Below are 112,468 nucleotides of genomic sequence, written 5' to 3'. Positions count from 1 at the left end.
GTCGCCGGGTGTCAGCTGAAGGTCTTTCTGGAAATAGGCGGCGAGGCGCGCGGAGTACTCGTTCAGCTCGCGATAGGTGAGATTCACGCCGAACTGATGAAAGGCGATCCGGTCGCCGAAGCGCGCGACGGCCTGTTCCAGCATAACGGCCATCGAGGGGTAGTCTTCGAGGTCGATGTCCGCCGCCACGCCAGCGGGATATTGCGAAAGCCAGGGCAAGTTTGACATTTCGTGCTCCGCTGCGGGACTGCTTCGGCGTTCGCTGCTTCTAATTTTGGAGTCCTGGCGTATTCTCGCTGCGGCTTGCCAAGTGTGCTGTAGCGCACGTACTCGCACGATCGGATACGCGTTCCCGCGCGAAGCACGACGGCTATTCGACGGGAGCCGGCTGAACGTTGATTTCCAGAGGTTCGCCGGGCATTTGCGACGCGGGCGCGACGTCTTCTTCCGGCGTCGGCTGGGCGGTCTGAACGGCGGGCGGTGGGATGCTCTTGCCCACGTCGGGCGCCTCGGCGACGGGCGCGGGCGCTCTGGGCTGCCCGCTATGAGCGCCGGTCATGCCCGTGCCGACGTTCGAGCCCGTGCTGTTCGCGCTCTTGAGGAGACCGTGCGAATCGAACAGGAACACGGCCGCGGACGAGTGGGTGTCGGCACCGGCGACCAGCGAACCGATGAACGGGATATAGCTTTCCGGATGCGGACGCGACGTCACGTAGGTGTAGACGAGCAGTGTCGAGCCGTCGTCCAGCGCGGTTTCGACCGACGCCGGCCCGAGCGCGACGATCACGTCTTGCAGCGTCGTGACGCCGTGCCTGAAGTTTGCCATCTGTTCGGGCCTGACCTCGACGCCGGCCGTTACGCAGCCGGCGAGTAGTGCGCCGCACAGCAGCCCGGTGACCACTTCGCGCTTCATGTTGTCTCGCCCCCTGACAGGAATTCTAGGACGAAGGAGACTGGCCGGCAGAAGTAAAGCGATCGGCGCCAGCCTTCAGACCACGCCGAGCCACTCTTTCAGTTGTACGGCGCGTGAGCGGCTCACCGGCACGACGCTGCGTTCGCCGTCGTCCATCACGAGGTTCACGCTGTCGTCGGCTTTGACGAGTTCGACCGCGTACGGCAGGTTGACGATGTGGCTGCGATGCACGCGCAGAAACGTATTGCTGTCGAGCCGCAACTCGAGGTCCGCGAGCGACAGGTTGGAGAGGTAGCGGTCGTCCTTCGTGACGATCGTCGTGTAGTGGCCGTCGCCCTGAAAACGCACGACGTCCTTCAGGTCGATCAGGATCACGCGGTTCTTGCGGTACACCGGAATCTTGAAGAGCCGCCGCGGCGGCGTGGGCGCGCCGGCGAGCGACTCCGCCGTGGGCTCAGCCGACGGCTCCGTCGTGAGGTCGGTGAGGTCGTAAAAAATCATGCAAGTGCCGCAGGCGCCGTTCATGTCCGACATGCGGGACACCTTGAGCATGAGAATGCGGTCGGGAATGTTGATCATCATCGCGACCGGCGGGGGCGACTTCACGGGGCAGCCGCCAACGTCGCGCGACTGCAGCAGGAAGCGCAGCTTGTCGCGGCTCTTTGCCGGGTGCAACTGCACGACGTCGATGCCGAACAGCTTGTCCTGCGCCACGCCCAGCGACTGCTCGCCCGCCGGTCCGAGAATCTGCAGCGCGACGTCGTTGAACGCGCTGACGCGCCCCTGCGCGTCGAGCCACACCACGCCGGGATTGAACTGCTCGAGGCGGTGCTGAAAGGTCTCGGCGCGTCGCGCGTCGGTGGTCGGCATGGCGTGCTCGAACGGTTTCATCCAGGGTTCTCCCCGATGCTGCGGCGGCGTTGTGCGCGGCGTCTGCGGCGGCGGGACGCTGCCTCCGTTTTATGTCCTTTCCCCTTTTCACGCAAGTTTTCCGGCACCCGGCGCAACCTCGCCGCCGTTCGAGAAAACCCGTTGAATTGCTGCGTTGCATTGTGAAATCCTGAACTTCAGCGCAATGACAACAAGGTGATCAGTGTGATTCCCCGCCCATTCGAATACCACGCTCCACAAACCTTGTCCGAGGCGTTCGCGCTGCTCGGCACACACGGCGAAACGGCGAAGCTGCTCGCGGGCGGCCATAGCCTGCTGCCGATGATGAAACTGCGCTTCGCGCAGCCCGATCATCTGATCGATCTCGGCAGGCTGGCCGAACTCAAGGGCATCCGCGAGGAAAACGGCACGCTGTGGATCGGCGCGATGACGACCGAGAACGAGCTGATCTGGTCCACGCTGCTGCAAGCGCGCTGTCCGCTCATCGTCGAGGGCGCGCGGCAGATCGCCGACCCGCAGGTTCGCTATCGCGGCACGCTGGGCGGCGATCTTTCGCACGGCGACCCCGGCAATGACCATCCTGCGCTGATGATCGCGCTCGATGCGTCGTTCGTGTTGCAAGGCGCGGCGGGCGAGCGCGTGGTGCCCGCGGACGATTTTTTCGTCGGCACCTATGCCACGCTGCTCGAGCCCGGCGAGATCATGACCGCCATCCGCATTCCCGTGCCGCAGCCCGGCACCGGCTATTGCTACGCGAAGCTCAAGCGCAGGACCGGCGACTTCGCGACCGCGGCGGCGGCCGTCACGTTGCGCCTCGGCGGCGGTAACGTCGAGCACGCGCGCATTGCTCTGACGAATGTCGGCGACACGGTGATTCGCGCGGTGGACGCCGAGCAGGCCCTCGTCGGCAAGCCGTTCGACGCACGCGCGCTCGACGAAGCGGCGCGGCTCGCGATGGCGGCGTGCAATCCGGTGGAGGATCTGCGCGGCGACGCCGACTACAAGCGCGCGATGACGGGCGAGATGACCCGCAGGGCGCTCCAGACCGCCTACGAACGGGCCGCGAACGCAGCACGCCCCTGACTCACGGAGAACGCGAAATGGCCAGCAAAACCATGGTGTCGTTCAGCCTCAACGGCAGCGAGGTCGATGTCGTCGTCGAGCCGCGCGAACTGCTGATTCACACGCTGCGCGACAAGTGCCAGCACACGGGACCGCATATCGGTTGCGAGACGTCGCATTGCGGCGCCTGCACCGTCGATTTCAACGGCATGTCCGTGAAGTCGTGCACGCTGCTCACCGTGCAGGCACAAGGCGCTGAAGTCCGCACGGTCGAAGGGCTCGCCGAAGGCGGCGCGCTGCATGCGCTGCAAGAGGGCTTCATGCAGGAGCACGGGCTGCAATGCGGATTCTGCACGCCGGGCATGCTGATGCGTGCGTACCGCTTGCTCCAGGAGAATCCCGATCCCACGGAAGTGGAAATCCGCTACTGGATGGCGGGGAACCTGTGCCGATGCACGGGCTATCAGAACATCGTGAAGGCCGTGCAATACGCGGCGCGCAAGCTGCGCGGCGAAGCGGTCGAAACCTCGCATCCGCTCATCGAAGCGGGCGCGGCACACGCGCACTGAGCGCCGGGAGACACGCCATGAACAATCCCGACGCCAATCTCGAACGTCTCGCCGCGCTCGAAGGCATGGGCTGCTCGCGCAAGCGCCGCGAGGACCCGCGCTTCATCCAGGGCAAGGGCAGCTACGTGGACGACATCAAGATGCCGGGCATGCTGTTCGGCGTGATGGTGCGCAGTCCCTACGCCCATGCGCGCGTGAAGCGCATCGACAAGTCGCGCGCGCTCGCGCATCCCGGCGTGCACGCCGTGCTCACGGCGGATGACCTCAAACCCCTCAAACTGCACTGGATGCCGACGCTCGCAGGCGACGTGCAGGCGGTGCTCGCCGACGAAAAAGTCTGCTTCCAGAACCAGGAAGTCGCCTTCGTGGTGGCCGACGACCGCTACGTCGCCGCCGATGCGGCCGAGCTCGTCGAAGTCGAGTACGAGGAACTGCCCGCGCTCGTCGATCCGATGAAGGCGCTGGAACCCGACGCGCCCGTGATTCGCGAGGACATCCGCGACAAGGACAGCGGCGCGCACGGTGCCCGCAGGCATCCCAATCATATTTTCACGTGGACGATGGGCGACCGCGACAAGACGGACCGCATGTTCGAGAACGCGGAAGTCACGGTCAAGCAGGATATCGTGTATCCGCGCGTGCATCCGTGTCCGCTCGAAACCTGCGGCTGCGTCGCGTCGTTCGACAAGGTGCGCGGCGATCTCACGGTCTACATCACGTCGCAGGCGCCTCACGTCGTGCGCACCGTGGTCGGGCTGCTGTCGTCGATTCCGGAGTCGAATATCCGCATCATTTCGCCCGACATCGGCGGCGGCTTCGGCAACAAGGTCGGCGTGTATCCGGGCTACGTGACGTCGATCGTGGCGTCCATTGTGCTCGGGCGTCCGGTCAAGTGGATCGAGTCGCGCAACGAGAACCTCTCCAGCACCGCGTTCGCACGGGACTATCACATGACGGGCGAGCTGGCCGCCGACAAGGACGGCCGCATCAAGGCGCTGCGCGTGAATGTGGTGGCCGACCACGGCGCGTTCGACGCGTGCGCCGATCCGACCAAATGGCCTGCCGGCATGTTCCATGTGTGCACGGGCTCGTATGCGATCCCCAATGCGTTCGTGAGCGTCGACGGCGTGTACACGAACAAGTTTCCGGGCGGCGTCGCCTACCGCTGCTCGTTCCGCGTGACCGAGGCCGTCTACCTGATCGAGCGGATGGTGGATGTGCTCGCGCAGAAGCTCGGCATCGACAAGGCGGAGATCCGCTTGCGCAACTTCATCGGCCGCGACCAGTTCCCGTACACGACGCCGCTTGGCCTCGAATACGATTCGGGCGACTACGAAACGGCGCTGAAAAAGGTGCTGGCCGCCGTCGATTACAACGCGCTGCGCAAGGAGCAGGCGCAGCGCCGCGCCGACCCCGATGCGGAGTGGCTCATGGGCATCGGCGTCGTAAATTTCACCGAGATCGTCGGCGCCGGGCCGTCGAAAATGTGCGACATCCTCGGCGTGGGCATGTTCGATTCATGCGAGATCCGCGTGCATCCGGACGGCTCGGCCATCGCACGCATGGGCACGATCACGCAGGGCCAGGGGCACCAGACCACCTACGCGCAGATCATTGCATCGGAAGCCGGCATTCCGGCCTCGAAAATCACGGTGGAAGAGGGCGATACCGCCACGGCGCCATATGGCCTCGGCACCTATGGCTCGCGTTCGACGCCCGTTGCGGGCGCCGCTGTGGCGCGCGCCTCGCGCAAGATTCGCGAGAAGGCGCGCCGGATCGCCGCTCATCTGCTTGAAGCGAGCCCGGACGACGTCGAATTCGATCTGGATCGCTTCGTGCTGAAGGGCTCGCCCGATCAGTTCAAGACCGTGAAGGAGGTGGCGTGGGCCGCCTATCACAATGTTCCCGAAGGGCTGGAGATGGGCCTTGAGGCCGTCGACTATTACGATCCGCCCAACTTCACGTTCCCGTTCGGCGCCTACGTCTGTGTGCTCGACATCAACCGCTATACCGGCGAGATCCGTGTGCGCCGCTTTTACGCGCTCGACGACTGCGGCACGCGGATCAACCCGATGATCATCGAGGGGCAGATTCATGGCGGCCTGACCGAAGGCTTCGCCGTCGCGCTCGGACAGGAACTGCCGTATGACGAAGCGGGCAATCTGCTCGGCGCGACGCTGCTCGACTACTTCGTGCCGACAGCCGTGGAAACGCCGCATTGGGAAACGGACTTCACGGTGACGCCTTCGCCGCATCACCCGATCGGCGCCAAGGGCGTGGCCGAATCGCCGCACGTGGGCTCGATTCCGTGTTTCACGTCGGCCGTGGTCGATGCCTTCGCGCATCTCGGCGTCACGCACATGAACATGCCGCACAACGCGTATCGCGTGTGGCAGCAGTGCCGCGAGCTTGGCTTGACGCGGCCTGTCTGAGCCGAAGCGCGAACGAATGAGGAGTCCGGAATGAAAGTCGTACTCGACAAGGCATTTCCGCTCGACGCGAGCGCGGAGCGCGCCTGGGCGCTGATGCAGGACATCGAGGCGGTGGCCGGCTGCATGCCGGGCGCGAAGATCACCGAGCGCGTCGACGATACGCACTACACAGGAACCATCACGGTGCGGCTCGGGCCGGCGACGATGGCGTTCAAGGGCGACATCGAGGTGCTCGCGCTCGACGCCGCGGCGCGCAGCCTGCATCTGCTCGGCAAAGGCACCGATTCGACCGGTAGCTCGGCGGCGACGATGGACCTCACGGCCAGCGTGCAACCCACGGGCGAGACCTGCACGCTGGCCGGCAAGAGCGAGGTGACGATGAGCGGCAAGGCCGCCGCGCTGGGTGGGCGGCTCATGGGGCCGGTGTCGGAGCAGCTGCTCAAGCAGTTCGTCGCGAACTTCTCGGCGCGTCTGAGTGCCATGGCGCCGCCGCAAACCGCGCCCGGCGCTGCCGGAAGTGCGGCCGACGAGCCGGGATCGCCGCCAGTTTCCCGTGCGGCTGGGGCACCTGCGCAAGCCACCGAGCTCAATGGCATTGCGTTTGTCTGGGCCATCATTCGCGACTGGCTGCGCGGGCACTTCACGCACAAGGCGCAAGGCCGCTGAGGGCCGTCATGACGTCGACCGACCGCATGCCGGATGTCCTCGCGCTGCAGGCGAAGCTGGCGGCCCACCGGTTCATCGTGGAGCGCAGCTTCGCGGCTGCGCTGCTGCTCACGATGGAAATGCGCCGTCCGCTGCTGCTGGAAGGCGAGGCGGGCGTAGGCAAGACCGAGGTCGCGAAGGCGCTCTCGCGACTGCTCGACGCGCCGCTGATCCGCCTGCAATGCTACGAAGGGCTCGACGCGCACGCCGCGCTCTACGAGTGGAACTACGTCCACCAGCTGCTCGCGATCAAGCTCTTCGAGCAGGACACGCGGCCGCTGCGCGACAAGGAGCAGGACATCTTCTCCGAGCGCTATCTGCTCAAGCGCCCGCTGCTCGAAGCCATTACGACCACGCCCGCGCCCGTGCTGCTGATCGACGAAATCGACCGTACCGACGAGGCGTTCGAGGCCTACCTGCTCGAGCTGCTGTCGGATTTCCAGCTTTCGATTCCCGAGCTTGGCGTGATCCGCGCGACCGAGCGGCCTTATGTGATCCTGACCTCGAATGGCACGCGCGAGATCTCCGACGCGCTGCGCCGCCGCTGCCTCTACCAGTACGTCGACTACCCGTCGTTTCAGCGCGAACTCATGATCGTGCGGACCCAGGTGCCCGAGGTGCCGGAGGCGCTCGCGGCCCAGATCGTCGAATTCGTGCATGCGGTGCGCGAGATCGCGCTGCGCCGCAAGCCCGGCCTCGCGGAAACGCTCGACTGGGTGGCCGCGCTGCTGCGCCTCGGCGTGAGCGCGCTCGACGAAAACGGCGTGGACCGCGTGATGGATTCGCTCGCCGCGCTCGTGAAAACGCGCGAGGATCAAGCCAGCCTCACGCGGCCCGTGGTCGAAAAACTGGTGGCGTCATGCTGACCGGCATCGACAGCACGCTGCCCGGCGCGGCGCGGCACGATCTTGCCGATCGCCTCGTCGCGCGCTATGCGGGCTTTGCGGGCTGGCTGCGCGCGAACGCGTTCGGCGTGACGAACGCGGACGTTGCCGCAATGCTCGAAGTGGTGCAACGCATGGGCCAGACAGAGCGCGACGTGCTGCGCTGGAGCCTGCGTGCGCTGCTGTGCGCGCGCGCGCAAGAGTGGCGGCGCTTCGACGAATTGTTCGACGCGTACTTCCTCGCGCCGAACCGGCGCAAGCTCGCCGAAACCCGCGCTGGCGGCGCCGGGCCGCTTGCGCGCGACGACACGGCCTGCGGGCCGCCCGATGCGAGCGAGGGTACGCCGGTTTCGCTCGCGGGACGCGGCAACGGCGCGGCGCAGGAAGGCGCCGCCGCGAACGAAGGCGCCACGCCGACAGAGTCGCTGGCCCACGCGGATTTGCGCCACCTGAACGATCGCGACGAACTCTTCGCCATCGACGCCGCGATCCGCCGTTTCGCCCAGCGCCTGCGCGGCATCCAGATGCGCCGCGAGCAACGCGCGAGTCTCGGGCGCACGCTCGATCTGCACTGGACCCTGCGCCGCAGCGTCTCGCGCGGCGGGCTGCCGGTCGAGCTCGGCTGGCGGCGCAAGCGCCGGCAGCGCCCGCGCATCGTCATGCTGCTCGACGTGAGCCGCTCGATGAGCCTCTACAGCTTCTTTTTCCTGCGGCTCGCGCGCGTGCTGAGCGGGCGCTTGCCCGACGTCCACAGCTTCATCTTCCATACGCGGCTCGTCTGCGTCGACGAAGCACTGCGCGACCCCGATCCGCGCCGCGCCCAGGAGCGCCTGCACCTCATCTCGGAGGGCTGGGCCGGCGGGACGCGGATCGGCGAGAGTCTCGCCGGCTTCAATGCGCACTACGCACCGCGCCTGCTGCATGCGCGTACCGCGGTCGTGATCGTCAGCGACGGCTACGACGCCGGCGACGTGGCGCAGCTCAGCGAGTCGCTCGGCGCGATCCGGCGGCGCTGCCATTCGCTCGTCTGGATCAATCCGCTCGCCGATCGTCCCGGATTCGCACCGGTCAGCGCGGGCATGCAGGCCGCGCTGCCGCATCTCGACCTGTTCGCCGGGGCCCGCGACCTCGCGGGTCTCGAACGGATCTTTCCTCAAATTCTCGAGGCGCTGCAATGAATGTCCATGCCGAATCGAGCGAAACCCTCCCGGACGCCGCGGATCTGCTGCAGCTCGAGCAGCGGCTGATCGATGCGGGCGCACCGTTCGCCGTCGTCACCGTGATCCGCGCGGCGCCGCCAACCTCGACACACGTCGGCGCCCAGGCGCTGGTGGAGGCCGACGGCGCGCTGCATGGCTGGGTCGGCGGAGGCTGCTCACGGACGATCGTCATCGAGGCCGCGCGAGAGTCGATCCGCACGGGGCAGCCACGGCGCGTGCGGATCAGCAACGAGCCGGTGGCAGCCGAGGCCGAAGTCGAGGCGCACGCCATGCCGTGCGCGAGCAACGGCGCACTGGAGCTTTTCATCCAGCCCACCGTGCCCGCGCCGCTCGTGGCCGTGCTCGGCGCCACGCCCGCGGCGCAGGAAGCGTGTGTGCTCGCACGGCGCGTCGGGTTTCGCGCGAGCCTGGCGGCCGACGTGGCGCGCGCCGGGCAGCCGGGCGTTGACGCCGCCGCGCTGGATCGCGCCGGCACATCATTTGTGCTGATCGCGACGCAAGGTGAGCGCGACGAGGATGCGCTCGAAGCCGCGTTGCGCAGCGCCGCCGTGGCGGTGCTCCTGATCGCGAGTCACAGAAAGGCCGAGCGGTTGCGCGCAGCCATGCGCCTGCGCGGCATCGACGAGGCCCGCCTCGCGGCGCTGCACGCACCGGCGGGGCCGGCGATCCATGCGCACACGCCGCAGGAGATTGCACTGGGCGCCGTGGCGGGACTCGTCGCCGTGCGGCACGAGACGCAGGAGGTGGCCGAGGCCGCGGCGCCGCGCGCCACGATCGCCACGGAAGCCGTACCGCCCTTGCCGCCGTGCGAGGCGCTCGGCGTGCCCGTGGCAGAGGCGGAGGCGGGGTGCTACGTGAACCCCGTGTGCGGGATGAGCATCGAGATTGCGAAGGCGAAACACGTTGTCGACTATCGCGGGCGCAAGGTGTACTTCTGCTGCGACGGCTGCAAGTCCGAGTTCGAGCGCGCCCCCGAGCGCTATCTGGACGTCGCCTCTGGCGCTGCCGGTCGCCCGGACGATCCTCCCACGGTGGCGCGATGAGCGGCGCGGCGTTTTCGGCGGTCGTGCTCGCGGCGGGCCTGTCCGAGCGCATGGAAGGGCGTCACAAGCTGTTGCTGCCGGTGGGCGGCGAGCCTGCCGTGCGGCGCGTCGTGCGCGCGATCGCTGCGGCACGACCCGAGGAGGTCGTCGTCGTGACCGGGTTCAACGCCCGGGCCGTCTTCGAAGCGCTCGACGGCCTCGACGTGCGCTTCCAGGGCAACCCGCGCTACCGGGAAGGACAGATGACGTCGGTCGCGAGCGGCGTTGCCGCGCTGCAGGCGCCGTGCGACGCGGTGATGATCTGCCTCGCCGACCAGGTGCTCCTTGAAACGGCCGACTATCGTGAACTGATCGAGGCCTACGCGTCGATGCCGTACGGTTCGATCCTGGTGCCGATGTTCGACGGCGCACGCGGCAATCCTGTCGTGTTTGCGTCGAGCTATTGTCCCGAGGTCGTGGGCGGCCGCGTGAATCCGGGCTGCCGCAAGCTGATCGCCGAACACAGCGGCGAGGTGTTTCTCCACGAGGCGGCGCACGATCGCTTTTGCGTCGACATGGATACCCCCGCCGATTACCTGAGCGTCATTGCGCGGGTGGAGGGCCGCACGGCACGCGTCGATCCTTGATACCCCGGCTCACGCTCGAAACGACTGGTGTGGTTGAAGCATTGTGGCGCTGCATTCACAATGGTCGCCAGGCGTTTTCCCACCGTGTGAGACGAGGTCGACTCCATGATGAACCGGCTGCAAGAGAAGTTCGCGTACGTCAACGGCATCCGCATGCACTACGTCGAAAAGGGCACGGGCCCGCTCGTGCTGCTCTGCCACGGCTGGCCGGAGTCCTGGTACGTGTGGCGCTGGCAGATCGATGCGCTGGCGGCCGCGGGCTATCGCGCGGTTGCGCCGGACCAGCGCGGATACGGGCTCACCGACGCCCCGGAAACCATCGAGGCTTACGATATTCTGAACCTGGTCGGCGACCTGGTCGGCCTCGTCAAGGCTCTCGGCGAAGAGCGGGCGGTTCTGATCGGGCATGACTGGGGGGCTGCCGTCGCCGCTTACGCTGCGCTGCTGCGCCCCGACCTGTTTCCCGTTCTCGGCCTGTTGAGCGTGCCTTACATGCCTCGCCGGCCGGTGCGTCCATCGGTGCGCTTCGCGCAGATCACGCAGGAGTGTCATTTCTATCAGGACTATTTTCAGTTGCCGGGACGCGTCGAGCGCGAACTGGAAGAAGATGTCCGCCGTTCGATGCTCGGCATTCTGTACACGGCGTCGGGAGACCCGGTGGTAAAAGGGCAGCCGGCCAATATCGCGACCTTTCCGAAGTCGACTCGATTCGTGGACAACTTCACGTTGCCCGACGAGCTTCCGCCGTGGTTGACCGAGACGGATCTGCAATATTTCGTCACTCAGTTCGAGCGGAGCGGGTTTCGTGGGCCAATCAACTGGTATCGGAATATCGATCGAAACTGGGAGCTGACCAGCTTCCTCGACGGCGCCCGGATCATGCAGCCCGCGCTCTTTCTCGCGGGAGAGCTAGACGGCGTCGTGAGGATGGCCGTGAAGGATTACGACGCGCTGGAGATCAACGTTCCCAATCTCTGGAAGAAGCACCTGATTGCGAAGGCGGGTCACTGGGTGCAGCAAGAGCGTCCGGACGAGGTGAACGAGTTCATCCTGAACTTCCTCGCCGGAACGGTTCACGCGCTGGCCGGCGGTGCAGCCGAAAGCCAGCCGAAAGCACCGGCTGGCAAGTTCCAGTAGGTCGAGGCGGAACAGCCTTGCGCGTCAGTGTGTGGCAACGCTGACGGCGACGATTTCGTATCCGGGGTCGGCATGCTCGGACGCCGCCTTTTCGGCTTCCTCGTATGAGACGAAGGACTTGGCCCCGCCAATCTCCGGCGCCATGCCAATATCGCCGTCCTCTGCGCAGCAGAGGTACTGCTCACCAGTCTTCACCACGTAGACAGTCGTCATGATTCCCTCCATGGTTCGCGGGGGAACTTCCAGTCTAGCAGGTCGAAACCGCGCCCGACGGCGGGCCGATTGCCTTTACGCTATCAGCTGGAACCTTCGATTCTATTCGCTTCACGATGGACGGCAACCCCTCCGTTGTTTCGAACCCAACACCGGCCTTCGTCGCCGGCAGATTTGTTCCGGATGTGCAACGATAGGCGTGCAACTCGCAGCTGTCTGAAGAGCTGGACAACCCAACGGGGAGGGTAGATGAGAGAACACGCCGAGACGCTATTCGTCGCTTCCGAAGACATTGCAACCGCGTTGAACCTGCTGGAGAGCATCGAGGTCGAGGTCGGATTCGACAGTGAGGATCCCGAGAGCATCGAGCAGGCGATTCTCGCCGTCGAGGAGGCGATCGATACTCGCCTGAAGGGCCATCGCGGCGACGCACGTGTCGAATCAGCAATCCTTCGCGTCAAGTTCGATTTCCGGTGCGCAATACTCGATCAGGCCGCGTCCGATGATGACGCCGGCAGCGTCCAAACCCTGCATTGAAAATATCGGGGAATCCGGCGCCTGCTTGATTCCAGCGGGTGATTGGCGCCGCGCTCGGCGCGCCGCCAATCACCCGGCAACGGACTTTACATGTTGTTACCCTCGCGCAGCGGACGTCCGGGCGGGCTTTGCTTATACTGCCGCGCAATTGCCACTCCTCCTCATGCTTGTCGTGCCCGCAGCGGCGGCAATGCGAATCCACCTTGACGTTCATGCTCTCTACCAAGTCCGCCCTCACCGCCGCGCTTGTCGCGGCAGCCAGTCTGTCGTTGTCCGCATGCGTTGCCCCGGGCTACTCGCCGTACGGCGCGCAGCAAGGCTACCAGGGCCAATATGCGGCGCCTGCGTACAGCCAGCCTGCTTACGCACAACCGGGCACCGTGCAGCAACCCGCCTACGCGCCACCGCCCGCGCCGCAACAGCCGTATGACACGCAAAGCAACGGTCAGTACGGTGCGCAGTACAACTCGCAATACGGCAACCAATATGGCACGCAGTACGGCACGATCTCGAGCATCCGGCCGTTGAGTAACGCCACGGGGGCTTCGGGCATCGCCGGAACCGTGGTCGGCGCGCTGGTTGGCGGCGTGCTCGGCAATCAGGTGGGCGGTGGCCACGGCCGCGACGCCGCGACCGTCATCGGCGCGCTCGGCGGCGCTTATGCAGGCAACCAGATCGGCCAGCAGATGGGCCAGCCCGCAGGATTCCAGATCGACGTACAGCTGAGCGACGGCTCGACCCGCGCGTTCAACGTGCCGACGCCCGGCGACCTGCGCCCAGGCGACCGCGTGCAGGTCAACGGCAGCCAGCTGGCGCGCTACTAATTCCGGTCGATGTTGCATACCTGAAGGTGTCCTGACTATCTCGCTGGCGTCGAGCAGGAAAGTTGACGATCACCAAACCGTGGCTTGTCCGAGGAGCGATGTTACACAAGCTGACAGAAAGCTTTCTTGAACAGGTGCCAGTTTTCACTTCTGTCAGGTCCGCAAAAGATCCTCAAGTGTTGTGAGCCCCATGCCGATATGCCGGTCGTAGTCGCAGCGGTATCACCCACCACGCGACTACCCGCACTCACAAAAAAGCTGACATTTGGGGATAGAAGTGGGCAAATTCCGGATCAGTACTATTCTGACCGCAGTGCTGACGCTGCTGGTCGTCTTGATTGGCGTCAGCAACCTCATGGCCCTCAAGGGGGTGCGAGAGACTGCGGCCTCTGTCGAGGCGATGAGCCAGGCGACCGTCGAGGTGACCGACGTGACCGAGGCGTTTGCCGCCACGCAACGCGCTCGCGTGTCGATCTCGGCCGCACAGAGCGCGGCCCAGATCGGTCAAACCGCGGCGGCAAAGAACTTGACGGAGACCGTCGACGCCCGGCTGGCGCAGGGCCAGGCTCGCATCGAGGCGTTCGCGAAGATTCCGCGCTCCGATCCGGACGACCGGGAACTCGCCCGCCGTATCGTCGAGACCTACAACGCGCTGAACGATTGCGTGCGCAACGAACAGAAGGCGCTCGCGGCCAACGACATGGCCACCTTCAATCACATCAGCGCGATCGAAAGCATCGCGGCATCGCGCGCGTTCAACGACGAGATGGACAACTTCGTCAAACGCGCCACCAAACGCGGCCACGCGGCAAAAGAGGCCGCGAATGACACGACGTCGTTCCTCCAGATCATGATTGCGGCCTGCCTCGTTATCACCGTGGTGGTCGCGGTGGCCGCGCGCCGGGCGCTGTCCCGCGTCGTTCAGAAACCGCTGCAGGCCCTGGGCGAGCATCTGGATCGCGTCGCCCAGGGCGACCTGACCGCGCGCATCGGCGAACACGGCCACAACGAAATCGGCATGCTTGCCTCGGCTGCGAAGCGCATGCAGGAAAGCCTCGTCGGCGTGATCGGCACCGTGCTGTCATCGACCGCCTCGGTCAGCACGGCTTCGAAGCAGATCGCGGCGGGCAATCTCGACCTGTCGTCGCGCACGGAGCAGCAGGCGGCGTCGCTGCAGGAGACGGCCGCGTCCATGGAAGAACTCACGTCGACGGTGCAGCAGAGCGCCTCGAACGCACAGCATGCGAACGATCTCGCGGCGTCGGCGTCGGAAGCGGCGGGCAGGGGCGGCGCGGTGGTCTCCGAGGTGGTGGACACAATGAAATCCATCAACGAGTCGTCGCGCAAGATCGTCGACATCATCGGCGTGATCGACGGTATCGCCTTCCAGACCAATATTCTTGCGCTCAACGCCGCCGTCGAGGCGGCGCGCGCCGGCGAGCAGGGACGCGGCTTCGCTGTGGTGGCCTCCGAGGTTCGCAGTCTCGCGCAGCGCTCGGCGGCTGCCGCCAAGGAAATCAAGGCGCTGATCGACGACTCGGTCTCGAGAGTCGACACGGGCAGCGTGCTGGTGGCGCGCGCCGGTTCGACGATGTCGGAAATCGTCGAGAGCGTGGGGCGCGTGACCGGCATCATGGCCGAGATTTCAGCGGCCACCCATGAGCAGACGGAGGGTATCGAACAGGTCAACCGCGCGATCACCCAGATCGACGAAGCGACGCAACAGAACGCGGCGCTCGTCGAGCAGGCGTCGGCGGCGGCGCAATCCATGCAGGATCAGGCGCGGCTGCTCGAAAGGACGGTGAGCGTGTTTCACCTCGCCGCCTGAGCGATGACACCGCTGCGCTCGTTCAGCGGGCGGGCGCAGCGGGAGTGCACCGGGCTTCTAGAGCGGTTCTTCGTGTGAAGCGGAAGGACCGACGTATTCGTAACGCGCGGTGTTCACGTGCGAGATGCGAAGCTCGACAGGCTCCTGGTGATACGAGTACGCAATGCGCCGCACTTCGAGCAACGGCGTACCGGGCGCCACCTCGAGGAGTTCACTCTCGAACTCGTTGGCGGTCGCGACGCGCAACCGCTCTTCGGTCCCGACCACGTTGATGTGGAACGCGTCCTGGTAGAAGTTGTAAAGCGTGCTGGGCCGCTCGCGCAACGCGGCTTCGGTCAACCCCGCGAAACGCTCCTCGGCCACGGTGATGCTGTCGATCATGACCGTCTCGCCATGCAGCGCCAGGCGGTTCACGAACGAGAAGACCCGCGCGTTCGGTTCGATGCCGAGAATCGCGGCGACTTCGCGCGTCGCCTTGGCCTTCGTGAACGACACGAGGCTCACCGTGGGATAGCTCTTCTCGCCGTCCTGCCGCACGACCCGGAAAAATCGGAAGAAATAGCGATCGCGCTGGTGTTGCGCGACGAACGTGCCGAGTCCCTGATGACGCACGAGAATGTTGTCCGCCACGAGTTCGTCGATCGCTTTGCGCAGCGTCCCGATCGACACGCCAAAGCGCTCGGACAGGCGCTTCTCCGAAGGTATCGCCTCGCCGCCTTTCCATTCCTTCGCCGACAGCGCGGCGAGGATCCCGTTTTTCACTTCCTTGTACCGCGTTCCCCCGATGACGGGCGTGCCTGCCGCGCCCGCCGCGTGGGCTGCGCCGTTCTTCAGCGTGTTCATGGTGGTGTTCCCCCTTCCTTGTACGTTCCGGACTTTGACGCGATTTTACTTCATCTGGCTTATCTAACACATATAGATGATATGGTTGACATGGATGAATGAGCGGTCTATGATGCGCAGCATGGCCACGCGCCAGACCCCCCGTGAACAAAACTGGAGACACTCAGATGAGCCAGGCAGCTCAAGCAGCACAGCAGGCTGATTCAACGGCGGCCCATGCCGATCCGGCGCGCAGGACGATTCACATCGTGCTGCACGAGGCGAAGGACACGGTTGGTGTCGCGGTCGTCGAGGGCATCAAGGCGGGCACGCAGCTGAACGCGTGGATCATGGACGAGGACGAAATCGTCACGGTCCCGGCGAAGCAGGACATTCCGATCGGTCACAAGGTGGCGCTCAAGGACATGGCCGTGGGCGACACCGTCTACAAGTACGGCGTCGATATCGGCAAGGTCGTGGCGCCCATCAAGGCGGGTGAGCACGCTCACGTTCACAACATCAAGACGAAGCGCTGGTAAGGCGCAGGCGAGCCAGCCAGTCGAACCCCTCCCATTCAGAGAGAGACACCATGAGCGTGATTGACCAGAACACCATTTTCCGCGGCTATCGCCGCTCGAACGGCCGCGTCGGCGTGCGCAACCACGTCATCATCCTGCCCGTCGACGACCTGTCGAACGCCGCCGCGCAAGCGGTCGAGCACAACATCAAGGGCACCATGGCGCTGCCGCATCCGTACGGCCGCCTCCAGTTCGGCGCGGACCTCGACCTGCATTTCCGCACGCTGATCGGCGCGGGCTGCAACCCGAACGTCGCCGGCGTGATCGTCATCGGTATCGAGGAAGGCTGGACCAAGCGCGTGGTGGACGGCATCGCGAAGTCGGGCAAGCCGGTGATGGGCTTCGGCATCGAACTGCACGGCGACCATGACACGATCATGCGCGCCTCGAAGGCCGCCAAGGAAATGGTGCAGTGGGCGACGACGCTCGAGCGCGAGGAGTGCCCGATTTCCGATCTGTGGGTATCGACCAAGTGCGGCGAGTCGGATACGACGTCGGGCTGCGGCGCGAACCCGACGGTCGGCAATGCGTTCGACAAGCTCTACGGACTCGGCACGACGCTCGTGTTCGGCGAGACCTCGGAGCTGACGGGCGGCGAGCAGATCGTTGCGGCGCGCTGCGCGAACGATCAGGTGCGCGAGCGCTTCCAGTTCATGTTCGACCGCTATCAGGACATGATCAACCGCTGGAAGACCGACGATCTCTCCGAGTCGCAGCCGACGAAGGGCAACATCGCAGGCGGCCTGACCACGATCGAGGAAAAGGCGCTCGGCAATATCCAGAAGATCGGCAAGAAGTGCCGCGTGGACGGCGTGCTCGACAAGGCCGAGGAGCCGACGCATGCTGGCCTGTGGTTCATGGACTCGTCGTCGGCGGCGGCGGAGATGGTGACGCTGTGCGCGGCCTCGGGTTTCGCCGTGCACTTCTTCCCGACAGGGCAGGGCAACGTGATCGGCAATCCGATCGTGCCGGTCATCAAGATCTGCGCGAATCCGCGCACGGTGCGCACGATGAGCGAGCACGTCGACGTCGATGTGTCGGGCTTGCTGCAGCGCGAGCAGAACCTCGATCAGGCCGGCGACAAGCTGCTCGAATCGATGCTCGCAACGGCGAACGGCCGCTGGACCGCGGCGGAAACGCTGGGCCATCGCGAGTTCGTGCTCACGCGTCTGTTCGAAAGCGCCTGATCCGCGCAAGCAACACCCCGCAAGCCCGCCTGAGCGGCGGGCATTGCGAACGCAGTTTCCCCGCAGTTCCATCACAGTTGCGCGCACCGCGGCGCAAAGCGCCGTGCAGACACGGCCACAAAACCGGACCACGGAAGTCCGCCCACGGTGCGCGAAGCTGTATCACCAGGCAGCAGCGAGTGGAGGAGACACCACCTTGCGCGTGCTCAGACATCTCTATGCCCAGGTCCTGATCGGACTTGCGGCCGGTATTCTCGTCGGCTATTTCTGGCCGCACTTCGGCGTTGAAATGAAACCATTGGGCGACACGTTCATTCGCCTGATCAAAATGCTCATTACGCTGGTGATTTTCTGCACCGTGTCGCTCGGTATTGCACGGATGGAAAACCTCAAGCATGTCGGGCGAGTGGGCGTCAAGACGATCGTCTATTTCGAAGCCGTGACGACGCTTGCGCTGGTATTGGGGCTGGTGGTGGCGAACGTGCTGCATCCGGGCGAAGGGCTCAATATCGACCCGGCTACGCTCGATACGCAGGCCGTGAGCCACTACGTGAGCGAAGCGCATACTGCGGCGTCACAAAGCATCCTCGAAGAGATCGTGCCGAACTCGGTAGTCGGTGCGTTCGCGCACGGCAACCTGCTGCAGGTGCTGCTGTTCTCGGTGCTGTTCGGCGTGGCATTGTCGATCATGTCGCGCAACAGCCGGTTCCTGTCGCGCGTGATCGAGCAGAGCGGCGAGGCGCTCATGCGTATCGTCGAGATGATCATGCGGCTCGCGCCGCTCGGTGCGTTCGGCGCCATGGCGTTCACGGTGGGCAAGTATGGCATCGGTACGTTGCAGCAGCTCGGTCTGCTGATCGTCTGTTTCTATCTCACCAGTATCCTGTTCATCGTCCTGGTGCTCGGCACGATCTGCCGTTGGGCCGGCGTCGGTTTGTGGCCGCTGCTCAACTATCTGCGCGAGGAACTGCTGATCGTGCTCGGCACCTCGACCACGGAATCGGTGCTGCCGCGCCTGATGGACAAACTCGAGCGCCTCGGCTGCCCGAAGCCCATCGTCGGTCTCGTGCTGCCGACAGGCTACTCGTTCAATCTCGACGGCGCGGCCATCTATCTCACGATGACGTCGCTTTTCATCGCCCAGGCCACCAACACGCATCTGTCACTGCTGCAGCAGCTCGGCCTGCTCGCCATCCTGCTGCTGACGTCCAAGGGCGGCGCGGGCGTTGCGGGCGCGGCGCTGGTGGCGCTCACGGCCACGCTCTCCACCCACAACATCATTCCGGTTGCCGGCATCACGCTGATCATCGGCATCGACCGCGTGCTCAACGAAATTCGCGCGATCGTCAACATGATCGGCAACGCGGTGGCGACGATCGTGGTCGCGCGCTGGGAGGGTGTGTTCGACGCCGAGGCGGCGCGCAAGGTGCTGGCCGCGCCGCGCGCCGCTCAAGGCGTGAGTGATGCGGAGTCCGAAACGGCCGGCAGCGTCAACGAAAGCAAGCCACGCGCTTACGCACAGGAACGCCCAAATTGAAGAGCGATCGCAAGAAAATCGTCATCAGCGAGTTCATGGATGCGTCGGCGGTGGATTCGCTGCGGCGTCATTTCGACGTGCACGCACACGCGTCGCTCGTCGACGAACCCGAGCGGCTGCGCAGTCTGCTGGCGGACGCCGACGCGCTGATCGTGCGCAACCGCACACAGGTCACCGCCGCGCTGCTGGACGACGCGCCGCGCTTGTCGGTGGTCGGGCGGCTCGGCGTCGGGCTGGACAATATCGCGCTCGGCGCATGCAGGGAACGCGGCGTGCAGGTGTTTCCGGCAACGGGCGCCAACGCGGCAGCCGTGGCCGAGTATGTGATCGCCACGTCGCTGATGCTGCTGCGCGGCGCGTACCTGTCGAGCGCGGCTGTTGCACAGGGGCAGTGGCCGCGCACCGCGCTCTCGAACGGGCGCGAAGCGGCTGGCGGCACGATGGCCGTGATCGGTTTTGGCGGCATCGGGCGGCTCGTCGCGCAGCTGGCGCGAGGTATCGGCATGCAGGTAGTGGGCTTTGATCCGCAGATTCCGGCGGATGCGGCCTGCTGGCAGGAGACGGGCACCCGGGGCATGTCGTTCGACGACGCGCTGCGCGCTGCCGACGTCGTGACTGTTCACGTGCCGCTCGTCGAGAGCACGCACAATCTGCTCGGCCCGGCGCAACTGCAGATGCTCGAACCGCATGCAGTCCTGATCAATACGTCGCGAGGCGGCGTGATCGACGAAAGCGCGCTGGCCGAAGCGCTGACGCAAGGCCGCCTGGGCGGCGCCGCGCTCGATGTGTTCGCCGACGAACCGCTCAAGGCGGGTTCGCCGCTTGCGGACGTGCCCAATCTGATCCTCACGCCGCATATTGCGGGCTTGACCGTGCAGTCGAACGAGCGCGTCAGCACGCTGGTCGCGTCGCGCGTGATGGATGCGTTGCTCGCGGGCGAGCATGACTCAACGAAAACGAAGGAACTCTGACATGACGCGGATCTCGTCCGGTGATCTTCACGACCTCGCCACGTGCACGATGCTTGCCGCGGGCGCCACGCCGCGCACGGCCCAGGCCACCGCGCGCGCGCTCGTCTACGCCGACGAACGCGGCCTGTCTTCGCACGGCGTCGCGCGTTTGCCGATGTATGTCGCGCAGTTGCGCAACGGCCGTGTCGACGCGAAGGCCAGCCCGTCAGTCGTCGAATCGCGCAATGCCGCGGTGTTGATCGACGCGGCGGACGGCATGGCGTTCCCGGCTTGCGAACTGGCCGTCGAAACGCTCGTGAAGCGCGCGCGGGAACACGGCAGCGCGGTCGTGAGCGTGACGCGCAGCCACCACCTTGGCGCGGGCGCATGGCATCTGGAGCCGGTCGGCGCGGCCGGCATGGTGGGGCTCGCGTTCAGCAACACGCCCGCTGCGATGGCGGCGTGGGGAGGGCGGCACGCCGTGTTCGGCACCAATCCCGTGGCGGCCGTGTTTCCGCGCCGCGACGGCAAGCCGCTGATGATCGACCTGTCGTTGTCCAATGTGGCGCGCGGCAAGATCATGGTGGCCGCCCGCGAAGGCAAGCCGATTCCCGAGGGCTGGGCGACTTCGCGCGACGGCCGGCCGACAACCGATGCGAAGGCCGCGCTGGAAGGCATGATGCTTCCGTTCGGCGGGGCGAAAGGGGCGATGCTCGCGCTCATGGTCGAATTGCTCGCCGCCGCGCTGGCCGGGGCGAACTTCGGCTACGAGGCGGGTTCGTTCCTGACCGAAGAGGGCGAGAAGTCGCGCGTGGGCCACCTGTTCTGGGCGATCGATCCGGGTGCGCTGGCGGGCAATGCCACCTATCTTGCGCGCGTCGAGGCGTTGATCGAAGTGATGCTGCAGGACGCCGATGTACGGCTGCCGGGGCAACGGCGGGCCGGCCTCGCCGATACCGCTGCACACGACGGCATCGACATTCCCGACGCGCTGCTCAATCAGTTGCGAGCGTTGGCGGCGTGAGCGCTTGCAGCGATCGCCGGATGGGTCAGGCCGCCGTGAAGTAACTCTTGATCGCGTCGGTGAATGCGGTACGGCTGTGCCTCGCGCGTTCGAGCAAGCCAACGTGGCGCCGCACGTCGACGCCATTGAGCGACATGACGCGGATGGCGCGATCGTTGGCGAAGTCGACGTTGGCGAGTTCAGGAACGATCGAAATGCCGAAGCCCTGGCGCACCAGCGCGACGATCGCTTCGACGGAGTTCAGCTCCATCGCTTCGTTGACTTCGACCTTGCACTGATCGAGCACATTCTGCACGAGGTGTCCGGTCCATGTGCTGCGGTCGAAGCGCATGAACGGCGCATGGCGGAGGATGTCGTCCTGCTGCGGCGGCAAATCGAAGTGCGGGGCCGTTGGCATGATGAGAATCATCGGTTCCGAATACAGAGGTGTCCAAAGGAGTGTGGACGCGAGAGGGTGCGGAGACTGCGTGACGACCGCCGCATCGAGTTCGCCGACTTCGACCTGGTGCGCAAAATCGCTGGACATGCCGGCGAGCAGATGCACATCGAGGCGAGGATGGTGTTGGCGTATTGACCATAAGGCATCGGCGAATGCGCCCATCAGCGCGGAGACGAGTGCGCCGATCACGACCGTTCCCGACATTTCGTCGCCGCCGGCGGCGACCTCGAGAAGCTCGTAGCGGCGAACGATTTCTTCGATCTCGGGAATGAGTGCGCGGCCAACGGGATTCAGCACGGCAGCGCGCGCGTTGCGGTCAAAAAGCTGAACATTGAGATCGCTTTCGAGCGCGCGAATCTGCAGCCCGATGGCCGCAGCGGTGAGGCCGACCTTGTTGCCGGCGGCGGCAAAGGTGCCACATCGCGCGACAGAGAGAAATATTTTGAGGGTGCGAATGGATGGCATTGCTCGCGTTTCGCGGAGAAGACATGCTCGCTTCGATCCCCGAAATTTTACGCAACCTAAAGTATTTCCTGGTCTCAGGAAAACCATTACTGCGTTTATCTTTAGCAAGCCGCAAGCGACAATGGACGCAGCAGCGCGGCCAGATTTTCTGGGCCGGCGCAGTCAATGCATCCCCCGCATGCCCCACAACACTGAACGTCGCTCCGGGATCCTTCATCAATGACAGCCTGGTTGAATGCGCAAATCGCCGCTGGCGCCATCGGAATCGGTGTCAGTTCGATCGCAGTGGCGGGAAGGGTCGTGGCGATCGCGTACCTGGTCTACGGGCTGACGGGTTTTGGTTCGTCGATCGTTGCCATACCGTTGCTCACGCAACTGGTGCCCCTGCGCACGGCAACACCCGTGATGCTGGTGCTGGATCTCGTTGCCGGGATGCTCGTGGGCATGCGCAACCTTCAGTTTGTTCAGACCCAGGAACTCAAAAGGCTCGGGCCATGGTTGTGCATCGGGCTTCTGCTGGGCGTGAGCGTGCTGGTTTGCGTGCCGGAAAAGCCGCTCGAACTCATTCTTGGCGTGTGCCTGTTGACCTACTCGCTCTGGAAGGTCATGTCCCGTGGCGAATTTCGTGAGATCGGCGGACGCTGGGCCCTGCCATTGGGCTTCTTTGGCGGATGCCTCACCGCAGTATTCGGTACCGGCGGCCCGGTTTACACGATTTATCTGGCCGGCCGTTTGCGCGATCCCGACCAGCGACGTGCAACGATCAGCACACTCATTACCGCCACGGCGGTCGCCCGGCTCATTCTCTTCTCCGTTTCCGGACTCTATCGAAACCCGGCTGTCCTCCCGCTCGCCAGCTTTCTGTTGCCTTGCGGCGCGGTGGGATTGTTCGCCGGTGCGAGGCTGCGCAGCGCCATTTCGGCGCAACGCGTCCTCACGCTTCTCTGGATCGTTCTTATCGTCGCGGCAGTCAATTTGATCATTCGTTCCGTACCGGCGTTGTTCGGCTAAGCCACTTCGTTACCCATGCCGGTTCACACCCGATTCCACTTGAACAAGGAGTAGACGATGATTCACGCGGTGTTGCATGAGCGCGAAGACACGGTTGGCGTTGCCGTGGTCGAGGGCATCAAGGCGGGCCTGGCGTTGAACGCCTGGATCATGGATGACGACAAGATCGTCGCGATCGTCGCCCAGCAGGACATTCCGATCGGTCACAAGGTGGCGCTCAAGGACATGGCCGTGGGCGACACCGTCTACAAGTACGGCGTCGATATCGGCAAGGTCGTGGCGCCCATCAAGGCGGGCGAGCACGCTCACGTTCACAACATCAAGACGAAGCGCTGGTAAAAGCGGCAATCAAGATTGAATGCATGAGACGGCTGGAAACATTCGCCCAGCAGAGGCGATCTCCAGCTCGTTGCCACAACTGGTCAGAGTGCCGGGTCTGCGCGGCCCGGCAACTTTCTCGTCAACGTCGCGTGCACGCGGCGTGAGGCGAGATCAAGGAGACACCATGTTGCGTCGTTTTTGCAGGCACATTTATGTCCAGGTCCTGATCGCCATCCTGATCGGGATCGCCGTCGGACACTTCTTCCCGACATTTGCCCAGTCCCTGAAGCCGTTATCGGATGCGTTCATTCGTCTGATCAAGATGATTACGCCGCCGTTGATCTTCACCACGATCGTATGCGGCGCCTCGCAGATCGGCGAGATGCGCACGCTGGGCCGGATCGCGGGCAAGACCATTATCTATTTCGAGGTGGTGACCACGCTGGCCTTGCTGATCGGCATGTTGATGGTGAACCTGATTGGCCCGGGTGTCGGCATGAATATCCAGCCAGGCACCGCCGATGTGCACGTGCTGGCGCAATTTCAAACGGAAGTGCATCACGGCGGCGGCCTCACGGGCTTTTTCCTCAACATCATTCCTTCGAGTTTCCTGAGTCCGTTTGCTTCGGGCGACATGCTACAGATCGTCGTGATTGCCTGCTTGTTCGCGGTGGGCTTGTCGTATATCGGCGAGAAGGGGCAGCCGGTCCTGACGTTCTTCGACGCGGTGTCGGCGGTGCTCTTCAGGATTGTGGGCTTCATCATGAAGCTCGCACCGCTCGGCGCGTTGGGGGCGATGGGCTTTGCAGTCGGGAAATACGGACTGTCGGCATTGAATTCGCTCGGCATGCTGCTCATCACGATCTACGTGGCGACGATCTTTTTCCTCGTGGTCGTGCTGGGCACCATCTGCCGGATGAGCGGTTTCAGCCTCCTTCGGCTGGTCAATTATTTGAAGGGAGAGATTCTGCTCGTGCTTGCCACGACGTCGTCTGAATCGGTGTTCCCACAATTGATCCGCAAGCTCGAAGGCATGGGGTGCCCGAAACAGGTCGTCGGTATCGTGATGCCGATGGGCTATTCGTTCAACCTCGACGGGACCTGTGTGGCTCAGGTGATTTGCGCGATGTTTATCGCGCAGGCCTATAACGTGCCGCTGTCATGGACAGACCAGATCGGGCTGATGGTGCTCTCGATGATCAGCTCGAAAGGCGCAGCCGGCGTATCGGGCGCAGGTTTCGTCACGCTGCTCGCCACGCTCACGGCGTTCAAGCAGATTCCCATTGAAGGCGCGGCCCTCATTCTTGGGGTGGACCGTTTCATTTCGGAAGTGCGCGCCGTCACCAACATGATCGGGAACGCCGTTGCCACGCTCGTGGTGTCCGGACTCGAAAAGGAACGCGACAACGCGCAAATGGCCACCGTGCTGAAGCTGCGGCGCGTGCGCGGCGAGGCATAGGAAACCTTTAGCTGAACGCCAGAATTATTCGATTTTTCCTGGCGAAGAATTGCTGAACAATCGATGTACGAAATCCGTTCAATCGTACTGCGTCAGCAGCTATTCGAGAGGCATCGTGAATACCGACAAACTTCGAGTCAGAGTCTGGAGAAGTGTTACGCGTGGGCTCGTCACTTACGACGTCCCGCGTTACGAAAGTCAAACGGTCCTGGACGTCGTGACGTTCATTCAGCGGCAACTGCAGCCCGACCTCGCATACCGGTTCGCGTGCCGCGTGGGCATGTGCGGATCCTGTGCGATGAACGTCAACGGCAAGGCGCGCTGGACGTGCCGCACGCACGTGTCGAAAGTCGCGGTGAACGACGAACTGGAGATCGCGCCGCTATCCAATCTGCCCGTCATCAAGGACCTCGTGACTGACATGAGCGACTTCTTCGACAAGTGGAGCCGGGCCAAGGGGCAGTTTTCGGGTAGCCGGTCGCGCCACGACGATTTCGCCAGAGTGAGTCCCGAGAGCGCGCAACGAAAGGCGGCGGACGCCGGGATCGAGTGCATCGGTTGTGGCGTGTGCTATTCGTCCTGCGACGTCGTGACGTGGCGCCCGGATTATCTGGGGCCCGCCGCGCTGAACCGTGCGTGGACGCTCGTCAACGACGAACGCGACACGCAAACGCTCGAACGTCTGCGCGCCGTCGCTGGCGACGCGGGCTGTCACTCGTGTCATACCCAGGCCACGTGCACGGAGCGTTGCCCCAAGCATCTCTCGCCGACAGCCGGTATTGCCGGCTTAAAGCGGATGACGATGAAGGCTGCGCGCGAAGGAGACCTGTAATGCAAGGCCTATCTCTTCGCACTCAGGCTCGTCTTTGGTACTGGCAGCGCATGAGTGCGACTGTGCTCGCGCTCTGCGTGTTCGTTCATCTCGGCGTCATCATCTACGCCGTCCATAGCGGCTTGAGCGCGTCGGCCATTCTCGGCCGCACGCGCGGAAATCTGTGGTTTGGCGCGTTCTATACGGTATTCGCGATCGCGTGTGCGGTCCACGTGCCTATCGGTCTGCTCAGAATCTCAGAGGAGTGGCTGCACTGGCGCGGAAAGGCTGCGCAGTTCGCCTGTCTCGCGTTTTCCGCTGGCCTCGCGCTGATGGGGTTGCGCGCCGTTTATGGAGTCGTATCGTGATGCGAAAGAACGACTATCGCGCCCGCACGCATCCTGCCTGGTGGGCCTTTCTCGTGCATCGTCTTTCCGGTCTGGCGCTGGCCTTGTTCCTGCCGGTTCACTTCTGGGCGCTCGGCCATGCCATTACGGGCGAGGCTTCTCTCGACGGCTTTCTTCGTGTGACCGACCAGCCGCTTTTCAAGTTTGGCGAATGGGGACTCGTGGTCCTGCTCTCGCTTCACATGATGGGGGGGATTCGTCTCTTGCTGATTGAATTTCTGCCGTGGACCGGCTTGAGAAAGAACTGGCTCGCCTTCGGTTTGGGGGCAAGCACCTGTACGGGCCTGGCTTTCCTGCTCGCGCTCGTGCATTAGCCCCGTATAGTGAAAATCCACGCTGCACGACAGCCCCACAACTTTTTACCAATCCGGAAGAGACGGCCATGAAACTCGATCTCGACGTCGTCGAGGAAGCCTCGAAGGAACTGTATATCCGCGCCCTCAAGTTGCTCCCGCCCGACGTGAAAGAGGGCATTGAAAGGCTTTCCGCCAGCGAAACGTCGCCGGTCGCGCAGCGGGTTCTCGAAACGATGCGGACCAATATCCGTGTCGCCGAAGATACGGAGAACCTGCTTTGCCAGGACACGGGCATCCCGATTTACAACGTCGCGCTTGGGCGCAACGTCGAGTTCGACGGCTTCGCATTGAAGGCGGCGATTCGCAAAGGGTGCGAGCGCGCCACGAAGGAACACCCGCTGCGTTCGTCGGTCGTGCATCCGCTCACGCGCAAGAACAATCACACGTCGTGCGGCATCGAGGTGCCCGTCATTCACGTCGACTTCACGGACGAGAACGAGACCGCAACCATCGAGATGGTGCCGAAAGGCAGCGGCTCGGAGAACAACTCTTTCCTGAAGATGGCCGTGCCTGCCGAGGGGATCGACGCGATCAAGATGTTCGTCGTCGACTGTGTGATCTCGGCAGGCGGCAAAACGTGTCCGCCGACGATCGTGGGCGTGGGTCTCGGCGGCACGTCCGATCTATCCATTGCGCTAGCCAAACGTGCCGCGACGCGCGCGTTGGGCACCACGTGCGCCGACCCCGAAGGCGCCACACTCGAACGCGAACTGACGCAGGCCGTGAACCGTCTCGGTGTCGGCCCGCAGGGTCTCGGGGGCGATAGCACGGCGTTTGCGGTGCATATCGAGCTGGCGTCGACCCACATCACGATGAATCCCATTGCGGTCAACATGCAGTGTCACTCGGCGCGGCGCGCGAAGGCGCTGCTTACCTCAGACGGTCTCACTTACGGATTCTGAAATGGCTCACTACGACCTCCATACGCCTGTCGACGAGTCGCAGATCCGCAAGCTGCGGGTGAACGATACGGTGACCTTGCATCTGACGCTGTTCGGCATCCGCGATGCAACGCAGATCCATCTGTTCGACAAGGGGCGCACGACGGAATTCGACCTGCGCGGGCACGCGGTCATTCACACGGCGCCCAACGTGCGCAAGGTCGTGCCAAGCAGCGAATTCCCGGCGGGATATCAACCGGTCTGCATCGGCACGACCACGTCGGACCGCATGGAACGCTTCACGCGGCCGCTGATGGAGCAGTACGGCGTACGCATGATCGTTGGAAAGGGCGGCTTGCGCGAAGGATCGAAGTCGGCGTTCCAGGATCTGGGCGGCGTCTACCTGGCCATCATCGGCGGCACGGCAGCGCTCGAAACGACATGGATCGAGAAGATCGAAGCCGTCGATCTGGACGACCTCAATCCGGAGTCGCTCTGGAAATTCAGGATCAAGGGCTTCGGCCCGCTGCTCGTGGCTATGGACAGCCACGGCGGCAGCCTGTACGACGAAGTCAGGGGCGACACCGCCTCGCGACGCGCCGAAGTGCTTGAAAGCCTGGGAGTACCGACAAAATGAATATCGCGCGCGTCAAGACAGATATCCTGATTCTCGGCTCGGGCGGCGCCGGTCTCTTTGCCGCACTGCACGCGCACAAGCAGGCGCCGGACCTCTCGATCACGGTTGCCGTGAAAGGGCTCCTCGGGAAATGCGGCTGCACGCGCATGGTGCAGGGCGGCTATAACGTCGCGCTGGCGCCCGGCGATTCGGTCGAGCGTCACTTCATGGACACGATTGAGGGGAGCAAATGGTTGTCCAACCAGGACCTCGCCTGGGCGTTGGTGAGCACGGCGGTCGAGCGCGTGCGCGAGCTCGAAAACGAACTCGGCTGCTTTTTCGACCGTAACCCCGACGGGTCGATTCACCAGAAGGCGTTCGCTGGCCAGACGTTCGACAGAACGGTCCACAAGGGCGACCTGACCGGCATCGAGATCATCAACCGCCTGGCCGAGCAGGTGTGGAGCCGCGGCATCCATCGCCTGGAGGAGCACCGGGCCATCGAATTGATCAAGACGCGCGACGGCAAGCATGTCGCGGGCGTATTGATGATCGACATGCGCACGGGCCGCTTCGTATTTGTGCAGGCGAGGGCGGTGCTGCTCGCAACGGGCGGCGGCCCGACGATGTACAAGTTTCATACGCCGTCGGGGGACAAGAGCTGCGACGGACTGGCGATGGCGCTGCGCGCGGGCCTCACGCTCCGCGATATGGAAATGGTGCAGTTTCATCCTACGGGTCTGCTTGCCGGCAGTCACACGCGGATGACCGGAACCGTGCTCGAAGAAGGACTCCGCGGGGCAGGGGGGTACTTGCTGAACGGCACGAAAGAGCGGTTCATGGATCGCTATGACAAGCGCGGCGAACGCGCCACGCGCGACATCGTTTCGCGCGGCATCTATTCGGAAATGCGTGCGGGGCGCACTTCGCCCAATGGCGGCGTGTACATCCAGATGAGCCACCTGGGCCCGGACAAGGTGCGCAAGCAGTTCAAGGGCATGGTGGAACGTTGCGCGGACTGCGGATTCGATCTCGCGGGCGGGCTCGTCGAAGTGGTGCCGACCGCGCATTACATGATGGGCGGCGTGACGTTCCACACCGACTGCGGCACTGAGTTGAGTGGGCTCTTCGCGGCGGGAGAGGACACGGGTGGCGTGCACGGAGCGAACCGGCTCGGTGGCAACGGCGTGGCGAACTCCACGGTGTTCGGCGGCATCGCAGGCGACAACATGGCGAAGTGGGTCAAAGCGCAAGGTGAATATCGCGAACCCGATTCGCTCGCCATCGAAGGTGCCATCAAGGAAGCCGAAGTCCCCTTCTCCAAGAACGGAAAAGGGCTCGAGAGCATTCGGGAAGCGCTCTACGAATGCATGTGGACGCACGTCGGCATCATTCGCGATCGCGACGGGCTCTTGCGGGCACGCCAGGTCCTGGCCGAACTTCATGAGCGGTTGATGCTCACCGGCGTCGTGGACGGCGATCGCGCATTCAACGCACAGTGGCACGACTGGCTGAACCTGAAGAATCTGATTGCAGTCAGCCAGATCATCACCGAGGCGGCCCTATCTCGCGAGAATTCGCGGGGCGCGCATTTCCGTGAGGATTATCCGGAAGCCGGCGATCTGGAGAGGTCCGCCTACACGACGATTCGCAAAAGTGGAGGAGAGGTCGAGATCAAACAGGAGCCAGTGACATTCAGCCGGGTACGGCCGGGAGAAACGATTCTTTGCGAGCAGATGGCGCAATGAGGGGTGCCGCGTGGCAAGCGCATTTCCGGAAACTGCTTCGCTGTCCGCCTTGAATCGAGCCACGGCCGATCCACACTATTTCAAACGGAGACAACGCAATGCCCCCCAAATTCGTTCGCACGCTTCGGCGCGGGCTCGTGCTCGCTGCCGCAATTTCCGCTGCCCTGCAAGTGCAGTCGGCCGCTCATGCAGAAGACGCGTGGCCGTCCCAGCCGATCCGGATCATCGTTCCCTTCTCTGCCGGCGGGTCGACCGATGTGCTGGCCCGAACGATCGGCCAGGGATTGGGGACGCTCTGGAAGCAGTCGGTGGTGATCGACAATCGCCCTGGCGCGGGCGGCATGATCGCCGCCGAAGTCGAAGCGAAGTCTTCGCCTGACGGTTACACATTGATGCTGGCGTCGGGGAGCATGTTCACCGTCAATCAGTACATCTACAAAAAACTCCCGTACACGGCCAAGGACTTCAGCTATATCACGACGGTGGCGAGTAATCCGATGGTCGTTGCCGTGGCGCCCTCGCTGCCCATTTCGAATGTGAAGGAGCTGATCGCCTACGGGAAAACGCAACATCCCAAGCTGAACTTTGGTTCGGCCGGTATCGGCAGCCAGGTTCACATGGCCGACGAAGCGTTCTCGGGCGCGGCGGGCATTCCGATGGTTCACGTGCCCTATAAGGGCGAGGTGCTTGCGCTCAACGATCTGATGGCGGACCGTGTGCAGGTCGTGCTGCCCAACATCGCCGCGGCCATGCCCTTCATGAAGGGCAAGACGATCAAGGTGCTCGCGGTGACCGGCGACCACCGTTCAGCCGCGTGGCCCGATATTCCGACCGTGAGCGAAGCCGGCTTGCCCGGTTTCAATGTGACCGGCTGGTTCGCACTCGTGGCGCCGGCCGGCACGCCCGCGAGCGTCATCAACAAGATTCAGCAGGATACCGTGAAGGTGCTCGCACAGCCCGACACGCGCCAGCACCTGGCCGTGCTCGGGATGGACCCGGTAGGCGACACGCCTGCCCAACTTCAGGCCAGGATCGCCACGGAATCGGCGAAATGGCAAAAGGTCGTCAGCGCGAGCCATATCGGCGCGAATTGAACTTGATTGTTGATTGCCGTTGTTGCGAAGCCCGCCGGATGCGATGTCCCGGCGGGCTTTTTCATTTGCTTGGCTGATTATCGGCCCCGTATCGCAAGCGCGGCGGCCGAGCCGAGGTCAGGACTGAATCGGGCGACGATTGACGGCCGCTTTCAGATCGCTGATGTCGTCGTGCAACTCGAGCATCCACCGTGCGGCAGCGGCGATCTGGCGTTGAATGCGTTGGAAGGTATCAGGGGAAGTGCGAACGGGCGAGGAGGGGGTATTCACGAGCAACCGGGTTTTCAGTTAGGTAGTAACCCGTATTGTACTAGCGTTGAAGCGAACAGGTGATCGCACATGACCGATGCTATGGCCTGCTTACAACAGCATCCTGGGCGGTATTACGCCAACCGGATCGACGTTGCCGCCCGGACAGTTTGCAGCCGGGCGGTCTTTCTACTGCCCTATTAATCGCTGCTTGCCCGGGGCATTTCGGCGCGCGCTCCACCCTGGCGCACGCGTTCTTTCTTGTTCGCGCGGCGGCGGTTTCGTTGTGCCGACAGCGTGACCATCACGACGAGCAACAGCGATGCAATGAGGAATCCGCAGCTGATGGGCCGCTCGACGAAAATCGACATATTGCCGTGCGAAATGAGCAGCGCACGGCGAAAGTTCTCCTCGATCATCGGCCCGAGGACGAAGCCAAGCAGGATAGGCGCGACTGAAAAGCCAAGGTAGTTGAACACGGTGCCGATCAAGCCGAACGCCAGAACTTGCCACACCTCGAAAAGGCTGTTCTGGGTGCTGAACACGCCAACGGCAATAAAGAACATCGCAGAGGGAAACAGATACCGATAAGGCAGTCTGAGCAATTTGACCCACACGCCGATCATCGGCACATTGAGCAGAACGAGAAGAATATTGCCGATCCAAAAGCTTGCAATGAGGCCCCAGAAGATATCGGGGTGCTCGGAGATCAACTGTGGGCCAGGCGTAATGCCCTGAATGATGAGCGCACCGAGAATCAGCGCCATCACCGGGTCGCCGGGTATGCCGAGGCTCATCGTCGGAATGAAATCGACCTGCGTTTTCGAGTGCGACGACGCTTCGGGCGCCGCGACGCCGGCAATCACGCCCGTGCCGAACGCCTGGGGATTCTTTGAGAGCTTGCGCTCGAGCGCATAGGCGACGAACGTCGTGATCGTCGGGCCGGTTCCCGGCATGGCGCCGAACAGCGCGCCCACGGCCGTCCCTCGCGTCATGGGCCAGAAGGTGGCTTTGAGTTCCTCACGCGTGGGACGCATGTCTTTGAAGCGCACGCTCAGCGACTTGCTCGATACCTGCATTCTGTTGACGTTGCACAGGAAATCGGCCACGCCAAAGAGCCCCATGGCGATAGCAACCAGTTCGAGCCCGTCGTTCATGTCGGTCAGGCCAAACGTGAAGCGGAACGTGCCCGTATTGACATCCGTGCCGACCATTCCGCAAAGCAAGCCGAAAAGCGTCATGGCGATGCCTTTGAGCGCCGAGCCTCTCGACATCGTCGAGCCGGCGAGCAGGCCCAGCAGCATGACGGAGAAGATCTCCGAGGGGCCGAACTTGAAGGCCATTGCCGTGAGCAATGGCGAAGCAAAAATCATCAGGATGATGCCGGTCGACGCCGCGAAGAACGAACTCAACATCGTGATGCCGAGCGCCGCGCCGCCTCTGCCGGCCTTTGCCATGGGATAACCGTCGAGACAGGTGATCGCATGCGGAGGGTGAGAAGGCAGATTGAGCAGAATGGCGCCGATCGCGCCGCCGTATTGCGATCCGTAGAAAATACCGGCGAGCATCAGGATCGCCGGTACAGGGTGCATGACATAGGTCAGCGGCAACAGGATGGAGATTGCCGACAGCGCGCCCATGCCCGGCAACACGCCCACCATGTTGCCCACGAGGACGCCAAAGAACGACCACATCAGGTTGGTGCCTTGAAGCGCAACCGAGAAGCCGTAAAAGAGGTCGTGCAAGGATTGTTCGATCATGTTGCTCACTATCCCCAGGCGAATGGCGCCAGCTGAAGTTTTAGCGCCCATGAGAAGACAACGAGGGCGATCGCGCACATGACGATCGACAACGCGGCTGCGCGAAACAGGGTATTGGTTCGGTCTCCGAGCGCGGAAATGAAGACGATCGCGAAGGTGGCGGGAATCAGGCCGCCGTACTTGCCGAGCAGGATGAAGGCGAGCGTGCCCGTGATGATGCAAACGGCGCCACGCAGGTCGGGCAGGCGCGCATGCGCATCCGCCGTGTTCGAAGCGGGTTTGGGCAGATCCTTCGCCGAGAGCGCGATCAGAATGCCGACGACAGCCAAAAGCGTGCCCACGGCGACGGGAAAGAAGCCCGCCCCCATGCTCGTCAGCGATCCCACGTCATAGGACAAGCCGGCGTACGCGGCGCTTGCGCCGATCACGACCATCAGTGCGCCGGCGTAGTAATCCTTGCTGAAAGAAACTCTGAGGTTCAACGCACACCTCCGCCGCCTGAGCGATTGACATCCGCAGCGCAGCCCGGCGCATGAAGTCTGGAGAGCGAGGTCCGGCAAGGTTGCCCGGCCCATGTGCGGCCGGGCAGAAGGTAGCACTACGAATCGAAGTTTGCTGTGTAGCCGGCGCGGGCCTGCAGGGAGCGTCGCCTGTCCGACACAGTCATACAACTCATATGTATGAGTCGCAATGTAATGTGTTAGCCTTCGGATTGCCATCAGGGAAAACATGGGTGTCGGCGCATCGCGCGCGAGACGAAGCAATTCTTTCGTCGACTTCAAGAATTACTGACTTTTCGCGTTGATAGATGACGCGAATAATCCACTCGACACCCATTTAATGCGGGAATCCACACGTCTTGAACAGGAGATATCGCAATGTCGATTGCATGCCGCGGCGCTGACGCGCTGGTAAAGGCGTTGTCCAAAGCAGGGGTGAAGCATGTCTTCACCTTGTCGGGCAACCACATCATGCCGGTGTTCGACGCTTGCATTGGCGCGGGTATCGAGTTGTTCCACACGCGCCATGAGGCCGCGGCCGTGCATATGGCGGACGCCTACGCGCGCTTGACCGGCAAGGTCGGCGTGGCGCTGGTGACCGGCGGTCCCGGTCACGCCAACGCGGTTTCGGCGCTCTATACGGCGCAGATGGCGGAATCGCCCGTTCTGCTGCTCTCCGGGCATGCACCGCACGACCAGTTGGGCATGGGCGCATTTCAGGAGATGCGGCAGGCGGATGTCGCGGCGCCGCTCGTGAAGATGGCCGCCACCGCACAGCATCCAGACACTCTGGTCGATGAACTGGCCCACGCGATGCGCGCCGCGCAGTCGGGGCGGCCCGGGCCGGTTCACCTGAGCCTTCCAGTGGACGTATTGGAGGGCGCGGCGCACGTGCCCGGCGAAATGCATGCCGAAAGCTTTATGCCGGCGAGGCAGATGCTTGACGACACAACGGCCAGGCGCCTGGTATCGAGCCTCGCCGATGCGGCGCGCCCGCTGATCCTCGTGGGGCCGGCGTGCATGACCCGCGCTGGCCGCGAGCGGACGGACACGCTTGCGGCGGCGGTCGGCATTCCGGTCATCGGCATGGAGAGCCCGCGCGGCATCAACGATCCGGCTCTGGGGGCGTTCGCCGAGGTTCTGGCGCAGGCTGACCGCGTGATGCTGGTAGGCAAGCGGATGGATTTCACGCTGGCGTTCGGGAAATCGCCCGCGTTTGCGCCGGGTTGCACGTTTGTCCAGGTCGACCCGGAACTGCAGGAGATTGCACGCACGCGCCGCGCGGTGGGTGAGCGCTTGATCGGCACGGCGGTGGCGGATAGTTTCCCCGCGCTCGAAATGCTGGCTACCGCTTCCCGCCATGCCCACAAGTGCGATGAACGTTGGGCGCGCGACGTGCGGGGCGCGATTGCATGGCGGCCCGAGCAATGGCGCACGGCGTCGTCGTCGCTCGAAAGACGGGTGCATCCTGTTCAGGCGCTCGCACCGTTCCAGGCGTTGCTCGACAGCCATCCCGACGCGGTTTTCGTCTCCGATGGCGGCGAATTCGGGCAGTGGGCGCAAGCCTGCCTGCGCGCACCGCATCGCGTGATCAACGGCGTCGCCGGGGCGATCGGCGCCGCGCTTCCGTTCGCGCTGGCCGCGCGCGTCGCGCACCCTGATTCGCCCGTCGTTGCGGTGATGGGGGATGGCACGTTCGGCTTTCATGCGGCGGAAATGGATACCGCCGTGCGCTACGGATTACCCTTCGTGGCCGTGGTCGGCAATGATGCGCGCTGGAACGCCGAGTATCAGATCCAGTTGCGCAGTTATGGCCCTGAGCGGCTGATCGGCTGCGAGCTGCTGCCCGCACGCTACGATCGCGTGACCGAGGCTTTCGGTGGCGCTGGCGCGTTCGTCGAACATGCGGACGACATGAAAGACGCGATCGAACGGGCGCAGGCTGCGCAGAACGCGAAGCTGCCAACGTGCGTGAACATCATGATCGAGGGTGTTGCTGCGCCGTCTTTCAAACGCCGCGCGCCAGAAGCTGCATCGCCCGGTCGCTAAGTCGGGATGTTCGCAAACGGACCGGTGACGCCTGCGCGCTGCGCGGGCTACTGCGCGATCTGCTGACGCTGATATTCGTCGTGCTTCATTTGCATGTAGTCGGCGCGGCTGACCTCGTGCAGTTGCCGCGGATACTGCTCGGTCGCGTCGAACCACTCGGTGAGGCGTTTGTCGAGACGGGTGGCGGGCGGGCTGGCAAGCGCATCGAGATACGCCTGAATGGCGAGGTAATAACGCATCGTATTGCGTTCGACCAGACCGCGCACGCCGCCGATGTATCGCGTCTCGTTCGTCGACGGATCGTGGGTCGTGGAAAAGCCGACTTTATCGCTGCCTATCGTCGCCAGATAGGCTTTCATGGCAAGCCGGCCCGCCGTGCCGTAACCGTAGGCGTAAGTCAGATGAATAAAGGTGCGATCGTTACCCACGGGTATGGCCTCCAGCACGATCCGGTAGTCCTTCGTGCTCAGCGGACCCGTGGCGGCGGTAAGCTCCACGCGAAAATAGTCAGGGCTACTCACGGCCTGGTCCCAGGTGAATTGCACGCGGTAGGATGAGGAAAGCGATTCCTCGGTTTTCTTGCCGATATTCACCGCGAGAACCGTCCCGCTCGCGCTGGTCGAGGCATGGCAGTACTTGATGTTCAGATGCAGGATCAGCACGTCGCACCAGTTGGCAGGCCCTTGAGTCGGGTGGTTGAGCGTGTCGTTGACCGTCGCGAAAGGGAAGTTGACCACCCCGTAAATATCGCCTTTGAGTGCCGATGGCAACTCCTGGGATTCGAGGTACAGCGGCCGCTGAAACTGGTTTTCCGCGAGTGGCTGCGTGAGACTCTGGTACTTTTCGCGCAGGCTCGTCGCCCTGGCGTCCGCTTGCGCGAAAGCGCCCTGGCCCAGCAAACAGAGCGCCGCGGTCATCACGGCCATCCACCACGGGCGCGTGCGCCGGATGCCTGATGTGAATCTGGCAAGCGTCCTCATGGCCTTCCTCCCGCTTTGACTCAGTGTGAGCTGCATCGATCCGACTACCCATTTGGGTGGTGTGCGCCGCCTGTCCTTCTGTCATTGTGAACCCACGATCAGCAGGAGACCTGAAATGGAAACGACATCCTCGAGCGCAAATCCTTTAATGGCTCTCTCGGACGGTCTGGCCGACATTGTCGCGCGAGTCGGACAGAGCGTCGTGGCAATCCATGGCCGGCATCGCATGCCGTCGAGTGGGGTAATCTGGCGCCATGGCGTCGTCGTGACGGCTGCCCACACGATCCGGCGTGAGGAGGGAATCGACATCACCTTGGCCGACGGTCGTACGGTCGCCGCAGTCCTCGCAGGCCAGGATCCGGGCACCGACCTCGCCGTGCTGAAGCTGGACGGCGTGGACCTGGACCCAGTCGAGTCCGGCGAAGCTCGCTCACTGAAGCCGGGTCATCTGGCGCTCGCCGTCGCGCGTACGGACGAACTCGGCATCAGCGCTGATTTTGGCGTGATCGGCAGGACGGGTGGTCCCTGGCGCACCTGGAGAGGCGGGCAGCTCGACGCATTCGTGCGACTGGACGGCGGTCTGCGCCCGGGTTTCTCGGGCGCGGCCCTCGCCGATATGCGCGGCCAGGTCGTGGGCATCTGCACGTCGGGACTGATGCGCAGCGCCGGCATGGTGATTCCCGCGATGACGGTGGAGCGCGTCGCCGATGAACTGCTGGCCAAGGGGCGCGTCTCACGGGGCTACCTTGGCGTCGGCACGCAGCAGGTCAGCCTGCCGAACGCATGGGTGGACAAAATGAACCTGTCGTTCAATAGCGGATTGCTGATCAGTTCGCTTGCGCCGGGCGGTCCCGCGGAACAGGCCGGTGTGCTCATCGGCGATGTGCTGATCGAACTGGGCGGCCAGCCTTGCCGCGACATGGGCGACCTGCACGCCGCGCTGGGCTCGACGGGCATCGGGCAGCCGTTGCCAGTGACGTTGATCCGGGGCGGCGAGCGCCACGCGTGCACGGTAACCGTGGGCGAACGGCCTCAACGGCATGCATGCAGGTGAGGTGCGGGACGCGGCAATATGTCGGACGGAAAGATGGAATACATGGGGCCGGTGCGGGTCGCGCTCATTGCGGCATCGCCGCAGGTGCGCGCAAGCCTGCAAACGATCGTCGAGGCGGACCCGGCACTCGCGTTGCTGGGTAGCGCCGCCGACGCCGAAACGCTCGCCGCTGACCTGGCCGGTTCGGTGCCGGATGTCGTCTTGGCCGACATCGAACCGGAGGCGGGCGACGCGCTCAAGACGCTATTCGAACCTGGCCACGTGCCACCGGCGCTGGTCCTGTTGCTCGACGACCCGGATAGCGACTGGTTCCTTGACGAGCTACCCGCCGATGCGACGGCGATCCTGTCGCGCGACGTGACGCCCGCCGAAATCGTCGCGGCCATCGAAGCCGCCGCCGCCGGCCTGTGCGTGCTGTCGCCCGACATCCTCGCAAGGCTGCTGGCCGGACGGAAACCGTTGCGCCAGACGGCGTCGGGCGGACCGTTCGAAGCCTTGTCGTTACGGGAGACAGAAGTGCTGGCGATGCTCGCCGACGGACTCGGCAACAAGGAGATCGCCCGGCAACTCGACATCTCGGACAACACGGTGAAATCCCACCTCTCGTCCATCTTCGGCAAACTCGGCGCGACCAATCGCACCGAAGCGGTGATGCTCGGTATGCGGCATGGATACATCATGGTGTAGACGGACCACGACCGCCCCTGCGATAAAAGCGGCACGGACAGCGCTCAAGAAACCTTCAGGCTGCCGATAACACACGGATAGGGCGTTATTCGGCGGCTGAGCTGCCACTGACTACGGCGAGAGAGATTCCATGCAGGTTCAACCCATTACCGCGACGACGTCTACGACGACTGCCTACGGCACCGGCGCGCAGGCTTCGACGAGCGGCGCAGGCAACGGCGCTTCCTCGGGCGCGGCATCGTCGAATTCGAATGACAACAGCACGACGAGTTCGTCGACGAGCGCGTCCAGTAGCGGCACCACGTCGACTTCGACTTCGACGCAAAGCACCTCGGCCTCTTCGAAGGCGGGCGGCGGCGGGGGAGGCGGCGCAGCATCCTCCAGCAGTTCGTCATCGAGCGAACTCGACGAATTGAATGCGCTCATCGCGTCGCTTCAGGCGCAGCTCGCGCAGGTGTCGTCGCAGACCTCGGGCGCCGCAGCGCAAGGGTCGAACTCGGGCGAGATCAGCCAGATCAAGGCGCAGCTCCAGAGTGCGCAAAGCGCGTTGAGCTCGGCGTCGCAATCGGACGCGAGCCAGGTCAGCCAGATCGCGTCGCAACTGGCGAGCGTGCAGAGTTCGCTGGCGCAGTTGATGGTCTCGAGCGGCAAAACCACGGGGCTGGTCTCCACGACGGCGTGAGCGGAGCGGGGCGGGGCTGATTCGATCAGCCTGCCGATGATCGAGCGCAACGGCGGCTGGGCTTGCTACTATCGTCGGCGCCAATAACGGAGCCGACTGTGACCCACCCCACTCTCCACCTCTACGCCGACGCCCAGTACGCCAGTCCCTACGCGATGTCCGTCTTCGTCGCGCTGCACGAGAAGGCGCTCGCGTTCGAGCTTTCAACCGTCGATCTCGGCAAGAGCGAAAACCAGCAGCCGGAATTCGCGGCAATGTCGCTCACGCGGCGTGTGCCGACCTTGATCCACGACGGCTTCGCGCTCTCGGAGTCCTCGGCGATCACGGAGTATCTGGACGAAACCTTCCCCGGCGTGGCGCTGTATCCGGCGGATAGCCAACAGCGCGCCCGCGCGCGCCAGGTTCAGGCGTGGCTGCGCAGCGATCTCATGCCGATCCGCCAGGAGCGCTCGACCGAGGTCGTGTTTTACGGCCCGACCACGGCGCCGCTTTCCCGCGCGGCGCAACTCGCGGCAGAGAAGCTCTTCGCGATGGCCGACGCGCTGCTCGCGCAAGGCGAAAAGCACCTTTTCGGCGCATGGTCCATTGCCGACCTGGACCTGGCGTTGATGCTGAACCGGCTGGTGCTGAACGGCGATCCGGTGCCGCATCGGCTGGCGCAGTACGCCCTCTCGCAGTGGCAGAGGCCTTCCGTGCAGCGCTGGCTCACGCTCGAGCGGCCGCCGCTCTGAGGCTGCGTCGTCGCGAAGGGCTGGCGAATGCTGACCGGATGGCGTTCACCCAAGCCTCAGAAAATCGAGCGGCCGGTGCGCGTCGTCAGCCACTCCAGCGCCAGCGAGCCCACCAGCGAATTCCCCGTTGCGTCGAGGCCCGGCGACCACACGCACACCGCGAACTCGCCCGGCAGCACCGCGATGATCCCGCCGCCCACACCGCTCTTCGCAGGCAAGCCCACGCGGTAGACGAAGTCGCCGGCCGCGTCGTAGGTGCCGCAGGTCAGCATCAGCGCAGAAAGGCGCTTGGCCGAACTCGCGTCGAGCATGGGTTCGCCGCTCGCGGGCGAAACGCCGCCGTTGGCCAGAAAGAGCGCCGCGCGTGCCAGTTCCACGCAGCTCATCGAGATCGCGCACTGCCGGCAATACGCGTCGATCACGGTATCGGCGGGCATCTCCAGGTTGCCGAAGCTCGCGATGAAATGCGCCATCGCGCGGTTGCGCTCGGCGTGCGCGAGTTCCGACTGCGCGACGCGGAGGTCGTAGCCAATGCCGGGTTCGCCCGCAAGCCGCCGCATGAAATCGACGAGCGCGGTTTCGGCCTGCACGAAGCGGCGGCATAGCACGTCGGTCACGACCAGCGCGCCCGCGTTGATGAACGGGTTGCGCGGCTTGCCCGCCTCGAATTCGAGCTGCACGAGCGAGTTGAATGCCGTGCCGGAAGGCTCGCGGCCCACGCGCTGCCAGAGCGCGTCGCCGAGCAGCTGGAACGCGAGCGTGCAGGCGAACAGCTTCGAAATGCTCTGGATGGAAAAGCGCACGTCGGCGTCGCCGGTGCGGTACACCTGGCCGTCCACCGTCACGATAGCCATGCCGAAGTGATCGGGGCGCACTGTGGCGAGTTCGGGAATGTAGTCGGCGACGCGGCCTGTGCCGATATACGGCTGCAGGTCGCGATGGATGGCGTCGAGGGTAGGCGTGTAGTCGAACGTGTGATTCATGGGAGGGAGCCGTGCAGTCGCGGCGGGGCGCCCGCCGCGGTCCCCGCGATTGTAGCGGCTCGCGCTTGCCGCCACGGCTTCATTGCGCGCCTTGACCGAACCGCGCCGGTCAATGCGCTCCCGCCGCGCCGCCGCCACCACCGCCCTTCGTCGACTTCGTGATCCAGATGAGCGGAATGATCACGAGAAAGATGATTGCCGAGATATAGAAAATGTCGTTCAGCCCCATCATGGCGGCCTGCGTGGTGAGCTGAAAGTCGAACAGCGCGCGTGCGGAGGGCTCGCTCAGATTCAGCACCTTCTGGGTCTGGTCCATCGCCTGCACGAAGGTCGGGTTGTTGACCGAGGCCTGCTCCGTGAGCCGCGCGTGATGCAGGATCGTGCGGTTGTTCCATGCGTTGGTCGCGATCGAGGTGCCCACCGCGCCGCAGAACACGCGCACAAAGTTCGAGAGGCCCGCCGCCGCGGGCACTCGGCTCGGCGGCTGCCCCGCGAGAATGATCGCCGTGAGCGGCACGAAGAAGAGCGCCATAGGGATGCCTTGCAGCAGCGTGGGCAGCACGAGATGGAAGGTGTCGATTTCGATCACGTACTGCGAACGCATGTAGAACACTCCCGCGAACATCACGAACGCGATCGTCGCGATGATGCGCGCGTCGGAGCGCGGCAACAGGCGCCCCACAACAGGCGAGAGCAGCAGCGCGAAGATGCCTAGCGGCGCGGTCACGAGGCCCGCGTCCACCGAGCGGTAATTCAGATACTCCTGCATCCACTGCGGTAATAACACGAGATTGCCGAAGAACACGGCATAGGCCACGGAAATCGCAATCGTGCCGCCGAGAAAGTTCCGTTGTCCGAACAAACGTAAATCGACGATCGGATGTTCCTCGGTGAGCTCCCAGACGAGAAAGAACGCAAAGCTGATGAGCGCGACGAGGCCGAGCGTGACGATCACGGGCGAGTTGAACCAGTCGAGATCCTTGCCTTTATCCAGCATGATCTGGAGCGAGGCGACCCAGGCGATCAGCAGGCCGAGGCCCACCACGTCGATAGGCGGTTTGCGCGTGGCAGATTCGCGGTTACGGTAGATCGACCACGTCACGAAAGCCGCGAAAAAACCCACTGGGATGTTGATGTAGAAGATCCACGCCCAGTTGTAGCTATCCGTGATCCAGCCGCCGAGCGCCGGTCCCGCGATCGGGCCGACGGTCGTCGTCATCGCCCAGAACGCTAGCGCGCTCGCGGATTTGTCCTTGGGCCAGGAGCCGAGCAGGATGGCCTGCGAGAGCGGAATGAGCGGGCCGGCCACGGCGCCTTGCAGCACGCGCGCAATCAGCAGGAAAGGCAGGGTCGGTGCGATGCCGCACAGCCACGACGCCAGCACGAACGAGAGGATCGAGGTGATGAAGAGGCGCACCTGACCAAAGCGCTGCGTGAGCCAGCCGGTGAGCGGAATGGAAACGGCGTTGGCCGCCGCGAACACGGTGATGACCCACGTGCCTTCGTCCACGGAAACGCCCATGTCGCCGGAGATGGTCGGAATGGCGACGTTGGCGATCGACGTGTCGAGCACGTTCATGAAGGTCGCGAGCGAGACCGCGATGGTGCCGAGGACCAGACGGCCTCCCTGGAGCGGAGGCGGCGGCGCAGGCGGCGCCGATGATGCGGCGGGCTGGTTCAAGCATGTTCTCCGCGTATTCGGTTTGCGGCACAGGATACCTGCAATCGCCTTTTGTCATCGCCAGCCGCGGAGCATCCTCATGCTGCGCAGGGTCATGGGGCTTGCGAATGGCTTTCGCGCGCGATTGGGCTGCTGACGCGGCTTTAGGTAACGCCGGGAAATGGAGTCTTTCGTACACGCGGTGCGCGGCGAGCGTATCCTTGCGCCTGCCGTGCGCCGCGCAAAAAGCGTGCGCTGGAGACACAATACGAACGTCAGTACAGGGGAGGTCCGATCATGAGCTGGGAAGCATTCGAAGGCGGCTGGCGTCTGGCGCCGGCCGATGGCGCCGCTCGCGCGCTCGTCGTGCTGCTGCACGGTGTAGGCAGCAACGCACAGGACCTCACGCCGCTCGCCGACGTGTGGCGCGATGCGCTGCCCGGCGTCGCGTTCACGTCGCTCGATGGCAGCGAACCCTTCGACGGCGGCTTTGGCGGACGCCAGTGGTTCAGCCTGCGCGACATCAGCGAGAGCAATCGCGAGGCGCGCGTCGTTGCCGCCTCGCAGGTGCTCGAGCGGCGGCTCGACGCCGAACTCGCCCACTGGGGGCTCGGCCACGACGCGCTCGCCCTGGTGGGCTTCTCGCAAGGCTCGATCATGTCGCTCTACCACACGGCCACGCAGCCGGCGGGCGCGGCGGCCGTGGTCGCCTATGCGGGCCGGCTCGTCACGCCCGTGGTCGCGAAAAGCCGCACGGTGCTCACGCTCGTGCACGGCGAGGACGACGAAGTGATTCCGGCGACCGAACTGGAGCGCGCCGCCGCCGCGTTCAGCGACGCGGGATTCGCGGTCACCGCTTTCGCGCTGCCGGGCGTGGGCCACACGATCACGCCGCAGGGCGTCATGCTCGGGCGCGACGCGCTGGTGCGCTCGCTCGCGCGCAGCTGATCGCGAGACTCATCCGATCGCTGGCGGCGACGAGTTCAGTCCCCGGTAATCGACATGCATCGGCGGATCAAATCGGTACAAATTGGCAGTCGCATAAGCCCGCAGTGTCGTATTTCGGCCATATTTTCCGGATGAGCTTTGCAGTTGTTTTTGGACCGGCTAAAGTTCGCGCCGGTCGCGGCCGTTAATACGGGGAGTCGCCGCGACCTTATGGGCCGCGTAGGCCCGTTCCGCCCGGCGCGCGGCTAGTTCGCGCTGCCTGGACGAGGCCGCCATCGGGAATGCCATCCGGCGGCGCGTCGTCTGCCGGGTCGCCAAAAAGAACCGAACTTCAGACCAATATGGCCCGAGCCAAGCCGCATTCCATTTTTTCCAAGAGGCTGTTCCGCCAGGACGTGGCGCTCGATCTCGGTACGGCCAATACGCTCATCTACACCGCCGACAAGGGCATCGTGCTGAACCAGCCCTCCGTGGTCTGCTTCGAGCGGCGCGCGGGCGCGAACGAGACGACGGTGGCCGCGGTGGGCCGCGAGGCGAAGGACCTGCTCGGCCGCACGCCGGCCAACCTGGAGACGGTGCGGCCGCTCTCGCATGGCGTGATCGCCAATTTTTCCGCTGCCGAACACATGATGCGCCGCTTCGTGGCGATGGCGCAGCCGCGCCGTCTGCTCGGCCGCCGCGCGGCATTCACGGTGTGCGTGCCGGCGGGCGCGACGCGCGTCGAGCGCCGCGCGATTCGCGAGGCGGCCTTCGCGGCGGGCGCGGCGAGCGTGAACCTCATCGGCGAGTCGCTGGCTTCGGCGCTCGGTGCGGGTTTGCCGGTGCATGCGGCAACGGGCTCGATGGTCGTGGATATCGGCGGCGGGACGACGGAAGTGGGCATTGTCGCGCTGGGCGGCGTGGCGTGCAGCGGCTCGGTGCGCGTGGGCGGCGACCAGTTCGACCGCGCCATCGTCGATCACGTGCGCACGCTCTATGGTGTCGTGCTGGGCGACCAGACCGCCGAACACGTGAAAAAAACAATTGGCTGCGCGCTCTACGGCGAACCCATCGAACGCATCCGCGCGACCGGGCGCAGCATGGAAGACGGTCTGCCGCGCACGGTCGAGATCACGAGCCACGACGTGGTGGACGCGCTGGCTGCGCCGTTGCGCGTGGTGATCAACGCGGTGCGGAAGGTGCTCGAGACGGCGCCCGCCGAACTCGTCACCGATATCGCCGATAGCGGCATCGTGCTCACGGGCGGCGGCTCGCTGCTCGGCAGGCTCGACCAGTGCCTCGCCGCCGAGCTTGGCGTGGTCGTGCGGGTGGCCGACGAGCCGCTCACCTGCGCGGTGCGCGGCGCGGGCGCGGCGGCCTCGCTCATGAGCGAGCACGCGTTCGAAATGGTCGAATAACGGCGCAAGCCGGCGCTCGAGGCAACGCCGCTTCGCCAGGGCGCCGGCATGCCGGGTGTTCGCGCCGCGGGCGTGGGACAATACGCCACTTTGCCGGCGCGCGCTGCGATGGACTACCCGTAGGCCGTTGTCCGTTGCAACGCGCCGCTGTCCCGTTGTCTCCACATCGTCCAGCCGTGAATCCAGCCGCTTTTCCGGCCCCCGGTACGTTCATCGAACTACCCGGCGGCCTGCCCATGCCCTATGTCGAACGGGGCGCGGGCGAACTTCTCCTCTTCGTGCACGGCTCGCTTTGCGATTTCCGCTACTGGCAGCCGCAGCTGGCCGGCCTCGCGCAGCAATATCGCTGTGTATCGGTGAGTCTCACGCACTACTGGCCCGCCGGGGACGCTGCGCGCGGCCAGCCTTTCAGCTGGCGGCAGCATGCGGATGAACTCGCGGCGTTCGTCGAAGCCCTGGGCGCCGGCCCGGCGCACGTGATCGGGCATTCGCGCGGCGGCCTCGTGTCATTCCAGTTCGCGCGGCGCCATCCGCAGCACGTGCGCACGCTCACGCTTGCCGATCCGGGCGGGCCGGTCCAGCAGCCGGGCCAGACGCTCGCCACGCTGCCCGAGACCGTCAACGCGCTGCGCGCCCGCGTCGTGGCGCTGATCGAGTCGGGCCAGGTGGACGCGGGGCTGGAGTTGTTCGTCGATTCGGTGAGCCGCCCCGGCTTCTGGGCAAGGAGCACGCATGCGTTTCGCCGCATGGCTACCGACAACGCGCACACGCTTGGACCGCAGTTTCAGGATCCGCTGCCTGCGTACACGCGCGAGCAGGCCGCCGAGGTGCGATGCCCCGTGCTGCTGATCGACGGTGAGCTGAGTCCGGAAGTGTTTCACCGGGCCGTGGCCGCGCTCGAAGCATGGCTGCCCGATGCGCGCCGCGCGAGTGTGGCGGGCGCATCGCATGGGATGAATCTGGCGCGGCCCGGGGCGTTCAACGAGTTGATCGATCGCTTCGTGAGCGGCTACGGGCGCTGAAGCGCGCCGATGCAAAAAGGGCGGCCGTGCGAGAGAACTGAACCCGCGGCCGCCCTTTTAATTGCTGCGAGAAATATCGCAGTCCGAACGACGCTCGCTTAGTCGCGGCCGTGCGCGTGGGCGTCGAGTTTGTGCTCTGCAGCCTCGCCGACGAGGCCCGCGTAGTAGAGGTGCACGCCGATCGCGAGCGAATCGTTGCGGATTTCGTGGAAGGCCTTCCATGCTTTCACCGGATCCTTGAACACGAGATAGTGCGCTTCCTGCGAAACGAGGCGGGCGACCTGGTGCAGGCCGTGGCCGTTGAGCGCGTCCACGAGGTGATCCAGGCTGCGGTGCGTGCGCGCGTCGGTGCGCGGATACAGCATGTGCAGCACGGCCACGCGTTCGCTGGCGAGCGCGGCCGAAAGTGCGACCACGATGTCCTGGTGATTGAGTGCCGTGACAACGGCGCCCTCTGCTTGTTCGTCTTCTGCGAACAGGGTGTCGACCGAGATGTTCATCTGTTGCTTCCTTACGTTTTGCTTTAAGCGCGTGTGGCGGTGAAAAAAGCCCGCCGGTGACAGCGGGCTAGATTACAAAATGCAAGTAATGGAAAACCCTTGCATGTCAAGCAGTATCGCAGAGGTGAGGTGTCGCATGCTGCATTGCAAGAGCAAAATATTGTTGCAGGAATCGACGTTAAGGAAGCCGCAAGCTTGGCAGTGTTGCGAGCTTGAAGAGGGATTGTTGCTGGCTGCGCTATCAATCGATGCTGCACCGCGCCGTAGAATGCGGCAAGCGGTCGCAGCAATGCCGGCCTTTCCGGCGGCTGCGTCCTGTTGCGCGAGGTTTTGCGCGAAGCGAAGTATTGCGATGTAGCAGCAATTCAAGGACACGAAATGATCGATTCGAAGACACACGCCACGCTCACGATCCCCGGCCACGCTGAAGGCGTTCAGTTGCCGGTCTACAAGGGCACCACAGGCCCGGACGTGATCGACATCCGCAAGCTGTACGGCCAGACCGGCATGTTCACGTATGACCCGGGCTTCATGTCCACGGCGGCGTGCAACTCGGCGATCACCTATATCGACGGCGACAAGGGCGAGCTGCTCTATCGCGGCTACCCGATAGACAACCTCGCGCAAAACGCCGACTTCCTCGAAAGCTGCTACCTCCTGCTCAAGGGCGAGTTGCCCACGCAGGAGCAGAAAGACGAATTCGTGGCCTCGGTGACGAACCACACGATGGTTCACGAGCAGATGCACTTCTTTTTCCGGGGGTTCCGCCGTGACGCACATCCGATGGCGATTCTGGTGGCGGCGGTCGGCGCGCTGTCCGCGTTCTATCACGACTCGCTCGACATCAACAACCCGAAGCATCGCGAGGTGTCGGCGATCCGCATGATCGCGAAGCTGCCGACGCTCGTCGCCATGGCGTACAAGTACTCGATCGGCCAGCCGTTCGTGTATCCGCAGAACGACCTCTCGTACAGCGCGAACTTCATGCGCATGATGTTCTCCGCGCCGAGCGAGGAGTACAAGGTCAACGACGTGCTCGTGCGCGCGCTCGACCGTATCCTCATCCTGCACGCCGACCACGAGCAGAACGCTTCGACCTCGACGGTGCGTCTGGCCGGTTCGTCGGGTGCGAATCCGTTCGCGTGTATCGCGGCCGGTATCGCTTGCCTGTGGGGCCCGGCGCACGGCGGCGCGAACGAAGCCGCGCTGAACATGCTCGAAGAAATCGGCTCGGTCGATAACATCCCGAAGTTCATCGAGCAGGTGAAGGACAAGAACTCGGGCGTGAAGCTGATGGGCTTCGGCCACCGCGTGTACAAGAACTACGACCCGCGTGCGAAGCTCATGCGCGAGACGTGCTACGAAGTGCTCAACGAACTGGGCCTGCACGACGATCCGCTCTTCAAGCTCGCCATGCAGCTCGAGAAGATCGCGCTGGAAGACGAATACTTCGTGTCGCGCAAGCTGTATCCAAACGTCGACTTCTACTCGGGCATCGTGCAGCGTGCGCTGGGCATCCCGACCTCGATGTTCACCTGCATCTTCGCGATGGCGCGTACGGTGGGCTGGATCGCGCAGTGGAACGAGATGATCGCCGACCCCGAGCAGAAGATCGGCCGTCCGCGCCAGCTCTTCATCGGCGAAACGCCGCGCGTGGCGTTGCCGATTTCGCAACGCTGATCCCCCAGCGCGCGCCGCTTCTGGCGCGCGAGCGCACTGCCTGCACGGGCGCCCGCACGTTACATCGTGCCGGCGCCCGCAATTTTTTCCGCGCACGCTCCTTGCTCGCGCCGCGATTTGCCACCGATTTCGCGCGTAACACTCGCGTATTCTTCGCGTATTCTTCGCGCATTCGCCGCCAACGCGTGCGCTGAAGCCACTACAATCAATCGCAAGCGAACCGTACCGTAACCCTTTGCATGGGACCCAGGAGGCAAGCAATGCAGGATCCTGAAACACTCGGTGGCGTCACGCGCTCAAGCGGCGTGGATCATCCCGACCAGGACACGCGGGAAACCGACGGCGCGTTCATCGCGCCCGAAACGCCCGAGGTCGCAAGCGCCGACCAGCATGTGCTGAAGTCGGGCGGCACCTTCATCGTCAACGATCCGCTCGGCGACATCACCGGCATCGATGACGGCCTCTTCGTCAACGACACGCGTGTGCTCTCGTCGCTGCGCCTCACTTTCGGCGGACGCGTGCCCTCGCTGCTCTCGGGCAGCGTGAGCAGCGACAACGCCGTGTTCACGGCCCACCTGACCAATCGTCCGCTGCCGCCGCTTGGCGGCACCACTACGCCCGAAGGCGTGATTCACGTGCAGCGCGAACGCGTGCTCTCCGGCACGATGCTGACCGAGGCCATCGAACTCACGAACTACGGCACTGAAGACGCCGTGGTGCCGCTTTCCATCTCGTTCGCGAGCGACTTCCGCGACATGTTCGAAGTGCGCGGCTTGAGGCGCGAAAGACGCGGCACGCTCATGCCGCCGCGCGTGGAAGATGGCGAAGTACGGCTCGAGTACATCGGCCTCGACAAGGTGGCGCGGCGCGTGCGTATCGAGTTCTCGCCCACGCCGAACAAACTCCTCGCCGATCGCGCCGACTTCACGGTCGGCCTGCCCGCGCAGGCCTGCGTCTCGATCTATCTCACGGTAGCGATCGAAGTCGAGGCCATGCCCGACGCCGCGCCCGGAACGCAGAGCGCGGGCATCTTCCAGCCGCCCCATTGCCTCGCGAACTCGCAGGAGCAGCGCGTGGGCCGCGCCGCTGTGCGCGCCGCGCTGGTCGACTCACATATCGTGATGCGCGAACGGCGTCGCGCGGCGGCGGCCTTGCGTTCGAGCAATCCGCTCTTCAATGCGTGGATCAACCGCTCGATTGCCGATCTGGGTCTTCTCACCACCGACCTGCCGACCGGTCCGTATCCGTATGCGGGCATTCCGTGGTTTTCCACGCCGTTCGGCCGCGACGCGGTCATCACCTCGCTGCAGACGCTGTGGCTCACGCCCGCGCTCGCGCGCGGCGTGCTGCGTTTTCTCGCGGAACATCAGGCGCGCGAGGACTCGGCGTTCCGCGACGCTGCGGTCGGCAAGATCATGCACGAAATGCGCAAGAGCGAGATGGCCGCCACGGGCGAAGTGCCGTTCGCGCTCTACTACGGCGGGGTGGACACCACGCCGCTCTTCGTCGTGCTGGCGGGCGCTTATGTCGAACGCACGGGCGACGTCTCGCTGATCGACGATTTGTGGCCAGCGCTGGAACGCGCGGCGGCCTGGGTCGCAGGTGTATGCGACCGCAACAAACTCGGTCTGCTCGACTACCGGCGCGAATCGGAAGGCGGGCTCGCGAACCAGGGCTGGAAGGACAGCCACGACTCCGTCTTCCATGCGGACGGCCGTTTCCCCGACGGCCCGATCGCGCTCGTCGAAGTGCAGGCGTACGCGAGCGCGGCGTTCGAAACGATGTCGCGTTTCGCCACGCATCGCGGCCAGGTGGAAGACGCGGCGCGCTACGCCGCGCGCGCCGCTAAAATCCGCCGCTGCGTGGAAGAGAAGTTCTGGATGCCGGAGTCGGAGTTCTACGGTATTGCGCTCGATGGCCACGGCGATCTTTGCCGCGTGCTCGCGTCGAACGCGGGACATCTGCTCGCCTTCGGGCTGCCCCAGGAAGAGCGTGGCCGCGCCGTGGCGGAAGTGCTCGAATCGGCGCTGTTTCATACGGGCTGGGGCGTGCGGACGCTCGCGGCGGGCCAGGCGCGTTTTAACCCCATGGCGTACCACAACGGCTCGGTCTGGCCGCACGACAACGCGCTGTGTGCACGCGGTCTCGCGCGCTATGGCCGCAAGGCGGCAGCGGTGCGCCTCTTGCAGGCGCTGTTCGAGGCCGCGGTGACGTTCGACATGCGTCTGCCCGAACTCTTCTGCGGGTTCCCACGCCGGCGCGGCGAGCCGCCCACGGCGTATCCGGTGGCCTGCCTGCCGCAAGCCTGGGCCGCGGGCTCGCCGTTCATGATGCTCGAAGCGTGTCTTGGCGTGACGATCGACGCGGCGCGCAACGAAGTGCGTGTCGAGCAGCCCATGCTGCCCGAAGGCATCGACTGGCTCGAAGTGGGCGATCTGCGCGTGGGCAAGCATACGGTGACGCTCATGTTCCGCCGTGTGGACGGCAAGGTCGTGGCATCGGCCGATCGCAGCGACGTGAAGGTCGTCGCGTTGCTGTGAGTCTGGGCGCGGGCTTTCAAAGCCCGCGCCTGGCTCGTCTATTCCTTACTTGCCGGGCGCGTGTTCGAAGCGCTCCAGCGTGAACTGCGGCGCGACGTAACCCGTCTCGACGCCCATCGTGTTGACGATGCGCGGGGCGTCGAATTTCCTTAGTTGTGCCAGCTGTTCCGGCGTGCCGATGCCCAGTTGCCTGAGTACTTCCACGACGGTGGCATGGAGCGCGGACAAATCGCCGTCCTCGATCTTCACCGCGATACCCAATGCCGGGCCGCCCGTGTGCGGCGCGGTCGCCGCGCTGGCGCGCACGCCAATCGCATAACTGCCCGCCGCGCCGAGCTTGCCGACGAGCGCGCCTTCGAACGCGTGCATGAGCGCCGTGCAGAAGCGGCCTTCGCCGGCCACGAGTTCCGGATACGACGTCATCGCGCGATAGATGTGGGCGAGCGCCTGCGTGCGCGAGGCGGTCGCGGCCGATCCTGGCAAAGCCGCGCGGTCCTGCGCATCGGCGAGCTTCATGAACAGGCGGGCGAGCCGGTCGAGCGGGAAGGCCGGGGTGGGCAGATTGCAGCCGTCGATGCCCCACTCGACGTCCGTCTCGGGAAGATCGCAAACGTCGGCCACGACGCGCTTCACATGTTGCTGCAAGGGGTGCGAAGGCAAATGGTAATCGGCCAGCGCCGCGCCGATCGCGCGCGCGCCCGCGAGCATGCCCGCGTGCTTGCCCGAGCAGTTGCTGCACACCGCGCCCAGCGTGAAGTCGCGCTTGATCCACGCCTTGTAGACGGCGTCGGAGAGTGGCGCATGGCCGCCGCAACGCAGGTCCGATTCCGCAGCGGACACCTTGGCGAGCATCGCGCGCGTCCGCTCGATATGGCGGTCCTCGCTGCTATGCGAGGCGCACATGAGCGCGAGATCGGCGTCGTCAAAGTGAAAGCGTTCGAGCGCGCCTGTTTCGGCCACGGCGAGCGCCTGCGCGGGCTTGGCCGCCGAGCGCACGAGCGTCATGCGATGCGGCTCGCCGAGCGCGTAGAGCACGCGGCCCTGGGCGTCGACCACGGCAATGTGGGCGATATGCGTGGTTTCGATGACACCGCCGCGCAGGACTTTCACGGCGGGTTGGGGGGCGCTCGTCGTCATGGTGCGTCTGCCTTGGGTCTCGGATGGGATTGCGCTGCGCGGTCGATGTGCGATTCTAATCCGCGCATTCGGGTTAGCGCATTTGCCGGGCGACGCGGCACGCCGCGAGATCCCAGGCGCCGCTGCCGACCGTCTTCAGCAGCACAGGTCTGCCGTCATGCGCCGCGCCGTTTGCCACAGCGGAGCCGATCGTGCGCACGTTCGCCCAGTCGACGCCGGCCTGCAGCAGGTCGCCGGCTTCTTCGCGCGCGGCTGCGAGATCGTCGACGAACACGCGGCTCGCACGCACCGTGTCCTGGGCGATTTCGGCCGCGTCCGGCGTGAAGGCGCCCACGCCGATCACGAGCCGGTCCTGGCTCGCTGCGTCGTCGTACACGGGCGTCTTGCTCGTCGTCGCGGCGATGACCACATCGACTTCTTGCGGTACCGCACCGTGCGCGGGCGTCACGTCCACGCCGGACTGCGCGAAGTGGGCGCGCAATGCCGCTTCGGACGCTTCGGTCCGACCTTTCACGTAGAGCGTCGCCGCCGGATAAAGCTGGCCGATCGCCTCGGCATGAAAACGTGCCTGCTGTCCGGTGCCGATCACCAGAAACGCGCGCGGCGCGCCGGGGTGAAAGAGCCGCACACCTAGCATGGAGAGCGCCGCGGTGCGCCGCCCGGTCACGGTCGGGCCGTCGAGGATGAACTCCGGCTGCCCCGTCGCGCCATTGCACACCGTCACCGCGCCGAAGATGGTCGGCATACCGAGCGCCGTGTTGGCCGGGCACACGCTCACGAGCTTGTGGATGGCGATGTCCTCGGCGCTGGCGGGCATCGAGAGCATGACGCCGTTGCCCTTGAGCGGCACGCCCGTGCGCACGGGCGCGTGAATGCGGCCCGCGTCGTGGTCCTGCGCGGCCGTGGCGAGGGCGTCGAGCAGCACGCCGAAGTCGAGCAGGCGCGCCGTCGCGGCTGCGTCGTAAATCGCGATGGGCTCCATCAAATCTTCTCTCCTGATGAATGATGCGTGGGTGTGGTGGCGTGCGTTCCGGCCGCCTCAAAAGCGGTCGATGCGAAACGGCGCGAGATCGACGGCGGGCGTCTCGCGCGCCATCAATTGTGCGACGAGTTCGCCGCTGAGCGGCCCGAGCGTGAGACCCAGATGCTGATGGCCGGTTGCGACGAACACATTCCGTGCCCCGGGCATCTCGCCGATCATCGGCAGATAGTCGGGCAGCGTGGGGCGCTCGCCGTACCAGCGGCTTGCGACCTGCACAGCGGGCGCGCCGGGAAAGAGCGTGTGGAATTGCGTGGCGAGCAGATCGGCGCGGCGCCAGTCGGGCGCGCCGCGCGCGCCGAGCTCGACGGTGCCGGCAAGCCGGATGCCTTGCGCCATCGGGTTACAGGTGAAGCCGCGCTCGACGAAGCTCACGGGCACGCTCAGCGTATCTTGCGAGGGTGCGCCGAGCTGAACGTGATAGCCGCGCTCGTTAGTGAGCGGAATCCTTGCGCCGAGCTGCTGCGCGAGTTCGGCGCTGCGCGAGCCGGCCGCGATCAGCACCTTGGCGGCTGGGTGCGTCGCACCGTTCAGCGTGACGCCGATACGGCCATCGGGCAGGGCGCGCAAGGCATCGACGGCAGCGCTCGTGAATCTCGCGCCCGCTGCGAGCGCGGCTCCGAAAATACGCTCGACGACCTGCTGCGGATTCGTGACCGAAGCCATGCCGGGAAAGTAGCGCGCATGGCTGATATGCGGCGTGAGCGACGGTAGATAGTCGCGCCGCACCTGCTCGGCCGTGAGATTTTCGTAACGCACGCCGTGCCGGTCGAGCAGGTCGAGTTGCACGCGCTCCGTTGCGTGCGCAACGGGTTGCTCGAACACGTAGAGCGAGCCGATGTCGCGAAAGAGGTCGGCGGCGATGTGCCGATCCAGCAGACGACGCCAGGCCTGCGCCGCACCGGTCACGAGGCTCGCGAGCGCGCGCGCATTGCGCCGGAAGCGCGGGCGCTGCGCCTGCGCGGCGAACTCCAGCACCCACGGCGCCATGCGCGGCAGGCTGCGTTTGTGCAGGCGCAGCGGGCTGTCGCGGCGCAGCAGCATGCGGGGCAGGCCGGCCATCGTCCCGGGGCTCGCGAGTGGGGCGACATGGTCGACCGCGATCAGGCCCGCGTTGCCGAACGAACAGCCCGAACCGGGCGGGGCGCTATCGACGATATGCACGCGCACGCCGCGCTGCGCCAGATTGAGCGCGGCGCAGACCCCGACGATGCCGGCACCGATGACGACGTCGTCTTCCATTTCAGTCTCGCGACGAAGAAGTGATTTCCTTCGATGCTAACCCAACTATTTCCTATAGGAAACTTTTTTCTGATCGTATATCTCACGTGCTCGACCGCCGATCAGCCTTGCCCTTGCAAGGCGTTGTAGGCGCCCGCCTGCTCGAGCAGCCACGCGCGGAAGCGTTCCAGTGGCTTGCCGTGGCTGAGCTCGGTGGGATAGACGAAGTAGTAGCCGCCATCGGCAATCGCCGGGGCTTCGAACGGGATGATGACGCCAAATCGCTCGAGCTGGCCTTCCACGAAGAACTTCGGCACGAGCGCCACGCCAAGGCCGGCCGCGGCCGCGGCGATCAGCATCGTGTGCAGTTCGTAGCGCACGCCGTGCATGGTGGCGTTGTCTTCCACGCCGAGGTCGGAGAACCAGCGCGTCCAGGCGTCGGGGCGCGTGGTGGAGTGCAGCAGCGGGTAGGCGAGCAGCTCATGCGCCTTCTTGATGGGGCGCGCGAGCAGCGACGGCGAACAGACGGGCACCACTTCCTCGCCGAACAGAAAGTCGGACGACGTGCCGGGCCAGGTGGGCTTGCCGTAGTGGATCGCGGCTTCGAAATGCGATTCCTCGAACGAAAACGTCTCGGTGCGCACGCCCATGTTCACGCGCACATCGGGCGTGCGGTCGTAGAAGTCCTTGAGGCGCGGAATCAGCCACTCGGACGCGAAGGTCGGCAGCACGGCGAGTTCCAGATAACCGCCGCCGCTGCCGTGCGCAATGATGGAGAGCGTGTCGCGATCGAGGTTTTCGAGCGCACGGCGCACCTGGGTGCTATAGAGCCGGCCCGCGCGTGTGAGCACGACCCGCTGTTTGGCGCGCACGAAAAGGCGCACGCCGAGATTCGATTCGAGCGTGGCGATCTGGCGCGAGACCGCGCTTTCGGTGAGGAACAGCTCCTTGGCGGCGTGAGTGAAGCTCTCGTGCCGCGCCGCGGCTTCGAAAGCCGTCAGCGCGCCGATGTTCGGGATCTTGAACTTGCGCATGGTAATTCCAGAAACTCATCAAGTGACAATTTAATCTCGCTTTACGCGGTGCGCAACCATTTGAATAATGCGTTTTACGTATAGTCGGCCGAAGCCAATGGCCAGAGGCCCGTTTGATGGCCGCTGCAAGGCGGTCGTTTCCTGTGAGATTGGTGATGCGCAATTCGAACGTAGAACGCTTGTTGTCCGCACTGCTGGGCCGCGAGAAAACCGAAACCCTCTTTGCAACGCTGAACTTTCCGTCGATGCTCGGCGACTGGGAAAGCGGCACCGTCACGCGCGCCGAACTTGCCCAGGCGATGAACATGGCGCTGTTCGAAGACCTGCTGGAGCGCTCGCCCAACGGCCGCACATACACGAACGATACGGTGGCGCAGGGCGGCGCGGTGTACTTCGACCATGGCGCGCTGCGCACCGTGCGCTGGGCGCAGAACGGCGCGCTGCCGCCCGGCGAAGCGGCGTTCACGCGTATTCTGCGTCCGCTCGGCTTTCGCCTGAATGGCCGCTATCCGCTGGACAAGCTCGGCATGACGGGGCGCGCCTATGCTCACGAAGACGCGCCCGACGAGATCGCGCAGTTCTTCGTGAGCGAACTGCACCCCGAGCGCTTTTCGGCGGCGTTCCAGCAAGCCGTGACGAACGTGGTGGGCGCGTCGAAAGATCCGCTCACGCCGCTTGCCATGGCACAGCTCTCAGAACTCGAACGCGACGGCTCGCTGCCGCTCGATGCAGCGCTGCAGCTGCTGCCCGTGATCGTCGGGGCATTCGCGCGGCAGCACGATGTGCCGTCTATTTCGGACTACGAGACATTGCTGCAGGAATCGGCGGAAATGGCGTGGATCGCAACGGAAGGCAACGCCTTCAATCACGCGACCGACCGCGTGGAAGACGTCTTCCAGCTTTCGGACGACGAGAAGGCCAAGGGGCGTCCGATGAAGCCCAGTGTCGAGACCTCGCGCTCGGGCCGCGTGTTTCAGACGGCGTATCGCGCCGACACCGTGAAGCGCGAGTTCCGCGCGGCGGACGGCCAGCGCGTGACGCGCGAGGTGCCGGGCTCGTTCTACGAGTTCATCACGCGCAAGCGCACGTTCGATCAGGTCACGCGGCGCTGGCAGACCGATTTGCGCTTCGACGCGGGTAACGCCACCGGCATCTTCAAGATGACCGCGAACGCTGCGTAAGCCTGAAGGTTCAAACGCCCGGCGCGCCGTCCTGCGTGTCCGGGTGCGGTTCGTTGATGAGCCAGAGGACTTCCGCGTCTTCTTCGCTCGTGGAGACGGCCGCATGCCCTGTGCGGCTGTCGAAATAGAGGCTGTCGCCGGCTTCGAGATGCGTCGGTGCGTAAAGCTCGGAGTAGAGGCAAACCGAGCCGCTCAGTATGAAGAGAAATTCTTCGCCTTCATGCCGGCCCCATTCCGTGAACTCGTCGAGCGAGTGCGCCGTCACGCGAATGCGAAACGGGTGCATCGCCTTGTGGGCGAGTTCCGTCGCCAGCAACTCCATCTGATAGCAGCCGGCCGAATGCTGCTGCCCGCCGCCCTTGCGGGTGAGTGCGCGGCGTCCGCTCGCGCGCGGTCTGGGCGCCGAGCCGAACAGTTCGCCGAGGTCGATCTTCAGGCCGTGAACGATCTTCTGCAGCACGTCGAACGTTGGCGACATGACGCCGTTTTCCACCTTCGAGAGCGTGGAGCGCGACACGCCGCACACGCGGCTGGCGGCCTCGAGCGTGTAATCCTGCTTCAGCCGGGCCGCCTTGACGCGCTTGCCCAGCTCCGCCGAGGCGTTCTCGGCGGGCCTGAGGGACGGGGTTTCCATTCGGGAACTCGGGGTGCTCGCTGATGGTTCGCGGGTGTTCGTATCGTACTCTATGTTTCTGATCATAACATTTGCGTATCGCGTATCGTGCGACGCTTGTTGTGTCATGCCGAGTTTAACAAGCATGGCTAAGTAAATTGCCCGCCCGGAAGTTGATGATTTCTGACGCAAACCCAGACGGCGCAAGGCACGGCGCGCACCCAAGCCGCGCTCGCATGACACCCACGCACAAGCGGGCATCTCGGCGTTATCGGGTATTTCCCAATGCCTGCGAGGCCGCGTCACGCGTTGCCGTATTCCCCGCGTGGACGGGCTTGATGAGAAAAGCGCATTACGTGGTGATTAGATTTCGTTTGATGCCGCCGGAACCGCTGCCGACAATCCGTTCACGTCCCGCCGTGCTGCATCGCGCGGCGCGAGACGAATCCTGTGCGTCGAAGGTCCGCGCGACCATTCAGACGCATCACGTGCCGGCTCCAGATACCGAAGGAATATCGCATGTCTCCTCGTTTCCTCGCTTCTCGTCGTGGCTGCGCGATCGCAGCGTCGTTGATGTTGGTTGCCGGCGCGGTGAGCGCGCAGGAAATGGTCGTGAAGATCGGCGTGGCCAGCCCGCTCACGGGCGGCGGCGCAGCGTATGGCAAGGACATCGAGAACGGCGTGCGTCTGGCCGTGGACGAAGCCAACGCTGCGCATCCCACCATTGGCGGCAAGCCGGTCAAGTTCGTGATCGACTCGCAGGATGACCAGAGCGATCCGCGCATTGGCGTGCAGGTCGCGCAGCAACTCGTGGACGACAACGTGGCCGTCGTGATCGGCCACTTCAATTCGGGCACGACGCTGCCGGCCTCGCAGATCTACGCGAAAGCGGGCATTCCGATGATCACGCCGGCCGCCACCAATCCGGCCATCACCCAAAGCGGCGCGCCGACCATCTACCGCGTGATCGCCACCGACTCGCAAAACGCCGGCAACGCGGGCAACTATGCGGCGACGGTGACGAAGGCGAAGCGCATTGCCATCATCGACGACCGCACGGCCTTCGGCCAGGGCGAAGCCGACGAGTTCGAGAAGGCCGTGAAGGCGAGCGGCGGCACGATCGTCGCGCGCGAGTTCACGAACGACAAGGCGGTGGATTTCAGCGCCCAGCTCACGAGCATCAAGCGCACGAGTCCGGATCTCGTGTTCTTCGGCGGCCTCGACGCGCAGGCCGCCATGATCGTCAAGCGCATGCGCCAGCTTGGCCTGAAGGCGCAATTCCTCGCGGGCGGCGGCGTCATGGACGCGAACTTCATCAAGCTCGCCGGCGATTCCGCCGATGGCGCTTCGGTGTGGGAATACGGCCAGCCGCTCGGCACGCTGCCCAAGGGTCGAGGCTTCGAAGCGAAGTTCAAGCAGAAGTACGGCATCGACATGCTCGCCTACGCGCCGTTCGCCTATGACGCGGCGTGGGTCGCGATCACGGCGATGGAGAAGGCCGGCTCGGCGACGCCGGCGCAGTACAACGCCGCGCTGAAGGCCACGAACTACGACGGCATTACGGGCAAGATCGCCTTCAATGCCCAGGGCGACCTGAAGAGCCCGAGTTCGACGCTGTATCAGGTCAAAAACGTGGCGTGGGTGCCGGTCACGACGCGAACCGCGGACTGAGATCACTCGCCTCTGCTACCTTGAAGGGCGCCGGCACTGCCGGCGCCGAATGCATTGTTTCCAATAGGAAATCGAGGGTCCGCCCGCAGGGCGGCCTCATGCCATTTCAATGGCGGAAAGCCCGCCGGGAGCGATACACGCGGCATGGCGAAAATCCCGAAGATTTTCGTGTTGTCGCCGCAAAATTGCGCGTGTATAGTTTCCTAAAGTAGCAATGTTTCGTATCGGAAATTTTTAAGGGATTCTACCTATGAAAGCCTCCTCCATCCTCTCGGATCTCGGTATTTCGCAGCTCGCGGAAGCGGGCGACATCGCCGTGCATTCGCCGATCAACGGCGAACTGATCGGCCGCGTCGCGAGCCAGTCGGCAGCCGACGTCGACGCCGCGCTGGCGAAGGCGCAGGAGGCGTTCAAGAGCTGGCGCAACGTGCCCGCGCCGCGCCGCGGCGAACTCGTACGCCTGCTCGGCAACAAGCTGCGCGAGCAGAAGCGCGCGCTCGGCAGCCTCGTCTCGCTGGAAACCGGCAAGATCTTCCAGGAAGGCCTCGGCGAAGTGCAGGAAATGATCGACATCTGCGACTTTGCGGTCGGCCTCTCGCGTCAGCTTTACGGTCTGACCATTGCTTCGGAGCGTCCCGGCCACCGCATGGCCGAATCGTGGCATCCGATGGGCGTGTGTACCGTCATTTCCGCGTTCAATTTCCCGGTCGCCGTGTGGTCGTGGAACGCTGCGCTCGCGCTCGTGTGCGGCAACGCCGTGGTCTGGAAGCCTTCGGAAAAGACGCCGCTCACCGCGGTTGCCGTCAACAAGATCATGCAGGACGTGTTGAAGGAATTCGGCGATGCGCCCGAAGGCCTCACGAGCCTCGTGGTCGGTGGCCGTGAAGTGGGGGCGAAGCTCGTGGCGGATCCGCGCTCGAACATCGTGAGCGCAACGGGCAGCACCGAAATGGGCCGCACCGTCGGCGTCGAGGTCGCGCGCCGCTTCGGCCGCTCGCTGCTCGAACTGGGCGGCAACAACGCAGGCATCGTCTCCGCGACTGCCGATCTCGAACTCGCGCTGCGCGGCATCCTGTTCTCGGCGGTCGGCACGGCCGGCCAGCGCTGCACGTCGCTGCGCCGCCTGTTCGTGCACGAGAGCGTATACGACAAGGCAGTCGAGCGCCTGAAGACGCTCTACGGCAAGGTCGTGATCGGCAATCCGCTGGAACAGGGCACGCTGATGGGGCCGCTTATCGACGAGCAGTCGTTCGCCCGAATGCAGTCGGCGCTCGAGCAGGCAAAGCGCGAGGGCGGCAAGGTGTTCGGCGGCGAGCGCCACGCGGTGGCGGGCAACGAGAAGGGCTTTTACGTGCGCCCGGCGATCGTCGAGATGCCGTCGCAAACCGAAGTGGTCTTGAAGGAAACCTTCGCGCCGATTCTCTACGTCCTCAAGTACAGCGACTTCGGCGACGCCATCAATGCGAACAACGCCGCCCACCATGGCCTGTCGTCGTGCGTATTCACGACGGACCTGCGTGAGAGCGAACGCTTCACGTCGGCCGCGGGCAGCGATTGCGGCATTGCGAACGTGAACATCGGGCCGAGCGGCGCGGAGATCGGCGGCGCGTTCGGCGGCGAGAAGGAAACGGGCGGCGGGCGCGAGTCGGGCTCCGACGCGTGGAAGGCTTACATGCGCCGCGCAACCAACACGGTCAACTATTCGTCGGCGCTGCCGCTCGCACAGGGCATCGATTTCAACGTCGAATAAGCGCGTTTGGCGTAGTTGAGCAGACTTGACCGGGCGCATGGTGCACCCGGTCGATGGATCGGTTCGCGCAAACCCAATCCATGCGCGCCGCAGTTATCCGCAATCTGGAGCAAGTCGTGAGTTCTCAAGTCGTTATCGTTGGCGGCGGGGTAATCGGTAGTTCTATTGCTTACTTTCTGCGCGCAGCCGACCCAACGGTTTCCGTCACCGTGTTCGAGCGCGACCCGAGTTATGCGCGCTCGTCATCGGCGCTTTCGGCTGCGTCGATCCGGCAGCAGTTTTCCACGCCGTTGTCGATCCAGATGTCGCTGTTCGGCATCGAGTTTCTGCGCGGCATTGGCGAGCGGCTCGAAGTGAACGGCAGCCGTCCGTCGATCGATCTCCACGAGGGCGGCTATCTTTTCCTCGCCACGGAAGCGGGCGATGCGACGCTGCGCGAGAATCACGCGCTGCAAACGCGTCTCGGCGCGGACATCGAACTCATGTCGCGCGACGCGTTGCACGCGAAGTTTCCCTGGCTCAACGTCGAGGATCTCGCAAGCGGCGCATATGGCCGCAGCGGCGAGGGCTGGTTCGACGGCTACGGCCTCGTGCAGGCGTTGCGCAAGAAGGCGCAGTCGCTCGGCGCGCGCTATGTGCCGGCCGATGTGACCGGCGTCGTGCGCAGTGGCCGCAAGGTCACGCACGTGATCGCGAGCGACGGCGAACGCCATGCGTGCGACACGCTCGTGAACGCAGCCGGCGCGTGGGCGCGCAAGCTCGCGGAAATGATGGACATCGACATTCCGGTCTATGCGCGCCGCCGCAGCATTTTCAACGTGTCGTCGCCCGCGCGGCTCGCCGCGTGCCCGTTGCTGATCGATCCGTCCGGCGTGTATTTCCGCCCCGAGGGCAACACGTACATCACCGGAACGTCGCCGAGCGCGGACAACGACCCCAACGACCTGCCACTCGACGAAGTCGATCACGCCATCTTCGACGACGTGATCTGGCCCACGCTTGCGCACCGCGTGCCGGGATTCGAGGCGCTGCGCGTGGAGAACTGCTGGTCCGGCTATTACGAGTACAACGTGCTCGACCAGAACGCCATCATTGGTTATCACCCGGCCATCGACAATTGCGTGTTTGCCAATGGTTTTAGCGGGCACGGACTGCAGCAGGGGCCCGCAACCGGGCGCGGCGTGAGCGAACTGATCCTCAACGGCCGGTACGCGACGCTCGATCTGTCTTCGCTCGACTGGTCGCGCGTACTGGAAAATCGGCCGATCGTCGAAAAGAACGTCGTGTGACCGCGGGTAGTCAGGCCGCGCAAAAAGAGCCCGTGAATTCACGGGCTTTTTCATTGCGCGATGGCTTGATGAGCAAACCGCATGACGTGGTGATTAGATTTCGTTTGATACGCCCGTGAGGGCTGACCACAATCGAAGCTTGTCCGTTGCCGCGCTTAACCGCCATCGACTCCATGTCCGCCATGTACGATTTCACCGCGCCCTTTCAGCATCCCGCCGGTTCGCCCATTCGCGAGCTGTTCAAGTACTTGGGAGAGCCAGGCATGATTTCCTTCGCTGGCGGCTATCCCGCCAGCGACCTGTTCGACGCCGATGGACTGCAGGCGGCAGCGGCTCAGGCATGGCAGGCTTCCACGCGCTGCCTGCAATATGGCCCGACCGACGGTTTGCCCGAATTGAAAACGCAGTTGCTCGCGCTGATGGCGCGCCGCGGTGTGACCTGCGCGCCTGAGGAGATGGTCGTCACCACAGGGTCGCAGCAAGGCCTTGACCTCTTGTTGCGCGTGTTGCTCAATGCGGGCGACACGGCCTTGACCGAGCAGCCCGCCTATCCGGCCACACTGCAGGCGCTCCGACTCCAGCAGGCGCATGTCGTGACGGTGCCGGTCGACGGCGACGGTCTCGACGTGGACGAACTCGCCGCGCGGCTCGCTTCGGGCGCGATTGACCGGCCCAGGCTGCTCTACACGGTGCCGACCTTCGCGAATCCCACCGGGGCCACGCTCACGCGCGAGCGGCGCCTTGCGCTCTTGCGTCTCGCGGTTCAATACCGCTTCGTGATCGTCGAGGACGATCCGTACGGCGATCTGCGTTTCGCAGGCAACGCGGTGCCGTCGATGCTGGCGCTGGCAAGCGAAGTGCCGGGCGCGCGCGCTTGGGTCGTGCACTTCTCGAGTCTTTCGAAAGTCGTTGCGCCCGGCTTGCGCGTAGGCTGGACCGTCGCGCCCGCCGAAATCGCGCGGCGCTGCGTGATCGCCAAGCAGACCGTCGACCTGTGCAGTACGCCGTGGACCCAGGCAATCGCCGCGCACTACCTGGCGGCGGGCTCGCTCGAACGGCATCTTCCGCACATCACGCAAGCGTATCGGCGCAAATGCGAAGCGCTTTGCGATGACTTGCGCGCGCAATTCGGCGACGAAATTGCGTTTCATCAACCGGAAGGCGGCATGTTCGTGTGGGCGCGTATTCCGGGTGTCGCGATCGATGCGCTCTTGCCGAATGCAATTGCGAACAAGGTGATTTTTGTTCCGGGCAAGGCGTTTTTCGCTGACGAGCCCGACCCCGCGTCGCTGCGCCTTTCGTTCGCCGCGCCGAACGTGGATCAGATTCGCGAAGGCGTGGCGCGTTTGAAGCGGGCCGCGCATGCCACGCAAACGGCGGACGTGACGTCGGCACCTGTTTGAAATTCGCGCGATTCAAGTTCCGCGCGTTTCTCGTTGCGCAACCGACTGCGCAAGCTCGACGAAGCGCTCCACGCACGTCGAGGTGAACGGCTCGATCCACGAGACAGTCTGGTCGAGCGCCTTCTTGCGCGCATGCACGCTGCCGCTCGGCACGGCGGCGACGAGCGGCTCGCGCGCGACCACGAGCGAGCACAACCCGTCTTCTTGCGCGTTCGCTGCCGACCAGCCAAAGCCGATATCGAGTGCGCCCTCGACGATCTGCCGATGCTGGCTCGCGGTGGCGGTCACGGCGATCGGAATCTACCTCTCCTGCTAATACTTCGGCGGCAGCCTCGGCTCCGTGTTGCCGATTCCCGCATGGCATCGCTTGGGCTGGGCGGGGTGCGTGGCGTTCGTCATGGGCGCTCAGACGCCGGTCGGGCTGCTCGTGTTCGCGTTCTGGCGGCCGGAGCGCGCCGCCGCACGGAGCGACGCGCGCGGAGCGCCAGGGCAATCGCCTGGTTGACAGTCCAAATATTGGCTTCCTATTATGCATACAACGTTGCACACAAATGGATATGCAAAATTGTGTGGCGTACGCATCGTGCATCTACGGGATTACTCTTATTGGAGAGGTCATCATGGTTCGGCTGTCTCGCATTACCCGTCAAGCTTTCGTCGGCCTGGTTGCAGTGAGTTGCGTGCTCGCGAGCGCGTCGTCTCGCGCGGAGGACGCGAGCGCGTGGCAAAGCGTGAAGAAAGCAGGTGTTCTGCGCTGCGGCGCCGCGGTTGCGCCCCCGTACGTGATGCGCGACGCGAAAACTGGCCAGTACAGCGGCTTTTTCTCGGACCTGTGCCGCGACTTCGGGCAGAATGTTCTCAAGGTCAAGGTCGAATTCGTCGACACGTCGTGGGACAACATCGTCGCGGGTCTGCAATCCGACAAATGGGACCTCTCGCTTGCGCTGAACGACACGCCTGAGCGCGAGAAAGCGATCTCGTTCTCGGTGCCCGCCACCGACTACAACGTCTCGCTGGTCTACAACAAGAACAACCCGAAGATTCCGAAGGGCGCGCACAGCGTCGCCGATATCGACAAACCCGGGATGACGATTGCGGTCATGTCGGGCACGTCCCAGGACAAGGCGATCTCCGCTGCCATCAAGCAAGCGCAAATCATGCGTCTGCCGGGCAACGACGAGACGCGTCTCGCGTTGATGTCGAAGCGCGCCGATCTGCTCGCGGACGCGAACATCACCAACATGCTGCTGACCGAGGAGCACCCGGAGTGGGCGGTTGCGATTCAGCCCAATCCGCCGCTGGCGCAGCAAGCGGTCTCGTTCGGCGTGCGCAAGGAGACGTCGAAAGCCGATCTCGCCGTGCTCAACGACTTTCTGAACGCGCAGGTCAAGTCGGGGGCGGTCAACCGTCTCATCAGGACTTCCGTCCAGTCGATGCTCGTGACCAACAAGTAATCACACTGGTTTGGTGCCGCGGCGCTTGCGCGCGACGTGCGGCATCCGGCACACGTTCCGAAACATTCCGCTGCTGGAAGGCCGCCGCGCGCGCGTGTGCGCGCCGCGGCCATTTTTGCATTTCGATGCCCGCCGCATGCCCCCGTCTTCACGGTCCCGGTGTTTTCCCTGGAAATCCCGCATCTCTCATTGACGGTCAAATTTTGGGCTTCTACTATGTGTACAACATTGCACACAAATAGATGCGCAAGATTGTGTGTTCCAGGCGAGGAGGTGACGGCGCCAGCCGCACTGGACCGATCGACAAAGCAGATTCGATTCACATATCGCGTGCTTCCGCACGCGCCCCGCTGGAGAGATTTCATGTTGTCAATGCGAACCATGGCTGCCCAACCCAACATTGCCCCGAGCGTCCTGAACTTCTTGCCGTCGACGACGGGCGAGTTCGTCCAATTCGAGAACGTCTATAAGCGCTACGGCGAAAACCTCGTCGTCATGGACCGCATGAGCCTCGACATGCGCGCGGACGACAGGCTCGTGATCATCGGCCCGAGCGGCAGCGGCAAGAGTTCGCTCCTGCGCGTGATGATGGGCCTCGAAGGCATTCAGGGCGGACAGATCGGCTTTCAGGGCAAGCCGTACATCTACGGCGAGGACGCCGGGCGGTCGAAGCGTATCGATGCAAAGCTGCAGAAGCAGATCGGTATGGTTTTTCAGCATTACACGCTGTTTCCGCATCTCTCCGTGCTCGGCAACCTCGTTCTTGCGCCGGTGAAAGTCGGCGGCCTCTCGAAAGCCCAGGCCACTGAGCGCGCCCGCATGTATCTGGCGCGTCTGGGCCTGGAGAGCAAACTCCGCGCCTATCCGAGCCAGCTCTCCGGTGGCCAGAAACAGCGTGTCGCCATTGCGCGGGCGCTCATGCTGGAGCCGAAGCTGATGCTGTTCGACGAAGTGACCTCGGCGCTCGACCCGGAAATGGTCATTGAAGTGCAGAACGTGATGCTCCAGCTCGCGGAGCAGAAGATGGCGATGATCATCGTGACGCACGACATGCACTTCGCCCGCGATATCGCCACGCGCGTCGTGTTCTGCGCGGGCGGGAAGATCGTGGAGCAGGGCGCGCCGGATGAGATGTTCAAGTGTCCGAAGGAAGCGCGCACGCGCGAGTTTCTCGAGAAAGTTCTGCATCTCGACTGAGGGCGGCTATGAACTACCAGTTTGATTTTCATTTCCTGCAAGGGAGCCTCGGGTCCCTGCTTGACGGACTGCGGGTGACGGTCGAGCTTGCCCTCGCGTCCAACATCATGGGCCTCGTGCTCGGCTTTTTCCTGTGCCTGCTGGTCATGAGCCGTTGGGCGATCGTGCGCTGGCCCGCGCAGCTTTTCATCGAATTCTTTCGTTGCACGCCCGCGCTGCTGCAAATCGTGTGGTTCTTCTACTGCATCCCGATGATGGTCGATGTGTTCATCGACCCCATCGTGATGGGCATCCTGGCATTGGGCCTGAACCTGACGGCATTCAATGCGGAAGCGTATCGCGCAGGCGTTCAGGCGGTGCCGAAGGAACACCTCGACGCATGCGTCGCGCTCGGCCTGAAGCCGTGGCAACGCACCTTCTATGTGGTCCTGCCGCAAGCGCTTCGTAGCTCGATGCCCGTTCTCATGACCAACGGCATTGGGAGCCTGCAGCAAAGCGCGCTCGTCGCGATCGTGGCGGTGGCGGATCTCATGTACGTGGGCAAGAGTCTGGCGACGCAAGCCTATCGGCCGCTCGAAACCTACACGGTCGTGGCGCTCATCTACTTTGCGCTTTCGCTGCCGATCGCGCGGCTCGTTCACGTGATCGAGCGACGTCAGGAACTGGCCCATCAGCGCTAGGGAGAAGACCATGAACCTCGATTTCGCTTCCGTGCTGCCGTACTGGCTGGTCCTACTCAAAGGATTGGGGCTGACGCTCGCGTTCACGAGCAGTTGCGCTGTGATCGGCAGCCTTGCCGGTTTCGTGTTGAGCCTGCTGCGCATGTCCTCGTCGCGGTGGATGAAAGCGGCAACGACGCTCTATGTCGAATTCTTTCGCGGAACGCCGCTGCTCATTCAGCTCTTCTGGGTGTTCTTCTGTTTCCCAGTCGTTTTCAGGATTCCGATTCCGCCTTACCTCTCGGTCGTGATTTCGCTGACGTTGTATATGGCGGCGATCACGAGCGAGACGTTTCGCGGGGCGCTGAAGTCGATTTCCTCGGAGCAGCATGACGCGTGCATTGCGCTCAGTCTCACGCCGCAGGCGAAGATTCTCTATGTGATCTTTCCGCAAGCGCTGTTGCGCGCCGTTCCGCCGTTGCTCTCGAACGTCGTGAGCCTGTTCAAGGAGAGTGCGCTCATCTCGTCCGTGGGTGTCGCCGATCTGATGTTCGTCGGGCAGAACATTTCGACCAGCACGGCACGGCCAGTCGAATTCTTGACCACGGTTGCAATGATCTATTTCCTTGTCGCTTTCCCGCTGACCCGTCTGGTCGGCGTGGTCGAGACAAAATTTCTCAGGCGTTTTGCGTACTGAACCCCAACCATTCCATCGTGAAGCGGAGATTCAAATGCAGATGAAAGGCATCCTGCCGGCGCTCGTTACGCCGTTCAATGCGTCCGGTGCAGTCGACCACGACACCCTAGCGAATATCCTCGAGTTTCAGCTGAAGGCCGGCGTCAACGGCTTCGTGCCGCTTGGTTCGACGGGCGAATATTATGCCCTGACGCACGACGAGCGCCGCGCCATCCTCAAGACGGTGCGCGAAGTCGTGGGCGAACGCGGGACGCTCATCGGCGGCGCGAACGGCTCGTCCACACGCGAAGTCATCGAGCAGACGCGACTCGTCCGCGACGCCGGCTACACGAACGTTCTTATTGCGCCGCCGTACTATGCGCTGCCGTCGCAGGAAGAATTGATTGGGCATTACGCCGCGATTCTCGAAGCCGTGCCGGACGTCAACGTGATTCTTTATAACTATCCGGTCCGCACGAACGTGGAAGTCGGTTTCGGCGTTCTCGACGCCTTCAAGGATCACCCGCGCGTCGTCGGCATCAAGGAGAGCAGTGGCAACCTGCTGCGCGCCATCGAAATCGGCGAGAAGTACAAGGATCACTACCAGCTCTCTTGCGGTTCGGACGATCAGGCGCTCGACTTCTTCCTGTGGGGCGCCACGAGCTGGATTTGCGGGCCGGCGAATTGTTTCGTCAAGCCGGTCGTCGACTTCTACAATAAGTTCGAGGCCGGCGATATTCGCGGTGCGCAAAACGTCATGCGCTCGCTCTTCCCGGTCATGGCCACGATGGAAGCCGGCAAGTTCGTGCAGAAGGTGAAGTACGGCTGCGAACTCGCAGGCTTCAAGGTGGGCGCCGCGCGCATGCCGCTGATGCCGCTGACCGACGCAGAAAAGGCCGCGTTCCGCGCGGTATTCGAAGCCGCTCAGGCCTAACCCGCACGCCGGCGCCTGGGCGGCGCCGGCTCACACGTTCCGGTGGAAAACCGACAATGACGCGACATAGCTTCAAGTGCATCGAAGGTCACACGGAAGGCATGCCGGTACGGATGGTCATCGAGGGCGCGCCGTCGCTCGCGGGGCGCACGATGGCCGAGCGGCGCGAGGACTTCGTCGGGCGATACGACTGGATTCGCCGTGCGCTCATGCTGGAGCCGCGCGGCCACTCGCACATGTCGGGCACGCTGCTGTATGCCCCGGTGTCCGCCAATGCCGATATGAGCCTGCTCTTCATCGAAACCTCGGGGAGCCTGCCGATGTGCGGACATGCGTCCATCGGCTCGATCTCGTTCGCGCTGGAAGCCGGTTTGGTGAAGCCGAAAGCGCCGGGTACGGTGGTTGTCGACGTGCCCGCCGGGCAACTGAGCGCGCGCTACGAACAGGACGGAAATCGCGTGACGTCGGTGCGTTTTACGAATGTGCCCAGTTTCCTGCTCCATCGCGACGTGGAAGTCGTGCATCCGAAGTTGGGCAAGCTCGTGCTCGATATTGCCTACGGCGGCAACTTCTATCCGATCGTGGAAGTCCAGCAGAATTTCCCCGGATGCGAGCATTTCAATCCGCAGCAGTTGCTCGAATGGGGCCGTGACATGCAGGCGCTGTTGAACGAAACCATGCAAGTCGTTCATCCGGACAATCCGCTCATTCGCGGCGTGAAGCACTGCATGTGGACGGGTGCACCGCTTTCGGGCGAAGCTCACGCACGCGCCGTGGTCATTGCCGGCGAGAGTCTGATCGACCGTTCGCCCTGCGGGACCGGCACCTCTGCGCGCGTTGCACAACGGTATGCGCGTGGGTTGCTCGAAGCACGGCAGGCTTTCAGGCATCAAAGTCTGATCGGCAGCTGTTTCATCGGGCGCGTCGAATCGACGACCCGGCTCGACAGCGGTATCGACGCCGTCTGCCCCAGCGTCGAAGGGCGCGCGTGGATCACCGGTCGCTCGGAACACTACGTGGACGACGATCATCCCTATGCATTGGGCTTTGACCTTCAGGAGTTCGCCAGGTGAGCGCCGTACCTCTCGAATCCGCAGTGATTGAACGCAACGCGGCGCCGCGCGAGTCGGCCGTTGTCATTGGCGGCGGTATCGTTGGCGTGTGCTGTGCGCTGTATCTGCAGCGCGGCGGCTATGCGGTCACGCTCATCGATCCCGAAGCGCCGGGTAACAGCACCGCCAAATGGAGCTGCGGGCAGATGGCGGTGAGCGAAGTCATTCCGCTGTCCAAGCCCGGCATTCTCATGAAGATTCCCGGCTGGCTCATGGACCAGAAGGGACCGTTGGCGCTGCGGCCGAGCGCGTTGCCTGGCATCATCCCCTGGTTTGTCCGTTTTCTCATGTGCGCGCGACACGCGAAGATCGTCGATATCGCCAACGCCATGGCGACACTCACGCACGAAGTCTACGCGGATTACGCGCCGCTGCTCGACGCCTGCGAAGACAAGGCGCTCATGGGCGAGCGCCCCATTCTGGAAGTATTCGACGACCCGAAAGGCATCGAGCACGAGCAGCCGCATCTGGCGTTGCGCGAGTCACTCGGCTTCAAGGCGAAACGGTTGAACGCCAAAGACGTCGGCGACCTCGAGCCGGCGCTCGCAGGCAAGTTTTCTCATGGGCTGCTCTTCGCGGACTGGCGTTCCGTGCGCGACACCATGGGATTCATCGCCGCGCTCACCGACAGTTTCATTGCACGAGGCGGCCGCCGGATCAGAACGGAAGCGAGCCGTATCGATGAGGCGAACGGCAAGGCGACCGGCGTCACGCTCACGAACGGCGAGTGCGTGGCAGCCCGGCACGTGGTGGTTGCCGCCGGCACGGGCGCGCGGCGCTTCTTCGGTGCTCTCGGCGTGAGCGTGCCGCTCGAGGGCATCGCAGGGTACCAGGTCGTGGTTGCCGACCCCGGCGTCGAGATGCGCCACTCGACCATCTACGCCGATGGCGGGTTTTGCTTCACGCCGATGACGCGCGGCCTGCAGATTGGCGGGACCATCGAATTCGCCGGGCAGGGCGCCGCGCCCAATTTCAAACGGGCCGACATCATTCTCGAGAAGGCGAAACGCGTGCTGCCCGAACTGCGCACCGCGAACGTCGAATATGGCGTGGGCTATCGTCCCTTCCTGCCGGACACGAAGCCGGTTATCGACCGCTCGCGCAGGCTCGAAAACGTCTTCATGGCTTTCGGTCATGGCCAGCTCGGCCTCACCCTCGGCGCGACGACGGGAAGGCTGATCGCCGACATGGTTGCGGGCCGCCCCACCAGGCAGGATCTCGCGCCGTTCAGCGCGTACCGGTTCTAGCGGGTAGCGTTCGACGTCAAACTCATCACATTGCGCAAACAATATCGGGTTGAATATGAAATCGTACGAAAAGCTCTTCATCGATGGCCGCTGGGTCGCGCCGGTGCACAACGGCAGCTTCGAAACGGTCGATCCGTGCACCGAGCAAGTCATTGCGAAAGTTGCGGCCGCAACAGCTGAAGACGTCGATCTTGCCGTCAAGGCCGCGCGCAAGGCGTTCGACGAAGGCCCATGGTCGCGCATGAGCGGCGCCGAGCGTGCGGCTGTCCTGCGCCGCATCGGCAAAGGCATTCGCGACCGCCTGCAGGCGTTGGCCGAAATCGAAGTGCGCGACAACGGCAAGCCGCTGCCGGAGGCGCTGTGGGATCTGGGCGATGCGGCGGGCTGCTTCGACTTCTACGCTGGCCTCGCGGAGAAACTCGATGAGCATGCCGAAACGACTATCGCACTCCCCGATGACCGCTTCAGTTCGGTTGCGCGCAAGGAACCCGTTGGGGTGGCCGGCGCCATCATTCCCTGGAACTTTCCGCTGCTGATGGCCGCGTGGAAAGTGGCGCCCGCGCTGGCCGCGGGTTGCACGATGGTGCTCAAGCCCTCGGAGCTCACGCCGCTTACGGCGCTCGAGCTTGCGGATATCGCGGCAGCGGCGGACCTGCCGCCGGGCGTCCTGAACGTCATCACCGGGTTGGGCCAGGACGCCGGCGCGCCGCTGAGCGAGCATCCCGCAGTCGACAAGCTCGCCTTTACCGGCAGCGTGCCCACCGGCAGCCGCATCATGCAGGCCGCGGCGCGCGACATCAAGAACGTCAGTCTCGAACTGGGCGGCAAGTCGCCGTTCATCGTCTTCGACGACAGCGATATCGAGGCGGCTGTCGAATGGATCATGTTCGGCATATTCTGGAATCAGGGCGAGGTGTGCTCGGCCACCTCGCGCGTGCTGGTGCAGCGCGGCATCTATACAAAGCTGCTCGATCGCCTGAAAGAGGCGACGCAGAAAATCACCATCGGCAGCGGTTTGCAGGATGGCGTGCTGCTCGGGCCACTTGTCAGCAAGGGCCAGTACGACAAGGTGCGGCATGCGGTCGAGCGTGGCGTGGAAGAGGGGGCGCGGCTCGTGACCGGCGGTGGGCGGCCCAAACATCTCGAGAAGGGCTTTTTCATGGAGCCGGTTGTTTTCGCCGACGTGCCCGAGACCAGCTGGGTCTGGACTGAAGAGATTTTTGGCCCGGTCGTTTGTGTCCGACCCTTTGATGACGAGACGGAAGCCGTACGTTCTGCCAACGATTCACGCTTCGGCCTTGGCGCGGCCGTGATGTCGCGCGACAGCGAGCGCTGCGAGCGCGTGGCGCGCAAACTGCGGGCAGGTATTGTCTGGATCAACTGCTCGCAGCCGACCTTCACGGAGGCGCCGTGGGGCGGCTACAAGCAGAGCGGCATCGGGCGCGAACTGGGGGAGTGGGGGTTGAACAACTACCTCGAAACCAAGCAGATTACGCGGTACGGCAGCGACAAGCCGTGGGGCTGGTACATCAAGTAAGGCAGATCGAACATGCGCTGGAAAAAGACACTTCAACTCGTGGATGTGCACTGCGAAGGCGAGATCGGCAAAGTCATCACTGGGGGCGTCGTGGGCATCCCCGGTGAGACCATGCTCGACAAGATGAATTACCTCAACGAGGTGGACGACAGCCTGCGCAGGCTCGTCGTACTCGAACCGCGAGGCTGCCTCCAGATGTCTGTCAATCTGCTGCTGCCGCCCACGCGGCCCGAGGCCCACGCGGGCTTTATCGTGCTGCAGGCGGACAAGGCCCATCCGATGTCCGGAAGCAATGCCATCTGCGTCGTGACGGCCTTGCTCGAACTCGGCATGGTCGAAATGCAGGAGCCCGAAACGACCATTGTGCTCGACACGCCTGCCGGTCTCGTCACGGCTCGCGCAACGTGCCGGGACGGCCGCTGCACGGGCGTCGCGCTCGACATGGTGCCGTCGTTCGTCGAACGGCTCGACTTCGGCATCGACACTGCGCAGTTCGGGACGATTCGCGCCGATATCGCATATGGCGGCGTCTATTACGCGCTCATCGACGTCGGGCAGGTCGGGCTGACGATTGCCCCGGAGAACGCACGCGCGCTGGCCGAGCTGGGCGTGTCGCTCAAGGACGTGATCAACCAGCAGATCGAGATTCAGCATCCGCTATACCCGCAAATCAACGAAGTCGCCTATGTCATGTTCCGCAACCGCGTGAGCGACGAGCTGTATCAAACCTGCACGACTTTGCCTCCCGGCCGCGTCGATCGCTCGCCGTGCGGCACCGGAAGCTCGGCGAACCTCGCGACACTCGCCGCCCGCGGATTGGCAGACGTCGGCACGAAATTGAAGTCGCGCTCGACAATTGGGGGCGAATTCTCCGTGCAGTTGCTCGGCAAAACGGAAGTCGGCGGCCGGCCCGCGGTTTTGCCGCGTGTGCAGGGCCGCGCGTGGCTGTACGGCATCCAGCAGATCGGGGTTGACCCCGACGACCCGCTGGCGGCGGGATTCATGCTCAGCGACACGTGGGGCGCGGGATTTCCGAAGGTCTGAGGCGAGGGGCGGGCAATGTTAAACTCCAAAGCACGCCCGCTTTACCGGGCCTACGACGACGGCGGGAAGACCATGAGCAAAGCGACCAACGAGGCAGAGGCGGGTGTCCGCCGCCATGGCGGGCGATACATCTACGAAGAGCTGCGCAGACAGATCCTGACGCTGCAACTCAAGCCTGGCGCGCCGCTGGACGAGGTATCGCTCGCGGAGCAATTCGGCCTTTCGCGTTCGCCCGTTCGTGACGCACTCGCCCGGCTCATTAGCGAGGGGCTCGTCACGATCCTGCCGAATCGCACGACGCTCGTGACGCCGCTGGAAATCGAAGAATTTCCGAAGTACGTATCGGCGCTCGATCTCATTCAGCGCGCGGTGACCCGGCTCGCCGCGCTACATCGTACGCAAGAGGACCTCGCGATCCTCAACAAGGCCGACGCCGCGTATATGAAGGCGGTCGAGAGCGGCGATGCCGAGGTGTTGACCGAGCGGAACAAGCAGCTGCACATGGCCATCGCGCATGCGGCAAACAATCCCTATTTCGTGGGGTATTACGAACGGCTGCTGGGCGAGGGGCAACGTCTGACGCATCTGCACTTCGACTACACGGTGACCTCGCCTCACGCGACCAGGCTGGGCAATGACCATAGCGAGATCATCGACGCCATTGCGCGAAAGGACGCCGATCTGGCCGAGAAGCTCGCACACGAACACACGATGCTCTTCCAGAAGCGATTCCTCGATTACATGCGCCAGAACATGACGGAATCGATCGCCATTGTGTGATTCGCGGCGTCGAAGCGGGGCCTGGGAAATGGGATCGCCGCCATGCACTTCCAAAAGGAGTAACCGTGGAATTGACCGACTTCGACACACTGACTTTTGACTGCTACGGCACGTTGATCGACTGGGAAAGCGGCATCTTCGCTGGCCTCAAGCCTCTGATCGAACGGGCCAGGACGCCGCTGTCGAGAGACCAGATTCTGGAGGCGCATGCGCGCCACGAGTCGTCGCAGCAGAAATACACGCCGGCCAAGCGATACCAGGAACTGCTGCCCGTCGTCTACAAGCGGCTGGCCGAGGAATGGGGACTGTCGTTCACGCACGAGGAGTGCATGGCATACGGTCGGTCAGTGCGGGACTGGCCGGCATTCGAGGACACCGTAGCCGCGCTGCAGTATCTGAAAAAGCACTACAAGCTGGCCATCCTCTCCAACGTCGACAACGAGACGTTCAGCTACAGCAACGCAAGGTTGCAGGTAGCGTTCGACGCGATTTTCACGGCGGAAGATATCGGCTCGTACAAGCCAGCGCCGCGAAACTTCGAATACATGCTCGAGAAACTGGGTGAGCGTGGCATCAAGAAGGAAGCAATCCTTCACACTGCCGAAAGTCTTTTCCACGACCACAGGCCTGCCAGTGAGTTTGGTCTGGCGTCGTGCTGGATTTACCGCCGTCATTCGCAACCGGGCTTTGGCGCGACCATGAATCCCGGCTGGCAGCCGAACGTCGCCTTTCGCTTCAACAGCATGGCGGACCTTGCGAAGGCGCATCAGGACGCCGCGGCGAAAAAGTAAGGCGGTATGGATGCCCACGCCTGACGAACAAGAATCGCTGAGAGCACGTCTTGCGCAGGCGCGCCGGCTACTGGCGCTTGCGCAATCGGGCTTGCACTACGCGACGAGCCCGTTCGACCAGGAACGGTACACGGAAATCGCCAGCATCGCGCATCAGCAACTCGCGGAAATGGCGTCCATGCAAACTAGCGATGTCGCCGCGCTCTTTGCTTTCGAAACGGGATACGCGAATCCTAAACTCGATGTCAGATGCGCCGTCTTCAATCCGTCCGGTCAGATCCTTCTCGTGCGAGAGGCCGCGGATGGTTTGTGGTCCCTGCCCGGCGGCTGGGCCGACGTAGGCGTTTCGCCTGCCGAGAACGCGGCAAGAGAGGCTCGTGAAGAAAGCGGCTACACGGTGAAGATCGTTCGGCTGCTGGCCGTGTGGGACATGCTCAAGCACGGACATCCGCCTTCCGTGTTTCACATCTGGAAGCTGGTTTTCCTTGGGGAAATCGTGCGCGCGGGGAAAATATCCGGAGCCGAAACCGACGCCGTTCAGTTCTTCGATATCGATAACCTTCCAGACTTGTCGCAAGGCCGGATTCTGCCGGAACAAATTCGACGACTGGACGCACTGCGCAATAACAGTGACCTTGAATTCGACTGAAGTTTCTTTTTGAAGCCGGGGCGGCACCTAACGGTGACGCTTTCAGGCGGCGCCGGGATGCTCGGTACTGACTGTTGCCAGGCGGCTGCCGGCAAATGGGTCCTGCCGCCAGTCCACGCTCGGGGTTTTCACGGGCTGCTGTTCGGTTATCTCGCCGATTGCAAAATGCTCGAGCGACTGCCCTGCGCTTGTCGCCTGCACCACCCACCGCGGGGCGTCGCCATTGCCGTCCCACGTGTGGCCTGCCGCATCCCGGTAACGTGCTGCGCGCAATTGCGCGGCGTCTGCGGCAATTGACGCAGCAATATCATCCGGTTCGATACCAAATTCGGCCATCCGACGCCGCAGATAGGCCACGATGCTTTCGCGTTTTCGTTCGTCCATTTCTAGTTGTGCTTTGCTCTGAATGCAACTCTTGAGCAGAATATAGCGCAAGTCGCGTGCCGCCAGGATATCACAGCTTGAACGGGCGTCCCTGGCGGCGGTAGCGAAAGGCCTGGCGGGAATCAGGTGTTGAGCTTCTGGGCGCGCTCGGCTTCATGTTCTGCGGCCCGTTCCTCCGCATGCTTTTTCGCAACGTGATGTCCCACGATGCAGCCGCCAACGGCTCCAGCAACGGCGTGGTGGCCCGCATAATGTCCGGCTACGCCCCCCACGACAGCGCCTTTGAGGCAGCCGGCGGCATGTGCGGTTCCGGCTGCCGCCAGTCCTAAAGTGGCAGCCGCGGCAAGCATCCTGATTCGATTATTGACGTTCATGATAAACACTTGTGTGAAATATTAGCTTCGGACCGCCTCAATAACCCCGGCGCCCATTGTCGTGCCAGTCACGCTCACGCCATTGGTGTTCGCGCCGCTCGTGTTCCCGCCATTCGTGTTCCCGCCACTGACGCGCGCGCCAGTCATCATCGCCGCGCCAGGCCACCGCGACCGGAGCAGGCGCATAGGCGGCGGGCGGCGGAGCAACGTACACCGGTTCAGCCGGGGCGTACGCGGCTCCCGGCAGGTTGACACCCACGGCCAGATCGACATGCGCAAACGCCGCGCTCGAAGCGGCCAGTGCGGCCGCGCCCAGTACCACGCCGAGAATCGTCCTTTTCATTTCACTACTCCTCCGCACGTGTCGTGCGTTTCTGGTAAGCACGGTTCGGAGTGTAGGCGGCGGGCCCGGACACAGGTGCAACGGCGGTGCGAGTTTCGTAACGGCGCGTTATTTCGAGTGTTCCGATACGTAAAAAAAGCGCGGACGCTCATTCACAGCGTTCCGCGCTAGCGGGTACCACGAGGAGGAAGGGTCTAGCGGACAAGGAACCCGTACGTCAGCGGGTCGCGCTCGTCCACAATCCAGGTCGCGAAACCGCACACGAACGCATTACCTTCGACTTCCGGAATCACTGCCTTGAAGACGCCGACGGTCGTCTCGCTGAGCACGCGTCCTTTGAAAACCGTGCCGATAATGGACTCGTTCACGAGGGTCTCGCCTTTGCCGAGTTCGCCACGCAGGTACAACTGGGCGACGCGTCCACCCGTGCCGGAGCCGGTCGGTGAGCGGTCCACTTCGCGGTCCGCGAACACGCAGCAGTTGGCTTGCGTCGAGCCTTCGTGTCGCGCTGCATTGGCGATGATGGTCCCGTAAATGTGGTTGATTTCGGGGATATCGGGATGCTCGACAGGGTAGGCCTTGTTCGCGCCTTCCTTCACCTCTGCGCCGAAGCGGATGAGTTCCTCGACCGACGACTCGCGCACGGCGAGGCCATGCGGCTGACCGTCGGTATAGAAATAAAACGCACCGCCGAACGCGATGTCGCCCTTCACCGTGCCAAAGGACGGCGTCTCGACAGTCACATCCCGCTTCCAGATGAACGAGGGGACATTCACGAATCGCACATTGCCGGCGTGTTCGCCATCCCACTGAACGAACGCTTCGATAAAGCCACAGGGAGCGTCGATGCCGACACGCGTTTCCGGAACACGGCGTTGCACCCAGCCAAGCTCGACCGCTGCGGTGGACAGCGCGATCACGCCGTGTCCGCAGTGGTCGCTATAGCCCTCGTTGTGGAGGAAGATGATGCCAAAGTCGGCGGTGGGGCTGACCGGTTCGGTCAGGTAGCCACCGTACATGTCGGCGTGACCGCGCGGCTCGAACATCAACGCGGTGCGGATTTCGTCGGCGTTTTCCTTCAGCCACGCACGACGCTTCACAATCGTATCGCCGGGCAGGCGAGGCAATCCGCTGGTGACGATACGGAATGCTTCGCCGCCGGTATGAACTTCGACGGTCGTTATGGTACGAGTAGTCTTCATGATGTCTTTGCGCTATTGGCTTACTGACCGTACGGAACCGGCAGGCCGTCCTTGATGATGTAGACGGTCGTGGGCGCGCCCACGAGGTCGCCGTTTGCATCGAAAGAGTAGGTGCCCGCGACGCCCTTGTAGTCGGTCTTCGCCAACTGGGCGACAAGCCTGGCCTTATCGGTGGTGGTGCCCGCCTTGACCATCGCGTCGGCGAGCAGTTTCACGCCGTCGTAGTAGTTGACGGCATAGACCTGCGTGTCGGTGTGGTAGGTGTCCTTGTACTTCTTCAGGAAGTCACGGCCCGCTGCAGTCTTGTCCAGCGCGACGCCACCCTGCGCGCAATACACGATCGACGCGGCTTCGCCCGCCACCTTGCCCATGTCGGCCGAGCAGATGCCATCGCCGCCCAGCAACTTCGCGCGCAGTCCGCGCGCGCGCATCTGCTTGGCCATGGGGGCGCCCTGAGCGGCGTATCCGCCGAAGAAGATGACGTCGGGGTTCTTCGCCTTGATGGTGGTAAGGATGCCCAGGAAGTCGGTCGCCGCCGAGTTGGTGAACTCCCGGTCGACGATCTGGATGCCGTTCGCTTTCGCCTCTTTGATGAACTGCTCCGCCACCCCTTGCCCATAGGCCGTGCGGTCGTCGATCACCGCGGCGGTTTTCGCCTTCAACGTCTTTGCGGCGAACTGGCCCATCGTGCCGCCCAACTGCTCGTCGCTTGCGCCGATACGGAAGATGTTCTTGAAGCCTTGTTTTGTCAGCGCCGGATTCGAGGCAACGGGGAGCATCGGAATACCGGCGGTGTTATAGACACGCGATGCCGGAATCGCCACGCCGGAGTTGTACGGACCCATGACGGCAACCACGCCGCTGTCGACGAGCTTTTGCGCGACCTGAACGCCGACCTTCGGGTCTGCCTGGTCGTCTTCCGAGTCCAGTTTGAAGGTCACCTTCTTGCCGTCGACCGTCACGCCGCTCTTGTTCAGTTCGTCGATGGCGAGGCGGGCGCCATTTTCGTTGTCCTTGCCGTTCGGCGCCTGCGGGCCCGTTAGTGGCGCCGAGTGACCGATGGTGACGACAGTTTGAGCATGGGCGGTGAGGCAGAAGCCGGCGGCCGTGAGGACGGCGAGGGTGGTGGCGAGGTGGCGCATGATGTCTCCAGATTATTGGACTGCCAGTCGGATGCGAACTTGAATTGCTGCCGTGACGGCGCAGCGCCGTCACGAACGTCGACGCTTAGCGCAGGGCGTCGCGTGCGACCCGGCATGCCGCCAGGTCCCATGCTGCACAGCCTACGCTCTTGAAGAGAATGGGTTTCGTCGCGTGAAATTCCCCGGCGAGGGCTTTGGCCAGCGGGGAAACGGCGTGCCAGTCCACGTTGGCCTGGATGAGGTCCCCGGCTTCGTGTTTTGCGCCGACGGGGTCATCGACCACCAAAGCACTGCCGTCAACGGTTTGGCTGGAAATTTCGGCCGCGTCGGGCGTGAACGCGCCGACGCCCACGACCAGGCGGCCCGTGCGTGCGGACTCCGTATACACCGGCGTTTTGCTGGTCGTCAGCGTGATGACGACGTCTGCGGTCTCCGGAATGGCGTCGCTTTCGAGCGCGGTGAGATTCGGCGCTGCCGCGCAATTGCGTGCAACGAATGCGTGCGCATCGGCCTGCGAACGGCCCTTTGCCCGCAACTGCGCCTCCGGGAAGATGGCCGCGAGGGCTTCCGCGTGATTGGCAGCCTGTTTGCCTGTCCCGATGATGATGATTTCCTGCGGAGGCGCCTGGTGCAGGGTCTGGATGCCGAGTGCCGTCACAGCCGCCGTGCGGCGTCCCGTTACGGTCGGTCCGTCGAGCACGAAAAGCATCTCGCCCGTAAACGCATCGCATGCGATGACCTGGCCGTGAATGGTCGGCAGTTGCCGACTGGAGTTGGTCGGGCAGACGTTGACCAGCTTGTGAATGGCGATGTCCGGCGCGCTCGCCGGCATGGACAGCATCAAGCCGCCTTGCTGGATGGGGATGGCCAGACGCTCGGGGCTGACGACCTTGCCCGCACTGTATTCGACGACGGTCCCGGCCAGCACGCGTACGAGAAGGCGGTAGTCCAGCAGTGAAGCCGTCGCGGCCGCGTCGAAGTTTCGGATGTCGCGTGAGGTCATTCGGAAGCCGTGGGTTCTGGGGGTCGAAAAGCGGATGCATGCGGCCAGGTTGAGTTTCTGGCTTCAGTCCGGCCAATTTCTCGAGCTCGGTGTGGAACGAATCTATACCACTGGTGGGTGACTGGCAAGCCAATTTGCGTCGATATGGTGTCGCTGTGGGCTTTTATTGGACCAAAATGGCTTGCATGGACTGGTCGAATAGAGAAAAGTGGTTCGGGTTTTCCCGATTTCTCGCGTGTATATGCCGTCACGGGCTTCAGGACGGAGTCGCGAAAGTGGTATATTTTAGAACCACCTCACGACGCACCGAGAACTCACGATGGCATCCGCCCGCTTCGAACTTGAAGGCAACTTTCGGCCACTGCAGATTTACGAGCAGGTGTCGGAAAAGATCCGAGCCGAGATCCGCAGCGGCCGATTCCTGCCGGATGCCCGGCTGCCTTCGGAGCGCGAACTGGCCACGCTCTTTGGCGTTGGGCGGCCTGCCGTGCGCGAAGCCATCGGGCAATTGCAAAACGAGGGCCTCGTTGTCACGAAGCGCAACTCGGGCACTTACGTGGCATCCACGGCCAACCAGATTCTTGCCGCAGCGCCGGGCGTGGAAACGCAGACGGGGGAATCCGCATCGGACTTCAGCCCGTCGGCTACGCTCGACGTGCGTCTGATTCTCGAGCCCGCCATTGCAAGGCGCGCGGCAGCACGCAAACAGCGAGACCGGCTGGCCGAGCACTATCTGGACCAGATGGAGACGTTGAGGGACGTGGCGACGCCCGAAGAGCGAGCGCTGTGGAACAACAGCGACAGGCTCTTTCATCGTCAACTGGCGGTGATGACAGGGGATGCGTTGCTGGCGAAGCTCGCAGAAGAAATCGCATCGACCATGGACCAGTCGCTGTGGAAGCGGCTCAAGGACGACGGGATTTATGACCCGGCTCGCATTCGACTGTACGTTGCGGAGCATCGGCTGATTTACGAAGCCATTGTCTGCGGAGACGCCGATGCGGCGGCGTTTTATGTCGAGCAGCATATTCATCGGGTGCAACGAGATATCACGCCGCAGTAAATGTGTTTGTCGCGGCTGGCGGCAGCGTCATCGAAACGACATCCAGGCAACATGGTTCGTTCACTGTTTCAACAAATTCCTGGTCGACACTGGTGCTTTTGGCTTACACAGCAGAGGTGAACGATGTCGACGAAGGTCCGCAGCTATCTCTCCCCGACGCTGGTTTTACTCGCGCTCGACTGGCCAGAAGGGGCGACACGTGCCGACTTCCTGGGTTTTGCCATAGAGCGGGCCCCGGGTTTCACGAGCCCGGACGGAAAATCGCATGAGGCGAGCAGCTGGCTCCCTAATCGAATCACGTTCAACGGCCCGGTGCCGGATGGGAAGCCTGATGCGCCTTCGAACATCGCGCCGATTCAAAAATTCATGTGGTGGGACGCGCGTATCGAGGAGGCCGACAGGGGCAAGCAGTTCAAGTACACCGTCTATCCGGTAGTCGGTACGCCGGACAATGTGAATGTGCTGAACGCAGAGGCGAGTTCGGTTGAGGTCACGCTTCCGGCGCATATCGAAGACGGCGTCGGCACCTGGTTCAACCGTGCGGTGGTGAGCTCACAGGCTTTTGCACGACAGGTGAAGGCCATGGGAATCGATCCGCATACCGCGCCGCCGGCCGCAGAGGCGCTTGAACTTCGCACGTGGCTCGCGAACGACATGCAGCTTGTGTTCAAGGAAATATTTCTGGACGCGTCGCGCGCTGCGGCAGCCGTCTATCACCTGACCGACCCGCTTTGGGCGATCCCGGCGTTCAAGGAGTTTGGGACCGCTCACGGCAAAGCCAATGTTGCCGTCGTATACGACTCACACCTGGTTCGCGAAAAAGGTAAAGCTCCCGCACCATCGCCCAATGAACCCGCAGTCGATGCACTGAGCGGCGTCGTGACGTTCTGCCCACGTGACAAGACGCATATCATGCACGACAAGCTCATTGTGACGGATAGGGGCGATCGGCAAGGTAACCCGGCATTCGTCGTGGCGGGGTCTGCGAACTTCACGACGGAAGGCATTACGGAACAGGCCAACGTGCTTCACCTGTTCGATTCGGTTGATCTCGCGAAACTGTACGACGACAGAACGAAAGCCATCGCGAGCAATCCGCCGATCAACCAGACCGCTGAACTCACGAATGGCTGGTCTGATCCCGTGTCGGTGGGAAGCGCGGCTGTGCGTGTTTGCTTCTCTCCGGAAACGAAAACCAGACGTATCCAGATCGATACCATTGTTGAAGCGATAGGACAGGCGCAGCATTCCGTCCTGTTTTGCCTCTTCATGCCGACAGACGAACCGCTTCGCGACGCCTGCTTTGCCGCTGGCGACAAGGGGCTCATGATGTTCGGCCTCGTCAACAACATTAGCGAAAAGTCCGCTGAGAATGCGCAAGAGGCGCAAAAAGCGGGAGAAGCGGTGAGTACGACTGCGCTGGCAAATCTCGCGCTCTATCATCGAAGCAAGGAAAACCGCGACGTCATCGACGCATCGTATTTTTCTCCGGCAACCGTGCCCGAAGGATTCGAACCCGAACTGCGGCTCTTTCCTGGCGAAGTCGCGCCCAGTTACGCTCCGGTCATCATCCACCACAAGTTCATTGTGATCGACGCCGAGGGAGACAATCCGATTGTCTACACGGGCTCGGCCAACATGAGCAACAACTCCGAGCATTTCAACGACGAGAATCTGCTCGAAATAAAAGACACGCGAATTGCCGGCATTTACCTCGCTGAATTCATGCGGTTATACGAGCACTATCGTGCTCGCGCCGTTGGCATCGAGGAGCAGCAGCATAGAACCGTGCAGCGGCTGTTGCTGCAGCCCGACCGCAAGTGGGCCGACAAGTATTACAAGGCGAATAGTCCGGAGGAGAAGGCGCGCATTGCCTTGGCATCGGATCCGGCCAGTTGATGCAATCGCTTCAGTGACTGCGCATTGACTGCGCAGTCACCGCGCACGCCTCGCACGCCGCGGGCGTTGCGCGTTGCCAGCCGCCCATTCAGGACGCGCGCTCAGCGTTGCCACGAGCTCACGCATCGTATTCTTGACCTTGAGGACGGCGTTGCTCACGAGCGGCGTGTCTTTCCAGCAAAGCGAGAGATCGCGCCGAAACAGGGTGTGATTGAGTTGCGCCAGCTTCAATTTGCCCTCGTCCAGTTCGACGTGAGCCGCGGTCCAGGGGAGAACGGTCACGCCGAGCTTCGCCATCACCGCGGCGAATAACAATGCCGTCGAACTGGCCTCGAAAAGGATCTTGCATGCCAGGCCCTTTTCGCGCAGCGCCCACTCGACGCGGCTGCGAATGGTGTTTGGCGCACTCGGCAGCACCATCGGCATCGTCGCGAGCGCGCTCAAGGCAATCGGCTCTCGAGGAAGCTCGAACTCGGGCCAGGCAATCAGATACAAGGTCTCGGACAGCAGGTGTTCGGCCTGGACGCCGTGGGTTTCCACGGCATCTGCGACGATTGCCAGGTCCACGCGTCCACCTGCAATCAGGTTGTGCAAATCGGCGGTGGGTGCCTCGATGAGTTCGATCACGATTCCCGGATAGCGCGCTCGCACGGCCTGCGCGAGCGGGATGGCGAGCACTCGGGAGGTGCTCGAAGGCAACCCGACGGAAACCTTGCCCTCGGGAGATTCGGCGTCTTGCCGCAAGAGTTCGCCGGTGCGATCGGCCTGCCGCAGCAGTTCCAGTGCATGGCGATGCAGCGTTTTTCCGGACGCCGTTGGTGTAACGCCCTGGGTGCTTCGCTCGAGCAGCTGGGTGCCGAGTTCGCTTTCCAGATTGCGTATCTGCTGGCTGACGGCAGGCTGTGCGACGTGAAGCGCCTCGCTCGCGCGAGTCACATTGCCGTATTCCACGACCTTCACGAAGTACCGCAATTGTCTCAGGTCCACGCCGACTCTCCTGTCTCGCCATAAGAAATTGTTCTCGCGCGAGAGGAATATCATATTTTTCATGGATGGTGTCGCTTCTTATACTCGCCTCACATAACCGTCGCCGAACGACGCACTTTCAAGCCCGGACGGTCGATACAACGGAGACGAGCATGCAGAAAACCCTTGTGCCAGCCTCAAACGAAGTGAGGGCGCGGCGCACGCCGCTTTCGCGGGAGCAGATAGGCGGCTTCTGGGCGGTTTACCTCGGTTGGGTTCTCGACGGCGTGGACTCCGTGATCTACGCACTGGTGCTTGTTCCCGCGCTCACAGAACTGCTTCCCCTTTCCGGCATCGAGCCGACGCCCGGCAATCTCGGCATGTACGGCTCGATTCTGTTTGCCTTGTTCCTTATCGGCTGGGGCATGTCGTTCATCTGGGGGCCGCTCGCTGACCGCTACGGGCGTGTGCGAACGCTCGCGGCCAGTATTCTGATTTACTCGATTTTCACGGGCGCTGCGGCCTTCGCGCATAACGTGTGGGAACTCGGGGTGTTCCGTCTGATTGCAGGCATCGGCGTTGGCGGTGAGTGGGCGCTTGCCGGCACGTACATCGCAGAGAGTTGGCCCGAAGACCGCCGAAAGATGGGCGCGGGCTACCTGCAAACCGGCTACTACCTGGGGTTCTTTATCGCCGCGTGGCTCAACTACACCGTCGGCGCCCAATACGGCTGGCGCGCCATGTTCCTTTGCGGTCTGGCGCCGGCGATCCTCGCCATCTTCACCGTATTCAAGGTGAAGGAACCCGGGAAGTGGGACCGGGAATCCGCGCGCCATTCTGCACGCGCTCAACCCGCGGTGTCGCCACTGCGACTGATATTCGCTCCTGAGTTTCGGCGGCGCACCATCACCAGCGCCGCGCTCGTCGGTGTGGCAATCGTGGGGCTGTGGGCCGGTTCCGTCTATGAGGCGAGTGCCGTCGTGAGTCTCGCGACGCGCGCCGGACTCAGTAAAGTCGACGCGATTCACCTTGCGTCGGTGGGGGCGGCCATTCTGTCCGTTGGCACGATTATCGGCTGTCTGGTCGCGCCGTATCTCGCGGAAAAAGTGGGGCGCAGAACGGCTCTCGGTCTGTATTTCGTGGGGATGGCGGGCGCTATCGTGCTGGCGTTCGGATGGGCGTTCTATCTGCCAGACGGGCTGCGTCTATTCATGGCGTCTCTTGTTTTGCTGGGATTCTTCGGCGGAAACTTCGCGATTTTCTCGCTGTGGCTGCCGGAACAGTACCCAACGCGCATTCGCGCGACGGCATTCGCGTTCAATGCTTCGGTAGGCCGATTCATTGGCGCAGGGGTCAATTTCGTCCTCGCCGCCGCGATTAACTGGCAGGGCTCGCTGGGCACGCCGGTCGCCTGGACGGCGGCGGCCTTCGGTTTAGGCATTCTCATCCTGCCTTTTGCTACCGAGACGCGCCACGCGCGCCTTCCGGAGTAATCTTGGCTGGAACACAAAAGTGGCAACTGGAGACATCGTATGAAAGCGTTGGAGAAAATCAGGGTCGTCGATTTGACGCGCGCGCTCTCGGGCCCGTTTTGCGCAATGGTGCTGGCCGACCTTGGTGCTGACGTCGTCAAGGTCGAATCCGGTCCTGACGGTGACATGAGCCGCGCCTGGGGACCGTTCGATCGCGGCATTAGTACGTACTACTTGTCGTGCAACCGGAACAAGCGGGCACTCTGCATCGACATGCGCGATCCGCGTGGACTGGACGCAGTAAAACGCCTGATCGAAGAGGCCGACGTCGTGCTCGAGAACTTCAAGCCTGGCACCATGGAGAAAATGGGCTTGGGCTACGACGTGTTGCGTGAGCGCAATCCGGGCCTCGTCATGGCGAGCATCAGCGGATTTGGCGACTCCGGCCCGCTCAAGGATTGGCCGGGTTTCGACCAGATTGCGCAAGGCTATTCGGGTCTCATGAGTCTCACGGGATTCCCGGAAGGCGAGCCGACACGTACGGGCACGGCCATCGGCGACCTGAGTTCCGGCCTTTGGCTGACCATTGCGGTGATTTCCGCGCTCTTCGAACGCGAGCGGACGGGGCAGGGCCAGCATGTCAGCACCTCGTTGCTCGCCAGTCTGGTCGGGCTGCTGAGCGTGCATGCGCAACGCTATCTGAGCCTCGGCGACGTTCCGGCGCGCACGGGCAATGCGCACTCGGTCATCGCCCCGTACGGGGTGTTCGAGACCGCGGACGGCCCGCTCAATATCGCTCCGATCACGACGGAGATGTGGCGTCGGTTGTGCCAGCTTCTCGACCTCCCGCAATTGCCGGGCGATCCGCGTTTTGCGACCAACGAAGCGCGCGTGGCCAATCGTGGCGAGTTGAAGGAAATCATCGAGCGCCGACTGAAGACGAGGGGAAAACGCGAGTGGACGGCGTTATTTGTCGATGCCGGATTGCCCGCCGGACCCATCAACACGCTCGAGGAGGTGTTCGCCGATGCACAGGTCCAGCACTGTGGTCTGGTTGAAGCGGTGCAACATCGAATCCTCGGAGAAGTGCGCCAGGTTCCGACGCCCCTGTTCAATGCATCGAAGGAGGGCGAGCCGGCTGCTCGCGAAGCGACACGCCATGCGCCACCTGCGCTGGGTGAGCACTCGGTAGAAGTCTTGCGCGAGAGTGGCTTTAGCGAATCGCAGCTCTATGAGCTACTCTCCGCGGGTGTGCTTTATCAAGTTCCCCGCGTGCCGGCGCAAGAGTCGCAGCGCGGTCTGACGCAACATGTGGAGTAACGAAATGAGTGCGATTGCGCCGGAAGAATGCGTGAAGGTCACCACTGAAATCATTGAAGGGCGCATTGGAAAGGTGGTCTTTCGCAACGCTTCCAGACACCATGCCTTGAATGCGGAATTGCTGGGCGCACTCGAGGATCAACTGACAGACCTGGCATCGAAGGGCGTGCCCGTAGTGCTCTTGACGAGCGGCGTGGGCGAGAAGGTCTGGAGCGCGGGTCACGACCTCGGTGAACTCGAGGCCGACCACGACCCGATTGCCTGGGGTAAGCCGCTGGAGCGCGTGCTACGGCAGGTGCGCGCGTATCCGGGCGTGGTCATGGCAATGGTGTCGGGTTCCGTATGGGGCGGGGCAGTCGACCTCGTGATGAGCTGCGACCTTGTCGTCGCCGACACGACCGTGCGCTTTGCCATGACGCCGGCGAACATCGGTCTGCCGTACAGCACGAGCGGTTTGCTCCGTTTCATCAACAACCTGCCGATCCATATCCTCAAGGAGATGTTCTTCTGCGCACGACCGCTCGAAGCCGAGGAAGCCGAGCGCCACGGTGTGCTCAATCGCTTGGTTCAGCCAGCCGACGTCGAGGCGGTTGCCCTGCAGATGGCGAGGGAGATTGCGACCAAAGCGCCGTTGGCAATTGCTGCGGTCAAGGAGCAATTGCGAATTCTCGAAGACGTCGTGCCGGTGCCTGTCGATGCGATGGAGAGAATCGCGGAGCTTCGCAGGGCGGCGTGCGCCGGCGACGACATGAGGGAAGGGCTGGAGGCATTCGCGCAGCGACGTTCACCGGAGTTTCGCGGTCGATGAGTCTCCCGGGAACGCGCCTGGCGTCCAATCGCTGCGACAAGGAGCGCGAGCGCGGTCAATGGCTCACGGACTAAAAATCGAGCGTGAATTGAGGCGACTCGTTACTGGAGGCTTCTCCGGCAGGTTGGAGGTTGCCGGCCTTGACTCCCAGCAGCCTGATGGATTTGACAAGTTCGACTCTTTTCAGGCACTCAGTCGCCGCGCGCCGCAACGCTTTCGCGTCATCAATAGGCTCAGGAAGCGTGACGTCACGCGTGACTGTCTTGAAGTCGTTGAAGCGCAGCTTGATGCCGATCTTCCTGGCCAAATAGCCTTTTCGCTGGAGGTCGAGCGCCACCTGTTCGCATAGGCGGGTAAATGCTGCACCCAGTTCCTGTCGGTGCCGTACTGCGTGTAGATCGCGCTCGAATGTGGTCTCGCGACTCATCGAGACGGGCTCGCTATACGTCACCACCGGCCTGTCATCCAGTCCGTGAGAGACTCTGCGAAGCCACGCCCCGTAGCTTCGTCCAAAGTGCTCGACGAGCCAGCGCTCGTCGCGCGCAGCGATCTCACCGATGGTCGTTATGCCAAAAGACGCAAGCTTGGCGGCCGCCTTGGGGCCGACACCGTTGATCTTGTTCGCGGCCATTGGCCAAATCCTCGATTGCACGTCCTCTAGCGTCACGATTGTGATGCCGTCCGGCTTTTGCATATCGGAGCACAGCTTCGCAAGCAGCTTGTTTGGCGCGATGCCGACGGAGCATGTGAGATTGGTGGCTTCGAAGACGGCGGACTTCAACTTGCGCGCGATGACCTCTGAATCGCCATCCGTGAGTGAAACATCTGCGTAGACCTCGTCGATGCCAACGTCTTCCATGCTCGAACTGATTGACCGGACGGCATCCTTGAACAGTCGCGAGTACGTTCGGTAGAGGTCAAAATTCACTGGAAGGAGAATTGCATCCGGCGCTAACCGGGCGGCCTTCATGGCGGGCATTCCGGAATGAACGCCGAGTGCGCGAGCCTCGTAGGTCGCGGTCGTGAGGACGCCTCTGCCCACATAGTCGCGTAGCCGAGAGAACTCGCGTGTGCCGTCCGGCTTCGTTCGTGGCGCATCCGAGCGACGACCGGCGACCACCATGGGTTCGCCTCGTAGTTCGGGATACTGCGAAAGTTCACACGACGCAAAGAATGCGTCCATGTCGATGTGGGCTATGCGCCGATCATCTGGCATGCCTTGGTACTCAAAAATAGCGTTCGATGACTCCGCGCGACCGACACGCTACTCGTCAGCAGTATTCCGGGAGGAGCAGCGGGACAACGACACATTGCGTTTTACGGATATTCCTGGAACTGTACATTTATACAGTAACTTTGTCAGGATGCTGGATCTGATTCGGCGATATTTTTTGAGTGCGAGGGTTCGCAAACGTCTCTTCCGCGGACACCGCCGCTCTGACTGCGGAATCCAAAAAAAAGCCCGCCGGTGTGGCGGGCTGCTGCGACGAGGCCTTGAAACAGCCTCTCATGATGTCAGTCCTGGCGCGGGTGATAACGCCGGTAGATGCTCCAGATCGCCACGGCGGCGATCACGATAACGGCCGTGAGAATAAGCATGTTCAGTCCTCCGGTTGCTTGCCTGTTTCGTCATGCTTCAATGCTACGGAGCATGCGTGCGCGCGAGGAGTGGCTCGACGTCGCGAATGGAGTACCTGGTCGAATTTCGGTCCGCAACCAAATTCAGGCTTCGGACGTCATCAGGGACGAGGGTTCGCGAACAGGCCCCGAATTGCATGGCATCGACCCTCAGGTTTACTTTGCATGCGAACTACCTATATACTTCGCATGCAAACTAAATTTCAGGAGAGCACCATGAGCGCGGAAATTCACGTCGATCAAGCCGACGGCATTCTGACGATTACGCTTGCCCGACCGGACAAGAAGAATGCACTGACGAACGAGATGTATGGCACGCTGGCAGACATCATCGAGAACGCGGAGCACGACAGCCACGTCCGCGTATTGCTGATGCAAGGGGACGGAGACATGTTTACCGCGGGCAACGATGTGGGCGAGTTCGCAGCCATTGCATCGGGTAAGGGGCCCAGTGAGCGACATGTGCATCGCTTTTTGCATGCCCTGGCGAAGTCGAGCGTGCCCATCATCGCGGCGGTCCAGGGCAAGGCGGTCGGTATCGGCACCACGCTTCTACTGCACTGCGACTACGTTCTGCTCGCGCCAGACGCAGAACTGATCACTCCGTTCGTCAATCTCGCGCTCGTCCCCGAGGCGGCGTCCAGCTACCTGCTTCCACTGCGCGTCGGCCACGTGCGGGCCTTCGAGATGTTTGCGCTGGGCGAGTCGCTCGACGCGCCAACCGCTGTCGCGTGGGGCCTTGCCAACAAGGTCTGCGCAAAGGATCAACTACGCGACGATGCACGCAGGATGGCCGAAAGAATCGCCGCCAAGCCGGCCGGTTCTCTGAGCGCCATGAAAAAGCTGATGCGCGAAGCCGAAACGCTGGTTGCGCAAATGGACAGCGAGAGCGCGAAGTTTCAGGAGCGGCTGACGAGCGCCGAGGCGAGGGAGGCATTCGCGGCCTTTGCCGAGAAACGCAAGCCGGACTTCTCGAGGGTTGCCCAGCACTAGCCAGTGCCTTGCTGACCGGCCACGGTCGAGGTTACGCGTCGCCGTCTTCGACGAGCGCAAACCTGGTCTGCAGGCTGGTCAGCCACCGCGCCACGACGTCGATCTCCGCTTCCGTGAATCCTTCGGTCAATCTGGCGTTCAGGTCTTTCATGCGAAGCTTCGCCTTTTGGCGCGCGGTACGTCCTGCCTCCGTCAACCACAGCCGCGACACCCGGCCATCGGTCTCGTCAGCCCGACGTTCGATTAACCCCGCCTTTTCTGTCCGGTCAGCGAGACCGCTCATGCCTGGTGCGCCCAAATCCAGCGCAGCAGCGGCTTCGCTCATGAGTGCGCCGTTGCGATCACCCAAAAAAAACAGCAGCCCCGCCTGGGCTGCCGTGACGCCGCCGCCGGCTGCGCGTGTTTGCGACCACCGTTGCAGCCGGCGCTGTCCGACATTCAATAGATAGACGAGGCGATGTTTCATTTCCGCGCAGATAAAATTGTGCGATTTAGTTCGCGTGCGAATTATATCATGCGCTGATCGGCACATTCCCAGGGGGTGTATAAGTTCAGCGGGTTCCGATTAAAGGAACGGCGAAATGTTCTCGATCGCGCGCGTCACGTAGGTTTCCTTCTCTCCCACTGGCGCTGCATGGTGAATCACGCTGCGCGCAGCCTCGATGCCGGCGAGGCGCGCGATCACCCAGGCCGCGAGATAGTGCGATGCGAGACACCCGCCCGCCGTCGCGACATTCCCACTGGCCACGAAGGGCTGATCGAGCACGGGTACACCCGCCTCTTCGACCCACGGCGTGGTGGTCAGGTCCGTGCATGCGGGAACGCCCTGCAGCAGGCCCAGCTTCGCGAGTATCAGCGTGCCGGAGCACTGCGCACCGAGCAGCTGGCGCGTTGGGTCGAGCCTGAGTTGCGACATCAGCGCGGGATCGGCGGCGACGTCGCGCGTGCGGACTCCACTGCCGACCAAGACCGCGTCGGCTTCGCATGCGTCGTTCAGCGACACTTGCGCCTCCAGCACGAGGCCATTCATTGAACGCACAGTGGACGCCGGGCTGGCAATCGAAACCCGCCAGTCGGGTTGCCGGACCCGGTTGAGGAGGTTGAATGCGATCAGCGAGTCGAGTTCGTTGAAGCCTTCGAAGGTCAGGATGGCGATGTGCATGGCGCCCTCATACGGTGGAAGAGGTTGTGTCGAGCCATGGTAGGGCCGACAATCAATACAATCAAATTATTGTCATGGATACATTGGGCCATGCCGGAACCCCGCTACAAATCGCTGGTCGATCGGCTCGCCGCCGAAATCCGTGCGGGCCGTCTGCGTCCCGGCACGCGTCTGCCCACGCACCGCGAACTGGCTGCGCGCGAGGGCCTGGCACTGGTCACGGCAACGCGTGTCTATGCGGAGCTGCAGGCGATGGGGCTCGTCAGCGGCGAAACCGGCCGCGGCACGTTCGTCAAGGAGCCGCTGCCCCGCGGACAAGGCGTCGATCTGCATGCGTGGAGCGCGGACGCCGTGGACCTGAGCTTCAACTATCCGTCGTCGCCCGATCAGACCGACCTGCTCAGGGCAGCACTGCGCCAGCTCGCGGCGGCCGGCGACCTGGAGTCGCTGCTCCGCTACCAGCCCCACGGCGGGCGCGAACACGAAAGGGCGACGGCGGCGCGACACCTGGCCCGCCGGGGCCTGGAAGCCAGCGCCGAAACCACGCTGTTCGTGAGCGGCGCGCAGCATGGACTGACGACGACGGCGATGGCGTTATTCGAACCCGGCGACGTGGTGGCGGTGGACGCGCTGACCTACCCGGGGTTCAAGCTGGCCGCCGAGGCCTGCCGACTGGAACTCGCACCGATCCCCGCCGCCGGACGCGGCCCGGATCTGGACGCATTGGCGGCCCTGTGCAAGCGACGAAAAGTGCGCGCCGTCTACACCATGCCGACCCTTCATAATCCGCTCGGCTGGGTGATGAGCGCGACGCGGCGCCGCGAGCTTGCCGCCATCGCACGACGACATGGGCTGATTCTGATCGAGGACGCCGCCTATGCGTTCCTGGCAGACGATGCGCCGCCGCCGTTGGCATCGCTCGCGCCGGAGACGACGGTCTATGTGTCGAGCTTGTCGAAGAGTGTTGCGACGGGTCTGCGCATCGGTTTCATCCACGCACCGCGCGATTGGGTGCCGAGGCTCGAGCGGGCGATCCGGGCGACGACGTGGAACACGCCGGCGACCATGACGGCCATCGCCTGCGGCTGGATGGAAGACGGCACGGCGGCGAGGCTCGAAGACGAGAAGCGGCGCGATGCCGCGATACGTCAGCGCCTCGCCGCCGAGGTTCTGGGTCCGCTCAAGAGAATAGGGCACCCAGCGTCGTACTTCATCTGGATGCCACTCGAACCCGAGGTCCGCGCCGACGCGATCGCAATGGCGTTGATGCGCGAACGGATTTCCGTGACGACCGCGCTGCCGTTTTCGACTTCGCCTCACGTGCCTCACGCCATTCGCCTCGCAATCGGTTCCGTCGATCTGGCCACGCTCGAGCGGTCGCTGGAGACGGTGGCTCGTGTGGTTGCTGAACATACGTATTGAACGGAGCGCGCGATGGCTCTGATGAGCATCGAGGGATATGAGAACCTGATGCTATCGGTCAGGTAAAACATGAAGTATCGCGCGAGAGCCTATCGGTATTCCTATGTTCAAATCGCGTACTCGCCTGCTTTCGCATAACGAGTAAGAACACGCTGAATTGAATTGACGAGACCTAAGAACACGGCGGCACTTCCGCACCGATAGTCAGACGACTTGTCGATCTGGAAATAGTAAGTAATGTTTCCCACTGCCTGGCGCAAACTAATTCGACACCAAATGTTGTATTCGTCGTCCGATGTGGCATAGTGGAAAAAATTAACTTTTCAAAGGAAAACCACGGATGGCTACGCTCCAATCGATTCAGGCAAGAATCGCAAAGCTGCAGGCTCAAGCAGAATCGCTGGCGACAACGAAATCGTCGGTGGTACTCGAGAAGATTCGCGGCCTGATGGACAAGCATGTCGTGACGGTTGCTGACATTGAGGCATTTGTCGGCAAGCGGCGCGGCCGCACGCCGGGCGCGACCCTTGCTGCGAAGCAGGGTCCGTCGGCAGCGAAATATCGCGATCCCAAAACCGGCGCGACCTGGACCGGCCATGGTCGCGCTCCCGCGTGGATTGCAAATGCAAAAGACCGAAGCAAGTTCCTGATTGCCGGCGCGGCGCCGAAATCGGCCGCTGCTGTGAAAGCGCCTAAGGCAGGTAACTACGTGCGCGGACCGCAGCCGCCGAAATATCGTGACCCGAAAACCGGCGCGACGTGGTCCGGTCGTGGCATCGCACCGGCATGGCTCGCAGGCGCGAAGGACCGGTCGAAGTTTTTGATTGAAAAGGCGGAGCCTGCAGCCAAGACGGCCAAGGCGCCGGCAGCGAAGAAGGCTGCTGTAAAAAAGAACGCTGCAACGAAAAAGGCTCCTGTCAAGAAGGTATCTGTGAAGGCGGCGGCATCGCCGGCACGCAAAGCTGCACCGAAGAACGGCGCAGCGGCGAAATCACCTGTCGTCCGAAAAGCCCGTGCGCCGAAGCTAGTGGTGAAATCGACGGCGCCCGTCGAAGTTGCCGCACCTGCGGCGGCCACTGAAGTCGTGGGCACGGCCGCTGCGGCCTGAGTGGCACACACCGGGCTCCGGAAGCCTGCTTCCAGCCCGGTTCAGCACTTGTTACTCGTGGCGGGGACCGCGTGAATACACGGACGGTTGCTGGCATCGACGTGGGCGGTGACAAGAAGGGCTGCCATCTGGTCATTCTGGAAGGCAGCCGTGCTTTCCGGCCTGCCGATACGAAAACCCCGCAGGAGATGCTGCAAGCGTGCCTCGAGTACGGCGTCCAGGCCGTTGGGATCGACGCGCCTTGCCACTGGGGTGTCGAAGGCGAAGGGCGGCGTGCGGAAAGGGAGCTTGCGCGTCAACGCATCTTTTCATTCGCCACGCCAACCCGAACGCGGGCCGATGAGAATCCGGGTCGCTTCTACCGGTGGATGTTCAACGGAGAAGTCATTTACCAGGTCTTTACTTCCGACTTTCCGCTGCTGTCATCTCGCGATTTCCAGGGTGGGCGTGTTAGCTTCGAAACGTTTCCCCATGCCGTGACCTGTGCTCTGCGCGGCAAGGAGGGGACGTCTGCGAAGGAGAAGCGCCGGCAACGGCCTGAAGTACTCGAAAGCGCTATGATCGACGCCTCTGGCTTGAAATCGATTGATGACTTCGATGCCGCGCTGTGTGCGCTGACCGCGAGATACCTGGTTGAAGGGCGCACATATGCTTACGGCGACGTGGAAGGTGGCTACATTCATGTTCCGATTCCGCTTTCCTTGAACACGTATTGACGCTAATACCGTGCCGCCGTGTGGGATGTTGCAGGTGGCTTGCCGTGCGTTATGTCCCACTTCAGTTGTCACGAGGGCAATCACAGCTATGCACTCGAGCAGCGAATTTACCTATTTCGCGTACGGCTCCAACATGTCGATACGACGCCTCATCGCGAGGCTGCCGTCAGCGAGGGTTGTCACCACGGGGTTCGTGACTGGCTACAAACTCGCGTTCGACAAATTGAGCAAGAAAGACGGCTCGGGAAAATGCGATTGTGAGCACACGGGAAACGTTGGTGACAGAGTCTATGGCGTCATTTTCTCGGTCGTGCCTGGCGAACGGGAGGCGCTCGACACATTCGAAGGAGCGGGTAAGGGTTACGAGCCTTTGAGTGTCCGGGTTGAGACCGCGACTGGCGGAGTGTATGCGCTGACCTACGTCGCTACGAAGAAGCAGCCGGGTCTTCAGCCCTACCACTGGTACAAGCAGCACGTATTGGTGGGCGCGAGGGAGGCGAATTTGCCTGAAGACTACGTGCGAGCTATCGAGGCAGTTGACTCTATCGACGATCCTGATTCAGCCCGAACCGAGAAGGAGCTTCGGGCTTACTCGGCGACTTGACCGGCCTCGGCACGGGATGCCTACGCTTTCCATTTCCGAGCCGCTATTGCTTCACGCCTTTCCGACAAATGCAGGATCGGGTGCCTGAGGCGGCGCTCGCGACGCTACTGCGGCAAACTCCAATTCACCGACTGAGGTTTTTCCAGAAAGCCGTCTCTGCTGCCACACCGGCGCTAAGGAAGTTGTCGGTGGCGGCTAGATCCAGATTCCCGTTCGCATCCCTCGTATAGGAATCCATGAGGTCATTGAACACCTGGCTTCCGCTCTCGATACTCTTGCTCACTCCCTCAACAAACTCACTCAGCGACACCTGATCATCGTCGGACGCGTCAAAGCTTTTGAAAAGCTGCTTTGCGGCGTCGGCCGCGACGCCGGCACGCGAGGTGAGCCTGAAATTCTTCAAGTGACAGGGATATTGGGTAGGGCAGGAAACGGCACGCCGATGCTGGTACCCGGCTGTATTGCGGTTGCATTTCAGTGTGACCTTAGATATTTTTTAAATATTGACTGAATTCTGCGTCCTCATCCCTTTCCGAGCGGCGGCCGATGTGAGAATCCCGCCATATTGCTCAACTGGGCCAGCTCATTGGCCGCCTCGCGTAGCAGTCCCGAGTACTCGTGAATCTTCTCGGTCGTTAGTCGCACCCGAGGACCCGCCAGGCTGATGACGCCGACGCAGCGTGAGCCGCTCACCACGGGCGTCGCCACTGCCGACATGCGCGGGGCAAACACCTCGTCGATCATCGCGTAGCCACGCACGCGCGCCGCATGCACGAAACCGAGCAGCGCTTTTAGTGTCGTCGGCGCATTGGGTCCGAACTCATTCGGCTGTCCGAAGCCTTGTTTCAAGACTAGCAAGGCCGCCTGTTCATCGGTCATCGTCATGAGCCATGCGTGTCCGGTCGAGGTGCATGAAAGTCGTGCGGCCTGGCCCATGTCGGGGTCGTAGCGGAAGCCGGTGCGGTGTCCGTCCGCCTTCCCGACCCAGATGATCGCTTCGCCATCCACCAGCGACAGTCGCGCGAGTTCGCCGGTCTGCGCAGCGACGCGTTCGATGATCGGCTGGGCGATATCTGCGATGCCCGTGAGACTCAGGAATTCGAGTCCGTTCGACGTCATGCGCATTGTCAGGATGTAGCGGCTGTGATCGACCCGTTGCCTGACATACCCGCCTTCAACGAGTTCGGCGAGCAGCCGGTGGCAGGTGCTGCGCGGCAGAGACAAGGCATCGGCAATGGCCACGAGGCCTGCACCTTCGCCCTGCGACGCCAGCAGATCGAGAATTCTTAGGCCGTTTCTAAGCGACATCTTTCGCTGGTTTCCATATTATGAGATGCAGTTCCGGTACGGAACGCCCCGCCTGTCCAGCACAAACAATAGCACCTGTTCGTCGCCAGAAACGAACGCATCGACATATCAAGAATTCAGGAGACAACATGTCATTTTTTGCTGATTCGGACCTTGCCGCGGAGGGACGGTCTGCGCAGGCTCACTTGATGGCGCGTCGGGCAGTAGCAGGGGCAACTGTCGGTACCGCGCTCGAATGGTTCGACTTCGCGCTCTATGGCGTGGTCGCGGCCACGATCTTTCCCAAGCTGTTTTTCCCGTCGCTCGACCCGACCGCCTCGCTGCTCGCGTCTCTCGCAAGTTTCTGGGCAGGGTTGGCCGCACGCCCGCTCGGCGCGGTGATTTGCGGGATGCTCGGGGACCGTTGGGGACGCCGCAAACTGATGCTGATCACCGTGTCGGTGATGGGCGCGTCGTCGTTCCTGATGGGCTTGCTGCCCACTTACCACCAGGTTGGCATCCTCGCGCCGACGTTGCTGGTGTCGCTTCGCATCATTCAGGGTTTCGCGCTTGGCGGCGAATCGACGGGTGCGCAGCTGATGGCGGTGGAGCATGCGTCTGCTAACCGCCGTGGCTGGTATTCAGGTCTGCTTGGCATCTGTTCGCCGCTCAGCCAGATCCTCGCCAATTTCTCGCTCTTTACCCTGGCCGCGTTGCTTTCGTCGGACGACTTCGATAGCTGGGGCTGGCGAGTTCCGTTTCTCGCGAGCTTTGTTCTGGTGCTGCTGGGCATCTATATCCGCAGGAAGGTTAGCGAGACTCCGGCCTTCGAGGCGCTCAAGAGGACTGGCGCATCGACACGCGCCGCCAATCCGCTCGGCACCGTCTTCAAATATCACTGGCGCACCGCGCTCCGCCTGACGCTGTTCTTCTGCGGCCCGGCCGCGCTGTTTTATCTGATCGTGGTCTTCTCGCTCAGCTACCTGACGAAGCACCTCGGCGTACCCAGGCAGACCGGCTTCATGCTGCTGATGGTGGCGAATGTCTGCGCCATCGTGGGCGCACTGGCGGGCGGCTATCTGAGCGATCGGATCGGACGCAAACGTGCGCTGATGATCGGATCGTCCTGCACACTGATCTGCTGCCTGATTTACTTCCCGATCCTCAACCACAACTCGATCGCCATGACGATGGCAGTGATGGGCGCCTTCCTCGGCTTCACACAGTTCCAGAGCGGTATCCAGCCGGTCTGGTTCGCCGAGTCATTCCCGACCGAGGCGCGCTACACCGGGTCCGCGCTGTCGTATTCGGGAGCCAACCTGCTCACCGGCGGCCCGATGCCCATCGTTGCCGTGGCGCTACTCAATGCCTTTAACGGCTCCCCGTGGGCCATCGTAGCGGTTTGCGGCTCGCTGAACCTGATCTCCTTCCTGACGATCGCAATATCCCGCGAAACCAGGGACACGGCCCTGGAACGCTCTTCAACACATTGACACCATGACTCGCAAACTCTACATCCTCAACGGCTCCAACCTGAATATGCTGGGCGCGAGGGAGCCGCATCTTTATGGCACCACCACGCTGAAGGACATCGAACAGAACTGCCTCACGCTGGCAGACGCTCTCAAGTTCGACTGCGTATTTCGTCAAACGAACAGCGAAAGCGAGTTGGTCGACTGGATTCAGGAAGCGTTCCTGCAGGACGCCGCGCTGATCCTCAATGCGGCCGGCTTTTCGTTCGGCCGGATTCCGGTGCTCGACGCAGTCAAGCTCATCCGCCGGCCGGTTGTGGAATTGCATATCACCAACATCCACCAACGCTCGGAGGAATATCGTCACTCGACGATTTCGGTGGCCGCCACGGCCGTAATATGCGGGGCGGGAGCAAACGGATACCTGCTGGCGATCCGCGCGATCGACGATCTGTGGGCTAAACAGACTTGAGCCGGCTCCTCGATTTATGAAGCACGCGGGCTCCTCGATGGAGCCCGCTTCGTTCGGCATGCGCTACATCGTCATCTGGTGGCTCGCAATCGAAAGTGTCCGAGGCGGGGCGAAACAAGTCCTCAAATAGGGTTGCGTTGGGTTTGCACAGCGCCTTGAGAACAAGAATCGCCGGTACTATCACGAGAAGTCCATTGAAATTGAAGTTGAAAACTTGATGCGCCGTTTCGGATGCATCTAAGCGGGCGGCAAACGATATGCCTCCGGTCCGATGAGCTTCCAGCTTGAAAACGCCGTCATCGTGCGCAGCCTGCTCTTCGGAGCGATGGTTCGGTCGAGGAGCCCGGGCGCTTTAGTCATCTCGATCGCAAGGGCAGCCACGGCCTCGCTCCTGGTAAGCGACTCTCGACTCTCAGTATTTGCGCGCGTACGTACCAGGCACCCTGATTTGAGTGTTTGATTGGAAAAATTCCCGTAATGCGCCAAGTTTTGCGTGCCCCTCCACCTCTATAAGGTAGTGATGGGTGTCTAACGTTCTCTTGCTCGGCCGTTCATCGATGGCAGGAATTTTGAGCTTCGCGCCGTCATGTCTTCGAGTAAAGAGGAGAAGTCGTTATCCGCCACGTCCACAAGCAGCGACGTCTTGTCGTTGCCAGTGGCAGCAGGCATCTCTCTGCCAAGCACCCACCATCTCGTTACGTTGTGCGAGCCCTCTTCGATGTCGTCGACGAGAGAGAGACGAGACCGTAAATCGCGCCGCCAATTTTTGGTCCGATCGATGCTGTGTCTAGCGAACGGCTTTCCGACACGCTTTTGGCGGCTGCACCGCCACCGAGTGCCGTGATGCGACGTACCTTTGGCATCTCCTTGTCGAGCGTGGCAAAGGCAGTACGACGTCTAGCGCGCGGAGGAGGAGATCGAACGGACTCCTCTCTCGCCACGCATCCAGTCTTGTTACTTTTCCCCCAGGGTGAGCGGGGCGGGGAGCGACGTCCTCCTTCATGCACGTTGCAGAAAGTTGGACAAGTTAATAGCGGTGGTAGTAGCCACCTGCAGGCACGACGATGCAGCCGCTCAACGCGGTTGCGAGACAAGCAGCCATCAACACCAGCGCAAAAATTCGCTTCATACGTTCCTCACTTGTCGGTAGTGAAGGCAATATATTTGGAGCGCAAATTACTGATGTGTTTGTGTGTAACGAGACGTGTAATTTGAAACATCTGGCCGGTCCACGAACCAGTTCGGACATCCGGTCTCACGCGAAATAATCGGTTTCAGAACTCACAACTCGTCAGTCAACATGGTGGTCGTCCGTGACGTTGAGGAGGTGAACGGCGAGATGCCGTCCCCTCAATGGAATCGGAGACGAACATGCACAACGTTGCCTACAAAATCGCGGCTGTTTCTGTACTTGCTTTGTCATTCGCAGGCACCGCGTCCGCGCAGACCAGCTGGGATGCAACGCATCCACGTCGCGCAGAGGTGAATCATCGCCTGGCGAATCAGGACCGACGCATTCACCAGGAGGTGCGCGAAGGGGAAATGTCGCACGCCGAGGCGGCGAGACTCCATAGCGATGACCGTCGGATTCGGCAGGAGGAGCGCGACATGGCAACCCAGAACAGCGGCCATATCACCCGGCGAGAGGACTACGTGCTAAACCAGCAGGAGAATCACGTAAGCCGGAAAATCGGCCAGTAACGCTTTCGCCGACGTTAGACAAGGCTCGAACTGGGGGGAGTGGATACGCTCTCTCCAGCGTCATCGGCCCTCGGACTTGCCGGAGGGGAACATGAAAAGCTCGGATGAAAAGTCTCTACGCTGTCAGGTCGAAAAATGGCTAGCTCCAGTACCAGCACTACCGGTTCACGTGATTGAGTTCGGTCGTACACGATGGGGCGGTAGTCGCTATGTGTACGTCGCGACCGCAGACGGGGCCAGAGCACTGTTCTTCTTTCGGCACGACGATGGTGCGTGGAGCGTTTGCCCGCCTGCTTCGGAGAGGAAGAAGGCGGCGGTTCGGCTACCCGCCCCGGGGCACCCTGGGGCTTCCGTGTCTGAATTTTTCTGACTTCACAGGCGCACAGCAGTATCGAACTTCGACGGTCAGGTGGGACTGCTGCTTGAATCGTTAGTCAACTGTACCGCCGTAAGAATGTAGGCAAAACTATAACGTTCGCTAACTAGCCCTGGCGTTTCACCATTATCGCCGTGCCGAATTGCCGCGGTAGCTTGAGCGCAGTTGAACCTACGCCTACTGATAGCGCAAGAGCTTTTCACGAAATGACGCGGTCTTCACATCGATATGTTGATGTCGAGGGCAATACGGCAATGGATGCGCGAGCGAACACAACCCAGCAACGAAGGGCCTATGCCATGTAGCACCTGCAGCGCGCGATGGCAAGGTTTGCGGATGCCAATGGCGCCGGCGAGAGCGCACTCCCTTTTCACGGCGCACGCCAGGGGCGGTCGTTGGAAGCTGCCGCGCAGTCTGGTCGCGACCCGACGTTCCGGTGGCTACGCCGCGCTTGTCCCGCGCTCTACGCGTGCCAACGCCAGCGCCAGCCGTACCCCGACCTCGGCATTGTGTTTCACGATCGCGATGTTTGTCGCGAGGCTGCGTCCACCTGTCAACGCCGTGATGCGCGCCAGCAGGAAGGGGGTCACGGCCTTACCGGTGATTCCTTTCGCAGTGGCCTCGTCGAGCGCCTGCTGAGTCAGCGCGTCAATCTCTTCGAACGTCATCGCTGCCGCTACCGGCACCGGAGTGCTCAACACCACACCGCCCTCGAGGCCGAGGTCCCACTTGGTGCGGATGAACCGCGCCTGCTCCGCCGGGTCGTCCAGCCTGAAGTCCGCGCGAAAGCCGCTGTCACGCGTGTAGTACGCCGCGAAATTGTCCTGTTCGCAACTGAGTACCGGGACGCCATGGGTTTCCAGGTATTCCAGTGTGAGCCCGATGTCCAGGATGGACTTCGCACCGGCACAGATTACCGCCACCGAGGTCTTCGCCAGTTCCTGCAGGTCGGCCGAGATGTCAAAGGTCTCCGGCGCACCCCGGTGTACGCCGCCAATGCCTCCGGTGACGAAGACCTCAATGCCGGCCAACGCGGCACATATCATCGTGCCAGCCACCGTCGTGGCGCCGGGCCCGCCTCCGGCCAGCACGGCCGGCAGGTCACGGCGGCTGACCTTATGTACCCGGTCCGAGCGGCCGATCAGTTCCAGTTCGTCGTCCGTTAGGCCGATGTGGATTCGCCCACCGATCAGTGCGATAGTCGCGGGCTCAGCGCCCGCGTCTCGGATCAAGGACTCCACTTCATGAGCAGTGCGAACGTTCTCCGGGTAGGGCATGCCGTGGGCAATGATGCTCGATTCCAGCGCCACGAGCGGCCGGCCGGCGGCCTGTGCGGCAGTCACAGGAGCGCTGCAGGTCAACCACGAGCGTGCAAGGTCCGTAACCATGTCGATGCCTCGTCAACTGAGCTGGTTTGCGACCATCCAACCCGAGCCGCCGCGCGGTATACCCGCGCTTACCTGAGACGCCCGCGAACGGGCGCAGCCAGAAGAACTGGTCTGGCGAGCATACCCCCGAATAGGGGTCGCCGCCCACGAGATTGCAGTTCAGGCGTTCGAGGTCCGCGGGTGAGTAGGCGCGCCGGCCCACGATCCTGGTGGCGAGCCCTGGCATCACCGTTTCGAGGCGCCGCTGGATGCGGTCGGCCACCTGCTCACGCACGGCCTCGGTCCAGCGGCCGTCCTGCGGGACCTCAATCTCGCCCGCGGCGTCCCCCGAGAGGCGTGACGGCATGTCCTGCATCTGCAGCCACAGGATCGCCGCGCCGTCTGGGGCGCGGCTCGGATCAACTGCGGGAATGATAGTCAGCAGGTCTTTCATAAGGCTCATTCCCGAAGAGAATCGATCGCTGGATAGAAGTGACCGAACTACACGTTGAGCTCGACGAATGGAATCAACTAGCACAACTAACGGATCACCTAAAAGTCCGCTACGGGATGAGGAAGCGACGTTCGAGTGACTATCCGCGTAAAGTCGAAGGACCGTTCCTGGTCGAAGGGCCGCAACGACTGTTGCGCCTTCAACCGGGCGATCCCGCGCCAATGCCGGACTTCCGTAGCCGCCCCGTATGCCTGCCGTTACACCATCACAGGAACTGCCGCGAACGACCTGTAAATGCAAATCAAGGGACGAGTCGGATAACAGAGACGGTGTGGGATTTCCAGCGAGCATGTTGCCGAGGATCACGCTCCAGGAGAATGCGCGACCTCATAGCTGCGCAAGCCATCGTCACGCGAGGTCATTCCGACATAGCCCAGTTCGCGACGTGCCGCAGCATCGCTCACACTGAATTCCTGCCCGATCATGCGCACCATTGAACGCGACAGGGGCGGGTCGCTGTTTTTCCGCCGAATGGCCCAGACGGCATCCATCAACCGCCCTGAGGCTGAGGCCAGCCAGTAGGGCATCGAACGCAGTTGCCTGACGGAAAGACCCTGCACGCCTGCAATTAAAGCGATGAACTCGCGGAACGTTTGCGTCTGCTGATCCGTGATGAAAAAGGCGCGACCACCTTCGCCGCGTGTCAGCGCGCACTGGACGGCTTCGACGACGTTATCCACGTGGCAAGTGGAGAACGCATAGTCACCACCGTCGATGAAAGCGAACTGGCCTGACTTGATAGCACGGGGGAGTTCGCGGCTGAACGGATCACCCGGCCCCCAGAGTGCCGGCGGGCGCAATGCGATGGTGCGAAAACCCGGCTTGTTGGCAGCCAGCACGATCTGCTCGGCCTGCGCCTTGCTCGCCAGATAGGCCGAAAAGTGCTGCGTAAAAGTAGGCGCGCTCTCGTCTGCATGACGGATGGGCGAACCGGATTCGTCCATGATGACGCCTGCCGCGCTGATATGAACGAAACTCGCCACGCCAGCTTGCTCTGCCGCTGCCAGCAGTCTCGCGGTGCCATCCACATTTGCGTGAAAGAACGGCGCGCGCGGTCCGGAGAAGCGAAACATGGCCGCCGCGTGAACTACGGCATCAAGCGCGGGCAGTACCAGAGGCGCGCGGTTTTCCAGATCGCCATCGACAGGCTGAGCGCCCAGTTCCTGCACCCTTTCACGGGACGACGCCGAGCGCGCAAGCGCAAAGACCTGATGGCCTGCCGCTGCGAGTGCGGGGAGCAAGCGGCTGCCGAGCAGGCCGGAGCCTCCAGTGACAAGGATTTTCATGGTCGTTCAGCCTTTCGTATCCGTTGTGTCTGTTGTCAGAATGGCGCGCATGGCGTTCTCGCGGATGTCCTCGAGAACGGCGGACGTGGGTGCCGCCGCATGGCGCAGTTGCGCCGTGACATAGAGCAGAGAAGCTGCGTTAGCCGACGCCCACATCACGTCCGCCGCGACTTCCACCGCGAGCGCGAGCCGCCCCTCGGCGGCGATGGCAGAAACGCGCTCGATGAGGAGTGCGAAAGCTTGCTGGGCAGCCGGTATCTGCGCCCCCTGCAGAACACGTCCCAACATCGCCGCGTAGAGTCTGGGCCGTGCGGCTGCGAAGCGCACGTAATCGTCCCAGCCATCGCGCAGGACGGTCACGGGATCGGGCGATTGCGCGGCTGCATTTTTGCTTTCCAGAAACTGCGCGAACGCCTCCGCCATCGCGGCGCTTAGCAGACCGTCGGCGCTGCCGTAGTGGTGATATAGCGTCGGCGCGGTGACTCCCGCCAGGGAGCAGACCGCGCGCGTCGAAAACTGCGCCTCGCCTTCTTCTTCGAGAACTTTCAGCGCCGCAGCAAGCAGGGTGGTCCGTGTATCCATACCACCAATATAACACCGATATAGATGATTGTATAGCGGCGATATAGCCCGGCGTGTGGGTGTTCTTTGCAGGGGGGAGCGGACAACCCCAGAAGCAGCTCGAGCTGTCATCCATCGACTCAGGGAACGCTGCTGCCGCACTTGCTGGCTTCGAAGATGTCTTGCGCACAAAGCCATTTGTGTGTGGCCGGAGTTCAGGCCGGTAACGCGGCGATCGCCTTGGGTGCGGTGGTCGTGCTCAGGGATGCTTGTGCTCAGTCCGTCGATTCCAGCAATTCCACCTCACGAATCCGAGCTGATCAGGACCGCTCCACTGCGATCCGCCCGCTCGATGTGCGCGATCGCCTCGATGAACCGGGACAGATCGTAGTCGGCCTCCAGCTCGAATTGTTCGGGCGCCGCGCGGCCGATCTCGATCGCCTCCGCCACGTCCTCGCGGCGCTGCTCGGCCGACGTGGTCTGCAGCCATCGCGAGCTCGAAACGCCCTTGAACATGATCTCGTGATGCGCCAGCTGGACGGACGGGAGTGCAATGGGCTCCGGCACGAGTCCGCCGTAAAACAGCAGGGCCCCGCCGTCGCCGAGCAGCCGGACAAGATCGCTCACCATCGCGCCTCCTATCGGATCCATGACGACCTGAAGCGGCCGCCCACCTGCGGCCCGGCGGACCTGGTCGGCCCAGTCCGTATCGGCCGTCGAAACCACGGTCAAATCCGGAAACCGCTCGGACAGGGCGTTCGCGCCGTTTCTGCTGCGTACCGCGCTTACGACCTTCAAGCCACGCCGGCGGGCGGCAACCGCGAGGATGCGCGCCACGGAGGACCCGGCAGCGGTCAGCAAGATCGGCGTCTCGCACCCTGCGTCCGGCACTGCCTGTTTTGCGGCACGTAGCAGCATGAGGGCGATCACCGTGTTCGGGAGCAACTGGGCAGCGATGGCGTCCGACAGGTCGTCCGGGATGGGCGTCACCAGTTCGACGCGCGTCTTGAGACGCTCTGCCCAGGCGCCCGGGCTGGGATAGAAGATCACTCGTGCACCCGGCTTCACGCTCTGTGCGGGGCCCACAGCTTCGCCCACGGCTTCGACGACGCCTACGCCATCGCCTCCCGGCACCACGAAGCCGTCTGCCGGAAGCGGGATGTTGAAGCGCCCGCGGACCATCGCCAGGTTGCCGGGATGGATGCTGCGTCTGGTCACGCGGACCACGACCTCACCGGGTCCCGGCGGCGTCGGATCGGGAAGGGTCCTCAGTTCGAGGACTTTCGCTGGGTCGCCGAACGCGGTGAGAACGATGCCTTTCATGCTTTCACTCCAGGTTGAGAGGGTGTGGAGCGAAGATAGGCCCTTTGTTGCGCCGCGATTAGTGGGTATTCTTTTGTTTCCGCTTCAAGCAATCGTTGAAGATCGTCGACCCATATGGAAACGTTGGCAAACCTCGAATCCTTCGTACGGGCGGCGGAAGGCGGCAGCTTTTCAGAGGCGGGGCGCAGGCTGGGGCTGACCGCTGCGGCGGTCAGCCGAAACGTGGCGATGCTCGAACGCAACCTGGGCGTACGGTTGTTTCAACGCTCGACCCGCAAACTCACGCTCACGGAAGCCGGCGAGCGGTTCCTGGTTTCGATCGACGGTAATCTCGATGCGCTCCAGGCCGCCATTGCCGAGGCCGCAGCCCACAACAGCGAGCCGTCAGGCGTCTTGAAAGTCAGCTTGAGTCCAACGTTTGGCGTCACGCATATCCTGCCTTTGCTGCCGCCTTTCCTTGCAAGGTACCCGCGAATCAAGCCGGAATGGCACTTCGAGAACCGGCCCGTGGACCTGATCGCCGAGAACTACGACGCCGCCATCGGCGGTGCCTTCAATCTCGCCCCCGGTCTCGTATCACGCGCGCTGGCCCCGGTGCATATCGTCGCCGTGGCCTCGCCGGCCTATATGTCCGGTCGGTCGCTGCCGGCCGATCCTTCGGGACTCGCTGCATACAACGGCATCGCCATGCGCTCGCCGCAAACGGGGCGAATTCGCCGCTGGATGTTCCGGAATGGCAACGGTATTGAGGTGCCGGGAACGTTCACGGAAACCATCGTCGTGAATGATCCCGCGGCGATGCGCGAGGCCGCGCGTCTTGGCCTGGGCATGTCGTTGATCGCGTTGGTCGATGTGCTGCCCGACCTGGAGCGCGGAGATCTGATTCGGCTGCTGCCGGACTGGTACGCGGACGCCGGCACAATTTCGCTCTACTACGCATCGCGAACGCTCATTTCGGCCAAGACACGTGTTTTTGTCGATTTCGTCGTTAGCGCCTTCGAGAGCAAGCGAATGGACCACTTCAAACCGTAGCGGAATAGCGCCCGGGGCAATACATGTCGCGAACGCAAACATCCGCAACCGTTCATTCGCCGCTCGACGGTCGAAGCTCCGACCCAGCCATGTAAGCCATTCGTCGAGCTCAACGTGTAGTTCGGTCACTTCTATCCAGCGATCGATTTTCTTCGTGAATGAGCCTTATGAAAGACCTGCTGATTATCATTCCCGCAGGCAGCCAATACTCTACATCCGTCATTCATCAGCAGACGGAAGTTTCCAGCTTGCGTTTGGATCCACGCCAGCTGACGATCTCCGATCCTGCAGGGCAGTGGCTGGCGTTAATGGCTGGTTTAATTTTTACCTTGAGTCGACCCGATGCGATCAGGAATCCAAATGATTTCCCTAATTTTGACGCGTCATAGCGTGAAACGCTGAAGCATTTATGGAATGCCAGAAAAAGACTCGACTAGCTTCAACATAATACGGTGCCGTGCGGTCGACATGAACCGGGTCCGCCTCGTCGACCCAGAAGGCAACACCGTCAAACGCGGCGAAGCGGGCGAGCTGTTGCTGCGCGGTCCGAACATGTTCGTCGGCTACTGGCATGGGCCCGGACACATCGACGACGCACGCAAGGATGGCTGGTGGGCCACGGGCGATGTGCTGAGACAGGACGAGGCCGGCGATTTCTGGTACGTCGCCAGAAAGAAAAACCTGATCGTCCGTGGCGGGTCGAATATCTCGCCAGTCGAAGTTGAGGACGCGCTGCTTGTCCATCGCGGCGTGCGCGAGGCAGCGATAGTCGGTGTGCCGGATGCCGTCCTCGGTCAGCGCGTAATCGGTTTTGTTGAACTGACCGAAGCCGCGACGCAGGTCGAGGAAGTATTGCTCGACCTGTCCACCCGGGTTGCGAGCGATGACAAGTTGCCGCGCAATTCGTTAGGCAAAGTGGACCGGGGCAGGCTGAAATCAATCGGCGAGCATCTGGACAGTCGGCACGCTACGTAAAGCTCGTTTTTGCCATGTCAGTCGGGTTACTATCGACTGCTACTGCAGACCCTCTGCCACCACGGCGCGCAATACATCGATTAGCAACGACGTCGACGCGCTCGGCGGCCTTCCCACGCGAGTGACGATGCCGTAGGGGCCGAGCTTGCGCGGTAGCGGCACTGGAAGGATATGCAGCAAGCCCATGCGGGCATGAAAATCCGCCACTGCCATCGGCACGACGGCGATCAGGTCGCTCCCGGGCAGCAGTGACGTCGTCATCAAAATTGCCGCCGTCTCGATCGTGCTCTGCGGCGGCGTAACGCCTGCGTCCGCGAAGGAGCGGTCGATCAACGCCCGCATCGGGCTCGGCCGGGGCTGCAGAATCCAGGGATAAGTCGCCAGTTCGGCAAAGCTCGGGGCGCTCTGGTCGATCAGCGGGTGATCGCATCCCACGACCACGGCAAGCCGCTCGTCGCCCAGTTGCTCGAAAGCCAGATGGCTGGAATCCCAACCCTCGGGCACGCGACCCAGCACCAGATCCAGTTGATCCCGCTCGAGTAGCGGCACGAGCACGTCGCTGGTGTCGACCTGGACCGTCATGTTCAGCCGCGGATGATCGCGCTTGAGCCGCCGGATCACCTCCGCCATCAGCACCGGCGTGGGCGCCATGACCGCGCCCACGCGCACCTTGCCTACCTTGCCCGTTTCGAGCGACGCCAGCTCGTCGCGAAGATTCGCCATGTCCGAGAAAACCAACGTGGCGTAGCGCGTGACGGCCGTGCCGAAGCGCGTGGGCCGCAGGCCGCGTAGATGCCGGTCGAACAGCGTGACGCCCAGCAGCGCTTCCATGTCCTGCAGCATTTTTGTCACTGCCGGCTGCGTGAGCGAGAGCGCGTCCGCCGCCTGACGCAACGAACCACGCTCCTCGATCGCGAGCAGCAGACGCAGGTGCTGCATCTTCAGGCGGCTCTGGAGGCTCGTGACTGGCGGAATCGTGGAAGGGCTGAGGCGCACGGGGCTGACGCAGAGGAAGGAGACACAGCCGGACAGCCGGATGGCGTCCCGCGGCAGGGTATATCAATAATTGTTATCACGACATAGAAAAACGTCAATGGATTTTATCGCCTCCCCCTCATATATTTTCCCCCAATCAGGCCCCTGCGCCAGTTTCGAGCCAAAACGTAGACGTCGCCACCGGGCACGAGCCCGCGCCGCGACGCGTATCCGGAGACAGTCCACATGCTTTTGAGCCCCGTCGCCAGCCCTGCGTGCAATGCCGCCATCCGCAAGTGCCTTTTGCGCTTGCTGCCGTTCCTCGTGCTGATGTACGTGATTGCCTTTATTGATCGCGCCAACGTGGGCTTCGCCAAGGCGACACTGCAGACCGATACGGGGTTGTCAAACGCCGCATTCGCGTTTGGAGCCGGCATCTTTTTCATCAGCTACGCGATCTTCGAGGTGCCGAGCAATCTGGCGCTGCACCGCTTCGGCGCGCGACTGTGGATGTCCCGCATCATGGTGACGTGGGGCATCGTTTCGGCGGGCATGGCCTTCGCGCACGACGCTACCACCTTCTACGCGCTGCGCGTGCTGCTCGGCGCCGCCGAGGCCGGCTTCTTCCCCGGCGTGATCCTTTACCTCACTTACTGGTTTCCGAAGCACGTTCGGTCGCAGGCCATGGGGGTCTTCTACTTCGGCTTGCCGCTTGCGCTGGTGCTGGGAGGCCCGCTGTCCGGCTTTTTGCTTCAGTTGCAGGCGCCGTTCGGTCTGAAGCCGTGGCAGTGGATGTTCGTGGTGGAAGGGTTGCTGGCTTCGATCGTGGGCGTGATCGCGTTCTTCTATCTGAACGACGGTCCCGACAAGGCAGACTGGCTTGCGGACGACGAGCGCCGCGCACTAACCGACGCGTTGTCGCAGGAGGACGCGGCCAAGCTAAGCCACGGCCCGGCGACGCTGCGCGACATGTTCCGCAGCCCTCGGCTCGCCGCGTTTTGCCTCGTATATTTCACCGTGCAGATGAGCGTATACGGCGTCGTGTTCTATCTGCCCACGCGTATTGCCGAACTCTCTGGCGGCAAGGTTGACCTCGCCGTGGGGCTGCTCACCACCATTCCCTGGCTTTGCGCACTCGGCGTGACCTGGTGGGTCACGCGTCTTGCCGACCGCACTGGCACGCACCGCGGGCTGGCCGCGCTCATGCTGGTCTGCGCCGGTTGCGGTATTGCGGCTTCGGCGCTCTCGTCGAGCCTCGTGCCCGTCATCGTCGCCTTCTGTTTCGCAGCGAGCGGTTTCGTTTCCGTGCAGCCGCTGTACTGGACTTTGCCTACCAACTACCTGGGCGGCGTGGCCGCGGCGGGCGGCATCGCGCTCATCAACTCCCTCGGCAATGTCGGCGGCTTCGTCGCACCGAACCTCAAGACCTGGACCGAGCAGGCGTTCGCCGACCCGCGCGCTGGCATGTTGAGCCTCGCGTGCGTCGCCTTCGCGGGCGCCGTGATGCTGATGTTGATGCGTCGCGCGTCGCACACGGCGCAGCCGCAGGTGCGATCGGCGACCACCTGAAAGAAGGGCGCGCCCTGGCAGGTGCGCGCCGACGACGAGGCCACCTGGCAGGCCCTGCAGATTGCATGCCGCATGGATGCGGCGCGGCGCAACTAGCCGCCAGGCACCGGCGGCGCATCACGTAACAGTCGCCGTAGCTGTCAATGACGACGACGATCCCATTTCTCAACCTAAGTACTCCTGAGAACGCTTATGAAGATCAAATCAGTACGTGCCCGCCTCTTTCAATGGAAGGGCAAGACCGTGCCGCCGCGAGGCAACTTTTGCTCCAACGCCATGGACCTGCTATATGCGCCGCAGGAGACCATGAGCACGTTCCGCTTTCATTCGTGGACCGTGGTCGAAATCGAAACCGATGACGGCATCGTCGGTCTCGGCAACGTGGCGCTCGCCCCGGCCATCGCCAAGGCGATCATCGATCAGTACCTTGCGCCGCTCGTGATCGGCCAGGATCCGTGGGACTACGAGTACCTGTGGCAGCGCATGTATCGCAGCACCCACGCATGGGGCCGCAAGGGCGTGGGCATGGCCGCCATCTCGGCGGTCGATCTCGCCATCTGGGACATTCTCGGCAAGTCGGTGGGTAAGCCTGTCTTCAAGCTGCTGGGCGGACGCACCAAGGAAAAGATTCCCTGCTACTACAGCAAGCTCTATCGCACCGACCTCAAGGAAATGCAGAACGAGGCGCAGAAGTATCTCGATCAGGGCTTTGCCGCCTTCAAGATACGCTTCGGCTACGGGCCGGCTCACCTGCAACACGGTGTGAAGGAAAACCTCAAGTCGGTCGAGGCGATCCGCGAGGTGATCGGCTACGACAACGACCTGATGCTCGAATGCTACATGGGCTGGAATCTCGAGTACGCGAAGCGCATGTTGCCGAAGCTCGAGAAGTTCGAACCGCGCTGGCTCGAAGAGCCGGTCATCGCCGACGATATCAACGGCTATGCAGAACTGAATGCGGCGTCGAGCATTCCCATTTCGGGCGGCGAGCACGAATTTACGCTCTACGGCTTCAAGCAACTGCTCGAACAGCGTGCAGTGAGTGTCGTCCAGTACGACACGAATCGCGTGGGCGGCATCACTGCTGCGCACAAGATCAATGCGCTGTGCGAGTCGTATTCGGTTCCCGTGGTGCCGCACGCGGGCCAGATGCACAACTACCACCTAACGATGAGCTCGGTCGCTTCGCCGATGAGCGAATACTTCCCGATGTTCGACGTCGAGGTTGGCAACGAACTGTTCTATTACATCTTCGACGGCGAGCCCGTTGCCGACAACGGCTTCCTGCAACTGCGCGACGACGTGCCGGGCCTCGGCCTCACGCTGAAGACTGAATTCCTCGACCAGTTCGAGATCATCGAGTAAGGGTGCGTATGCCAGGCTTTTCGAACCCCCGCTATCGCGGCATTTTCCCGGTCGTCCCGACCACGTTCCACGAGGACGGCACGCTCGATCTCGCAAGCCAGAAGCGTTGCGTCGACTTCATGATCGACTCGGGTGTGGACGGGCTGTGCATTCTCGCGAACTTCTCCGAGCAGTTTCTGATCTCGGACGAAGAGCGCGAGGTGCTCACGCGTACGGTGCTCGAGCACGTCACCGGCCGGGTGCCGGTAATTGTCACCACCACGCACACAAGCACGATGGTGTGTATCGAACGCAGTCGCCGCGCGCAGGCAATGGGCGCGTCGTTGCTCATGGTGATGCCGCCGTACCACGGCGCGACGTTCCGCTTTCCCGAAGCGCAGATTCAAGCATTCTTCGAACGGATTTCCGACTCGGTTGGCATTCCCATCATGATTCAGGACGCCCCGGCGGCCGGCACACCGCTTTCCACGCCGTTCCTTGCACGCATGGCGAAGGAGATCGAGCACGTCGCGTACTTCAAGATGGAAACCGCCGGTGCCGCGTCGAGGTTGCGGGAATTGATCCGTCTTGGCGGCGAAGCGATCGAAGGGCCGTGGGACGGTGAAGAAGGTATCACGCTGCTGCCGGACCTTGACGCGGGCGCCACCGGCTCGATGACGGGTGGCGGTTTCGCCGACGGCATTCGCCCGGTTATCGAGGCATATCGCAAAGGCGATCAAGACGCCGCGTTCGCGCAGTACCAGCGCTGGCTGCCGCTCATCAACTACGAGAACCGGCAGGCCGGCTTCCTTACGGCGAAGGCGCTGATGAAAGAGGGCGGTGTGATCGCGTGTGAGGCGCCGCGGCATCCGTGGCCTGCGCTGCATCCCGAGGTTCGTCGCGGCCTCATCGACACGGCGCGGCGCCTCGATCCGCTCGTGCTGCGTTGGGGGAAATGAAGCCGTGAGCCAGTTCAGGAATCTGATTAATGGAGAATGGCTTGCCAGCGAGGCGGCAGCCCGCAACGTCAACCCGAGCGACCTTTCGAATGTCATCGGCGAATAGCCGATGTCGCCGCCCGCCACTTCGAGTCTGCCCGAGTTCGATCCGAGCGCGCGAATGCGTCAGCGCTCAGTGGCGCGATGGGCGCTCACCAAAGCGTGGTATATCCGATTTCGGTTCGACTTCCGGCGGCTGGCCAGCCGCCTGACGCTGCGCGGAAGCTTCACGATCGAAGCGCTGGCTATCCATCGTGGTTCGACGCTCCTTAACGAGCGCTCGGCGTAGTTTCGACTTAAACATGGGCTAGTTCCTTGTGACCGGCTTAGGCGATCTCAAGGTACAGGGAGAAACCACTGGCGCGCAACACTTTCAATGCAAAGCGCCGGCGCTCGCGCAACGCAATCCAGATGCGGGCCGACATTCGCCTGCGAAACTTGCAGCGAATATGGCTAAGTGACTGATTCTTAGGGGGCGTTTGCGTCCAGCGTTTGGAAGGTCACCTGGACGGGTGCTGGTAATTTTTACAGTGCGGCGAAAGCGCGCTTGGCGTGGGACGCGCGTTGCCTGCAAACCCTCATGGTGTAAGGAGTCGGACGGCCAGGTCGATTTTCCAGGACAGCTTTATTTGCGAAGATTCGCGAGAACAAGTTTGTTTGAACAGGCTTCGTTTGCCAATCACGAATCATCTGGTTGCTCGCAAACGAATTCTGGTCCACGAGCAACCGATACCGTCATTTCTACGGTGCAAGATAACTAAAGCATCGAAGAGTTCTTCAACGCTCGTTTCGAGCGATAGTCTTCGTTTGCCCCGACGGAGCGTTCTGGGCAATGTCAGGGCGGATACCCCAACACGGGTCAATCTTCGCGTACGATCGCCCTCGGTCGACATGCTTCCTTGCTGTGCCTGATCTCAAGGCGGACCGTAGCCCCTACCGCGTAAGCGGTTTAGTGTACGCCCGTGATGGCGTGCCATTTGCAGGGTGCAAGTCCCTGCCGGAGTTGGCCACAGCTCCGTAGCTGAAGGTAACTGCGTCGTCGTGAGACGGGGTGGGGAGTAACCGGAGGCGAACTGTCGGTCCGTAGGCTAACGAACCTGTTTCGGCGGAGTATCGCGGCGAGCCTGCACTAAAGTGGCGAAGCCTGGAAGTAACACAGCACGCTGT

The 112,468-nt window shown here is 63.1% G+C and carries 111 protein-coding genes and 1 pseudogene (1 of these 112 cut by a window edge); 75 read left to right on the top strand and 37 right to left on the bottom strand.

Annotated elements, in window-relative coordinates; translation table 11 throughout:
• The 3 genes from M3I56_RS19500 to M3I56_RS19490 all read right to left on the bottom strand — a co-directional run.
• Window positions 1-228 carry the 5' portion of an AMP-binding protein gene (locus M3I56_RS19500; protein WP_254355386.1) on the bottom strand. The gene continues 387 nt to the left of window position 1, outside the view, so only the first 228 of its 615 coding nucleotides appear in the window; its start codon is at window positions 226-228; its stop codon lies beyond the left edge, outside the window.
• Window positions 229-370: 142 nt separating this feature from the next.
• Window positions 371-913: a hypothetical protein gene (locus M3I56_RS19495; protein WP_254355385.1), complete on the bottom strand. Its 543-nt coding sequence runs from the start codon at window positions 911-913 to the stop codon at window positions 371-373.
• A gap of 75 nt (window positions 914-988) precedes the next feature.
• Complete coding sequence (locus M3I56_RS19490; protein ID WP_254355384.1) at window positions 989-1,804, bottom strand: LytTR family DNA-binding domain-containing protein; 816 nt, start codon at window positions 1,802-1,804, stop codon at window positions 989-991.
• 204 nt (window positions 1,805-2,008) lie between these two features.
• Between M3I56_RS19490 and M3I56_RS19485 the strand changes: the two genes are divergently transcribed.
• The 9 genes from M3I56_RS19485 to M3I56_RS19445 all read left to right on the top strand — a co-directional run bounded on the left by M3I56_RS19485 (window position 2,009) and on the right by M3I56_RS19445 (window position 11,482).
• Window positions 2,009-2,887 carry a xanthine dehydrogenase family protein subunit M gene (locus M3I56_RS19485; protein WP_254355383.1) on the top strand — a complete coding sequence of 293 codons (879 nt, stop codon included), beginning with the start codon at window positions 2,009-2,011 and terminating at the stop codon, window positions 2,885-2,887.
• Window positions 2,888-2,904: 17 nt separating this feature from the next.
• Window positions 2,905-3,435, top strand: a complete 531-nt coding sequence (locus M3I56_RS19480; RefSeq protein ID WP_254355382.1) for a (2Fe-2S)-binding protein — start codon at window positions 2,905-2,907, stop codon at window positions 3,433-3,435.
• Window positions 3,436-3,452: 17 nt separating this feature from the next.
• Complete coding sequence (locus M3I56_RS19475) at window positions 3,453-5,867, top strand: aerobic carbon-monoxide dehydrogenase large subunit (protein ID WP_254355381.1); 2,415 nt, start codon at window positions 3,453-3,455, stop codon at window positions 5,865-5,867.
• 30 nt (window positions 5,868-5,897) lie between these two features.
• On the top strand, window positions 5,898-6,533 hold the full coding sequence (locus M3I56_RS19470) for an SRPBCC family protein (protein ID WP_254355380.1): 636 nt from the start codon (window positions 5,898-5,900) through the stop codon (window positions 6,531-6,533).
• A gap of 8 nt (window positions 6,534-6,541) precedes the next feature.
• Complete coding sequence (locus M3I56_RS19465) at window positions 6,542-7,438, top strand: MoxR family ATPase (RefSeq protein WP_254355379.1); 897 nt, start codon at window positions 6,542-6,544, stop codon at window positions 7,436-7,438.
• Window positions 7,432-8,634: a VWA domain-containing protein gene (locus M3I56_RS19460; RefSeq protein ID WP_254355378.1), complete on the top strand. Its 1,203-nt coding sequence runs from the start codon at window positions 7,432-7,434 to the stop codon at window positions 8,632-8,634. The genes M3I56_RS19465 and M3I56_RS19460 overlap by 7 nt, the downstream gene beginning before the upstream one ends.
• Window positions 8,631-9,719, top strand: coding sequence for an XdhC family protein (locus tag M3I56_RS19455; RefSeq protein WP_254355377.1), 1,089 nt, complete (start codon window positions 8,631-8,633; stop codon window positions 9,717-9,719). Before M3I56_RS19460 ends, M3I56_RS19455 begins: the two co-directional genes overlap by 4 nt.
• Complete coding sequence (locus M3I56_RS19450; RefSeq protein ID WP_254355376.1) at window positions 9,716-10,345, top strand: NTP transferase domain-containing protein; 630 nt, start codon at window positions 9,716-9,718, stop codon at window positions 10,343-10,345. Before M3I56_RS19455 ends, M3I56_RS19450 begins: the two co-directional genes overlap by 4 nt.
• Window positions 10,346-10,450: 105 nt before the next feature.
• Entirely contained in the window at window positions 10,451-11,482 is a 1,032-nt protein-coding gene (locus M3I56_RS19445) for an alpha/beta fold hydrolase (protein WP_254355374.1), read from the top strand.
• A gap of 24 nt (window positions 11,483-11,506) precedes the next feature.
• Here M3I56_RS19445 and M3I56_RS19440 read toward each other — a convergent pair whose 3' ends face one another.
• Entirely contained in the window at window positions 11,507-11,695 is a 189-nt protein-coding gene (locus M3I56_RS19440; RefSeq protein ID WP_028203473.1) for a hypothetical protein, read from the bottom strand.
• A 249-nt stretch (window positions 11,696-11,944) separates the two neighbouring features.
• Between M3I56_RS19440 and M3I56_RS19435 the strand changes: the two genes are divergently transcribed.
• The 3 genes from M3I56_RS19435 to M3I56_RS41100 all read left to right on the top strand — a co-directional run bounded on the left by M3I56_RS19435 (window position 11,945) and on the right by M3I56_RS41100 (window position 14,884).
• Entirely contained in the window at window positions 11,945-12,232 is a 288-nt protein-coding gene (locus tag M3I56_RS19435; RefSeq protein WP_254355373.1) for a hypothetical protein, read from the top strand.
• A gap of 212 nt (window positions 12,233-12,444) precedes the next feature.
• Entirely contained in the window at window positions 12,445-13,056 is a 612-nt protein-coding gene (locus tag M3I56_RS19430; protein ID WP_375541754.1) for a glycine zipper 2TM domain-containing protein, read from the top strand.
• A 277-nt stretch (window positions 13,057-13,333) separates the two neighbouring features.
• On the top strand, window positions 13,334-14,884 hold the full coding sequence (locus tag M3I56_RS41100; protein WP_309249170.1) for a methyl-accepting chemotaxis protein: 1,551 nt from the start codon (window positions 13,334-13,336) through the stop codon (window positions 14,882-14,884).
• A 57-nt stretch (window positions 14,885-14,941) separates the two neighbouring features.
• On the opposite strand, the gene M3I56_RS19415 is transcribed toward M3I56_RS41100, so the two are convergent.
• On the bottom strand, window positions 14,942-15,727 hold the full coding sequence (locus M3I56_RS19415; RefSeq protein ID WP_254355370.1) for a GntR family transcriptional regulator: 786 nt from the start codon (window positions 15,725-15,727) through the stop codon (window positions 14,942-14,944).
• Window positions 15,728-15,894: 167 nt separating this feature from the next.
• On the opposite strand from M3I56_RS19415, the gene M3I56_RS19410 reads away from it, so the two are divergent.
• The 5 genes from M3I56_RS19410 (at window position 15,895) to M3I56_RS19390 (ending at window position 20,982) form a co-directional block, all read left to right on the top strand.
• Window positions 15,895-16,245, top strand: a complete 351-nt coding sequence (locus M3I56_RS19410) for a UxaA family hydrolase (RefSeq protein ID WP_281282595.1) — start codon at window positions 15,895-15,897, stop codon at window positions 16,243-16,245.
• 50 nt (window positions 16,246-16,295) lie between these two features.
• Window positions 16,296-17,471 (top strand): UxaA family hydrolase, encoded by a 1,176-nt coding sequence (locus M3I56_RS19405; RefSeq protein ID WP_028203478.1) that lies wholly within the window; start codon window positions 16,296-16,298, stop codon window positions 17,469-17,471.
• 196 nt (window positions 17,472-17,667) lie between these two features.
• Entirely contained in the window at window positions 17,668-19,008 is a 1,341-nt protein-coding gene (gene dctA, locus M3I56_RS19400) for a C4-dicarboxylate transporter DctA (RefSeq protein WP_302056905.1), read from the top strand.
• On the top strand, window positions 19,005-19,979 hold the full coding sequence (locus tag M3I56_RS19395; protein WP_302056904.1) for a hydroxyacid dehydrogenase: 975 nt from the start codon (window positions 19,005-19,007) through the stop codon (window positions 19,977-19,979). The genes dctA (M3I56_RS19400) and M3I56_RS19395 overlap by 4 nt, the downstream gene beginning before the upstream one ends.
• Window position 19,980: 1 nt before the next feature.
• On the top strand, window positions 19,981-20,982 hold the full coding sequence (locus tag M3I56_RS19390; protein ID WP_254355369.1) for an Ldh family oxidoreductase: 1,002 nt from the start codon (window positions 19,981-19,983) through the stop codon (window positions 20,980-20,982).
• 25 nt (window positions 20,983-21,007) lie between these two features.
• On the opposite strand, the gene M3I56_RS19385 is transcribed toward M3I56_RS19390, so the two are convergent.
• Window positions 21,008-21,886, bottom strand: a complete 879-nt coding sequence (locus tag M3I56_RS19385; protein WP_254355368.1) for a LysR family transcriptional regulator — start codon at window positions 21,884-21,886, stop codon at window positions 21,008-21,010.
• 219 nt (window positions 21,887-22,105) lie between these two features.
• Between M3I56_RS19385 and M3I56_RS19380 the strand changes: the two genes are divergently transcribed.
• The 10 genes from M3I56_RS19380 to M3I56_RS19335 all read left to right on the top strand — a co-directional run bounded on the left by M3I56_RS19380 (window position 22,106) and on the right by M3I56_RS19335 (window position 30,590).
• On the top strand, window positions 22,106-22,897 hold the full coding sequence (locus tag M3I56_RS19380; RefSeq protein WP_254355367.1) for a sulfite exporter TauE/SafE family protein: 792 nt from the start codon (window positions 22,106-22,108) through the stop codon (window positions 22,895-22,897).
• Between the two features lie 57 nt (window positions 22,898-22,954).
• A complete protein-coding gene (locus tag M3I56_RS19375; protein ID WP_254355365.1) occupies window positions 22,955-23,236 on the top strand; it encodes a UxaA family hydrolase in 282 nt (93 codons plus the stop codon).
• Between the two features lie 166 nt (window positions 23,237-23,402).
• Window positions 23,403-24,677 carry a C4-dicarboxylate transporter DctA gene (dctA, locus tag M3I56_RS19370; RefSeq protein ID WP_254355364.1) on the top strand — a complete coding sequence of 425 codons (1,275 nt, stop codon included), beginning with the start codon at window positions 23,403-23,405 and terminating at the stop codon, window positions 24,675-24,677.
• A gap of 115 nt (window positions 24,678-24,792) precedes the next feature.
• Window positions 24,793-25,509: a succinate dehydrogenase/fumarate reductase iron-sulfur subunit gene (locus M3I56_RS19365; RefSeq protein WP_028203484.1), complete on the top strand. Its 717-nt coding sequence runs from the start codon at window positions 24,793-24,795 to the stop codon at window positions 25,507-25,509.
• Between the two features lie 50 nt (window positions 25,510-25,559).
• Window positions 25,560-25,856: a succinate dehydrogenase gene (locus tag M3I56_RS19360; protein ID WP_254355363.1), complete on the top strand. Its 297-nt coding sequence runs from the start codon at window positions 25,560-25,562 to the stop codon at window positions 25,854-25,856.
• Window positions 25,856-26,209: a succinate dehydrogenase, cytochrome b556 subunit gene (gene sdhC, locus M3I56_RS19355; RefSeq protein ID WP_254355405.1), complete on the top strand. Its 354-nt coding sequence runs from the start codon at window positions 25,856-25,858 to the stop codon at window positions 26,207-26,209. Before M3I56_RS19360 ends, sdhC begins: the two co-directional genes overlap by 1 nt.
• Before the next feature lie 68 nt (window positions 26,210-26,277).
• Window positions 26,278-27,153: a fumarate hydratase gene (locus tag M3I56_RS19350; RefSeq protein ID WP_254355361.1), complete on the top strand. Its 876-nt coding sequence runs from the start codon at window positions 26,278-26,280 to the stop codon at window positions 27,151-27,153.
• Between the two features lies 1 nt (window position 27,154).
• Complete coding sequence (locus M3I56_RS19345) at window positions 27,155-27,769, top strand: fumarate hydratase C-terminal domain-containing protein (protein WP_254355360.1); 615 nt, start codon at window positions 27,155-27,157, stop codon at window positions 27,767-27,769.
• Window positions 27,766-29,496 (top strand): L-aspartate oxidase, encoded by a 1,731-nt coding sequence (locus tag M3I56_RS19340; protein WP_254355359.1) that lies wholly within the window; start codon window positions 27,766-27,768, stop codon window positions 29,494-29,496. The genes M3I56_RS19345 and M3I56_RS19340 overlap by 4 nt, the downstream gene beginning before the upstream one ends.
• A gap of 98 nt (window positions 29,497-29,594) precedes the next feature.
• Entirely contained in the window at window positions 29,595-30,590 is a 996-nt protein-coding gene (locus tag M3I56_RS19335) for a tripartite tricarboxylate transporter substrate binding protein (protein ID WP_254355357.1), read from the top strand.
• A gap of 449 nt (window positions 30,591-31,039) precedes the next feature.
• Here the strand turns inward: M3I56_RS19335 and M3I56_RS19330 are convergent, their stop codons facing one another.
• Together M3I56_RS19330 and M3I56_RS19325 are read right to left on the bottom strand one after the other, a co-directional pair.
• Window positions 31,040-32,599: a tripartite tricarboxylate transporter permease gene (locus tag M3I56_RS19330; protein ID WP_051481395.1), complete on the bottom strand. Its 1,560-nt coding sequence runs from the start codon at window positions 32,597-32,599 to the stop codon at window positions 31,040-31,042.
• Window positions 32,600-32,607: 8 nt separating this feature from the next.
• Window positions 32,608-33,033: a tripartite tricarboxylate transporter TctB family protein gene (locus M3I56_RS19325; RefSeq protein WP_254355404.1), complete on the bottom strand. Its 426-nt coding sequence runs from the start codon at window positions 33,031-33,033 to the stop codon at window positions 32,608-32,610.
• Window positions 33,034-33,477: 444 nt separating this feature from the next.
• On the opposite strand from M3I56_RS19325, the gene M3I56_RS19320 reads away from it, so the two are divergent.
• Complete coding sequence (locus tag M3I56_RS19320; protein WP_254355356.1) at window positions 33,478-35,148, top strand: thiamine pyrophosphate-binding protein; 1,671 nt, start codon at window positions 33,478-33,480, stop codon at window positions 35,146-35,148.
• Window positions 35,149-35,195: 47 nt separating this feature from the next.
• On the opposite strand, the gene M3I56_RS19315 is transcribed toward M3I56_RS19320, so the two are convergent.
• Window positions 35,196-36,128 carry a hypothetical protein gene (locus M3I56_RS19315; RefSeq protein ID WP_375541753.1) on the bottom strand — a complete coding sequence of 311 codons (933 nt, stop codon included), beginning with the start codon at window positions 36,126-36,128 and terminating at the stop codon, window positions 35,196-35,198.
• Window positions 36,129-36,276: 148 nt separating this feature from the next.
• Between M3I56_RS19315 and M3I56_RS19310 the strand changes: the two genes are divergently transcribed.
• The gene (locus M3I56_RS19310) at window positions 36,277-37,182 is read left to right on the top strand and encodes a trypsin-like peptidase domain-containing protein (RefSeq protein ID WP_309249172.1); all 906 of its coding nucleotides are present in this window, start codon (window positions 36,277-36,279) and stop codon (window positions 37,180-37,182) included.
• 18 nt (window positions 37,183-37,200) lie between these two features.
• Window positions 37,201-37,869: a response regulator transcription factor gene (locus tag M3I56_RS19305; RefSeq protein WP_309249169.1), complete on the top strand. Its 669-nt coding sequence runs from the start codon at window positions 37,201-37,203 to the stop codon at window positions 37,867-37,869.
• Between the two features lie 174 nt (window positions 37,870-38,043).
• On the opposite strand, the gene M3I56_RS19300 is transcribed toward M3I56_RS19305, so the two are convergent.
• Complete coding sequence (locus M3I56_RS19300) at window positions 38,044-38,295, bottom strand: hypothetical protein (RefSeq protein WP_254355354.1); 252 nt, start codon at window positions 38,293-38,295, stop codon at window positions 38,044-38,046.
• Between M3I56_RS19300 and M3I56_RS19295 the strand changes: the two genes are divergently transcribed.
• Both M3I56_RS19295 and yfcF read left to right on the top strand, forming a co-directional pair.
• Entirely contained in the window at window positions 38,282-38,551 is a 270-nt protein-coding gene (locus M3I56_RS19295) for a hypothetical protein (protein ID WP_254355353.1), read from the top strand. The two genes, M3I56_RS19300 and M3I56_RS19295, sit on opposite strands and share 14 nt — an antisense overlap.
• Window positions 38,552-38,649: 98 nt before the next feature.
• Entirely contained in the window at window positions 38,650-39,282 is a 633-nt protein-coding gene (gene yfcF / locus M3I56_RS19290; RefSeq protein ID WP_254355351.1) for a glutathione transferase, read from the top strand.
• 56 nt (window positions 39,283-39,338) lie between these two features.
• Here yfcF and M3I56_RS19285 read toward each other — a convergent pair whose 3' ends face one another.
• The gene (locus M3I56_RS19285) at window positions 39,339-40,265 is read right to left on the bottom strand and encodes a glutaminase (RefSeq protein ID WP_254355350.1); all 927 of its coding nucleotides are present in this window, start codon (window positions 40,263-40,265) and stop codon (window positions 39,339-39,341) included.
• A gap of 109 nt (window positions 40,266-40,374) precedes the next feature.
• Window positions 40,375-41,946, bottom strand: a complete 1,572-nt coding sequence (locus tag M3I56_RS19280) for a DHA2 family efflux MFS transporter permease subunit (protein ID WP_028203500.1) — start codon at window positions 41,944-41,946, stop codon at window positions 40,375-40,377.
• A 276-nt stretch (window positions 41,947-42,222) separates the two neighbouring features.
• Between M3I56_RS19280 and M3I56_RS19275 the strand changes: the two genes are divergently transcribed.
• From M3I56_RS19275 to M3I56_RS19265, 3 genes are all read left to right on the top strand, one after another.
• On the top strand, window positions 42,223-42,873 hold the full coding sequence (locus tag M3I56_RS19275) for an alpha/beta hydrolase (protein ID WP_254355349.1): 651 nt from the start codon (window positions 42,223-42,225) through the stop codon (window positions 42,871-42,873).
• 341 nt (window positions 42,874-43,214) lie between these two features.
• Window positions 43,215-44,270: a rod shape-determining protein gene (locus tag M3I56_RS19270; protein WP_254355348.1), complete on the top strand. Its 1,056-nt coding sequence runs from the start codon at window positions 43,215-43,217 to the stop codon at window positions 44,268-44,270.
• Between the two features lie 236 nt (window positions 44,271-44,506).
• Window positions 44,507-45,292: an alpha/beta fold hydrolase gene (locus M3I56_RS19265; RefSeq protein WP_254355401.1), complete on the top strand. Its 786-nt coding sequence runs from the start codon at window positions 44,507-44,509 to the stop codon at window positions 45,290-45,292.
• 98 nt (window positions 45,293-45,390) lie between these two features.
• On the opposite strand, the gene M3I56_RS19260 is transcribed toward M3I56_RS19265, so the two are convergent.
• On the bottom strand, window positions 45,391-45,792 hold the full coding sequence (locus M3I56_RS19260) for a hypothetical protein (protein WP_028203504.1): 402 nt from the start codon (window positions 45,790-45,792) through the stop codon (window positions 45,391-45,393).
• A gap of 378 nt (window positions 45,793-46,170) precedes the next feature.
• Between M3I56_RS19260 and gltA the strand changes: the two genes are divergently transcribed.
• Both gltA and M3I56_RS19250 read left to right on the top strand, forming a co-directional pair.
• Window positions 46,171-47,472 carry a citrate synthase gene (gene gltA / locus M3I56_RS19255; protein WP_254355347.1) on the top strand — a complete coding sequence of 434 codons (1,302 nt, stop codon included), beginning with the start codon at window positions 46,171-46,173 and terminating at the stop codon, window positions 47,470-47,472.
• A gap of 260 nt (window positions 47,473-47,732) precedes the next feature.
• Window positions 47,733-50,012 (top strand): amylo-alpha-1,6-glucosidase, encoded by a 2,280-nt coding sequence (locus M3I56_RS19250; RefSeq protein WP_254355346.1) that lies wholly within the window; start codon window positions 47,733-47,735, stop codon window positions 50,010-50,012.
• A 45-nt stretch (window positions 50,013-50,057) separates the two neighbouring features.
• On the opposite strand, the gene M3I56_RS19245 is transcribed toward M3I56_RS19250, so the two are convergent.
• From M3I56_RS19245 to M3I56_RS19230, 4 genes are all read right to left on the bottom strand, one after another.
• Entirely contained in the window at window positions 50,058-51,149 is a 1,092-nt protein-coding gene (locus tag M3I56_RS19245) for an asparaginase (RefSeq protein ID WP_254355345.1), read from the bottom strand.
• A gap of 73 nt (window positions 51,150-51,222) precedes the next feature.
• Complete coding sequence (lhpI, locus tag M3I56_RS19240; protein ID WP_254355400.1) at window positions 51,223-52,131, bottom strand: bifunctional Delta(1)-pyrroline-2-carboxylate/Delta(1)-piperideine-2-carboxylate reductase; 909 nt, start codon at window positions 52,129-52,131, stop codon at window positions 51,223-51,225.
• A 57-nt stretch (window positions 52,132-52,188) separates the two neighbouring features.
• Window positions 52,189-53,430 carry an FAD-binding oxidoreductase gene (locus tag M3I56_RS19235; RefSeq protein ID WP_254355344.1) on the bottom strand — a complete coding sequence of 414 codons (1,242 nt, stop codon included), beginning with the start codon at window positions 53,428-53,430 and terminating at the stop codon, window positions 52,189-52,191.
• Window positions 53,431-53,531: 101 nt separating this feature from the next.
• Window positions 53,532-54,443, bottom strand: coding sequence for a LysR family transcriptional regulator (locus tag M3I56_RS19230; RefSeq protein ID WP_254355342.1), 912 nt, complete (start codon window positions 54,441-54,443; stop codon window positions 53,532-53,534).
• Between the two features lie 155 nt (window positions 54,444-54,598).
• On the opposite strand from M3I56_RS19230, the gene M3I56_RS19225 reads away from it, so the two are divergent.
• Complete coding sequence (locus M3I56_RS19225; protein WP_254355341.1) at window positions 54,599-55,624, top strand: DUF1338 domain-containing protein; 1,026 nt, start codon at window positions 54,599-54,601, stop codon at window positions 55,622-55,624.
• A gap of 10 nt (window positions 55,625-55,634) precedes the next feature.
• Here M3I56_RS19225 and M3I56_RS19220 read toward each other — a convergent pair whose 3' ends face one another.
• Window positions 55,635-56,258, bottom strand: coding sequence for a helix-turn-helix domain-containing protein (locus M3I56_RS19220; protein ID WP_254355339.1), 624 nt, complete (start codon window positions 56,256-56,258; stop codon window positions 55,635-55,637).
• 498 nt (window positions 56,259-56,756) lie between these two features.
• Here M3I56_RS19220 and M3I56_RS19215 point away from each other — a divergent pair, with 498 nt between their 5' ends.
• The 4 genes from M3I56_RS19215 to M3I56_RS19200 all read left to right on the top strand — a co-directional run bounded on the left by M3I56_RS19215 (window position 56,757) and on the right by M3I56_RS19200 (window position 62,350).
• Complete coding sequence (locus M3I56_RS19215) at window positions 56,757-57,908, top strand: branched-chain amino acid ABC transporter substrate-binding protein (protein ID WP_254355338.1); 1,152 nt, start codon at window positions 56,757-56,759, stop codon at window positions 57,906-57,908.
• 250 nt (window positions 57,909-58,158) lie between these two features.
• Complete coding sequence (locus M3I56_RS19210; RefSeq protein ID WP_254355337.1) at window positions 58,159-59,658, top strand: aldehyde dehydrogenase family protein; 1,500 nt, start codon at window positions 58,159-58,161, stop codon at window positions 59,656-59,658.
• Window positions 59,659-59,774: 116 nt separating this feature from the next.
• Window positions 59,775-60,947, top strand: coding sequence for an FAD-binding oxidoreductase (locus M3I56_RS19205; protein ID WP_254355336.1), 1,173 nt, complete (start codon window positions 59,775-59,777; stop codon window positions 60,945-60,947).
• Window positions 60,948-61,129: 182 nt separating this feature from the next.
• Window positions 61,130-62,350, top strand: coding sequence for a PLP-dependent aminotransferase family protein (locus M3I56_RS19200; RefSeq protein WP_254355335.1), 1,221 nt, complete (start codon window positions 61,130-61,132; stop codon window positions 62,348-62,350).
• 12 nt (window positions 62,351-62,362) lie between these two features.
• Here M3I56_RS19200 and M3I56_RS19195 read toward each other — a convergent pair whose 3' ends face one another.
• Window positions 62,363-62,638, bottom strand: coding sequence for a hypothetical protein (locus M3I56_RS19195; RefSeq protein WP_254355334.1), 276 nt, complete (start codon window positions 62,636-62,638; stop codon window positions 62,363-62,365).
• A gap of 332 nt (window positions 62,639-62,970) precedes the next feature.
• Here M3I56_RS19195 and M3I56_RS19185 point away from each other — a divergent pair, with 332 nt between their 5' ends.
• The 12 genes from M3I56_RS19185 to M3I56_RS19130 all read left to right on the top strand — a co-directional run bounded on the left by M3I56_RS19185 (window position 62,971) and on the right by M3I56_RS19130 (window position 74,430).
• Window positions 62,971-63,804 (top strand): ABC transporter substrate-binding protein, encoded by an 834-nt coding sequence (locus tag M3I56_RS19185; protein ID WP_254355333.1) that lies wholly within the window; start codon window positions 62,971-62,973, stop codon window positions 63,802-63,804.
• Between the two features lie 363 nt (window positions 63,805-64,167).
• Window positions 64,168-65,001 carry an amino acid ABC transporter ATP-binding protein gene (locus M3I56_RS19180; RefSeq protein WP_254355332.1) on the top strand — a complete coding sequence of 278 codons (834 nt, stop codon included), beginning with the start codon at window positions 64,168-64,170 and terminating at the stop codon, window positions 64,999-65,001.
• Window positions 65,002-65,009: 8 nt separating this feature from the next.
• A complete protein-coding gene (locus tag M3I56_RS19175) occupies window positions 65,010-65,681 on the top strand; it encodes an amino acid ABC transporter permease (protein ID WP_028203519.1) in 672 nt (223 codons plus the stop codon).
• Window positions 65,682-65,691: 10 nt separating this feature from the next.
• Complete coding sequence (locus M3I56_RS19170; RefSeq protein WP_254355331.1) at window positions 65,692-66,357, top strand: amino acid ABC transporter permease; 666 nt, start codon at window positions 65,692-65,694, stop codon at window positions 66,355-66,357.
• Between the two features lie 34 nt (window positions 66,358-66,391).
• Window positions 66,392-67,270 carry a dihydrodipicolinate synthase family protein gene (locus M3I56_RS19165; RefSeq protein WP_254355330.1) on the top strand — a complete coding sequence of 293 codons (879 nt, stop codon included), beginning with the start codon at window positions 66,392-66,394 and terminating at the stop codon, window positions 67,268-67,270.
• A gap of 56 nt (window positions 67,271-67,326) precedes the next feature.
• Entirely contained in the window at window positions 67,327-68,343 is a 1,017-nt protein-coding gene (locus M3I56_RS19160; protein ID WP_254355329.1) for a 4-hydroxyproline epimerase, read from the top strand.
• The gene (locus M3I56_RS19155) at window positions 68,340-69,629 is read left to right on the top strand and encodes an FAD-binding oxidoreductase (RefSeq protein ID WP_254355328.1); all 1,290 of its coding nucleotides are present in this window, start codon (window positions 68,340-68,342) and stop codon (window positions 69,627-69,629) included. Before M3I56_RS19160 ends, M3I56_RS19155 begins: the two co-directional genes overlap by 4 nt.
• Window positions 69,630-69,684: 55 nt before the next feature.
• On the top strand, window positions 69,685-71,166 hold the full coding sequence (locus tag M3I56_RS19150; protein WP_254355327.1) for an aldehyde dehydrogenase family protein: 1,482 nt from the start codon (window positions 69,685-69,687) through the stop codon (window positions 71,164-71,166).
• 12 nt (window positions 71,167-71,178) lie between these two features.
• Window positions 71,179-72,210 (top strand): proline racemase family protein, encoded by a 1,032-nt coding sequence (locus M3I56_RS19145; protein ID WP_254355326.1) that lies wholly within the window; start codon window positions 71,179-71,181, stop codon window positions 72,208-72,210.
• A 72-nt stretch (window positions 72,211-72,282) separates the two neighbouring features.
• A complete protein-coding gene (locus tag M3I56_RS19140; protein ID WP_254355325.1) occupies window positions 72,283-72,990 on the top strand; it encodes a GntR family transcriptional regulator in 708 nt (235 codons plus the stop codon).
• 65 nt (window positions 72,991-73,055) lie between these two features.
• Window positions 73,056-73,781 (top strand): haloacid dehalogenase type II, encoded by a 726-nt coding sequence (locus M3I56_RS19135; RefSeq protein ID WP_254355324.1) that lies wholly within the window; start codon window positions 73,056-73,058, stop codon window positions 73,779-73,781.
• 10 nt (window positions 73,782-73,791) lie between these two features.
• A complete protein-coding gene (locus tag M3I56_RS19130) occupies window positions 73,792-74,430 on the top strand; it encodes an NUDIX hydrolase (protein ID WP_254355323.1) in 639 nt (212 codons plus the stop codon).
• 42 nt (window positions 74,431-74,472) lie between these two features.
• Here the strand turns inward: M3I56_RS19130 and M3I56_RS19125 are convergent, their stop codons facing one another.
• From M3I56_RS19125 to lhpI (M3I56_RS19100), 6 genes are all read right to left on the bottom strand, one after another.
• Window positions 74,473-74,814, bottom strand: coding sequence for an H-NS family nucleoid-associated regulatory protein (locus tag M3I56_RS19125; RefSeq protein WP_254355322.1), 342 nt, complete (start codon window positions 74,812-74,814; stop codon window positions 74,473-74,475).
• 122 nt (window positions 74,815-74,936) lie between these two features.
• Window positions 74,937-75,188, bottom strand: coding sequence for a hypothetical protein (locus tag M3I56_RS19120; RefSeq protein WP_081771614.1), 252 nt, complete (start codon window positions 75,186-75,188; stop codon window positions 74,937-74,939).
• A gap of 37 nt (window positions 75,189-75,225) precedes the next feature.
• Window positions 75,226-75,531, bottom strand: coding sequence for a hypothetical protein (locus M3I56_RS19115; protein WP_028203531.1), 306 nt, complete (start codon window positions 75,529-75,531; stop codon window positions 75,226-75,228).
• A gap of 194 nt (window positions 75,532-75,725) precedes the next feature.
• Entirely contained in the window at window positions 75,726-76,733 is a 1,008-nt protein-coding gene (lhpH, locus tag M3I56_RS19110; protein WP_254355321.1) for a trans-3-hydroxy-L-proline dehydratase, read from the bottom strand.
• 20 nt (window positions 76,734-76,753) lie between these two features.
• The gene (locus tag M3I56_RS19105; RefSeq protein WP_254355320.1) at window positions 76,754-77,875 is read right to left on the bottom strand and encodes a branched-chain amino acid ABC transporter substrate-binding protein; all 1,122 of its coding nucleotides are present in this window, start codon (window positions 77,873-77,875) and stop codon (window positions 76,754-76,756) included.
• A gap of 85 nt (window positions 77,876-77,960) precedes the next feature.
• On the bottom strand, window positions 77,961-78,878 hold the full coding sequence (gene lhpI, locus M3I56_RS19100) for a bifunctional Delta(1)-pyrroline-2-carboxylate/Delta(1)-piperideine-2-carboxylate reductase (protein WP_254355319.1): 918 nt from the start codon (window positions 78,876-78,878) through the stop codon (window positions 77,961-77,963).
• A 319-nt stretch (window positions 78,879-79,197) separates the two neighbouring features.
• Between lhpI (M3I56_RS19100) and M3I56_RS19095 the strand changes: the two genes are divergently transcribed.
• A complete protein-coding gene (locus M3I56_RS19095) occupies window positions 79,198-79,941 on the top strand; it encodes a FadR/GntR family transcriptional regulator (RefSeq protein ID WP_254355318.1) in 744 nt (247 codons plus the stop codon).
• Window positions 79,942-80,064: 123 nt separating this feature from the next.
• Window positions 80,065-81,840, top strand: a complete 1,776-nt coding sequence (locus M3I56_RS19090) for a phospholipase D-like domain-containing protein (RefSeq protein ID WP_254355317.1) — start codon at window positions 80,065-80,067, stop codon at window positions 81,838-81,840.
• A 36-nt stretch (window positions 81,841-81,876) separates the two neighbouring features.
• Here the strand turns inward: M3I56_RS19090 and M3I56_RS19085 are convergent, their stop codons facing one another.
• Entirely contained in the window at window positions 81,877-82,827 is a 951-nt protein-coding gene (locus M3I56_RS19085) for a LysR substrate-binding domain-containing protein (protein ID WP_254355316.1), read from the bottom strand.
• 152 nt (window positions 82,828-82,979) lie between these two features.
• Between M3I56_RS19085 and M3I56_RS19080 the strand changes: the two genes are divergently transcribed.
• From M3I56_RS19080 to scpB, 3 genes are read left to right on the top strand one after another with little or no spacing between them, the layout of a single operon-like run.
• Window positions 82,980-84,299 (top strand): MFS transporter, encoded by a 1,320-nt coding sequence (locus tag M3I56_RS19080; protein ID WP_254355315.1) that lies wholly within the window; start codon window positions 82,980-82,982, stop codon window positions 84,297-84,299.
• A 39-nt stretch (window positions 84,300-84,338) separates the two neighbouring features.
• Window positions 84,339-85,598 carry a CaiB/BaiF CoA-transferase family protein gene (locus tag M3I56_RS19075; RefSeq protein ID WP_254355314.1) on the top strand — a complete coding sequence of 420 codons (1,260 nt, stop codon included), beginning with the start codon at window positions 84,339-84,341 and terminating at the stop codon, window positions 85,596-85,598.
• A 4-nt stretch (window positions 85,599-85,602) separates the two neighbouring features.
• Window positions 85,603-86,406, top strand: a complete 804-nt coding sequence (gene scpB, locus M3I56_RS19070) for a methylmalonyl-CoA decarboxylase (RefSeq protein ID WP_254355313.1) — start codon at window positions 85,603-85,605, stop codon at window positions 86,404-86,406.
• A 70-nt stretch (window positions 86,407-86,476) separates the two neighbouring features.
• On the opposite strand, the gene dinB is transcribed toward scpB, so the two are convergent.
• The gene (dinB, locus tag M3I56_RS19065; protein WP_254355312.1) at window positions 86,477-87,622 is read right to left on the bottom strand and encodes a DNA polymerase IV; all 1,146 of its coding nucleotides are present in this window, start codon (window positions 87,620-87,622) and stop codon (window positions 86,477-86,479) included.
• Between the two features lie 638 nt (window positions 87,623-88,260).
• On the opposite strand from dinB, the gene M3I56_RS19060 reads away from it, so the two are divergent.
• Window positions 88,261-89,037 carry an enoyl-CoA hydratase-related protein gene (locus M3I56_RS19060; RefSeq protein ID WP_254355311.1) on the top strand — a complete coding sequence of 259 codons (777 nt, stop codon included), beginning with the start codon at window positions 88,261-88,263 and terminating at the stop codon, window positions 89,035-89,037.
• 31 nt (window positions 89,038-89,068) lie between these two features.
• Here M3I56_RS19060 and M3I56_RS19055 read toward each other — a convergent pair whose 3' ends face one another.
• Both M3I56_RS19055 and M3I56_RS19050 read right to left on the bottom strand, forming a co-directional pair.
• Window positions 89,069-89,503 carry a MarR family winged helix-turn-helix transcriptional regulator gene (locus M3I56_RS19055; RefSeq protein WP_254355310.1) on the bottom strand — a complete coding sequence of 145 codons (435 nt, stop codon included), beginning with the start codon at window positions 89,501-89,503 and terminating at the stop codon, window positions 89,069-89,071.
• A gap of 99 nt (window positions 89,504-89,602) precedes the next feature.
• Complete coding sequence (locus M3I56_RS19050) at window positions 89,603-90,199, bottom strand: DJ-1/PfpI family protein (RefSeq protein WP_254355309.1); 597 nt, start codon at window positions 90,197-90,199, stop codon at window positions 89,603-89,605.
• 90 nt (window positions 90,200-90,289) lie between these two features.
• On the opposite strand from M3I56_RS19050, the gene M3I56_RS19045 reads away from it, so the two are divergent.
• The 4 genes from M3I56_RS19045 to M3I56_RS19030 all read left to right on the top strand — a co-directional run bounded on the left by M3I56_RS19045 (window position 90,290) and on the right by M3I56_RS19030 (window position 94,049).
• Window positions 90,290-91,621: a PLP-dependent aminotransferase family protein gene (locus tag M3I56_RS19045; RefSeq protein ID WP_254355308.1), complete on the top strand. Its 1,332-nt coding sequence runs from the start codon at window positions 90,290-90,292 to the stop codon at window positions 91,619-91,621.
• Window positions 91,622-91,961: 340 nt separating this feature from the next.
• Window positions 91,962-92,729: an H-NS histone family protein gene (locus tag M3I56_RS19040; RefSeq protein ID WP_254355307.1), complete on the top strand. Its 768-nt coding sequence runs from the start codon at window positions 91,962-91,964 to the stop codon at window positions 92,727-92,729.
• Between the two features lie 71 nt (window positions 92,730-92,800).
• A complete protein-coding gene (locus M3I56_RS19035; protein WP_254355306.1) occupies window positions 92,801-93,445 on the top strand; it encodes a DUF429 domain-containing protein in 645 nt (214 codons plus the stop codon).
• An 88-nt stretch (window positions 93,446-93,533) separates the two neighbouring features.
• On the top strand, window positions 93,534-94,049 hold the full coding sequence (locus tag M3I56_RS19030) for a gamma-glutamylcyclotransferase family protein (RefSeq protein WP_266227023.1): 516 nt from the start codon (window positions 93,534-93,536) through the stop codon (window positions 94,047-94,049).
• A gap of 124 nt (window positions 94,050-94,173) precedes the next feature.
• Here M3I56_RS19030 and M3I56_RS19025 read toward each other — a convergent pair whose 3' ends face one another.
• Together M3I56_RS19025 and M3I56_RS19020 are read right to left on the bottom strand one after the other, a co-directional pair.
• Entirely contained in the window at window positions 94,174-94,452 is a 279-nt protein-coding gene (locus M3I56_RS19025) for a hypothetical protein (protein WP_254355304.1), read from the bottom strand.
• A 119-nt stretch (window positions 94,453-94,571) separates the two neighbouring features.
• The gene (locus tag M3I56_RS19020) at window positions 94,572-95,357 is read right to left on the bottom strand and encodes an IclR family transcriptional regulator (protein ID WP_028203552.1); all 786 of its coding nucleotides are present in this window, start codon (window positions 95,355-95,357) and stop codon (window positions 94,572-94,574) included.
• 128 nt (window positions 95,358-95,485) lie between these two features.
• Here M3I56_RS19020 and M3I56_RS19015 point away from each other — a divergent pair, with 128 nt between their 5' ends.
• The 4 genes from M3I56_RS19015 (at window position 95,486) to M3I56_RS19000 (ending at window position 99,351) form a co-directional block, all read left to right on the top strand.
• Window positions 95,486-96,829 (top strand): MFS transporter, encoded by a 1,344-nt coding sequence (locus M3I56_RS19015; protein ID WP_375541752.1) that lies wholly within the window; start codon window positions 95,486-95,488, stop codon window positions 96,827-96,829.
• Between the two features lie 4 nt (window positions 96,830-96,833).
• A complete protein-coding gene (locus M3I56_RS19010; RefSeq protein ID WP_254355303.1) occupies window positions 96,834-97,280 on the top strand; it encodes a type II 3-dehydroquinate dehydratase in 447 nt (148 codons plus the stop codon).
• Between the two features lie 1,371 nt (window positions 97,281-98,651).
• Complete coding sequence (locus M3I56_RS19005; protein ID WP_254355302.1) at window positions 98,652-98,981, top strand: hypothetical protein; 330 nt, start codon at window positions 98,652-98,654, stop codon at window positions 98,979-98,981.
• A 91-nt stretch (window positions 98,982-99,072) separates the two neighbouring features.
• Entirely contained in the window at window positions 99,073-99,351 is a 279-nt protein-coding gene (locus tag M3I56_RS19000; RefSeq protein ID WP_254355301.1) for a hypothetical protein, read from the top strand.
• Between the two features lie 446 nt (window positions 99,352-99,797).
• Here M3I56_RS19000 and M3I56_RS18995 read toward each other — a convergent pair whose 3' ends face one another.
• From M3I56_RS18995 to M3I56_RS18975, 5 genes and pseudogenes are all read right to left on the bottom strand, one after another.
• Window positions 99,798-100,745, bottom strand: coding sequence for a pseudouridine-5'-phosphate glycosidase (locus M3I56_RS18995; RefSeq protein ID WP_254355300.1), 948 nt, complete (start codon window positions 100,743-100,745; stop codon window positions 99,798-99,800).
• 58 nt (window positions 100,746-100,803) lie between these two features.
• Window positions 100,804-101,151, bottom strand: a pseudogene (locus M3I56_RS18990) (NAD(P)/FAD-dependent oxidoreductase); the annotation flags it as partial.
• A gap of 389 nt (window positions 101,152-101,540) precedes the next feature.
• Window positions 101,541-102,524: an NAD(P)-dependent oxidoreductase gene (locus M3I56_RS18985; RefSeq protein WP_254355299.1), complete on the bottom strand. Its 984-nt coding sequence runs from the start codon at window positions 102,522-102,524 to the stop codon at window positions 101,541-101,543.
• 6 nt (window positions 102,525-102,530) lie between these two features.
• Window positions 102,531-103,217 (bottom strand): TetR/AcrR family transcriptional regulator, encoded by a 687-nt coding sequence (locus tag M3I56_RS18980; protein ID WP_254355298.1) that lies wholly within the window; start codon window positions 103,215-103,217, stop codon window positions 102,531-102,533.
• 171 nt (window positions 103,218-103,388) lie between these two features.
• Entirely contained in the window at window positions 103,389-104,408 is a 1,020-nt protein-coding gene (locus M3I56_RS18975) for a zinc-binding dehydrogenase (protein ID WP_254355297.1), read from the bottom strand.
• Window positions 104,409-104,522: 114 nt separating this feature from the next.
• Between M3I56_RS18975 and M3I56_RS18970 the strand changes: the two genes are divergently transcribed.
• From M3I56_RS18970 to M3I56_RS18960, 3 genes are all read left to right on the top strand, one after another.
• Window positions 104,523-105,440 (top strand): LysR family transcriptional regulator, encoded by a 918-nt coding sequence (locus tag M3I56_RS18970; protein ID WP_254355296.1) that lies wholly within the window; start codon window positions 104,523-104,525, stop codon window positions 105,438-105,440.
• Window positions 105,441-105,607: 167 nt separating this feature from the next.
• Window positions 105,608-105,829, top strand: a complete 222-nt coding sequence (locus tag M3I56_RS18965) for a hypothetical protein (RefSeq protein ID WP_254355295.1) — start codon at window positions 105,608-105,610, stop codon at window positions 105,827-105,829.
• Window positions 105,830-105,854: 25 nt separating this feature from the next.
• A complete protein-coding gene (locus tag M3I56_RS18960; protein WP_254355294.1) occupies window positions 105,855-106,415 on the top strand; it encodes a class I adenylate-forming enzyme family protein in 561 nt (186 codons plus the stop codon).
• Window positions 106,416-106,454: 39 nt separating this feature from the next.
• On the opposite strand, the gene M3I56_RS18955 is transcribed toward M3I56_RS18960, so the two are convergent.
• Entirely contained in the window at window positions 106,455-107,354 is a 900-nt protein-coding gene (locus M3I56_RS18955; RefSeq protein WP_254355398.1) for a LysR family transcriptional regulator, read from the bottom strand.
• A 282-nt stretch (window positions 107,355-107,636) separates the two neighbouring features.
• On the opposite strand from M3I56_RS18955, the gene M3I56_RS18950 reads away from it, so the two are divergent.
• The 4 genes from M3I56_RS18950 (at window position 107,637) to M3I56_RS18935 (ending at window position 111,590) form a co-directional block, all read left to right on the top strand.
• Window positions 107,637-108,959: an MFS transporter gene (locus tag M3I56_RS18950; protein WP_254355293.1), complete on the top strand. Its 1,323-nt coding sequence runs from the start codon at window positions 107,637-107,639 to the stop codon at window positions 108,957-108,959.
• Between the two features lie 192 nt (window positions 108,960-109,151).
• On the top strand, window positions 109,152-110,324 hold the full coding sequence (locus M3I56_RS18945; protein WP_254355292.1) for an L-rhamnonate dehydratase: 1,173 nt from the start codon (window positions 109,152-109,154) through the stop codon (window positions 110,322-110,324).
• Window positions 110,325-110,332: 8 nt separating this feature from the next.
• Window positions 110,333-111,262: a dihydrodipicolinate synthase family protein gene (locus M3I56_RS18940; protein WP_254355291.1), complete on the top strand. Its 930-nt coding sequence runs from the start codon at window positions 110,333-110,335 to the stop codon at window positions 111,260-111,262.
• Window positions 111,263-111,371: 109 nt separating this feature from the next.
• Entirely contained in the window at window positions 111,372-111,590 is a 219-nt protein-coding gene (locus M3I56_RS18935) for a hypothetical protein (protein WP_254344091.1), read from the top strand.
• Window positions 111,591-112,468 lie beyond the last annotated feature (878 nt).

This window comes from Paraburkholderia sp. CNPSo 3281 (assembly GCF_024206515.1).
GTDB classification, from domain to species: domain Bacteria; phylum Pseudomonadota; class Gammaproteobacteria; order Burkholderiales; family Burkholderiaceae; genus Paraburkholderia; species Paraburkholderia nodosa.
The sequence above is the reverse complement of the archived record's forward strand: the minus strand, read 5'-3'. Positions and strand labels throughout refer to the sequence as shown.

Coding starts and splice junctions, on each gene's coding strand:
- lhpI (WP_254355400.1), bottom strand. CDS start 52,131: ATGGAGCCCATCGCGATTTACGACGCAGCCGCGACGGCGCGCCTGCTC.
- M3I56_RS19030 (WP_266227023.1), top strand. CDS start 93,534: ATGCACTCGAGCAGCGAATTTACCTATTTCGCGTACGGCTCCAACATG.
- scpB (WP_254355313.1), top strand. CDS start 85,603: ATGAGTGCGATTGCGCCGGAAGAATGCGTGAAGGTCACCACTGAAATC.
- M3I56_RS18960 (WP_254355294.1), top strand. CDS start 105,855: ATGCCAGAAAAAGACTCGACTAGCTTCAACATAATACGGTGCCGTGCG.
- M3I56_RS19405 (WP_028203478.1), top strand. CDS start 16,296: ATGAGCGTGATTGACCAGAACACCATTTTCCGCGGCTATCGCCGCTCG.
- M3I56_RS19170 (WP_254355331.1), top strand. CDS start 65,692: ATGAACCTCGATTTCGCTTCCGTGCTGCCGTACTGGCTGGTCCTACTC.
- M3I56_RS19180 (WP_254355332.1), top strand. CDS start 64,168: ATGTTGTCAATGCGAACCATGGCTGCCCAACCCAACATTGCCCCGAGC.
- M3I56_RS19465 (WP_254355379.1), top strand. CDS start 6,542: ATGACGTCGACCGACCGCATGCCGGATGTCCTCGCGCTGCAGGCGAAG.
- M3I56_RS19360 (WP_254355363.1), top strand. CDS start 25,560: ATGAGTGCGACTGTGCTCGCGCTCTGCGTGTTCGTTCATCTCGGCGTC.
- M3I56_RS19475 (WP_254355381.1), top strand. CDS start 3,453: ATGAACAATCCCGACGCCAATCTCGAACGTCTCGCCGCGCTCGAAGGC.
- M3I56_RS19265 (WP_254355401.1), top strand. CDS start 44,507: ATGCCCTATGTCGAACGGGGCGCGGGCGAACTTCTCCTCTTCGTGCAC.
- M3I56_RS19435 (WP_254355373.1), top strand. CDS start 11,945: ATGAGAGAACACGCCGAGACGCTATTCGTCGCTTCCGAAGACATTGCA.
- M3I56_RS19225 (WP_254355341.1), top strand. CDS start 54,599: ATGCGCAATTCGAACGTAGAACGCTTGTTGTCCGCACTGCTGGGCCGC.
- M3I56_RS19380 (WP_254355367.1), top strand. CDS start 22,106: ATGACAGCCTGGTTGAATGCGCAAATCGCCGCTGGCGCCATCGGAATC.
- M3I56_RS19165 (WP_254355330.1), top strand. CDS start 66,392: ATGCAGATGAAAGGCATCCTGCCGGCGCTCGTTACGCCGTTCAATGCG.
- M3I56_RS19075 (WP_254355314.1), top strand. CDS start 84,339: ATGAAAGCGTTGGAGAAAATCAGGGTCGTCGATTTGACGCGCGCGCTC.
- M3I56_RS19235 (WP_254355344.1), bottom strand. CDS start 53,430: ATGGAAGACGACGTCGTCATCGGTGCCGGCATCGTCGGGGTCTGCGCC.
- M3I56_RS19250 (WP_254355346.1), top strand. CDS start 47,733: ATGCAGGATCCTGAAACACTCGGTGGCGTCACGCGCTCAAGCGGCGTG.
- M3I56_RS19125 (WP_254355322.1), bottom strand. CDS start 74,814: ATGGACGAACGAAAACGCGAAAGCATCGTGGCCTATCTGCGGCGTCGG.
- M3I56_RS19315 (WP_375541753.1), bottom strand. CDS start 36,128: ATGAGGACGCTTGCCAGATTCACATCAGGCATCCGGCGCACGCGCCCG.
- M3I56_RS19040 (WP_254355307.1), top strand. CDS start 91,962: ATGGCTACGCTCCAATCGATTCAGGCAAGAATCGCAAAGCTGCAGGCT.
- M3I56_RS19060 (WP_254355311.1), top strand. CDS start 88,261: ATGAGCGCGGAAATTCACGTCGATCAAGCCGACGGCATTCTGACGATT.
- M3I56_RS19080 (WP_254355315.1), top strand. CDS start 82,980: ATGCAGAAAACCCTTGTGCCAGCCTCAAACGAAGTGAGGGCGCGGCGC.
- M3I56_RS19145 (WP_254355326.1), top strand. CDS start 71,179: ATGCGCTGGAAAAAGACACTTCAACTCGTGGATGTGCACTGCGAAGGC.
- M3I56_RS19185 (WP_254355333.1), top strand. CDS start 62,971: ATGGTTCGGCTGTCTCGCATTACCCGTCAAGCTTTCGTCGGCCTGGTT.
- dinB (WP_254355312.1), bottom strand. CDS start 87,622: ATGCCAGATGATCGGCGCATAGCCCACATCGACATGGACGCATTCTTT.
- M3I56_RS19350 (WP_254355361.1), top strand. CDS start 26,278: ATGAAACTCGATCTCGACGTCGTCGAGGAAGCCTCGAAGGAACTGTAT.
- M3I56_RS18940 (WP_254355291.1), top strand. CDS start 110,333: ATGCCAGGCTTTTCGAACCCCCGCTATCGCGGCATTTTCCCGGTCGTC.
- M3I56_RS19330 (WP_051481395.1), bottom strand. CDS start 32,599: ATGATCGAACAATCCTTGCACGACCTCTTTTACGGCTTCTCGGTTGCG.
- M3I56_RS19210 (WP_254355337.1), top strand. CDS start 58,159: ATGAAAGCCTCCTCCATCCTCTCGGATCTCGGTATTTCGCAGCTCGCG.
- M3I56_RS19375 (WP_254355365.1), top strand. CDS start 22,955: ATGATTCACGCGGTGTTGCATGAGCGCGAAGACACGGTTGGCGTTGCC.
- M3I56_RS19410 (WP_281282595.1), top strand. CDS start 15,895: ATGAGCCAGGCAGCTCAAGCAGCACAGCAGGCTGATTCAACGGCGGCC.
- M3I56_RS19415 (WP_254355370.1), bottom strand. CDS start 15,727: ATGAACACGCTGAAGAACGGCGCAGCCCACGCGGCGGGCGCGGCAGGC.
- M3I56_RS19390 (WP_254355369.1), top strand. CDS start 19,981: ATGACGCGGATCTCGTCCGGTGATCTTCACGACCTCGCCACGTGCACG.
- M3I56_RS19015 (WP_375541752.1), top strand. CDS start 95,486: ATGTCATTTTTTGCTGATTCGGACCTTGCCGCGGAGGGACGGTCTGCG.
- M3I56_RS19010 (WP_254355303.1), top strand. CDS start 96,834: ATGACTCGCAAACTCTACATCCTCAACGGCTCCAACCTGAATATGCTG.
- M3I56_RS19270 (WP_254355348.1), top strand. CDS start 43,215: ATGGCCCGAGCCAAGCCGCATTCCATTTTTTCCAAGAGGCTGTTCCGC.
- M3I56_RS19325 (WP_254355404.1), bottom strand. CDS start 33,033: ATGGTCGTGATCGGCGCAAGCGCCGCGTACGCCGGCTTGTCCTATGAC.
- M3I56_RS19220 (WP_254355339.1), bottom strand. CDS start 56,258: ATGGAAACCCCGTCCCTCAGGCCCGCCGAGAACGCCTCGGCGGAGCTG.
- M3I56_RS19460 (WP_254355378.1), top strand. CDS start 7,432: ATGCTGACCGGCATCGACAGCACGCTGCCCGGCGCGGCGCGGCACGAT.
- M3I56_RS18955 (WP_254355398.1), bottom strand. CDS start 107,354: ATGCAGCACCTGCGTCTGCTGCTCGCGATCGAGGAGCGTGGTTCGTTG.
- gltA (WP_254355347.1), top strand. CDS start 46,171: ATGATCGATTCGAAGACACACGCCACGCTCACGATCCCCGGCCACGCT.
- M3I56_RS19440 (WP_028203473.1), bottom strand. CDS start 11,695: ATGACGACTGTCTACGTGGTGAAGACTGGTGAGCAGTACCTCTGCTGC.
- M3I56_RS19140 (WP_254355325.1), top strand. CDS start 72,283: ATGAGCAAAGCGACCAACGAGGCAGAGGCGGGTGTCCGCCGCCATGGC.
- M3I56_RS19120 (WP_081771614.1), bottom strand. CDS start 75,188: ATGAACGTCAATAATCGAATCAGGATGCTTGCCGCGGCTGCCACTTTA.
- M3I56_RS19200 (WP_254355335.1), top strand. CDS start 61,130: ATGTACGATTTCACCGCGCCCTTTCAGCATCCCGCCGGTTCGCCCATT.
- M3I56_RS18995 (WP_254355300.1), bottom strand. CDS start 100,745: ATGGTTACGGACCTTGCACGCTCGTGGTTGACCTGCAGCGCTCCTGTG.
- M3I56_RS19160 (WP_254355329.1), top strand. CDS start 67,327: ATGACGCGACATAGCTTCAAGTGCATCGAAGGTCACACGGAAGGCATG.
- M3I56_RS19455 (WP_254355377.1), top strand. CDS start 8,631: ATGAATGTCCATGCCGAATCGAGCGAAACCCTCCCGGACGCCGCGGAT.
- M3I56_RS19260 (WP_028203504.1), bottom strand. CDS start 45,792: ATGAACATCTCGGTCGACACCCTGTTCGCAGAAGACGAACAAGCAGAG.
- M3I56_RS19005 (WP_254355302.1), top strand. CDS start 98,652: ATGCACAACGTTGCCTACAAAATCGCGGCTGTTTCTGTACTTGCTTTG.
- sdhC (WP_254355405.1), top strand. CDS start 25,856: ATGCGAAAGAACGACTATCGCGCCCGCACGCATCCTGCCTGGTGGGCC.
- M3I56_RS19245 (WP_254355345.1), bottom strand. CDS start 51,149: ATGACGACGAGCGCCCCCCAACCCGCCGTGAAAGTCCTGCGCGGCGGT.
- M3I56_RS18985 (WP_254355299.1), bottom strand. CDS start 102,524: ATGAAAATCCTTGTCACTGGAGGCTCCGGCCTGCTCGGCAGCCGCTTG.
- M3I56_RS19020 (WP_028203552.1), bottom strand. CDS start 95,357: ATGTCGCTTAGAAACGGCCTAAGAATTCTCGATCTGCTGGCGTCGCAG.
- M3I56_RS19490 (WP_254355384.1), bottom strand. CDS start 1,804: ATGAAACCGTTCGAGCACGCCATGCCGACCACCGACGCGCGACGCGCC.
- dctA (WP_254355364.1), top strand. CDS start 23,403: ATGTTGCGTCGTTTTTGCAGGCACATTTATGTCCAGGTCCTGATCGCC.
- M3I56_RS19305 (WP_309249169.1), top strand. CDS start 37,201: ATGTCGGACGGAAAGATGGAATACATGGGGCCGGTGCGGGTCGCGCTC.
- M3I56_RS19215 (WP_254355338.1), top strand. CDS start 56,757: ATGTCTCCTCGTTTCCTCGCTTCTCGTCGTGGCTGCGCGATCGCAGCG.
- M3I56_RS19310 (WP_309249172.1), top strand. CDS start 36,277: ATGGCTCTCTCGGACGGTCTGGCCGACATTGTCGCGCGAGTCGGACAG.
- M3I56_RS19445 (WP_254355374.1), top strand. CDS start 10,451: ATGATGAACCGGCTGCAAGAGAAGTTCGCGTACGTCAACGGCATCCGC.
- M3I56_RS19230 (WP_254355342.1), bottom strand. CDS start 54,443: ATGCGCAAGTTCAAGATCCCGAACATCGGCGCGCTGACGGCTTTCGAA.
- M3I56_RS19115 (WP_028203531.1), bottom strand. CDS start 75,531: ATGAAAAGGACGATTCTCGGCGTGGTACTGGGCGCGGCCGCACTGGCC.
- M3I56_RS19105 (WP_254355320.1), bottom strand. CDS start 77,875: ATGCGCCACCTCGCCACCACCCTCGCCGTCCTCACGGCCGCCGGCTTC.
- M3I56_RS19340 (WP_254355359.1), top strand. CDS start 27,766: ATGAATATCGCGCGCGTCAAGACAGATATCCTGATTCTCGGCTCGGGC.
- M3I56_RS19470 (WP_254355380.1), top strand. CDS start 5,898: ATGAAAGTCGTACTCGACAAGGCATTTCCGCTCGACGCGAGCGCGGAG.
- M3I56_RS19130 (WP_254355323.1), top strand. CDS start 73,792: ATGCCCACGCCTGACGAACAAGAATCGCTGAGAGCACGTCTTGCGCAG.
- M3I56_RS19345 (WP_254355360.1), top strand. CDS start 27,155: ATGGCTCACTACGACCTCCATACGCCTGTCGACGAGTCGCAGATCCGC.
- M3I56_RS18965 (WP_254355295.1), top strand. CDS start 105,608: ATGAAAGACCTGCTGATTATCATTCCCGCAGGCAGCCAATACTCTACA.
- M3I56_RS19175 (WP_028203519.1), top strand. CDS start 65,010: ATGAACTACCAGTTTGATTTTCATTTCCTGCAAGGGAGCCTCGGGTCC.
- M3I56_RS19495 (WP_254355385.1), bottom strand. CDS start 913: ATGAAGCGCGAAGTGGTCACCGGGCTGCTGTGCGGCGCACTACTCGCC.
- M3I56_RS19275 (WP_254355349.1), top strand. CDS start 42,223: ATGAGCTGGGAAGCATTCGAAGGCGGCTGGCGTCTGGCGCCGGCCGAT.
- lhpH (WP_254355321.1), bottom strand. CDS start 76,733: ATGAAGACTACTCGTACCATAACGACCGTCGAAGTTCATACCGGCGGC.
- M3I56_RS19430 (WP_375541754.1), top strand. CDS start 12,445: ATGCTCTCTACCAAGTCCGCCCTCACCGCCGCGCTTGTCGCGGCAGCC.
- M3I56_RS18945 (WP_254355292.1), top strand. CDS start 109,152: ATGAAGATCAAATCAGTACGTGCCCGCCTCTTTCAATGGAAGGGCAAG.
- M3I56_RS19335 (WP_254355357.1), top strand. CDS start 29,595: ATGCCCCCCAAATTCGTTCGCACGCTTCGGCGCGGGCTCGTGCTCGCT.
- M3I56_RS19150 (WP_254355327.1), top strand. CDS start 69,685: ATGAAATCGTACGAAAAGCTCTTCATCGATGGCCGCTGGGTCGCGCCG.
- lhpI (WP_254355319.1), bottom strand. CDS start 78,878: ATGACCTCACGCGACATCCGAAACTTCGACGCGGCCGCGACGGCTTCA.
- M3I56_RS19320 (WP_254355356.1), top strand. CDS start 33,478: ATGTCGATTGCATGCCGCGGCGCTGACGCGCTGGTAAAGGCGTTGTCC.
- M3I56_RS19385 (WP_254355368.1), bottom strand. CDS start 21,886: ATGCCATCCATTCGCACCCTCAAAATATTTCTCTCTGTCGCGCGATGT.
- M3I56_RS19480 (WP_254355382.1), top strand. CDS start 2,905: ATGGCCAGCAAAACCATGGTGTCGTTCAGCCTCAACGGCAGCGAGGTC.
- M3I56_RS19050 (WP_254355309.1), bottom strand. CDS start 90,199: ATGCACATCGCCATCCTGACCTTCGAAGGCTTCAACGAACTCGACTCG.
- M3I56_RS18980 (WP_254355298.1), bottom strand. CDS start 103,217: ATGACAGCTCGAGCTGCTTCTGGGGTTGTCCGCTCCCCCCTGCAAAGA.
- M3I56_RS19055 (WP_254355310.1), bottom strand. CDS start 89,503: ATGAAACATCGCCTCGTCTATCTATTGAATGTCGGACAGCGCCGGCTG.
- M3I56_RS18935 (WP_254344091.1), top strand. CDS start 111,372: ATGTCGCCGCCCGCCACTTCGAGTCTGCCCGAGTTCGATCCGAGCGCG.
- M3I56_RS18970 (WP_254355296.1), top strand. CDS start 104,523: ATGGAAACGTTGGCAAACCTCGAATCCTTCGTACGGGCGGCGGAAGGC.
- M3I56_RS19000 (WP_254355301.1), top strand. CDS start 99,073: ATGAAAAGCTCGGATGAAAAGTCTCTACGCTGTCAGGTCGAAAAATGG.
- M3I56_RS19285 (WP_254355350.1), bottom strand. CDS start 40,265: ATGAATCACACGTTCGACTACACGCCTACCCTCGACGCCATCCATCGC.
- M3I56_RS18950 (WP_254355293.1), top strand. CDS start 107,637: ATGCTTTTGAGCCCCGTCGCCAGCCCTGCGTGCAATGCCGCCATCCGC.
- M3I56_RS19045 (WP_254355308.1), top strand. CDS start 90,290: ATGCCGGAACCCCGCTACAAATCGCTGGTCGATCGGCTCGCCGCCGAA.
- M3I56_RS19090 (WP_254355317.1), top strand. CDS start 80,065: ATGTCGACGAAGGTCCGCAGCTATCTCTCCCCGACGCTGGTTTTACTC.
- M3I56_RS19300 (WP_254355354.1), bottom strand. CDS start 38,295: ATGAGCGCATTCAATTCGTCGAGTTCGCTCGATGACGAACTGCTGGAG.
- M3I56_RS19450 (WP_254355376.1), top strand. CDS start 9,716: ATGAGCGGCGCGGCGTTTTCGGCGGTCGTGCTCGCGGCGGGCCTGTCC.
- M3I56_RS18975 (WP_254355297.1), bottom strand. CDS start 104,408: ATGAAAGGCATCGTTCTCACCGCGTTCGGCGACCCAGCGAAAGTCCTC.
- M3I56_RS19095 (WP_254355318.1), top strand. CDS start 79,198: ATGGCATCCGCCCGCTTCGAACTTGAAGGCAACTTTCGGCCACTGCAG.